This window comes from Sphingobium ummariense RL-3, assembly GCF_000447205.1.
GTDB lineage: Bacteria > Pseudomonadota > Alphaproteobacteria > Sphingomonadales > Sphingomonadaceae > Sphingobium > Sphingobium ummariense.
Map to the genome: position 1 here is coordinate 1 of NZ_AUWY01000101.1, position 89,838 is coordinate 89,838.

General features: G+C 64.7%; 84 protein-coding genes, 1 tRNA gene and 3 pseudogenes. 43 read left to right on the plus strand and 45 right to left on the minus strand.

All coding sequences use genetic code 11. The features are described from left to right. Positions 1 to 62 precede the first annotated feature (62 nt). A protein-coding gene (locus tag M529_RS38865; protein WP_152522519.1) for an IS3 family transposase occupies positions 63 to 1,213 on the plus strand; the annotation gives its coding sequence in 2 pieces (ribosomal slippage) (positions 63 to 315 and positions 315 to 1,213; 1,152 coding nt in all). Between the two features lie 18 nt (positions 1,214 to 1,231). Here M529_RS38865 and M529_RS0124815 read toward each other — a convergent pair. Continuing rightward, positions 1,232 to 1,711 (minus strand): FadR/GntR family transcriptional regulator, encoded by a 480-nt coding sequence (locus tag M529_RS0124815; protein ID WP_236617638.1) that lies wholly within the window; start codon positions 1,709 to 1,711, stop codon positions 1,232 to 1,234. A gap of 73 nt (positions 1,712 to 1,784) precedes the next feature. On the opposite strand from M529_RS0124815, the pseudogene M529_RS48460 reads away from it, so the two are divergent. Beyond that, positions 1,785 to 1,949: pseudogene (locus M529_RS48460) on the plus strand (transposase); the annotation flags it as partial. Beyond that, positions 1,942 to 2,313, plus strand: a pseudogene (locus M529_RS38870) (transposase); the annotation flags it as partial. The pseudogenes M529_RS48460 and M529_RS38870, both read left to right, overlap by 8 nt. Before the next feature lie 481 nt (positions 2,314 to 2,794). Here M529_RS38870 and M529_RS38875 read toward each other — a convergent pair. The 4 genes from M529_RS38875 to M529_RS38890 form a co-directional block, all read right to left on the minus strand. Next, positions 2,795 to 4,291 (minus strand): PepSY-associated TM helix domain-containing protein, encoded by a 1,497-nt coding sequence (locus tag M529_RS38875; RefSeq protein WP_021318675.1) that lies wholly within the window; start codon positions 4,289 to 4,291, stop codon positions 2,795 to 2,797. Next, positions 4,288 to 4,797, minus strand: coding sequence for a hypothetical protein (locus M529_RS38880; RefSeq protein ID WP_021318676.1), 510 nt, complete (start codon positions 4,795 to 4,797; stop codon positions 4,288 to 4,290). Before M529_RS38880 ends, M529_RS38875 begins: the two co-directional genes overlap by 4 nt. Before the next feature lie 65 nt (positions 4,798 to 4,862). Further along, on the minus strand, positions 4,863 to 7,079 hold the full coding sequence (locus tag M529_RS38885) for a TonB-dependent receptor (protein ID WP_236617698.1): 2,217 nt from the start codon (positions 7,077 to 7,079) through the stop codon (positions 4,863 to 4,865). 672 nt (positions 7,080 to 7,751) lie between these two features. Beyond that, positions 7,752 to 8,735: an alpha/beta fold hydrolase gene (locus tag M529_RS38890; RefSeq protein WP_051184063.1), complete on the minus strand. Its 984-nt coding sequence runs from the start codon at positions 8,733 to 8,735 to the stop codon at positions 7,752 to 7,754. Positions 8,736 to 8,984: 249 nt separating this feature from the next. Between M529_RS38890 and M529_RS49315 the strand changes: the two genes are divergently transcribed. From M529_RS49315 to M529_RS38905, 3 genes are all read left to right on the plus strand, one after another. Next, positions 8,985 to 9,233: a hypothetical protein gene (locus M529_RS49315; protein WP_152522619.1), complete on the plus strand. Its 249-nt coding sequence runs from the start codon at positions 8,985 to 8,987 to the stop codon at positions 9,231 to 9,233. 25 nt (positions 9,234 to 9,258) lie between these two features. Further along, positions 9,259 to 10,016 (plus strand): IS5 family transposase gene (locus M529_RS48470; RefSeq protein WP_128830903.1). Its coding sequence is split into 2 segments (ribosomal slippage): positions 9,259 to 9,592 and positions 9,592 to 10,016, totalling 759 coding nucleotides; the frame shifts between segments, so codons are not numbered across the junction. Between the two features lie 41 nt (positions 10,017 to 10,057). After that, complete coding sequence (locus tag M529_RS38905) at positions 10,058 to 10,531, plus strand: asparagine synthase-related protein (RefSeq protein WP_152522620.1); 474 nt, start codon at positions 10,058 to 10,060, stop codon at positions 10,529 to 10,531. Position 10,532: 1 nt separating this feature from the next. On the opposite strand, the gene M529_RS38910 is transcribed toward M529_RS38905, so the two are convergent. Together M529_RS38910 and M529_RS38915 are read right to left on the minus strand one after the other, a co-directional pair. Further along, positions 10,533 to 10,934 carry a type II toxin-antitoxin system VapC family toxin gene (locus tag M529_RS38910; RefSeq protein ID WP_021318680.1) on the minus strand — a complete coding sequence of 134 codons (402 nt, stop codon included), beginning with the start codon at positions 10,932 to 10,934 and terminating at the stop codon, positions 10,533 to 10,535. Between the two features lie 3 nt (positions 10,935 to 10,937). After that, complete coding sequence (locus M529_RS38915) at positions 10,938 to 11,171, minus strand: antitoxin (protein WP_021318681.1); 234 nt, start codon at positions 11,169 to 11,171, stop codon at positions 10,938 to 10,940. Positions 11,172 to 11,644: 473 nt separating this feature from the next. Between M529_RS38915 and M529_RS50600 the strand changes: the two genes are divergently transcribed. Next, positions 11,645 to 11,770 carry a hypothetical protein gene (locus M529_RS50600; RefSeq protein ID WP_021318683.1) on the plus strand — a complete coding sequence of 42 codons (126 nt, stop codon included), beginning with the start codon at positions 11,645 to 11,647 and terminating at the stop codon, positions 11,768 to 11,770. Between the two features lie 43 nt (positions 11,771 to 11,813). Further along, a complete protein-coding gene (locus M529_RS38925; RefSeq protein ID WP_269078878.1) occupies positions 11,814 to 12,200 on the plus strand; it encodes an IS5 family transposase in 387 nt (128 codons plus the stop codon). 30 nt (positions 12,201 to 12,230) lie between these two features. On the opposite strand, the pseudogene M529_RS38930 reads toward M529_RS38925, so the two are convergent. Further along, positions 12,231 to 12,656 (minus strand): annotated as a pseudogene (locus tag M529_RS38930) (IS5 family transposase); the annotation flags it as partial. Between the two features lie 206 nt (positions 12,657 to 12,862). Then, positions 12,863 to 13,603 carry an SDR family NAD(P)-dependent oxidoreductase gene (locus M529_RS38935; protein WP_021318686.1) on the minus strand — a complete coding sequence of 247 codons (741 nt, stop codon included), beginning with the start codon at positions 13,601 to 13,603 and terminating at the stop codon, positions 12,863 to 12,865. An 81-nt stretch (positions 13,604 to 13,684) separates the two neighbouring features. On the opposite strand from M529_RS38935, the gene M529_RS38940 reads away from it, so the two are divergent. Beyond that, positions 13,685 to 14,347, plus strand: a complete 663-nt coding sequence (locus tag M529_RS38940; protein ID WP_031295113.1) for a TetR/AcrR family transcriptional regulator — start codon at positions 13,685 to 13,687, stop codon at positions 14,345 to 14,347. Positions 14,348 to 14,465: 118 nt separating this feature from the next. Next, complete coding sequence (locus M529_RS38945) at positions 14,466 to 16,487, plus strand: M61 family metallopeptidase (protein ID WP_201766349.1); 2,022 nt, start codon at positions 14,466 to 14,468, stop codon at positions 16,485 to 16,487. Positions 16,488 to 16,576: 89 nt separating this feature from the next. On the opposite strand, the gene M529_RS38950 is transcribed toward M529_RS38945, so the two are convergent. The 4 genes from M529_RS38950 to M529_RS0124830 form a co-directional block, all read right to left on the minus strand. Then, entirely contained in the window at positions 16,577 to 19,030 is a 2,454-nt protein-coding gene (locus tag M529_RS38950; RefSeq protein WP_084491194.1) for a S9 family peptidase, read from the minus strand. A gap of 96 nt (positions 19,031 to 19,126) precedes the next feature. Next, complete coding sequence (locus M529_RS38955; RefSeq protein WP_152522621.1) at positions 19,127 to 22,363, minus strand: TonB-dependent receptor; 3,237 nt, start codon at positions 22,361 to 22,363, stop codon at positions 19,127 to 19,129. Positions 22,364 to 22,438: 75 nt separating this feature from the next. Then, positions 22,439 to 23,410: a FecR family protein gene (locus M529_RS38960; RefSeq protein ID WP_021318691.1), complete on the minus strand. Its 972-nt coding sequence runs from the start codon at positions 23,408 to 23,410 to the stop codon at positions 22,439 to 22,441. Next, a complete protein-coding gene (locus M529_RS0124830; protein ID WP_031295117.1) occupies positions 23,407 to 23,976 on the minus strand; it encodes an RNA polymerase sigma factor in 570 nt (189 codons plus the stop codon). Before M529_RS0124830 ends, M529_RS38960 begins: the two co-directional genes overlap by 4 nt. 316 nt (positions 23,977 to 24,292) lie before the next feature. Here M529_RS0124830 and M529_RS38965 point away from each other — a divergent pair, with 316 nt between their 5' ends. Both M529_RS38965 and M529_RS38970 read left to right on the plus strand, forming a co-directional pair. Next, a complete protein-coding gene (locus M529_RS38965; RefSeq protein WP_161626363.1) occupies positions 24,293 to 25,246 on the plus strand; it encodes an AraC family transcriptional regulator in 954 nt (317 codons plus the stop codon). Then, positions 25,243 to 26,268: an SDR family oxidoreductase gene (locus tag M529_RS38970; protein WP_021318695.1), complete on the plus strand. Its 1,026-nt coding sequence runs from the start codon at positions 25,243 to 25,245 to the stop codon at positions 26,266 to 26,268. Before M529_RS38965 ends, M529_RS38970 begins: the two co-directional genes overlap by 4 nt. Positions 26,269 to 26,434: 166 nt before the next feature. Here the strand turns inward: M529_RS38970 and M529_RS38975 are convergent, their stop codons facing one another. Beyond that, the gene (locus M529_RS38975) at positions 26,435 to 26,851 is read right to left on the minus strand and encodes a hypothetical protein (RefSeq protein WP_021318696.1); all 417 of its coding nucleotides are present in this window, start codon (positions 26,849 to 26,851) and stop codon (positions 26,435 to 26,437) included. Between the two features lie 87 nt (positions 26,852 to 26,938). On the opposite strand from M529_RS38975, the gene M529_RS38980 reads away from it, so the two are divergent. Beyond that, positions 26,939 to 27,874 (plus strand): LysR family transcriptional regulator, encoded by a 936-nt coding sequence (locus M529_RS38980; RefSeq protein ID WP_021318697.1) that lies wholly within the window; start codon positions 26,939 to 26,941, stop codon positions 27,872 to 27,874. A 266-nt stretch (positions 27,875 to 28,140) separates the two neighbouring features. Here the strand turns inward: M529_RS38980 and M529_RS50065 are convergent, their stop codons facing one another. Together M529_RS50065 and M529_RS38985 are read right to left on the minus strand one after the other, a co-directional pair. Continuing rightward, positions 28,141 to 28,611: a hypothetical protein gene (locus M529_RS50065; protein ID WP_236617700.1), complete on the minus strand. Its 471-nt coding sequence runs from the start codon at positions 28,609 to 28,611 to the stop codon at positions 28,141 to 28,143. Continuing rightward, complete coding sequence (locus M529_RS38985) at positions 28,608 to 29,027, minus strand: nuclear transport factor 2 family protein (protein WP_021318698.1); 420 nt, start codon at positions 29,025 to 29,027, stop codon at positions 28,608 to 28,610. The genes M529_RS50065 and M529_RS38985 overlap by 4 nt, the downstream gene beginning before the upstream one ends. A gap of 119 nt (positions 29,028 to 29,146) precedes the next feature. Between M529_RS38985 and M529_RS38990 the strand changes: the two genes are divergently transcribed. From M529_RS38990 to M529_RS39020, 9 genes are all read left to right on the plus strand, one after another. Continuing rightward, entirely contained in the window at positions 29,147 to 29,761 is a 615-nt protein-coding gene (locus M529_RS38990; RefSeq protein ID WP_021318699.1) for a TetR/AcrR family transcriptional regulator, read from the plus strand. 956 nt (positions 29,762 to 30,717) lie between these two features. Continuing rightward, complete coding sequence (locus tag M529_RS38995; RefSeq protein ID WP_021316599.1) at positions 30,718 to 31,914, plus strand: IS256 family transposase; 1,197 nt, start codon at positions 30,718 to 30,720, stop codon at positions 31,912 to 31,914. A gap of 317 nt (positions 31,915 to 32,231) precedes the next feature. Then, positions 32,232 to 34,391, plus strand: a complete 2,160-nt coding sequence (locus M529_RS39000) for a TonB-dependent siderophore receptor (RefSeq protein ID WP_021318700.1) — start codon at positions 32,232 to 32,234, stop codon at positions 34,389 to 34,391. A 17-nt stretch (positions 34,392 to 34,408) separates the two neighbouring features. Further along, complete coding sequence (locus M529_RS39005; protein ID WP_021318701.1) at positions 34,409 to 34,714, plus strand: hypothetical protein; 306 nt, start codon at positions 34,409 to 34,411, stop codon at positions 34,712 to 34,714. Beyond that, positions 34,711 to 36,288 (plus strand): PepSY-associated TM helix domain-containing protein, encoded by a 1,578-nt coding sequence (locus tag M529_RS39010; RefSeq protein ID WP_021318702.1) that lies wholly within the window; start codon positions 34,711 to 34,713, stop codon positions 36,286 to 36,288. The genes M529_RS39005 and M529_RS39010 overlap by 4 nt, the downstream gene beginning before the upstream one ends. Beyond that, on the plus strand, positions 36,285 to 36,608 hold the full coding sequence (locus tag M529_RS0124835) for a hypothetical protein (RefSeq protein ID WP_051184064.1): 324 nt from the start codon (positions 36,285 to 36,287) through the stop codon (positions 36,606 to 36,608). Before M529_RS39010 ends, M529_RS0124835 begins: the two co-directional genes overlap by 4 nt. A gap of 349 nt (positions 36,609 to 36,957) precedes the next feature. After that, positions 36,958 to 37,725: a helix-turn-helix transcriptional regulator gene (locus tag M529_RS0124840; RefSeq protein ID WP_051184065.1), complete on the plus strand. Its 768-nt coding sequence runs from the start codon at positions 36,958 to 36,960 to the stop codon at positions 37,723 to 37,725. Next, positions 37,726 to 38,097 (plus strand): DUF1330 domain-containing protein, encoded by a 372-nt coding sequence (locus M529_RS39015; protein WP_021318705.1) that lies wholly within the window; start codon positions 37,726 to 37,728, stop codon positions 38,095 to 38,097. It begins immediately after the preceding gene. A gap of 168 nt (positions 38,098 to 38,265) precedes the next feature. Continuing rightward, a complete protein-coding gene (locus M529_RS39020; protein ID WP_020817822.1) occupies positions 38,266 to 39,636 on the plus strand; it encodes an IS1380 family transposase in 1,371 nt (456 codons plus the stop codon). Between the two features lie 353 nt (positions 39,637 to 39,989). Here M529_RS39020 and M529_RS39025 read toward each other — a convergent pair whose 3' ends face one another. Further along, a complete protein-coding gene (locus tag M529_RS39025; RefSeq protein WP_051184068.1) occupies positions 39,990 to 40,658 on the minus strand; it encodes an arylesterase in 669 nt (222 codons plus the stop codon). A 56-nt stretch (positions 40,659 to 40,714) separates the two neighbouring features. Between M529_RS39025 and M529_RS39030 the strand changes: the two genes are divergently transcribed. Both M529_RS39030 and M529_RS39035 read left to right on the plus strand, forming a co-directional pair. Beyond that, positions 40,715 to 41,413, plus strand: coding sequence for an ABC transporter ATP-binding protein (locus tag M529_RS39030; RefSeq protein ID WP_021318707.1), 699 nt, complete (start codon positions 40,715 to 40,717; stop codon positions 41,411 to 41,413). Further along, entirely contained in the window at positions 41,410 to 43,944 is a 2,535-nt protein-coding gene (locus M529_RS39035) for an ABC transporter permease (RefSeq protein ID WP_021318708.1), read from the plus strand. Before M529_RS39030 ends, M529_RS39035 begins: the two co-directional genes overlap by 4 nt. A 94-nt stretch (positions 43,945 to 44,038) precedes the next feature. Here M529_RS39035 and M529_RS49920 read toward each other — a convergent pair whose 3' ends face one another. Further along, positions 44,039 to 44,251, minus strand: coding sequence for a hypothetical protein (locus tag M529_RS49920; protein ID WP_021318709.1), 213 nt, complete (start codon positions 44,249 to 44,251; stop codon positions 44,039 to 44,041). A 188-nt stretch (positions 44,252 to 44,439) separates the two neighbouring features. Here M529_RS49920 and hemB point away from each other — a divergent pair, with 188 nt between their 5' ends. Genes hemB through M529_RS39055 form a run of 3 tightly spaced genes read left to right on the plus strand, consistent with a single transcriptional unit; the run spans position 44,440 to position 48,240 of the window. After that, a complete protein-coding gene (gene hemB / locus M529_RS39045) occupies positions 44,440 to 45,435 on the plus strand; it encodes a porphobilinogen synthase (protein WP_021318710.1) in 996 nt (331 codons plus the stop codon). Beyond that, positions 45,435 to 47,639: a fused MFS/spermidine synthase gene (locus tag M529_RS39050; RefSeq protein ID WP_021318711.1), complete on the plus strand. Its 2,205-nt coding sequence runs from the start codon at positions 45,435 to 45,437 to the stop codon at positions 47,637 to 47,639. Before hemB ends, M529_RS39050 begins: the two co-directional genes overlap by 1 nt. Positions 47,640 to 47,664: 25 nt before the next feature. Continuing rightward, positions 47,665 to 48,240, plus strand: coding sequence for a gamma carbonic anhydrase family protein (locus M529_RS39055; protein WP_021318712.1), 576 nt, complete (start codon positions 47,665 to 47,667; stop codon positions 48,238 to 48,240). On the opposite strand, the gene M529_RS39060 is transcribed toward M529_RS39055, so the two are convergent. The 5 genes from M529_RS39060 to zwf are packed head-to-tail and all read right to left on the minus strand — an operon-like array spanning position 48,231 to position 53,711. Then, positions 48,231 to 48,743, minus strand: a complete 513-nt coding sequence (locus M529_RS39060; RefSeq protein ID WP_031295124.1) for a hypothetical protein — start codon at positions 48,741 to 48,743, stop codon at positions 48,231 to 48,233. The genes M529_RS39055 and M529_RS39060 overlap by 10 nt on opposite strands. Positions 48,744 to 48,786: 43 nt before the next feature. Further along, positions 48,787 to 49,407 carry a bifunctional 4-hydroxy-2-oxoglutarate aldolase/2-dehydro-3-deoxy-phosphogluconate aldolase gene (gene eda, locus M529_RS39065; protein WP_031295125.1) on the minus strand — a complete coding sequence of 207 codons (621 nt, stop codon included), beginning with the start codon at positions 49,405 to 49,407 and terminating at the stop codon, positions 48,787 to 48,789. Between the two features lie 2 nt (positions 49,408 to 49,409). Further along, positions 49,410 to 50,393 carry a glucokinase gene (glk, locus tag M529_RS39070; protein WP_021318715.1) on the minus strand — a complete coding sequence of 328 codons (984 nt, stop codon included), beginning with the start codon at positions 50,391 to 50,393 and terminating at the stop codon, positions 49,410 to 49,412. A 35-nt stretch (positions 50,394 to 50,428) separates the two neighbouring features. Next, positions 50,429 to 52,255: a phosphogluconate dehydratase gene (gene edd / locus M529_RS39075; protein WP_021318716.1), complete on the minus strand. Its 1,827-nt coding sequence runs from the start codon at positions 52,253 to 52,255 to the stop codon at positions 50,429 to 50,431. After that, positions 52,248 to 53,711, minus strand: coding sequence for a glucose-6-phosphate dehydrogenase (zwf, locus tag M529_RS39080; RefSeq protein ID WP_021318717.1), 1,464 nt, complete (start codon positions 53,709 to 53,711; stop codon positions 52,248 to 52,250). Before zwf ends, edd begins: the two co-directional genes overlap by 8 nt. 208 nt (positions 53,712 to 53,919) lie before the next feature. Here zwf and M529_RS39085 point away from each other — a divergent pair, with 208 nt between their 5' ends. The 3 genes from M529_RS39085 (at position 53,920) to M529_RS39095 (ending at position 55,491) form a co-directional block, all read left to right on the plus strand. Then, positions 53,920 to 54,369 (plus strand): hypothetical protein, encoded by a 450-nt coding sequence (locus M529_RS39085; protein ID WP_021318718.1) that lies wholly within the window; start codon positions 53,920 to 53,922, stop codon positions 54,367 to 54,369. Continuing rightward, positions 54,366 to 55,313: a cation transporter gene (locus M529_RS39090; RefSeq protein WP_021318719.1), complete on the plus strand. Its 948-nt coding sequence runs from the start codon at positions 54,366 to 54,368 to the stop codon at positions 55,311 to 55,313. Before M529_RS39085 ends, M529_RS39090 begins: the two co-directional genes overlap by 4 nt. 94 nt (positions 55,314 to 55,407) lie before the next feature. Further along, positions 55,408 to 55,491: transfer RNA gene (locus M529_RS39095), tRNA-Leu, on the plus strand. Between the two features lie 260 nt (positions 55,492 to 55,751). Here M529_RS39095 and M529_RS39100 read toward each other — a convergent pair. Then, entirely contained in the window at positions 55,752 to 56,888 is a 1,137-nt protein-coding gene (locus tag M529_RS39100; protein ID WP_021318720.1) for an aminotransferase class I/II-fold pyridoxal phosphate-dependent enzyme, read from the minus strand. A 64-nt stretch (positions 56,889 to 56,952) separates the two neighbouring features. On the opposite strand from M529_RS39100, the gene M529_RS39105 reads away from it, so the two are divergent. Continuing rightward, the gene (locus M529_RS39105; RefSeq protein ID WP_021318721.1) at positions 56,953 to 57,216 is read left to right on the plus strand and encodes a hypothetical protein; all 264 of its coding nucleotides are present in this window, start codon (positions 56,953 to 56,955) and stop codon (positions 57,214 to 57,216) included. Positions 57,217 to 57,254: 38 nt separating this feature from the next. On the opposite strand, the gene pgl is transcribed toward M529_RS39105, so the two are convergent. The 5 genes from pgl to M529_RS39130 all read right to left on the minus strand — a co-directional run bounded on the left by pgl (position 57,255) and on the right by M529_RS39130 (position 62,988). Further along, positions 57,255 to 57,944 carry a 6-phosphogluconolactonase gene (gene pgl / locus M529_RS39110; protein WP_021318722.1) on the minus strand — a complete coding sequence of 230 codons (690 nt, stop codon included), beginning with the start codon at positions 57,942 to 57,944 and terminating at the stop codon, positions 57,255 to 57,257. Position 57,945: 1 nt separating this feature from the next. Then, the gene (locus M529_RS39115; protein ID WP_021318723.1) at positions 57,946 to 58,422 is read right to left on the minus strand and encodes a YbaK/EbsC family protein; all 477 of its coding nucleotides are present in this window, start codon (positions 58,420 to 58,422) and stop codon (positions 57,946 to 57,948) included. Next, positions 58,419 to 59,423 carry a UDP-glucose 4-epimerase GalE gene (galE, locus tag M529_RS39120; protein ID WP_031295127.1) on the minus strand — a complete coding sequence of 335 codons (1,005 nt, stop codon included), beginning with the start codon at positions 59,421 to 59,423 and terminating at the stop codon, positions 58,419 to 58,421. The genes M529_RS39115 and galE overlap by 4 nt, the downstream gene beginning before the upstream one ends. A gap of 65 nt (positions 59,424 to 59,488) precedes the next feature. Then, positions 59,489 to 61,678, minus strand: coding sequence for a 3-hydroxyacyl-CoA dehydrogenase NAD-binding domain-containing protein (locus M529_RS39125; protein ID WP_021318725.1), 2,190 nt, complete (start codon positions 61,676 to 61,678; stop codon positions 59,489 to 59,491). A 101-nt stretch (positions 61,679 to 61,779) separates the two neighbouring features. Continuing rightward, positions 61,780 to 62,988: an acetyl-CoA C-acetyltransferase gene (locus M529_RS39130; RefSeq protein ID WP_021318726.1), complete on the minus strand. Its 1,209-nt coding sequence runs from the start codon at positions 62,986 to 62,988 to the stop codon at positions 61,780 to 61,782. Positions 62,989 to 63,219: 231 nt separating this feature from the next. On the opposite strand from M529_RS39130, the gene M529_RS39135 reads away from it, so the two are divergent. Further along, positions 63,220 to 64,881 carry an MFS transporter gene (locus M529_RS39135; protein WP_031295128.1) on the plus strand — a complete coding sequence of 554 codons (1,662 nt, stop codon included), beginning with the start codon at positions 63,220 to 63,222 and terminating at the stop codon, positions 64,879 to 64,881. A gap of 1 nt (position 64,882) precedes the next feature. Here M529_RS39135 and M529_RS39140 read toward each other — a convergent pair whose 3' ends face one another. Beyond that, positions 64,883 to 65,482, minus strand: a complete 600-nt coding sequence (locus M529_RS39140; RefSeq protein ID WP_021318729.1) for a nucleotidyltransferase family protein — start codon at positions 65,480 to 65,482, stop codon at positions 64,883 to 64,885. 174 nt (positions 65,483 to 65,656) lie between these two features. On the opposite strand from M529_RS39140, the gene folE reads away from it, so the two are divergent. The 5 genes from folE to M529_RS39165 all read left to right on the plus strand — a co-directional run bounded on the left by folE (position 65,657) and on the right by M529_RS39165 (position 71,759). Continuing rightward, positions 65,657 to 66,265, plus strand: coding sequence for a GTP cyclohydrolase I FolE (gene folE / locus M529_RS39145; RefSeq protein WP_021318730.1), 609 nt, complete (start codon positions 65,657 to 65,659; stop codon positions 66,263 to 66,265). After that, on the plus strand, positions 66,262 to 67,104 hold the full coding sequence (locus tag M529_RS39150; protein WP_021318731.1) for an SDR family oxidoreductase: 843 nt from the start codon (positions 66,262 to 66,264) through the stop codon (positions 67,102 to 67,104). Before folE ends, M529_RS39150 begins: the two co-directional genes overlap by 4 nt. 84 nt (positions 67,105 to 67,188) lie before the next feature. Further along, positions 67,189 to 67,968, plus strand: coding sequence for an enoyl-CoA hydratase-related protein (locus M529_RS39155; protein WP_021318732.1), 780 nt, complete (start codon positions 67,189 to 67,191; stop codon positions 67,966 to 67,968). A gap of 192 nt (positions 67,969 to 68,160) precedes the next feature. Beyond that, the gene (locus M529_RS39160) at positions 68,161 to 70,548 is read left to right on the plus strand and encodes a TonB-dependent receptor (protein WP_021318733.1); all 2,388 of its coding nucleotides are present in this window, start codon (positions 68,161 to 68,163) and stop codon (positions 70,546 to 70,548) included. Next, positions 70,548 to 71,759 (plus strand): dipeptidase, encoded by a 1,212-nt coding sequence (locus M529_RS39165; RefSeq protein WP_021318734.1) that lies wholly within the window; start codon positions 70,548 to 70,550, stop codon positions 71,757 to 71,759. The genes M529_RS39160 and M529_RS39165 overlap by 1 nt, the downstream gene beginning before the upstream one ends. 3 nt (positions 71,760 to 71,762) lie before the next feature. Here M529_RS39165 and mmsB read toward each other — a convergent pair whose 3' ends face one another. The 3 genes from mmsB to M529_RS39180 form a co-directional block, all read right to left on the minus strand. Continuing rightward, positions 71,763 to 72,647 carry a 3-hydroxyisobutyrate dehydrogenase gene (mmsB, locus tag M529_RS39170; protein WP_021318735.1) on the minus strand — a complete coding sequence of 295 codons (885 nt, stop codon included), beginning with the start codon at positions 72,645 to 72,647 and terminating at the stop codon, positions 71,763 to 71,765. A 96-nt stretch (positions 72,648 to 72,743) separates the two neighbouring features. Then, positions 72,744 to 73,838 (minus strand): enoyl-CoA hydratase/isomerase family protein, encoded by a 1,095-nt coding sequence (locus M529_RS39175; RefSeq protein ID WP_021318736.1) that lies wholly within the window; start codon positions 73,836 to 73,838, stop codon positions 72,744 to 72,746. 25 nt (positions 73,839 to 73,863) lie between these two features. Further along, entirely contained in the window at positions 73,864 to 75,006 is a 1,143-nt protein-coding gene (locus M529_RS39180; RefSeq protein WP_021318737.1) for an acyl-CoA dehydrogenase family protein, read from the minus strand. Between the two features lie 149 nt (positions 75,007 to 75,155). Between M529_RS39180 and M529_RS39185 the strand changes: the two genes are divergently transcribed. From M529_RS39185 to M529_RS39200, 4 genes are all read left to right on the plus strand, one after another. Beyond that, complete coding sequence (locus M529_RS39185) at positions 75,156 to 76,055, plus strand: LysR family transcriptional regulator (RefSeq protein WP_021318738.1); 900 nt, start codon at positions 75,156 to 75,158, stop codon at positions 76,053 to 76,055. Positions 76,056 to 76,124: 69 nt separating this feature from the next. Continuing rightward, positions 76,125 to 76,754, plus strand: coding sequence for a class I SAM-dependent methyltransferase (locus tag M529_RS39190; protein WP_031295129.1), 630 nt, complete (start codon positions 76,125 to 76,127; stop codon positions 76,752 to 76,754). Positions 76,755 to 76,828: 74 nt separating this feature from the next. Then, positions 76,829 to 77,761 carry an ABC transporter ATP-binding protein gene (locus tag M529_RS39195; protein ID WP_021318740.1) on the plus strand — a complete coding sequence of 311 codons (933 nt, stop codon included), beginning with the start codon at positions 76,829 to 76,831 and terminating at the stop codon, positions 77,759 to 77,761. Next, entirely contained in the window at positions 77,758 to 78,528 is a 771-nt protein-coding gene (locus M529_RS39200; RefSeq protein ID WP_021318741.1) for an ABC transporter permease, read from the plus strand. Before M529_RS39195 ends, M529_RS39200 begins: the two co-directional genes overlap by 4 nt. A gap of 63 nt (positions 78,529 to 78,591) precedes the next feature. Here the strand turns inward: M529_RS39200 and M529_RS39205 are convergent, their stop codons facing one another. The 5 genes from M529_RS39205 to M529_RS39225 all read right to left on the minus strand — a co-directional run bounded on the left by M529_RS39205 (position 78,592) and on the right by M529_RS39225 (position 81,978). Then, positions 78,592 to 78,912, minus strand: a complete 321-nt coding sequence (locus M529_RS39205) for a hypothetical protein (RefSeq protein ID WP_021318742.1) — start codon at positions 78,910 to 78,912, stop codon at positions 78,592 to 78,594. A gap of 99 nt (positions 78,913 to 79,011) precedes the next feature. Further along, on the minus strand, positions 79,012 to 80,376 hold the full coding sequence (locus M529_RS39210; RefSeq protein ID WP_021318743.1) for an MATE family efflux transporter: 1,365 nt from the start codon (positions 80,374 to 80,376) through the stop codon (positions 79,012 to 79,014). Positions 80,377 to 80,384: 8 nt separating this feature from the next. After that, on the minus strand, positions 80,385 to 81,317 hold the full coding sequence (locus M529_RS39215) for a DUF808 domain-containing protein (RefSeq protein WP_021318744.1): 933 nt from the start codon (positions 81,315 to 81,317) through the stop codon (positions 80,385 to 80,387). 92 nt (positions 81,318 to 81,409) lie between these two features. Next, complete coding sequence (locus M529_RS39220; RefSeq protein ID WP_021318745.1) at positions 81,410 to 81,652, minus strand: tellurite resistance TerB family protein; 243 nt, start codon at positions 81,650 to 81,652, stop codon at positions 81,410 to 81,412. Next, a complete protein-coding gene (locus M529_RS39225; protein ID WP_021318746.1) occupies positions 81,649 to 81,978 on the minus strand; it encodes a hypothetical protein in 330 nt (109 codons plus the stop codon). The genes M529_RS39220 and M529_RS39225 overlap by 4 nt, the downstream gene beginning before the upstream one ends. Positions 81,979 to 82,095: 117 nt before the next feature. Between M529_RS39225 and M529_RS39230 the strand changes: the two genes are divergently transcribed. Beyond that, positions 82,096 to 82,401, plus strand: coding sequence for a hypothetical protein (locus tag M529_RS39230; RefSeq protein WP_021318747.1), 306 nt, complete (start codon positions 82,096 to 82,098; stop codon positions 82,399 to 82,401). A 123-nt stretch (positions 82,402 to 82,524) separates the two neighbouring features. Here M529_RS39230 and rplI read toward each other — a convergent pair whose 3' ends face one another. From rplI to rpsF, 3 genes are read right to left on the minus strand one after another with little or no spacing between them, the layout of a single operon-like run. Next, on the minus strand, positions 82,525 to 83,121 hold the full coding sequence (gene rplI, locus M529_RS39235; RefSeq protein ID WP_021318748.1) for a 50S ribosomal protein L9: 597 nt from the start codon (positions 83,119 to 83,121) through the stop codon (positions 82,525 to 82,527). A 13-nt stretch (positions 83,122 to 83,134) separates the two neighbouring features. Beyond that, positions 83,135 to 83,359 carry a 30S ribosomal protein S18 gene (gene rpsR / locus M529_RS39240; protein WP_004212076.1) on the minus strand — a complete coding sequence of 75 codons (225 nt, stop codon included), beginning with the start codon at positions 83,357 to 83,359 and terminating at the stop codon, positions 83,135 to 83,137. 13 nt (positions 83,360 to 83,372) lie between these two features. Continuing rightward, positions 83,373 to 83,780, minus strand: coding sequence for a 30S ribosomal protein S6 (rpsF, locus tag M529_RS39245; RefSeq protein WP_021318749.1), 408 nt, complete (start codon positions 83,778 to 83,780; stop codon positions 83,373 to 83,375). Between the two features lie 318 nt (positions 83,781 to 84,098). Here rpsF and M529_RS39250 point away from each other — a divergent pair, with 318 nt between their 5' ends. After that, a complete protein-coding gene (locus M529_RS39250) occupies positions 84,099 to 85,499 on the plus strand; it encodes a GntP family permease (RefSeq protein WP_021318750.1) in 1,401 nt (466 codons plus the stop codon). A gap of 239 nt (positions 85,500 to 85,738) precedes the next feature. Here the strand turns inward: M529_RS39250 and M529_RS39255 are convergent, their stop codons facing one another. From M529_RS39255 to M529_RS39270, 4 genes are all read right to left on the minus strand, one after another. After that, positions 85,739 to 87,109, minus strand: coding sequence for an IS1380 family transposase (locus M529_RS39255; RefSeq protein WP_020817822.1), 1,371 nt, complete (start codon positions 87,107 to 87,109; stop codon positions 85,739 to 85,741). 108 nt (positions 87,110 to 87,217) lie between these two features. Further along, positions 87,218 to 87,610 carry an RcnB family protein gene (locus M529_RS39260; RefSeq protein WP_021318751.1) on the minus strand — a complete coding sequence of 131 codons (393 nt, stop codon included), beginning with the start codon at positions 87,608 to 87,610 and terminating at the stop codon, positions 87,218 to 87,220. Positions 87,611 to 87,807: 197 nt separating this feature from the next. Further along, positions 87,808 to 89,013, minus strand: a complete 1,206-nt coding sequence (locus M529_RS39265; RefSeq protein ID WP_021318752.1) for an ABC transporter permease — start codon at positions 89,011 to 89,013, stop codon at positions 87,808 to 87,810. 70 nt (positions 89,014 to 89,083) lie between these two features. Beyond that, entirely contained in the window at positions 89,084 to 89,785 is a 702-nt protein-coding gene (locus tag M529_RS39270; RefSeq protein ID WP_021318753.1) for an ABC transporter ATP-binding protein, read from the minus strand. Between the last annotated feature and the right edge of the window lie 53 nt (positions 89,786 to 89,838).

Consider the following 89,838-nt stretch of genomic DNA (forward strand, 5'->3'; position numbering starts at 1 on the left):
TGACGTGAGCCCCTGAAATGTGACCGATTTTAGGTAGAGTCCGACGAAAGGAGTCGGACGGAATGAAGCGCAGCAGGTTCAGCGAAGAGCAGATCATCGCGATCTTGAAGGAGCAGGAGGCTGGCATGGCGACGGCAGATGTGTGCCGGCGTCACGGGATCAGCTCTGCGACGTTCTACAAATGGAAGTCGAAATATGGCGGGCTAGAGGTGTCGGAGGCCCGGCGCCTGCGGACGCTGGAGGAGGAGAACTCCCGGCTGAAGAAGCTACTGGCCGAGGCGATGCTCGACAATGTCGTATTGAAGGATCTGGCGTCAAAAAAATGGTGACGCCCGGCGCGAAGCGGGAAGCGGTCGCCCATGCTCGTGAACATCACGGGCTGAGCGAGCGTCGGGCGTGCAGTCTGGTTGGCGTGAGCCGCAGGGTGATCCGGTATCAACCGACAAGGGTTGATGATGCGCCCTTGCGGGCGCGGTTGCGTGAGCTGGCGGCGGAACGCCGCCGGTTCGGCTACCGTCGCCTGGGCTATCTTCTGGCGCGAGAGGGTATGACGCCCAACCACAAGAAGCTGCGGCGCATCTACCGCGAGGAGAACCTGCGCGTGCGCCGTCGTGGTGGCCGTAAGCGGGCCTTGGGCACGCGAGCGCCGATGCTGTTGCCGGACGGGCCGAACCAGCGCTGGTCGCTGGACTTCGTCTCCGACACGCTGACGTGCAGCCGTCGCTTTCGCATCCTGTGCGTGGTCGATGATTACACGCGGGAATGCCTCGCGCTGGTGGCCGACACGTCGCTGTCGGGCGTGCGGGTCGCGCGGGAGCTGACGCGGCTGATCGGACTGCGCGGCAAGCCGCATACGGTGGTCAGCGACAACGGCACCGAACTGACCTCGTCGGCCATCCTGCGCTGGTCGCAAGAGCGTCGGGTCGAGTGGCATTACATCGCGCCGGGCAAGCCGATGCAGAACGGCTTCGTCGAGAGCTTCAACGGCCGGCTGCGCGACGAGTGCCTCAATGAGACGCTGTTCACCTCACTGGCGCATGCCCGCTTTGTGCTCGACGCTTGGCAGCACGACTACAACCACGTCAGGCCGCACTCGAAACTGGGCGGGAAGACCCCTGCTGAGATCGCCGGCCAACCTGTCTGGGGGCATGCCCCCAGACAGGTTGCCATCACCTCAACCAACCATCATGAAGGAGCGAGACTCTACCTCTGAATGGTAACAATCAGGGGCTCACGTCACCTCGACCGCTCTTTCTTCCGTCGCAAACAGCAGGCTGTCGAGGACGGCGGAGAGATGATTCCGCATGGCCGCCCGCGCCGCCGCAGGGTCGCGGGCGCGCAACGCGGTCAGGACCGCCATATGTTCGTCGACCACTGGCTTGATGTTCGCGCTACGAGCCTTCTCGTGCAGTAAGGATGCTTCGGGCGATGTGCTTCGCAGCATCCACAACCGTTCGACGATCTCTATCAGCGCCGCGTTTCGCGTCGCTCTGGCGAGCGCGATGTGGAATTCGCGATCGGCGCGCTCCGTTCCTGATGGAGCGGTATTTTCTCGCGCGATCTCTTCGATCAGCTGCTCAAGTTCGCGGACTTTTCCGTCAGTAATCTGGGTCGCCGCCAACGCGGCGCATTCGCCCTCGACTAATAATCGCGCTTCGGTCAGCTCGAAAGCAGAGATGTTGAAGCCAGAACGCTCTTCATCACCGGGCAATCTCACCACATAGGGTCAGGACCGATTGATGTGAGAGGCGCGATCTGATTCAGGCTCCGCAAGGAGACTGAATGTGAGCGACCTGTACTGGCTGACCGATGAGCAGATGGCGCGGCTCGAGCCGTATTTCCCGAAGAGTCATGGCAGGCCGCGTGTTGACGATCGGCGGGTGTTGAGCGGGATAATCTTCGTGAACTGCAACGGGCTGCGCTGGCGGGACGCGCCGAAAGATTATGGGCGTCGGCGTGCAGACATCCGCCGCGTTCGCAGCCGCAGTGGATGAAGCGGGCCGCTTCCGACAATCGCGTAATGCCGGCGCCTACTTCGGCCTGGTGCCCAGACGCCACCAATCGGGCGAGCTCGACTGGACAGGCCGAATCACCAAGCAAGGCGACGGGACCGTGCGCAAGCTGCTTTACGAGGCGGCCAACTCGATCCTGACCCGGAGCCGGGAAACCTTTGCATTGAAGACTTGGGCGATGAAGATCGCCAAGCGTCGAGGCCTGAAGAAGGCCCGCGTCGCTCTCGCCCGCCGCCTCGCAGTGATCATGCATGCCATGCTGCGCGACGGCACTTTGTTCCAAGCATATGAGATAGAGTAGAACCTGTTTGCCAGCGGTGAAGCGTCAAGGCTGATCCGAGGGGGGTGTCCCGAGAGGGAACGCAGGGACGAACGATCTGCGAAGGTGGTCAGATGGGCGGAAAAGCCCGCGTCGAGTCAATGCAACGTTCGCCTCCGTGAGACCCGATACAGCACGGCCAGCCTTCGGTCTGGCCAGTGCGGACAAATCCATGAAGCCCTCAAGGGATCACACCGCCGAGCTCTGCAATTACAGATCCTGAGCCTAGCCATTTCTGCGAAACTCGCCGAGACGCCTTGCAGTCCGTTGTATAAGGGGCCCGTCTCTCCGGATAAGGCCCTTCATGAACTGGTGAATTGCCGCAGCCGCGTCGGTTAAGCCATTGCAGATATGGCTGAACGTAGGGCGAGTTCCGACGAGCCGGTTTGACGACATGAGTGTCGGCTATGTTGGCGGAATTGGACGCATGATCGACCACAGCGAGGGGGCAACCTCCACCCAATCAGCCCAATAGCGCCTTTCTTTCGGTCAGCGAAATGCTGCCGGCCAAGGTCGCGAGCATAAAGAGGCCGGTCAGGACAAGACCGCCATCAACGGTCAGGGCAATGCCATCGCCAGTGCCAAAGAGCATGAAGTGCGCAGCCGCCAGCGCGACCAACGACATTCCCGTTGCCAAACGCATCGACCGGCAAATGGTGGTGACCGCAAGGATGGCAGCCATGCCGAGCGTCGCCACGCTTATCGCGCCCCATACCCAGATCGGTATCGTGATCGATGGCGTGAACAATGCGGCGAAAGCAGCCCCGCAAAGGGCAAGGGGCTGACCCCAGACCGTCGCAGCCCAAACGCGCTCCCATCCTGGCGCGGCGCGGCCCTTGTCGCGTCGCCGGGCCAGCCAGATATTGACGCCGCCTGCGGCGAGATAGGTCAGGCCCAGGCCGAGCAGCGCATAGGCGATCTTGATAGGCCCGCCGCCGAACCAGCCGAAGTGCAGCAAGCCCAGCGAACCCAGAATCTGTTGGCCGACATTGTTGTCCGCGGCCTTCTGCTCATAATAGAGCATACCCGCGCGATCGAAGGCGTAGGTATCCGCATTGACGAGGCGCGACGATCCGTCCTCCACTTCGAACATGACCGCAGCGCCCTGTTCTTCGGGATGTTCGATGGCAAGATAGCTTATCCGGCCGTCGGGGGCCTGGCTGGCGATCTCGGTGAATGCCGGGCCCAGGTCGATGGGCGCGGCCGGACGGACGTCTTCCACCGGATGCGGTGGAGTGAACAGAGCGTAGACCTTCGCAGTGTCGCCCTGGAACACCGCGAGGCCGAGCGCGCCGATGATGATCGCGCTCAGTCCGAGCAAGGCGCCCGTCAACGAGACCGTGACGTGGAAAGGCAGCGCCCATACCCCGATGCGATTGTGCAGATCGGCTTCCTGCAGGCGGCGCGCGCCGCCCAGACGAAGATGGAAGGTGTCGCGAAAGATACGCGGATGGGCCAGCAGGCCGGAGATGAGGGAGGAGAGCAGTGCCACCCCCGTCAGCCCGACGATGAAAATGCCCCAGCTTTGCGGCAGATGCAGGTTGATATGCAGACGCGCCAGGAATTCGGTCCATCCCTGTCGCACGGGCAGCAGGCGCCCCTCCGCATCGGCGGCCCAGGTCGTCCGCTGCCCGTCTTCGGTGTCGATCCGCAGCATCGGCCAGGGGCGATCCTCTTGCGGCATCCTGACGAACACATGCTCGACCGGCGCCTGCGCCTGCGCCTGCGCCTGCGCCATGGCGGCGCGGTAGGCGGCCTGCGTGGCGTCGCCGGAGAAGCTCTCCATCCGGGGCAGACCCGGGTTTTCCCAACGCTGGAACTCGTTGAGGAACACCGCGACGGTGCCGGTGAGACACACCAGATAGAGAATGGCGGCGAAGGCGATGCCAAGGCCGCTATGCCCCTTGAGGACGGCCCGCACGAGATCGGGCGACGGGAAGCGGGCGGCTTTCCTGCTCATGCGAATCCTCTCAGCATCGCCGCGCCAAATCCCACCAGCGCAGTTCCGATCAGGACGGCCGTCGCGCGCAGGATGCGGCTGTCGGCCAGAGTCCAGGCCATGGCTCCGCCCCAGGCAACCGGAACGATCAGCCCGCCGATCAGCAGGCGCGTCTGTGCTTCGCCGGGCGCCCAGACGGCATAGCTGATGCCCACGGCCATTGCGGCGATCATGCCGACAGGGCCCGCAAGCGACCAGCGCAAGATCGTTCGCCAAAGGCCGGGTGTTCGCTCGGCCGGTTCCGGCGCCAGCCCGTCGCGCGCCTTTCTCGCTGTCCTGGCCGGCCGCAGCGTGTAGCCCGAGGCAATCAGGACAAGAGCCGAAAGGGGAATCAACGTCGCCGCGAAGAAGAGGCCGCGCGCGCCGTCCACCAGCCATGCCGGCCAGATCAGGGTGGCGGCGATAACCGCCCACCCGGAAGCCCGCCAGCGCGCCTTGTCCGTTCGTTCCCGCCAGGCGCGACGCAACAGCCAAGCCCCTGCCAGACCGCCTGCAAAGATAACCGTTGCGGCGAGGAGAGGCTGAGCTAGGGTCAAAAGCCTGCCTCGATCATTACGCCGATGCTGCGCGGCGTGCCGATGATCGCGAAGTTCGTGAAGTTGTTCACATACTGGTCGTACTTCTCGTCGAACAGATTGTTGGCGAACACCGACAGATTCCAGTGGTCCGCCTCATAGCCGATACGCGTATTGACGATCGTGCGGCCACCGACGCGGCTGTCCGACTGGGGGAGCGAAACGTCGGTATAGACGCCGCTGCGATAGCTTGCGTTGACGTTGGCGTTGAAACCGCCGCCGAAGCGGACATTCGCGCCGCCCGCGAGCGTCCAGCGAGGTGCATAGGGAAATTCGAGACCCGACAGGTCGGTGATCGAACCGACATCGGTGACGAACTCGTCGAATTTCGTGCGCGTGTGGCCAAGGCTGGCATACCAGTCGAACGCCGAGGAGACGCGATGCGCGAGCTCCAGCTCGAACCCGTAGATATGGGATTTGCCGGCGTTCACCGTATGCGTGTCATAGAGCCCGTTGCCGAAATTGACGGTGGCCTGCTGGTCGGTCCAGTCGATGTAGAAGGCGTTGGCATTGACTGTCAGGCGGCCATCGAGCCATGCGGAACGCAGCGACAGCTCGTAGTTCCAGGTGAATTCCGGATCATAGGGAAACAGCTGCGAACGCGCCGTGTTGAAGCCGCTGCCACCGGAGCGATAGCCGCGTTGTGCGACGAAGGCGGTGGAGATGTCGGGCGTCCACGCCATTTCAACGCCGCCCTTGGGCAGGAAGGCATTGAAGGTGCGGGTGCCGACCGGGGCGGAGCCGTTGGCATCCGATACAAAGCCGAGCACGGCGGCGTTCACGGCCTGGATCACCGGCACTAGCGTATCGCCGAAGGCGGTCGGATCGGGCAGAGTACCGACAAAGGTCGCGAGCGCTTCGCCCCCGATCTTGTTGCGCTCATGATCGTAACGAAAGCCGCCCAGAAGGGAGAGACGGTCAGTCAGGCGGTAACGGGCGTCCGCGAAGATCGCCATCGTTTCCACCTTGGTCGGAAAATCCGACGTGTAGTCGACCGGGATGAAAGGCAGGGCACCCGTATAAAGCGTGGCGACCTGTTCCGCCGTCTCTGCGCCTAGGACGTCCGTGAGCAGGCCCGCAATGGTGGGGCCCGGTGTAGGCACCAGCGTGACCTGATGCGAGCGCCGATATTGATCGCGGTTGTAGTAAAACAAGCCGGCAAGCCCGCTTAGGCGATCGCTCTCGTAATTGAGGCGCAACTCCTGCGTGAAGATCTCGGCGCCGCCGGCTATGTCGCTATAGGCCGTACTGGCTGCGGATGAATCGCCGTCATATTTCCGCGTGAAATCGGTATCCGTCCACGTGGTAAGCGCATTGAGCGAAAGGCCGCCGCCCAGATCGTAGCGCAGGTCGAGCGTCGCCTGATCATTATCGACATCGCTGCTGTTGGGGTAATCCGACGGGTTGGTGCGGTTGTCGAAATAATCTCCGACCGACCGGTCGACATAAGTGAAGAGATAGCCGCCCTTTGTCTCGAAATGATGGTAGCCGAGGTGCGCTTCGAAGCCCGGCAAGGCGGACGGCGTCCACAACAACTTGCCGCGAATGGACGTCGAATCCACGCCGCTTTCCGGCTCGTCACGGGTGATGTTACGGATATAGCCATCCGAATCCCGCTTCTCGGCCGAGACGCGGAAGGCCAGTTCGCCGGGCACCAGCGGCCCGCCGCCGGCCAGGGCAAATTGCGTTGTGTCGAAGGAAGAAACGAGCGCGCGCCCCTTCAAGCTCCAGTCGAATGTCGGGTCCTGCGTGCGGATATGGACCGCTCCTGCCAGCGCATTGAGTCCCTGGATCGTCGATTGAGGCCCGCGGAATATCTCCACCTGCGCGACATCCCACATATCGGTCGGACCGTTCGACAGAATGTCCTGAGGCAGGGGCGCGCCGTCCACGAAGACAGTCGCCGTCGCCCCGTCGCCACCGCCCGACACGCCGCGCTGGTCGATGCCGCGAATGGAGAACCCGGAAGCGCCATAGGTTTCTGAGACATTCGCGGTTCGATTGTAGATGTCCTGGACCGTCAGAATATTCTCCTCGTCCAGCCGCTCTTTCGTCGTCACGCCCACCGAAGCGGTGGTCTCCTGCAGGCTGCGGGTCGCCTTCTCGCCGGTAACGATAATCTCGTTCTGCTCGCCCTGCGGCACCGTTTCCTCGGCGAATGCAGCTGATGGCATTGCCAGAAGGGCGAGAGGCGGTAGCGGAAGCAGCAGTCGGATTTTCATGATTCCCCCATTTGATTGAGGGCCACCTATGAAATATGATATTGCGAGTCAATCGCATTGAATGATTATACTTGCTCGGGGCGGGGTCGCCGTATCCGCCAGTGGACAGGAGCGCATGGCGCCCGGCGTCAGGTCTTCACTGCTTCGGTACGGCGGTTGATGGGGCAGAGCCAGCATTCTCCTGTACGTCTCGAGAGGAGGTTGTCGCGCTACGCTCACCGTCAGGGAGTTTGGCAATTTGGCGGAAACGAGATGCTGGCACTTCCTGCTGGAGGGCAATCTCGAAAATCCCTGCTTTCGCGATCAATCTATCAGAAACTGCACGCCTGTGGCCCACCCGCTTACCTTTGCTGGCGAGTGCCTGAATGTAAGACAGCTTTCCACAACCTAATCCGAAGGTGGGAATGACGGCTATGTCGGCGATTGCTGGCGCGATCATCGGCTTGGATCGGCGGCTTCGCGCCTCATTCCGGATGTTTGCAGGTGGCCGTCGTGATCCCGGAACTGCCTCTCACCTGATGGTGAGCAGATGGTCACTGTTGAATGACGCCGGGTCGGTGGGAGAACGGCTATTTGAGTTCCCAATATTTTCTCGTTAACGCGTCAACAAGAGGCGATGATTTCCTATCGAAACTCATCCGAGTGCCTGGCCATGAAATCGAGGATCAGACCCGCAATCTCGTCGGTCTTCTCGTCGAGCGCAAAATGGCCCGCGTCGAGCAGGTGAACTTCCGCGTTCGGCACGTCTTTCTTGAACGCCGCGCCTCCCGCCGCGATGAAGGACGGGTCATTGGATCCCCACACAACCAGAGTCGGCGGCTGATGCTCGCGGAGCCAGGCCTGCCATTGCGGGTAGGCCGCGACATTGGTCCGATAGTCGTAGAGCAACGCCGACTGGATCGCGCCTTGGCCGGGTTTTGCAAGGTGCGCAAACTCGTTCAACCAGGCTTCCGGATTGTAGCGCTCGGGATGCTTCGTGCCCGCTGTATGACGCTGCATCGTGGTCTCGAAAGACAAGAAGGTGTCAACAATTTCCGGATGGCCTTTCGGATCAGCCCAGAATTCAGCAATGCCGGGCCACTTCGGGCCCAAGCCTTCTTCATAAGCGTTGCCGTTCTGGGTTATTAACGCCTCCAATCTCTCTGGACGCGCCAGTATCATCCGGAAGCCTACCGGAGCGCCGTAATCGTGAATGTACAGGCTGTAACGCTCGATCTTGAGACGTACCAACAGATCATCCATCACCTTCGCGAGATGATCGAACGTGTAGGGAAAGGCGGGCGGATCAGGTGCGTCGCTTTGTCCGAAGCCCGGGTAATCCGGCGCAATGACGTGGTATCGAGTGGCCAGCAGCGGGATCAGCGCTTCGTACTGGCGAGACGACGTCGGAAAACCATGCAGCAGGACGATTGTCGGCACATCTTTCGGTCCTGCCTCGCGGTAGAAAACCTCGACGCCGTCGATCTGCATCCTGTGATAGGTCGTAGTCGAATTGGAAGACGCCTGTGGAGCGGCCCAAACTGTTGCTGGGAATATGGCGAATAGTGCAGCGGCTGCCGTCACGCTGATCAGCCAGCCCTTTCCCCGCAGGAGCAGATGATAAATCATGAGAAAATCCTCGCTCGCGCCAATGTCGATCTTTCCCCTACTAGCGATTCCGGGGAGCCTTCGGTGGAGCTGGGCACGAAGAAAATGCAGAAACGGGGTCATGGCTGGGTGTTCGTCAGGAGAACCTTGTCGGTTACATCAATGACACTGCGGGGTCCGTATTCGCGCAGAAGTTGCCGGGCAGTCGCGTTCTGAACGCGGGGCGTTTCGGGCCCCGACCGGACCCAGCGGAGGAGAAAACCCTCGAGAATGCGTTCGATCGATCGCGTGCAAGTACCCTTTCAGAACGCGGATACCATGATGCAGCCGGACGACAATGGAACGACGCCGGGTGTATCGGCGGCGCTTGGCGAGTGGCGTGAAGCGGTTCTCATTGGAATCGCGATGCCGGGAGTGTTGGCACTCGGCTCACGGTCTTTGTTGGCGAAAGTCGGCGGCTTCGGCACGTATGGAACAGCTCTAGGCTCAGGACCCAATGATTGGCTGAGAGCGATGTGATTCAGGCTCCGCGAGGAGACTGAGCATGAGCGACCTGTATTGGCTGACGGACGAGCAGATGGCGCGTTTGTCGCCGTATTTTCCCAAGAGTCACGGCAAGCCTCGGGTTGATGACCGGCGGGTGCTGAGCGGGATCATCTTCGTCAATCGCAACGGGCTGCGCTGGCGAGACGCGCCCAGGGAATACGGTCCGCACAAGACGCTCTACAACCGATGGAAACGGTGGGGCGAGATGGGCGTGTTTGGCCGGATGATGGAGGGTCTGTCCGCCCAGAAAGCCGAACCGCAGACCCTCATGATCGATGCGACCTATCTCAAGGCCCACCGCACGGCTTCCAGCCTTGGGGTAAAAAAGGGGATCTCGGCCGCCTGATCGGACGGACCAAGGGCGGCATGAACACCAAGCTTCACGCCGTCACCGATGCCAACGGCCGCCCCTTGAGCTTCTTCATCACGGCCGGCCAGATCAGCGATTACACCGGCGCGGCAGCCCTGCTCGATGATCTGCCCAAGGCGCAGTGGATGCTGGCTGACCGGGGCTATGACGCCGAATGGTTCAGGGACGCGCTCGAGCAAAAGGGCATCACGCCCTGCATCCCGGGCCGGAAATCCCGTTCCTTTCCAGTGAAATACGACAAGCGCCGATACAAACGCCGCAGCCGCATCGAGATCATGTTCGGCCGCCTGAAAGACTGGCGCCGTGTGGCAACCCGCTACGACCGCTGCCCAACCGTCTTCTTCTCCGCCATCGCCCTCGCAGCTACCGTGCTCTTCTGGCTGTGATCAACGAGTCCTGAGCCTAGTTTGATTGCCCAGCAAGCGCCTTGCCTGGCAAGGCGTTTCATATCGGCATGATTGCCCGCATGCAGGAGCATATGGAAACGCCATTCCAGAGCGATGGCCCATCGATGATCACGCCGCTGATGGCGCAGCCCGTGCTGGAGGCCTGCCTCGCTATCCCAAGCTGGAAATGGATATCGGTCGGCAGAAACAGGGCAGTCATCCGCGATGCATTTGGAGAACGGTTGCCACAGAAGATCATCGACCGGAAGGGAAAGCCAGGCCCGGAGAGCTTCTCGTTCCAGCTTCTGAAGGCGCGCGAGCAGGAGCTGAGAGAAATTCTCCTCGACGGCCTGCTGGCTTCTCATGGGATCATAGACTGGGACAAGATTGAAGCCGCGTTCCACGCACTCGCGACACAGGACGGTATGCAAGGACGGAGGTTGCTCCAACTCGCCGACGCCGAAGCCTGGTGCCGACATTGGTCAGGTCGGAAGATGGCCCGGCATGATGTATGATTCAGGCGGTTCGCAGCCAATTGGCGATGACGAGGCCATCGACCCGCTCGAATTCGCGAACATTATCGGTGACGAGCGTCGCCCTGATGGTGAGGGCGTGCGCCGCAATCAACATGTCGTTCGCGCCGATCGGCGTACCGCGCCGCTCAAGATCGGCCCTCAGCCGCCCATAATGCGCATTGGCATCGTCGCCGAGCGGCAATATGGGGAGCAGCTCCAATATGGCCTCCAGCTGTGCGGTCAGCCGGGGGAATCCCCGTCGCTCGGCGCCATAACGCAGCTCGCTCGCGACGATGATGCTGGTCGCGATATTGTTCTCGCCGACCTCGGCGATGTGCGCCGCAATCACGCCTTGAGGATGCCGGATGAGGTCCGACAGGATATTCGTGTCGAGAAGGAACATCGATCAGAAGGCAACGGGATCGGCGGGAAGATCATCGATAGGACCGAAATCATCGTCGATCGGCTGCAATGTCTTCAGCCTTGCCAGCAGCGAGGGCGTCGGCGCTGGCTCGATGATGATTCGCGAGCCCTCCTTGCGCATGATGGCGTCCTCTCCTGGAAGCTCAAACTCACGAGGGATGCGCACGGCCTGGCTGCGACCGTTCTTGAACAGTTTGACGTGGCGCTCGATATTCATGGCCGCTCCTTGGCATAGGCCTTAGCATATGCCGACCAGCCTCGCTACGAAAACCGCAGCCTCGGCGCCGATCCTGTAACGCCGTCATGATGTCCGTCATCGAATTGAAGGCCGGACGATTCCGCTGTTGCCTTAGCCGGCCCCCATCTGCCGGTTCGATCCCTCATTCCTTCCCATCTCTTGCGCCATTCGTCGTCGGTCGGAGCGATTCCCCGGAGCCAGAAATCGAACCAGGCGATGTTCCGATCATAGATCGAGAGCCGGTGAGCCGGCTGCCATTTGATGTGAAACTCGTCGGGATAAAGATAGGCATCTACGGGCTGGCGATAGAAGTGCAGCGCGCGAATCTATTCCAGCGCATAGAGATATGCGTCATCCGCAAGATTGAGGAGTAGGGGGACGTTGATTCTTGCCGCATTTCTCGAAACGGACATGGAACGCCAGAAATCCGTGTCGTCCTGCGACAGGAGGGGATGACCCGGTGGTGCCATGCCGGTGTATGGGAGCGGGTGTTCGACACGCTGACCGCCGACAGCGACAACCAGTATCTGATGATCGACAGCACCACCGTCCGCGCCCATCAACAGGCGGCGACCTGAAAGGGGAGGCAAGGACCAGGCGCTGGGGCGTTCCTGAGGTGGACTGACGACCAAGATCCACATGCTGGCGAACATGTTTGGCCGACCATTACGCTTTCGCATCACACCGGGGCAGGCCAGCGACGTCACTGCCGCTCCCGATCTTCTGGAAGGCCAGAAGGCCGTGGCCATACTCGCTGACAAAACCTATGACAGCAATGACTTACGGGGACGGATCGCCGCCATGAAGGCCGACGCGGTCATCCCGTCAAAGCGCAATCGCAAGGCTTTCATTCCGCACGACACCGCCATCTACAAGCACCGTAACCGGATCGAGCGATGCTTTGGCTGCCTCAAGCATTTCCGTCGCTTCGCTACACGCTACGATCGCCGCACCGCCCACTTCAACGGCTTCGTTCACCTCGCCGCAGCTATGATCTGGCTGCGGTGAATGTCGATCCGGCCTAAGGTCTGTGGGGATTCATCGTGAATTGATGACGGCGGCGGCGAGGTAGATCATGGCCTCGAAGCTCCGATCGGTTTTGCAGGCGCGCATTGCGATGCGTTTGAATTCCTTGAGTTTACAGAAGAAGTTTTCAATCAGGTGGCGCCATTTGTACATCTCGACATCCAGCGGGATGGGTTTGGCGCGGCGTGGATGCTGCGAAATGACGACTTTGGCTCCACGCTCGTTGAGGTCTGCGACGATTTTGTTTCTGTCGAAGGCCTTGTCGGCGAGCAGAGCGCCGAACTTGATGCCGTCGATGAGCGGGGGGACGCCGACAGTATCGAAGCGGTGGCCGGGCATCAGACGGAAGCGCACGAGGTTGCCCAAAGCATCGGTGAGCGCCAGTATCTTGGTCGTCATCCCGCCTTTGGAGCGGCCAATGGCCTGGCTCTGAGTCCCCCTTTATGGATGGCCCGCCCCTTATTGAGGCCCGGTTGTTCCTCCCGCTTCGCCCCGGATCAGTTACCTTGCCCAGACAGTGCGGTTCCATCTTCGCCCACTGGGCCTCGGTCAGTACAAAGCGTTCCATCCAGAGCGTGAATCACATCTCCAGCAAAATGGGAATCCTAAATCCCCACAGGCCTTAGACCAGCCGTTTGAGTTACCTAGGCGTTAAACCCTGCATCTGCGGCGAGAATGGAACCGGTGATGATGCTCGCAGCAGGGCTCGCCAGGAACACGACAGCGTTTGCAACTTCCCGCGGTTCAGCGAAGCGTCCGAGCGACGTCAGGCTCCGCTGGTAGTCAGCACTTTCTCCGTCCGCCGGATTCATCTCGGTGTCGGTGGAGCCAGGCAGCACCAGGTTTACCGTGATGCCCCGAGGGCCGAGTTCACGCGACAGGCCGCGGGTGAAGGATGTCATAGCGGACTTGGACATCGCGTACGCGGTGACACCCGCAAAGGGCACGCGATCCGCGAGGCTCGAGCCGAGCGAAATGATGCGTCCTCCTGACGACAGATGGGGTATCACGGCCTGCGCGAACAGGAGCGGCGCGCGCACGTTAACGGCCATCAGCGCGTCGTAGTCCTCCAGCTTCGTATCTACGATAGCACCCGCAATGCCAATCGCTGCGCTGTTCACGAGAATGTCGAGGCCGCCGAGCCCCGCTACAGCCTCATTAACGGAGCGCTTGATCGCCTCCGGATCCGCGCTATCGGCCTGAATGGCGACAGCTCGACGTCCGAGCTCATCGATCGAACGCGCTACATCATTCGCACGCTCGGCCGAGCGGTTGTAGGTGAAGGCGACGTCGGCGCCATTCTCCGCCAGGACGAGGGCGATCGCCGCCCCAATGCCGCGCGACCCGCCAGTCACGAGCGCCCGTTTCCCACTGAGATCAATCATCGTTCATCCTTTATGTAGTGATCGCTGCACAAATGGCTATGATGGTTGCAGTAGGCCGTCAACCGATTTATACAGTGATCGATGCGGAAATCGGAACAAGCCTCATCGGATTGTGCGCCCGCGCCGACGCGCAGCCGAGGGCGGCCGCGCGCCTTCGACCGCGACGCCGCTCTGAACGTGGCGATGCGCTTATTCTGGACGCGCGGATATGAGGCGACATCCATTGCCGACCTAACCGATGCGCTCGGCATAGGATCGACGAGCCTCTACGCCGCGTTCGGGTCGAAGGATGAGCTTTATGCCGAGGCGCTCGCGTTATACTGCACGAGCTTCGAACATCTCGTCTTCGGCAAGTTTCGTCACTGCACCACCGCGAGAGCTGCTGCGGCTGCATTTCTGAAGGACTCGGCTGCCGCCATGACTGGTTCCGATTGCGACCTTCCGCACGGTTGCATGGCGACGCTCGCCTTTGTTGGAAGTGAAGGTCACGCAGAACTGGACGAGATTTTGCGTTCGACCCGGGCGAGTGGGTTTGACATCCTCAAGCGACGGTTTGACGAAGCCGTTGCGGACGGTGATCTTAGTGCGTCGGTGGACACCGACAAACTGTCGAGTTTTGTTCAGACCGTACAGAGTGGGATGGCGATACGCGCGCGCGACGGTGCGTCCCGAGCGGAACTGGAAGCTGTCGCGGGAATGGCAATGGTGGGCTGGGACGGCTTCGTTGAACAAACCGGTGGATGAACTTGTAGGTCATACGATCAGGGTGGCGCCCATCGTTGAGGGTGACGGAGTTCAGCCGGGAGCCCTGCATCCGAATGACACCTGGCGAGAAGAGTGTGGACGTCCACCGTCCATTGGCTTGCTCGATACCGGCACGGAAGCGAGTGGTACAGGCTTGCCGCGCCGGCACCGCAGCGTTGATCCCGGCGATATTCAGCACCTGGCCAGAGAGTTTGCGTCCTTTACCGGGCCGATCTCGCTCGGGCGATTCTTGGGAGCAGCTCTGATATCTGCTCTTTGCGGTTTGCCGGCTGGAGCCCAGTCGGTGAGCGGACCCAGTTATACGGAAGCTGCACTTGCCGTCCCCCGACCGGTAGATCGAGCCTTTGAAGGCGTAATCGACCTGCACGTCGACGCCACCGATGTGCGGCATCGCATCTTTTCGGTACGGCAGCGGCTTCCAGTCGATGGCGGCAGCGCTGTGACGCTCCTCTATCCCCGATGGGAACCCGCCAGCCATGGGCCAAGCCTCACCGTCACCGATCTCGCGGGTCTCGTCATCGAGGCAGGGGGGCGGCGCATCCCGTGGCGCCGTGATCCTTACGAGCCGCATGCCTTTCATCTGAACGTGCCACCGGGAACGAGCACGATCGACGTACGCTTCCAGATGGTCGCCGGCGGTGATCTGCTGACACCGGACGTTGTGTCTGTGCCATGGCAGCGTCTCACCCTTTATCCTGCCGGCTGGTATGCCCGGAACATCCCGGTGGCGGCCACGCTGACGCTGCCCGAGAGCCTGCACCCGTTTACCGCGCTGACGGTCGAGGGCTTGGAGGGGGCGACCGCGCGATTTCAGACGACGACGCTGGAAACGCTGCTCGACGCGCCCGTGCTCGCCGGTCGCTACGCGGCGCAAGTGCCGCTTACCGCGCCCGGCCCCGGGGCCGTATCCCTCGATCTCGTCGCGCAGCGGCCCGACGACGTTGCGGTCCCGGCGGCGCGGATCGCCGAGCTGCGCAGCCTGATCGAGCAAATGCGGGCCGTCTTCGGGCCCACGCCTTTTGCGCGCTACGATGTTCTCGTGCGGCTGGACGACGATGGCTCGTCCGGCGGAACGGAGCATCGGACATCGAGCGAAAACGCGCTGGCATCCTCGCTCTTTCACGACTGGCAAAACCAGATCCTCTCGCGCGACCTGATCGCCCACGAGATCGTCCATGCCTGGAACGGCTTCCATAGAACGCCCGCCGATCTCTGGGCACCGACGCCTAACGTCCCCGTCGCGGGCAGCCTGCTGTGGATGTACGAAGGGCAGACCGAGTTCTGGGGGCGGGTGCTGGCCACGCGGGCCGGCCAGTTCACGCCGGCCGAGGTGCGTGATCGCCTTGCGATGGACGCAGCCGAGGTCGCCATTCGACCCGGCCGAGCGTGGCGTTCCTTGTCCGACGATGTCAATTATCCGTCCTTCATGCTTCGCCAGGCCGTGCCCTGGCGCGACTGGCAGCGACGGCGGGATTATTATTCGGAAGGCGTTATGCTGTGGCTGGCGGTCGATGCCGAACTGCGTGAACGCAGCAAGGGCCGGCACAGTATCGATGATTTCGCGCGAATCTTCTTTGCTGGTGCCGCTCCCAACGCGCCAACCCGCACTTATAGGTTTGCAGATATCTGTGAGGCGCTCGATCAGGTTGCGCCTGCGGACTGGCAAGGATTTCTGCGGACCTGGATCGAGGGACATGACGAGCTGGACACGACCAGTGGACTGACGCGCCATGGCTGGCGGCTGATCTTCACCGCAGTCCCCACCGCCGCCTTCCGGGCGGGCGAGGAAGAAGCGGGCGTTGCGGATCTTAGCTATTCGATCGGCCTGACGGTGCGCGCCGACGGCACGGTTCGGGCGGTGGCATGGGATGGTCCTGCATATCAGGCCGGGCTGCGGCCGGGCATTCGGATCATCGCGGTCAACGCTGCGCCCTACGGCCGAGATGCCTTGCTGGATGCGGTTCGCGCCTCCGCGAACCGTCCCGTCGTCCTGACCATCGAACGGGATGGTCATCGATCGGATGTCCCGATCCGTTATGTCGGCACGCTTCGCTATCCGCGGCTTGAACGGATCACGGATCGGCCGGACACGCTCGCGGCACTGCTAAGCGCTCGCTGAATCGCGCCATTGGCTGACTTGCCCCCCCGGCGGACGAACCCTCCCGGTCTATCACCACTGGCGATGCGCTTGCTTGATACCGGCCCACCTCACTCGGGACCGCCCAGATGCTCAGCGAAATATCGTATCGTCCGCATCACGCCATATGGCTCGCGGCCCCCGAAGTGGGTGGAGTCAGGCATGATCAACGTGTCGTAGACCTTTCCTGCCCGATTGAACGCTGCAATGAGCTGCATGAGGTTCTGAAACGGCACGTTCTCGTCCGCTCCTGCCCCGATCAGCAGCAGATTGCCTTTGAGACGTTCCGCCAGGCTGCCGCTGAAAAGCCGTTGATAATAATCTTTCGTCCTTTGATCGGTGGGGATGCCGAACTTGCGCTCGGTGTTGAAGTCCATACTCGAGTCGAACAGATTGCCCGTGCTCTCGCCGGATACGACGACCTTGAAGAAATCAGGGTAGAGCAGCGTCGCACGGAGGCTGCCAAATCCGCCAAAAGAATGCCCGGTCGTACCCACCCGGCCGAGGTCCAAATAGGGGCGGGTCGCAGCCATGTTGCGGATCGCGGCAACGTGATCGGCCGCGCCCATCGGATCGTCCGTTTCATCGAACGTCTCGCGAAACGCCTTGGAGCGGAACCCCATGCCCCGCGCATCGAAGCCTACTACGATAGCGCCGGCTTCCGCGAACGCGTGGGCGTTCAGCATGGTAGAGTTGAGAAAGACATCCCGGAATGTCGTCGGCGTGAACTTGGAGCCGGGATTTGGGTAGGTGATATCGATGATCGGGTATTTTTTGGCTGGGTCAAAGTTGATCGGCTTGACCATCAGGCCGTACAGATCGGTCTTCCCGTCCGCCGCCTTGACGACGAACTGTTCAGGCGGGCGCCATCCGGTCGCGGCGAGCGCAGTGATGTCCGCGCTGAGCACGTCAGCGATGGCCGTTCCGTCGATCCGGCGCAGCACCACCTTGTCCGGCTGGGCCGACGTGGAGAAGCTGTCGATGATGTATCGGCCGCTGGGCGAGATGCTCCCGCTCGAGGCGACAATCGGGGCGATCGGATTGATGAAATCGTGGTCGGCATTGTCCGGCGTCAGCAAACGCGGCTCGCCACCGTCGAGACTGACGCTGTAGAGATGGCGATAATAAGGGTTACGCCCCGCCTCACGCCCGGCCGCCGCGAAATAGGCCGTACGCGTCGTCTCATCGACCCCGATGAGATCCGTTACAACCCACGCGCCTCGGGTCAGATGGCGTTTTACCCGCCCCGTTCTACCATCGTACAAGTAGAGATGGCCCCAGCCGTCGCGTTCGGAATACCAGATTGCCTCCCTCCCGGACGACAGAACGTTTATATTCGCGCCGTTGAATGAATTGGCGTTGGTGGGAATAAATGCCTGCGATGTCTCGGTGATCACGTCCGTGACTTTTCCGTCGGCAAGCGTGATCCGGGACAGCCGCGCTTCGCGACCGCCGCGCTTCGTTCCCAGATACCAGACCTCGGTCCCCGACCACCAGACCGTGCCCGTCAGGTAAATTGAAACCACCGCGCCATCGGCCAGCGTTTGAGGATCAATCGCGGCTGGCGTGACAGTGCCCGCTGCCATGTCGATGATGTCCAACGTCGCATCGGGATAGCGCTCGTCGGACGCGAGCGGGAGGCGTCCGGTGTGGATGATGGGCCGACCGCCCTCTGGCGGAAGATATTCGGTGACGAGGTGGCGTTCGGGTATGTTCCGAAGATCATGCCGTGCCGCCAGGACATATCGTCCATCGGGCGACCAGAATGCACCATTGAGTGGTTCGGGCAGACCGGACCGCCGCCGCACGACCCGCGTGAAATCAGTCTGGAGATCCTGCCCGCCATAAGCGAACCCCTCGACCCCTCCCGTGGTCAGTTGCCGCTCGGCACCGCTGTCGACCTCCCTGAGCCAGAGATTGTGGTCGCGAATGAACAGGGCGCGCTTGCGGTCCGGTGAAAAGACGAGATCGGCGCCGGGAATCGGCGTGGCGCCGCATGACGTCACCGGAAGATCGCAGCGATAAGTCTGCGTCGGCACATCACAACCGCCCACCCCCTGCGGCCAGCGACACTCGGCACCCGGCTTGGCGACGTTCACCAGGATCGAGCGACCATCGCCTGGCACGGCAATGCTGACGATCCTCGGCACTCCCTGAGCGCCTGCGGTGTTAAGGGCCGCGTTCATCGCCAGAGGATCGAATAGTTGCTCCTGCCGCCCCGTCGCGGCATCGACGACGATGAAGCCCTGCTCGCCATTATCCAGTACCTTGCGGAACCAGAACCGGTCCGTTTTGCCGATCCAGCGAAAGGTCACACCGCTGTTGCGCACCTTGGCGAACAGCTTCGCGCTGGCGAACTGCTGGGCATGGGCGACCCGCGCATCCAGATCGGCCTGCGACTGATCCCGCTGAGCAGCGGCGCTGGTCGCGGTGAGCATGGCGCTGGCGAGCAAGATAACACGGTACGGGCGCGATGCCGTGCTCCTCGCCTGTTTACGTTTCCGTCCGGTCAGCTCAATCATCATGCCCCCCTGAAGGTGTCGATTGTGCGAGGTGTATGGTCGTCAGACATGCAATCTTGGCCGGCCCGTGTTGGAGAGCCGGTGCGCGCGTTCGTGGCGTTAGAAGCTCGCCTTCATCGTCACGGCGAAGCGCCGTCCGAGCGTGTCATAGCTAGAGGGGAAGGTATTTCCGCTGTTGAAGCCGCCGGCGCCGATGGTACCGCCGACGATGGGCGGCTTCTTGTCGAAGAGATTCTGGACGGTCAGCTGGAGCGAATATCTGCTTCCGACCAACTGCCTGAAGCTGAGGTCGAAGTAGTCGTAGCTCGGAATGCGGTTGAAGTCGAAGCTCTCGCCCAGTTCTGAAATTGTGCCATTGAAGAGGCGATCGGGCGAGCGCAGAGCATCTATGTGTCGCCAGAGCAGAGAGATGTCGGACCGACTGTGGAGCGAGATTGTGTTGCGCACCGACCATTGGAATTCGGGACGGAGGGACGTACAGCCCACGGAGTAGATGCCGACGCAATCGCGGTCGACGCTGGCGGGCGACGCCTGGAAGCTGGATTTGCCTGCCCAGTTGCCCGAAGCGATGAGCATCCACCGAGCGAAACCTAGATCATGCTGGTATGTGGCAGTGACATCGATGCCGTCCGCGGCGAGGCGGCCAAGATTTGAGCGCGCGAGTGTGATGCCGGGAAAGACGGTCTGATCGCCATTCAACCCCCCGGTGAGGGGATCGCGCCGGATCAGCATGCAGGAGGGGTTGGTGAGGCTAGGACTGTTGAAACAGCCATCGACGATATCGACGGTTGTGGGAGCGGAAATCGCGCCCGTTACCTTGATATTGTAATAATCGACAGTCAGGCTGAAGCGCGGCAGGAAAGCGGGCGTAAAAACGGCACCGATCGTCCAGCTCGTAGACTCCTCTGGCCGTAGGCCCAGGTTCCCGCCGGTGGTGACGTTCGCTTGGCCGGCCGTGGGCTGCTGAATGACGCCGATCTGGTTTGCAGGAGCTCCCTGCGCAATACAGACATCGCGTAAAACACCGGACGGCGTTGGCCGTCCGGAAACCGGCGCGCCGCGATCCGTGAGGTTAGCGCACGGATCGTCCTGAAGGCGGCCGATGCCTGTGGCCCGTGGCTCGAACAACTCGAAGATGTTGGGCGCGCGTACGGCACGAGCATAATTACCGCGTAGTTTTGCACCGCGGACAGGCGACCAGCCACCCCCGACCTTCCAGGTCGTGGTTTGAAAGGACGGACTGCCGGGCGCATCAATCGAATAGCGCGAATAGCGGACGCCCGCTTCCAGTGTGAGATCTTGCAGAAGCGGTCTGTCCTGTACGATCGGTGCCACCACTTCACCCACCGCTTCCCAAACATCGTACACGCCCCTGATATTTGGCAGGCCACCACCACCACTGGTGTCGGCCGCGAGGAGCACGGCACTCACTGTCTGGGACGCCTTGTAACGGCGATATTCTCCGCCGACCGCAAAGGAGACGGGGTTTGCCGCCCACGGGAATGACCAGCCCAGATCGCCGGAGATCTTGGCATTGACCTGCGTGAGCGCGGTACGCTGAGTGACTGTGGTGTCGGTCGTGAGGAAACCGTTCATCGCCGGCGTGATCGAACCGTCCGGCCCGAACCAGTTCACCGCCACACAATTGTTCGACGGATCTTGGCACACGATGTTGCCCGCTGCATCCCGTGTCGCGAGCATTGACTGGCGGATACGCGAGGTGCGGAAAAAATTCTCCTGGAGAACAACATTCTCGCTTTCGCCATAGGCGCCGAAAACATCATAGCTGATATTACTCGTGATCGCGCCCCTCAAGCCAAACTGATAGTCTTGAAATGTCGTCTTCGCGGTCAGATAGCGGAGACCGTTCTCCACCGAGCGGCGCGACATCACTGAGGAGACTGTGCGATAGGCGGGGTCCCCCGCCATAGCGGTCGAGGCGGCAAGGCAGTCGGACGCACTGATCGCATTGGCGGCGCAGAATTGATTACGCGCTCCCGCCGGGAGGTAAGGGTTGCTGAGCGGAATCTGGACCGGTGTCGAAAATGCGCCGCCAGGCGCGATGATGATGGCGACCGTGTTGCGCGACCAGATGGCGCGTCCATAGACCTCCGCCGCGTCGGAAATCTCATAGCGAGAGGTGCCATAGAGGTTATAACGCTCGAAGCCAGTCTGATAGAGATTGAAGGGGTTGAAATTGTAAGGAGCATAGATGGTGGCCAGGGCGCCGCCGCTCGTGATCTGCTGCGATCCGCTACCCGGGAGGCTGAACGTGCTGGGGACGGCAACGGTCGATCCGCTTGGGAGGCCCGTGATCGAATCGAATTGACGCACTCCGAAGGATCGTGATCCCTGGTAGACGGGATCAGCCTTTTGATAGCCTGCCGCGAGCACGATATTCCCGCGCCCTCCGCCAAAGCGTTTGCCCGCGATGATATCGCCGCGAAAGACATTGCCGTCGCCTTGTTCCGTGATCTGTTCCGACAGCGTTGCCTCAAGTCCGGTGAAGCGGCTTCTGGTCACGAAGTTGACCACGCCGGACACTGCATCCGCGCCATAGGTCGTCGAGGCGCCACCTGTCAGCACGTCCGTCCGCTCGATCATCGCCAACGGGATATTGTTCAGGTCGAAACGGCCCTGGAGTTCGGCGGGGGCCAGGCGGGCGCCGTCGACAAGGATTAGGTTCCGGTTGTCACCGAGGCCGCGGAGGTTGACAAAAGAGGCGCCGGCGTTTCCGAGGTTCTGGGCGGAGCCGCTCGCGGGCACGAGGCCCGGCAGGTCGCGAAGGAGCTCCTCGGCCGTGTTGGACGATTTGAGCTGGATCTGGTCAGCAGATACCACATTCACTGGCGAAGAGCGCTGGAGGTTGGGGTTCCGGATGAGGGAGCCGGTGACGACGATGTCTCCCGAAGCCGCATTCTGGCTTGCGGCCGCCTCGCCTGGAGGCGGCCCGGAGTCGAGCAACTCGTCGGGCGTGTCGCTTTGCGCGAGGGACATGGGACGGCTGGCATTTACCTTTTTTGCTGCCGGCCTTTGCTGCTCCCGGACGATCGCCACAGCTCCGGCAAAGCCAGGTTGAGCGCGGAAACCGGTGCCTGCAAGGATGCGGGCAAGGGCATCGTCCGCTGACATGCTTCCGCGCACGCCGTCGCTGCGCACGCCGATCATATCGTCACCCCGGAACAACACCTGGCGACCGGACTGCCGAACATAGTCCGAGAGGGCGGACTTCAAACTACCGGCCTCGATCTGGTAGGCGCGTGGTTGTGCACTAGCAGGCGTAACCATCGCAGTCAGACACACGCCGGCGGACAGTGCCGCAAAAGTCCTGGTCATTATCGAGCCCCCTTCGAGCCCCTTCCTGGGGCCTTCGATATTTGAGAGAGTCTCGGCTTCGAAACCCGTATGTCACTATTCCGAAATTTTGATCGTCTCCCCGTCTTCCGTCACGCGCAAGCCATATGCATCACGCAGGAGATGCGTAAAGCCATCGATATTGGCGGCCTGGAAGGCTCCGTCGATCCGCATGTCGGTGGCAACCTTGCCTGTGACGAGGATTTGCCGGCGATGATATCGGTTGAACTCCCGGGCAGCGTCCGCCAGCCGGGCGTCGCTGAAGTTCAACATGCCTTCACGCCAGCCCAGCGCGTTTTCCACGCGTGTTTCCGCATGTTCTGCGACCAACATCGCGTTATCACGAACGACAGCGACGTCCCCGGCGGAGATAGTGGTCGAACGTTTTACCTTGGCATCGGTTGTCGCGTCGACGCGGACACGGCCTTCCAGCACGGATACGGTCACGTTCGTACCATCGCGCCGGATAGCGAATTTGGTGCCGAGTACTGTTACCGAACGCGTGCCGACATGAACCACGAACGGTGTGTGTTCGCGGTGCCTGATATCGAAGAATGCCTCGCCCTGATCGAGCCACACCTCCCGGCGGTGGGCGGTAACCGCGGCTCGTAACCGGGTCGCGGTATTCAATTCCACCTTGCTGTGGTCGGCGAGCACGACCTTTTGTTGTGCGCCGATCGGGGTCGCGAATGCCTGGGTTACGCTTCGCGGAGGTCCGTCCGAGAAGATCAGTGTCGATCCTGCGCCCACGACAAGCGCAAGTGACGCAGCTATCGCCCAAGGTTGCCAACGGCGATAGAAGGGACTTTGCGGCCGGTCGAATTTCTCGCCATCGATTGGGCCCAGGGAGCCAATGCGGTCCGCAGCGCGCCAGCCGGTCTGCTGCCGCAGATAGGCAGCACGGTGCAGAGAAGACTCCGCGAGCCACGCCTCAAGTTCGGCTTCTTCGCGTGGTGACCAGTCCGGCTCCTCCTGGCGAAGTATCCAGCGCGCGGCACGGTCGCTCGCTTCATGTGCCGGACTCGTCATTCCGACCTCCGAACCTGGCGCTTCTGGCGGGAGGGCCATGCGACCTTGCCCGAACCGCCGAGCATGAAGTCCGTCAGTGCGCGCATTCCCTTGGTCAGTTGTTGCTCGATCGCATCTATACCGACGCCGAGACGATCCGCGGTCTCGCGCGTGGTAAGCCCTTCCACCTTTCTCAATCGCACGACCTCGCGGCAACGTGGGGGCAGCGCGCTGAGGCCTGCGAGTGCTCGTCGCAGCTCATCCCGCGCATCGATGTGGCGGTCGGCCATGGTCAGGTCGGGAGGTGCGCCGACGCCCTCGAGGTTCGCCAGGAATTCGATCGACACGATCTGACTACGACGTGCCTGTTGGATGAGGTGATTGCGAGCGATGGCGAACACATAGCCCGACGTATGCGCGGGAAGGCCGTTGCGCGCGCCGTGAAGCGCCAGGGCGTAGATATCGTGAGTCAAGTCAAACACATCCTCCGGCCCGCGCCAGTTACGGCGGATGTAGCGCGTCAGAGCCGGTTCGAGGGTAAGAACCTCTCGGCAAAACCAATCATCCAATGCCGCTTGATCAACCATCTGGTCGCGAGCCACCTTTCAAAGCTGTACAGCCTTCCAGGCTAAGATGATCGTGATACAGAAACCCGTATTGTCAATCGACGCGACTATGAGGATTTCGCAAAAGAGCTCGCGATCAGGCAAGCGGGTCATTGCCTTTATGAGCGAAGCACGCACGCTGAAGCAGTGGGGTGCCCGGCGGTAGATGCGTATGTACTCGGCGTTTAGGTTGATTGGCGCGATCTGATTTGTTGCGGGACTCTCGCAGGCCTATATTTTCTCCATGCAAGGCCCATCCACCTTTTCGCTGCCAATCGGCGCGCTGTCGAAGCTCGGGATGCCGATCGAACGGCTGTGCGCCCGCGCCGGCGTGGCCGTGTCGAACGCGTGGGTGACGAGCGAATTCTTCCGGATCTGGGCCGCGGCCGAGGAAGAATTCAATGACCCCGGCGCAGGCATTCGCTTTGGCGACGAAGGGATCGCGCGCGGCTACGGCGTCGCGGCGATCGTTGCCTTGCACGCGCCGGACTTTCACAGCGCCCTTGCGGCGCTCTCCCGATACAAAAGCCTGACCTGCCCCGAACTTGTGGAGATCGAGGTAAGGGGAAGTGAAGCCGTTGTTCGTTATCGCTGGCTCCAGGCGACCGGACCGGTCCCGCGCCTGCTCGTGGATGTGACCATGGCGTCCCTGCGCCAGCTCGCCTGGCGAGGGACCGGCGGAAAGGTCATGCCCATCCGGCTGGAACTGACGCGGCGTCCAAGGGACAAGGAGCTTTTGCGACGGCACTTTGGCTGTCCGATCGTCTTCGGGGCGGCAAGTGACGCGATGGTGTTCGATCGCGCAGCGCTCGACGTTCCGTTTCTCACTGCGGACGGCGGCGCCTTCGCCCATTTGGTGAGCGGCCTGGAGCAGCGCATCGGCGCAGGAGAAGGCTTCCCCGCTTTTGCAGGCGAGGTAGCCGTCGTCATCGCACGGCAACTGAGCGAGGGACGCCAGCCGAGCGTCGGGGCGGTCGCTGGGCGCCTCAATCTCAGCACCCGCACGCTCCAGCGTCGGCTCCGCGAACTCGGTACGAGCTTTCAGGAGCAACTTGCGGGCGTGAGGTGGACCGTCGCTGCACGTTTGCTCGCCGTCACCGACCTCGATGCGGTGGCCATTTCCATGCTGGTTGGCTTCGTCGAGCCCAATTCATTTGCCCGAGCCTTCCGCCACTGGGAGCGGACAACCCCGGCCCGCTGGCGCGACCAGATGGTCGATGGGCGTCGCTTTCACCAAGGAACCCCGTCATGACTCCACTGCGCGTTCTCGTCACAGGGGCGTCCGGTTTCATCGCCGGCCACTGCATCCTCCAGCTTCTGGAGCAGGGTCATTTCGTCCGCGCCACCATCCGGTCGTTGGCCAAGGAAGCGGTGGTGCGCGGCGTTCTCCAGAATGCGGGGATGATTCATTCTGACAGGCTGAACTTTGTCGTGGCCGATCTCCTGAGCGACGACGGTTGGGCAGAGGCCGTCGCCGGCATGGACATCGTCCTGCATGTCGCCTCGCCGGTCTTGCCGGGAAGGGTGGCGAACGAGGATGACGTGATCGTCCCGGCGCGCGAAGGCACGTTGCGCGTGCTGCGCGCGGCACGCGACGCAAGGGTGAAGCGCGTCGTTCTGACCTCCGCCTTCCACGCCGTCAGCTGGGGACATCCGCATGACGGCCATTTGTTCACCGAAGCCGACTGGACGCTTCTCGATGGTCCCGGTGTCGACGCTTACGGCAAGAGCAAGACGCTCGCCGAACGGGCGGCCTGGGATTTCATAGCCGGAGAGGGAGGAGGCCTGGAACTAACCACGATGTTGCCGGTCGCGGTCATGGGACCGGTGATGGGCAAGGATGTTTCCGGCGCTAACCACATCGTCCAGCGCATGCTCGATGGCGCGATGCCTGTGGTCCCAAACCTCTTCATACCCGTGGTCGATGTCCGCGACGTGGCCAGCGCGCACATCATGGCGATGACCAACCCGGGGGCGGCTGGCGAGCGCTTCCTGCTCTCCAATGGTCCTGCGCTCAGTCTGAAGGAGATCGGCGAAATCATCAGGGCTGCGCTTGGCGATGCGGCCAGGCGGGTCCCGAGGCGCGAACTCCCCAACTTCCTGGTACGCATCGCCGCGCGCTTCAATGCCGAGATGCGTCCTTTCGTACCCGACCTCGGCTACGCCAAGAAAACATCGAACGACAAGGCTCGGCGCGTGCTCGGCTGGTCTCCGCGCGAGCCGCGCGAAGCGATCGTCGCGGCGGCAATGTCGTTGGCGGGAAGAACTGGCTGAGCCGCCGAATTGTCGCCCCGAGCAATTTGAAGGGCTAGCACCGGGAATCTTTTTGGTGTGGATGCGGTGCCGCCCACGGCCGCCCGGCCTAGGACGGCCGTGTGCTACTAGCGGAAGAGCCTATAGCCTCGCAGCGCTGCCTTCGCGTAACCTCGTTGCCATCAGGTCAACGTGTCCTCGTCGCGATGAAGCGCCAGTCGGCGACTACGGCGAACCGATGCGGTTTCGCGCGACAGGCGTACACGTCGCTATCCAATATCGCCCGGAGATCGGCAAAGCTCTCGTAGCGCACGACGACGATGTCGTCCCAATTGTCGTCAGGGCCAGCCAGGAGACTGTGGATTCGCTGCCCGGCATAAACGAGTTGCGGCGTCACGCCGACCTCTTCGCATGCCGCGTAGAACCCACCGACATATCCTTCGTAGTAGCCGCTCCGCGAGTCCGGCTTAACCTCCGCAAAATCGTGGGCGTAATTGGGCGTGTCACGGAATCGGATGAGATTGACCATGACGACGGGCCCTTCGCCGATCGCCTGCGTCGCCTCTTCAAGAGCAGCATCTTCGAGCTCGTTTGCTTGTGTCACTATGCACCTCCAGTTCTGACCCAAGCCATTATCGCGATGGCCACAAGGATCGTGTAGAGAGGACGAAAGCAGGATAGAGTTGCCATCATGTCCACACCGCCCAACTTCCAGCGCCTGTTGAACCTGCTTCACTTCGCGCGGGTGGTAGAGGCCGGATCCTTCGCGGAGGCCGCGCGGCGGGCAGGCACGACAACCTCAGCGCTATCCAAAGCTGTTGCACGCTTCGAGAAGGCGAACGGCGTGCGGCTTCTCCATCGCACCACGCACGCAATCTCGCTGACACCAGAGGGCGAACGCCTCCTTGAGGGAACACGGGACCTTCTCCGGGAGGCCGAGAGGCTGGAGGCGACCCTCGATCATGCAAAGTCGAGTGGGTCGGGCGGGCGCATTCGGTTGAGCGCCCCCGCGCCGCTCATACGCGCCAGACTGGCGCGGCAGGTCCCCGGTATTCTGCGTGCGAATTCGGATATCGAACTTGAGCTCAAGGTCGATGATGGCACACTCGATCTAGCTGCCGAGGGCATCGATATCGCGATCCGGTTCGGCTCGCTCGCCGGCTATGCGAACGTCGTCTCAACCCCGCTGGGGAGCTTCCCTTGGGTGCTGTGCGCCACGCCGCGCTATGTGGAGATCATGGGTACCCCGCAATCGCCAGCGGATCTCGACGCGCACCACCAGATCGGCTTTCGCGATCCCGGCTCGGGGCGCGTCATGCCATGGCAATTTGTCGATCCGGCCACCGGCGCTCTGTTTCGACACCTTCCGCGGCCGCGGATCGTGGTGGAGGATTTGGGCGCGATCTGGTCGATGATGCGCGTTGGCTTGGGGCTGGCGTGGATACCAGCCTGGATCGGTCTGGGCCCTTTGCGGGACGGACTTGTCGTCGAACTGCTGCGCGAGTGGCGGGGAGAGGAGACGTCGATCCACGCTGTTCGACTTGAGCGGCGCCACACGCCATCGCGCGTTCGTTCCCTGCTTGATGGCCTTCAAGCGGCCGCAGGGGAATGGCGCTATCCCGGCTGACATTCGAAAAGACCATCAAGCTCGCAAATCCGGCTCGAGGCGGCAGCCAGCCGTCTTGACTGCGGCTGTGTGCCGGTTTTGCCATTGAACATGGAGAACGGGCGCCGGCATTCCCGCTTCGTGTCCGCCGCTTGGGCGACGACCTTCGCGACGCGGCAAAGGAAGTCGAGTTTCGACGGAGTGAAAATGGATCGCCCTGCTCCGTTCACCGGTGCGCCGGATTTTCCGCTGCCCTGACGTGCGCCGTCATGCCCTAGACCAGCGCGTCAAAGACGGTTCGGATGCGACGGGCTCAGATCCTCATGCATGGCGATCCAGACCGGAAGATCGGCGGTGAACAGATCCGGCAAAACAGGCTCGAGCCCCCGGGTCGCGGATTGCGATCGGGTCCTGTAATACGCCGATGCCGAACCCGGCACGCACCATGGCAATCTGCGCGAGCTGGTTGTCGGTGTCGAGCGCTCAGGATAATCGAAGCAAACGCCGATGACCTCGATGCCTTGGTGGACATCGGCCTCGACGCCTGGCCTGGTCGCTAAAGACGTCCGAGATCGCATCTGGTCGCCATGGATCGCTCCGAAACCATGCGGCTCTTTGTCCGGATCGTCGAGCGTGGAAATTTCGCGAGTGCCGCAAGGGATTTGCAACTTCCTCGCGCCACGATGACCAGAGCTGCCCTTCCAAGAGCCAATAATCCCGGAGGGGCAACAAGGGAGCTGGGCGGCGTAGGGAGTCACAGCTCAACCCTGTCCAGAATCTCATAATATGCGTTCAGGTCGAGCCACTCGATCCCCGAGACGACTTTGCCGTCCTGGAGCGTCATGATGTACATGTAGCCGTTCTTATATGGTTTGCCGTCAATGGCTCGGCTGCTGCTGTCTATCCTCGCAAAAACCTCGGTTCCGTCCGCCCACACGCCGCGAGTTTTGATTGCAAGTGGCTCAGCGAAGCGCGCGAACAGGGCCGCTTCGGCATTGTCGAATAGATCCTTCATGCCTCGGTACGTCCGGGCAACCGGCCCATGTCCCGCGATTGTCCATTCGACGTCAGGGGCAAAGATGGCCTCGAAGAATTTTGTGAAGTCCTGGGAGGCACTTTCGAGGGCCTCGGTGACAAGGCGCAGATTGGCTTCTTCCTGAGGAGTGTAAGACATAATCACCTTTCTCGTTGCGGGTAGCCGGGCTAAGAGCGACCTCGTTGAGGCTAGACCGGTCGTTCCAGAATTCTTGGATATACCGATCGTTCCAAAAATCAATTCTGTTTGAGGCAACTGTGACCAAAGACGACGATGCGAGCCGCGCGCGGGGACGCCCGCGCCAGTTTGATGCCGAGGCCGCGCTGGTGGCGGCAATGCGCGTGTTCTGGCGACATGGCTATGCCGGTGCCAGCATTGGCACACTCATCCAGGCGATGGGGATCAGCCGCGCTACCATGTACGCGTCCTTTGGCGACAAGGAGGATCTGTTTCGCAAGGTCATGGATCTCTATGAGCGCGAGAAGACAGCATACATGATCGACGCACTCGAGCAGTCGACTGCCCGCGGCGTGGCCGAACATCTTTTGGACGGCACGATCGCGTTACAGACGAACACCGCCGACCCCAAGGGGAGCATGGGCATTGTCCACTCTCTAAGTCACGCGCCCGGTGACGAGAGCATCAGGGAATTCGTGACGCAGCGAGGCCTCTATTGGCGCGACAGGCTGGTCGCTCGCTTCGAACAAGCCGCAGTCGACGGGGATTTTCCGACGTCGATCTCAGCGCGCCACCTTGCGCTGACGCTGAAGGCAACGACCGACGGGCTTCTGGTGGCAGCCGCCAGCGGTATGGACGAGACCGGGCTGCGGGGCATCGTGCAAACCTTCTTGGGCATCTGGCCGGGGCGCTGAAGGTCGCGAAAGATCTGCATCGGCAACCGACTTCACAGCCGCTGGATCGGCTAGCCAGCCCTGCACTTCCTAGCCGCGACCGGCCGGGCGGCTGGGAACGCATGACTTGCTGGAGGGTGACATCGCACCTGGGAAACGCGCCAAAGGCCCGGGCATATTCGCGACTGAACCGCGATGAGCTCTCATAACCGGCCTGAGGGGCCGCGTTGCTGATGGTACGAAAGCAACCAGATAACGCGGCGGAAGCACATTCTGCCAAGACGCGATCAGGACGCACTCGAAGATTGAAGAGCCGGTTGCGAAAACCGATCGGTGCAGCCAATGGGCGAAGCTCACCGCATCGCTTGGCGAGAGTAGGGTTGGTAAACATCGCTCGATGGATCAGTTGCGGATACAGCCCGCGTGATGGCGACTGGCACGGCAAATGGCTTTGGCGGCTTGAATTAGCTCGGGGATTGAAGCGCTTCGACATCGAGAGTGACGCCGATATACCAGCGAAGGCTACAATTAGGGAGGAACTCTCATTCGAGCGCGCGGCAATCGTGGCCTCCGTAGCTCGTTGGCGGCCGAATGCGGTTTCCGCCCGTTCAAGATGACCGTCGATAAAGTCACGATCGGCCAGCATACAGCGTGCCTCCGCATGCAGAAACTGCGGCAGATACTGGCCATATTCGCTCTACATGACCTCGCAAGAAAGACGAGATCATGCTCACGTCTTGGGGGATCGCACTTGCCGTCGAGGCACATAGGGGACCGTCAAGCGTTACCAATTAGATTCATTACGACTGAGGTGGGCTGCACTTGCGGCGGCAATCATTCCTCTGAGCCATGCTTCGTGAACGTTGATCATCGGGACGTGTCTCACGGGGTGTTGTAGGAAGGTTGCCCTGAGGGGGTAGCCACCGTCGATCTTCTGGTAGGGTTCGGATGCGAACTCGAACCTGGAGAAGACGAGGATGACCGATGACAGAATGGCCCTGATCGAGCTGATCGAGCAAGGGGCTGATAGCGATCTGGTGCGCGAGATGCTGGCTTTTGCCGCCGAGCGCATGATGGATCTGGAGATCGAAGCGAAGACGGGTGTCCCTTGCGGGTCTCGCAGCCGTGAGCGGCTCAACCACCGCAATGGCTACCGCGAGCGGGGCTGGGATACGCGCGCCGGGCGGATCGATCTGGCGATCCCCAAGCTCAGGAAGGGCAGCTACTTCCCGAGCTTTCTGGAGCCGCGCCGCACGGCGGAGAAGGCACTGGCCGCGGTGATACAGGAGGCTTACGTCCACGGCGTCTCAACCCGCTCGGTCGACGATCTGGTAAAGGCAATGGGCGCCAGCGGTGTTTCAAAGAGCCAGGTGAGCCGTCTGGTTGCCGAGATCGACGAGCGGGTGAACGCCTTCCTCACGCGGCCGATCGAGGGCGAGTGGCCTTATCTGTGGATCGACGCCACCTACCTCAAGGAACGCGAAGGCGGTCGGATCGTCTCGACGGCGGCGATAATCGCGGTGGGCGACAACACCGATGGCCGGCGCGAGGTGCTGGGCGTCGCCACCGGCCCATCGGAAGCCGAGCCCTTCTGGAAAGCTTTCCTGCGTTCGCTGGCGGATCACGGCTTGCGCGGGGTGAAGCTGGTCATCGCCGACGACCACAAAGGGCTGCGCGCCGCTGCCAGCAAGGTGTTTGCCGCAAGCCAGCAGCGCTGCCGTGTTCATTGGATGCGCAATGCGCTGGCCCATGCCGCACCCAAACAGCGACCGGCGGTCATCGCCATGATCAAGACCATCTTCGCGCAGGAGACTGCCGAGGCGGCGCACCAGCAGTGGGAACAGGTCGCCGATGCCCTGCGCGAAAAGTTCCCCAAGCTCGCCGACATGATGGACGCATCACGTGAGGACGTGCTGGCCTACATGACCTTCCCGAAGGACCACTGGGCGCAGATCGCGTCCACAAATCCGCTGGAAAGGGTGAACAAGGAGATCAAGCGAAGGGCCGATGTCATCGGCATATTCCCGAATGACGCCGCCGTCGTCCGCCTCGTCGGAGCGCTCATGCTGGAGCAAAACGATGAGTGGGCCGTATCGCGCCGCTACATGACGCTGGAAACCCTCGGCTCGGTGAGCCATAATCCCATCGTCAGCCTGCCAGCCCAAGCTGCCTGACCCAAACCCGACCCTCCCGTGGATCGACGGTTCCTACACCACCCCGTGGGACACGACCCAGCAGATCAAGGGTCAGACCCGTCCTATCGCCACAAACACGCGGCGTGAGTTAGCGCAACCCTGCAACCCTCGACAGGAGGGGGCTGGCTCCAGCACCCCCAAGATTGATCGGCTGAGTTTGACGAACGGAAAAGGAGGTTCGTAGTCTTCCGGCTCAAGAGAATGCAGCGCATGTAATCTGCTATTGCAAATGACTTGCAGAATCGGACGCGCATGACTAGGCAGCGAAAAAACCGAAAAGGGGAACCCGCTCTCTCATGCCTGCCTTGCTGACCATCCTCGCCGCCACCGCCGCCGCCGTCCCGGCTGCCGAAGCCCCCGCCGCGCCGGGCGATACCGAGATCATCGTCACCGGTGAGCGGACCGAGGGGCAGGATGATTATGCGGTCAGGAAGCAGACCACGACGATGCGCTTCCCGCTCTCGCAGCGCGAAACGCCCCAGTCGGTCAGCGTCGTCACCCGCGCCCAGATCCAGGATTTCCAGCTCAACGACATCAACGACCTGCTGAAAACCGTGCCCGGCGTTCAGGTGCAGGCGCAGGAAACCGACCGCATCTATTATTCGGCGCGCGGCTTCGACATCCAGACCTTCCAGATCGACGGCATCGGCCTGCCCTTCGCGTTCGAGGTGCAGACCGGCTCGATCGACACCGCCATCTACGATCATATCGACGTGGTACGCGGCGCGCCGGGGCTGCTCTCTTCCACCGGCAACCCGTCCGCCGTCGTCAACTTCATCCGCAAGCGCCCTACCAAGACCTTCCAGGCGAGCGGCAGCGCGCAATATGGCTCCTACGACCATCTGCGCCTCGATGCGGACGTCAGCGTGCCGATCACCTCGGACGGCAGCATCCGCGCCCGCGCTGTGGGCGCCTATCTGGATGAGGACAGCTATCTCGACCGCTACGGCCTGCGTCGCTGGACCGGCTATGGCATCGTGGAGGCCGATCTTGGCCCGCAGACCACCGTCACGGTCGGCTATGGCCATCAGGACCATCATAGCCGCGGCGCGACCTGGGGGGCGCTGCCGCTCTATTATACCGACGGCACCCGCATAGACTTGCCGCGATCGGCCAATAGCGGCCCCGACTGGGCGGGCTGGAACGTCATCGACCGCCAGATTTTCGGCGATATCGTCCATCATTTCAACGATGACTGGCACGCCAAGCTGACGGTGGTGCGCCGCGCCGTCAGCGAGGATGACCGGCTCTTCTACGTCTATGGCAATCCGAGCGCAGCCTTCGCAGACGGGATCGATCCGGCGGAAAGCGTGAAGGGCGGCAATATCCGCAGCTATCCCGGCGCGTTCCGGGCGGAAACCCGCAACCTCACCATCGACGCCTATGTCGCGGGCAAGGTCGCGCTGTTCGGGCGCGAGCATGACCTGATGTTCGGCGTCAACCGCAGCGCCCAGCGTTATATTCAGACATCGGGCTATGATTATGGCGCGATCAATCTCGAACTGTCGATCGACGACGTGTTGAGCGGCAACACGCCCGAGCCGAACTTCCCGACCGTCTTCAACACCAACTTCCTTGAAAGCGGCGACCGCACGACCAAGCGCGAGACCGGCTACGGCCTCATCCGCTTGAGCCTCGCCGATCCGTTCAAGCTCATGCTCGGCGGCAATCTTACCCACGCCACCAGCGAAGGTTTCTCCTACGGCGCGAACATGGCCTATGACTGGACCCGCTTCCTGCCCTTCGTCGGCGCGACGCTCGACCTAACCCAGAGCATCAGCGCCTATGCGAGCTTCGCCACCATCTTCAATCCCCAGACCCAAACGACCGCCAATCGCGAACTGATCGACCCGATCAAGGGCGACAATATCGAGGCGGGCTTCAAGGGCGAATGGATGGGCGGCCGCCTCAACGCCAGCCTCGCCATCTTCCAGGCGCGGCAGAAGAACACCGCCGAATCCGCCGGTTTCGACGAGACCATCGGCCAGACCATCTATCGCGGTGTCGACGCGAAGTCGCAGGGGATCGAATTCGAGTTCGCCGGCCTGCTCGCGCCGGGGCTTCAGGCGACCGGCGGCTACACCATCATGCGCGTGCGCGGCGAGGATGATGAGCCGGTCCGCACCTTCGTGCCCCGTCAGCTCGGCCGCCTGACGCTCACTTACTCGCCGCCTGCGCTCCCGGCGTTGAAGGTCGGCGCGGCGGTGCAATATCAAAGCAAAATCTATCTCGAACCCGGCACCGTCTCGATCACCACCGGCGCACCGATCCGCGTCACCCAGCCCAAATATGCGCTGCTCGATCTGCTCGCCAGCTACAAGCTGACCGACAATCTGCAGATCAGCGCGAACCTGAAAAACGTCACCAACGCCAAATATCTGACCGCGCTCAATTACGACCAGGGCTATTATGGCGCGCCGCGCACCATCCTGGGCACGATCAGCCTCAGATATTGAGCGGGGAGGGAGAGAGGATGACCGTCACGTCGCGCCGCTGGATCAGGATCGCCTTCGCCGGGCCGGGCGCGGTGCTGATCGCGCTGGTCGTGATGGCCGGCATGGCGCTGTGGCTGCCGGGCGGGGCGGCGGGGATCGACAATCTGGTGCTGCCGCTCATCCTCGCGCCGCTCCTCTGGGCGGGCCTCTTCTTCCACGCCTGCCTCGACCGCAGCCTGGCGCGCGTGGCGACCGTTGCCTTGGGGCTGCTGCTCGTCCATTCTGCCCTTATCGCCCACAAATTCCTCGATAAAGGCCCGGCGTCCACGGAGGCCCATCGATGATCCACCTCCCCAAGCAAGAGACCAAAGCGATGGTCGCGGTGCATGGCTGGTCGGGCATCCTGCTCGGGCTGCTGCTCTATGCCGTGGTGCTGACCGGCACCGCCGCGGTGTTTGCCGAGGAGATCGGCGCATGGTCGGCCGGCCATGTCGCGACCCAGTCCGCGTTCGAACGCCCCATGGCCGACACGCTACGCCGGCTGGGGGCGGAAACCCCGGCCAAATATCGCGAAGCGGTCGACCTGTTCGAGACCGGCGACCATGATCTCGGCCTCTTCTTCCACCGGCACGAGATGGACGGCGGCGAACTCATCAGTCGCGGCCTCTTCTATGTCGTGGGGCAGGATGGCCGCGTGATCCACCGCCAGGTAGGTACCAATGAAGATGTCTATGGCGCGCGCAACGACAACGCGCTGAGCGCCTTTCTGGTCGACACCCATGTCCGGCTGCACGTCCCCAATCCCTGGGGCCTGCTGCTGACCGGAATCCTGGGCCTCTCGATGCTGGTCGCAGCCATCTCCGGCCTGCTCATCCACCGCCACCTCTTCAAGGACATCTTCACCCTGCGCCGATCGGGCAGCGCCGTGCTGGCGAACCGCGACGCGCACAGCGTCGCCGGCACATGGAGCCTGCCCTTCGCCTTCGTCCTCGCCTTTACCGGCAGCTTCTTCTCCTTCTTCGGCACGATCGGCGTTCCGGTGGTGGCGATGGCGGCGTTCGGCGGCAATGTGCAGGCATTGACGGAGGCTGTCTATGGCAACCCCGGCAAGCCCGATCCGCGTTTAGCCGCGATCGGCAATATGGACCGCATCAATGCCGACGCCATTGCGCGCGCCGGCGCGATTCCGACCTTCGTCACGATCGAGAATTTCGGCCGGGCAGACGCGAAGGTCACGACTTATCATCCGCCACGGTCCGGCGCGATTGCGCCCATGTCGCTGCTTTATGACGGCGCGACCGCCCGATTTCTCCAGGAAAAGCCGCTGATCGGCCCGAAGCCCTCGGCCGGCGGTACGCTCGCCGCAATCATGTCGCCGCTCCATTTCGGCAATTTCGCCGGGCTGCTGTCCAAGGCGATCTGGTTCGGGCTCGGTTTTGCGATGTGCTATGTCACCTATACCGGCATTCGCCTCTGGCTCGTCCGGCGGGAGGGAGGTGTGCGCTCCTTTGCCTGGCTGGAGCGAACCAACATGATCGTGGGCCTCGGCCTGCCCTTTGCGCTCGGCGCCTCCGCCGCCGCCTTCCTTCTCGCAATGCCGCTGGGCAGCGCGACCTGGTGGACGCCGGCGGGCTTCCTCATCGGCGCGGCGCTGGCGATCGGGGCAGGCGCGATCGCGCCCAGCGCCGCCCGGTTCCGCCTATGGTTGCACGGCGCGACAGGCACATTGTTTGTCCTGCTGCCGCCGCTACGCCTCCTGACCGGAGGTCCCGGCTGGCGCACGGCGCTTGCCGCCGGCCAGCCGATCATCGTCACGCTCGACATCGCCTTCCTGCTCGCGGGCGGGTGGCTGCTTTGGCAATTGCGCGGCAAGGCGAGCGCGCCGCGTCAATCCGTCGCGTTGCAACCGGCAGAATGATGACTCTGCTCACCCTCGCGGCAATCCTGTTCTCGGCCAGCTTCGTCCTGTTCCTCGGCCTTGGCGATCCGAAGCGCCGCCGCGCCGCTCGCAGGGGGGCGGGGCATCGCGAGACCGTGCGTCGGCTGCTTTCCTTCTTGGCCTTGCTCCCGGGCATGGCTTTCCTCCTATATGGCGATGCCGCCGCCTTCCTCCTGTGGCTGGGTGGAGCGGCGGTTGCAGGCTGGATTGTCACGCTGGTGCTGGCATCTAGGAGTGATCCAAAGGGCGTGCGCCGCAGAGGCGTCCAAGGCCGGCAAGAAGCACAATCGGCCTACTGAATGCCGCGCCTGAATCTTGGGAGATGAATAAGTTGGGTAGGACCGGTGGATAATGTTTTCGTCTTCCCACGACCCGTCCAAACCGCTCAACTCTTCAATTTCGCTGCCGACGTGCAGACCATCCGGTATCCGGCAGCTGGCGATCCAAGCCGGAGGCTTAGCGCCTGATTTTCCATGCCCAGCAGCAGACGTTCCGCTTTATCGGCATCAACCGACCAGGTCCAATCGCTCAGATTTGCGTTTGGAATGACGGCTGCTACCCAAGCCGATATTGCGTAGCGGCCTCTTCGCACTGGTAGGAGACAATCTGTTTGACATATGAACAAAGGCGAAGATCAGGGCCAGATATATGTCGAGAACAAGTCGCCTAATCGAATTGCTTGGAGTGCTACATACCCGCAGGATGCCGGTCACGGCGCTCGACCTTGCAGACGCGTTGGCTGTTTCACAGCGCAGCATTTACCGGGACATCGAGACTTTACGCTCTATGGGGGCGCCGATTGAGGGTCAGGCTGGCGTTGGTTATGAATTGCGGGGAGGTTTTTTTCTGCCGCAACTCGCCTTCTCACCAGAAGAACTGGATGTCCTGATACTTGGCTTGGGCTGGGTACAAGCCCGGGCCGATCCCGCATTGGCGCAGTCCAGCGAGAGCGCATTGGCAAAAATCCTGTCCGCGAAGCGCAGCGGCGCAGTGATAGACCATGCGCAGCCCTCGCTCATTGCAGCGGCCTCGGTGTCCCGGCGTGCCGACCCCCCACAGGTTGCCCTGCTGCGCGATGCAGTCCGCCGACAGTGCAAGGTCCGGATCAGCTATCAGGACGCGAAAGGCGCAACGTCGGATCGCACCATCTGGCCGATCGCCATCGTCTATTTCGACGAAGTGCGTGTCTTGGCCGCTTGGTGCGAACGCCGATCGGCTTTTCGTCATTTCCGTGTCGATCGCGTTCAGGTGACGACTATCTCGGACGAGCGATACCCCGGACGTCGCCAAGCGCTTGTGACGAAGTGGCGAGAACAGGATCGCGACTGGCGCGCGATGCTGACGGATTCTGGCAGGAGCGGCGGCTATGTGAGGAGCGACGATTTCGGTTCGGCTCCCACATCAGAGGAAAAATAGATGATTACTCTTTCACCTGACGCGTTTGAAACCTTTCTGGCCGACAGTGACGATGGGCCCGTTGTGATGCTGAACCTGCTGCGCTTTGCGCCCGATGGCGGCCGGGAGCGCCATCTGGAATATCTGCGCATGGCTAAGCCGATCCTGGCTCGGTTCGGGGCAAGCATTGTCTTCCGCGGCAACGGGCTGCCAGTGCTGACTGCCGGTGAAGAGAAGGGATGGGATGCCGTCCTACTGGTCCAATATCCGAACCGTTCCACGTTCAAGGCAATGGTGGACGATCCAGAGTATCAGGTTGCATTCCAAGTCGGGAAATCGGCTCTTGCCGATATCATTCTGCAGCCGCTGCGGCCGAACCAAGAAATGATGTGAGCGCGACGCTTTCCGAAATCGACCATCGGCGGTCGCCCAGCTGCCGATTTTGCCTCCTAACCCGGCTTATTCATCGGGCTCAGTCAGCAGGGTTGGCGGGAGTGGTGTAAGCGATTGCTTTGATGTAGGAAAATGGGTGTCTAGACCAGTCCTGCAGCGAGGCAATTTATGCCACGGGCCACACCCGCCGGGAGCGATGATAGCGCGCCGGGATTTTCGTTTCCAGCGATCGGGCGCAAGAAGATCACAGCCGCGTTCGACGGAGGTCGGCTCACCTCGGATGGCGGTGTTCTGCTGCTGGCACAGGCCGAGCGCGCGATGGGGCTTTGCCGGCGGCTTGCGGCTTGCATTGCCGATCCGCGGGACCCTGTGCGGGTGATCCATCGCCTTGATGACATCCTGCGTGCCCGGGTGTTCGCGATCGCCTGCGGCTATGAAGACGCCGATGATCTCGACGCTCTGCGCGACGATCCGGGCTTCCGTCTGGCGCTGGGCAAGCTGCCGGGATCGGGCGCGGGGCTGGCCAGCCAACCGACGATGAGCCGGTGGGAAAATGCGCCGACCACACGCGAACTGGCCAGGATGATGGCCGCGATGATCGACATCTACTGCACCAGCTACCCCGCCGCGCCGGCGGCGGTGACGCTGGATATCGATGACACCTGTGACGTTGTTCATGGCTATCAGCAGCTCTCCTTCTGGAACGGGCATCATGGCGAGCGCTGCTTCCTGCCGATCCATGTCTACGACACTGCCACCGGCCGACCGGTGGCGATGCTGCTGCGCACCGGCAAGACACCGTCGGGCGCCGAAGCTGCCGGCCACATCCGGCGCCTGGTGCGCCATCTGCGCCGGCACTGGCCCGAAACGCACATCACCATCCGCGGCGACGGGCACTATGGCCGGCCCGAGGTCATGGCCTTCTGCGAGGCGGCCGGCGTCGACTACGTGTTCGGCCTGCCGACCAACGCCGCGCTGCGTGCTGATCCCGAAATCGTCGCTGCCGCCGATGCCTGCGCGGTTAAGCGGGCTCAGCGCCAATATCCGGTCCTGCGCAACTATGCCGAGACCCGCTACGGCGCGAAGAGCTGGAAGTGCCAGCGCCGCGTCGTCGCCCGGATCGAGGCCAGCACGCTGGGCATGGACATCCGCTATGTCGTCACCTCGCTGGCCGAAGGTTCGGCTGAGCATATCTACGACACCCTCTACTGCGCGCGCGGCAACGCCGAGAACCTGATCAAGCGCCACAAGACCCAGCTTGCCAGCGATCGTACCTCGTGCCGCTCAGCCAATGCCAACCAGATGCGCCTCATCCTGCACACCGCCGCCTACTGGCTCGTGTGGCGCATCCAGCAGGAAATCCCGAAGGCTGCCGCGCTCGCCACCGCCGAGTTCGCAACGCTGCGCCTGCGGTTGCTCAAGGTCGCCGCCCGCGTCATCGAAACCGCTACGCGCATCCGCGTCGCCTTCGCGTCAGCCTGTCCCGATGCCAGCCTGTTCAGAACCATTGCCACCGGCCTCCGGCCGGCACCCACATAACCAGCGCGGCAGTGCCGCCCAAAGCCCGAGCCCTCGTCCTTCAACCTCGAAAAGCCCATCGATCCTGACGCGGTGAAAAAAACCGCCGGAGGAGCTTGCTCTGATCACCCGACGACCGACAAACCATGCTCGCACGAACCCGGAGCGGAGGCCTCATGAATAGTGCGGGCTAAAGGTGCGGACCGGCCGCTTCTGGTTTCGATGGTCGCCGCCGCCCGCCGTCTGATCCAGCCTCGATGTTTCGAGCCGCGCTTCAGCCATTTGCGGACCTGTCTCCCTTCCACGGCTTGTTTGTTTTCGTCATCGCTGCCTCCCCATCCGATCAAGCATTATCCGGCGCGCTTCGAGAAGGATCACTTCGATTCAAGCTTTGACACGACCAGAGGCGCCACCTTGCCGACGATGATGTCGACGCCCTTGGGGTTCGGGTGGATGCTGTCCGCTTGCATCAGCGCACGGTCGGTGATCACACCCTCCAGGAAAAAGGGGTAAAGCGCGGCCCCGAATTTCCGGGCCAGCTCAGCATATATAGGGTTGAAGCGCTCGGCATAGTTGCGCCCCATATTGGGCGCAGACACCATGCCGGTCAGCACGATCGGGATGCCCCTCTTATGAAGTTCCTCACATATCTCGGTCAGGTTCGCTCGGGTTTCCGCAGGATCGATGCCACGCAACATGTCGTTGCCGCCCAGGTTGATCATGGCGAGATCGGGCTTGCGAGGAAGGCCCTCGAGCGTGAAAGCGAGGCGGTTGAGGCCCGCGGCGCTCGTGTCTCCCGAGACGCCGGCGTTGACGACGCTGGCGGAGATACCGCGCTTCATCAGCGCCGCTTGCAATTTGACCGGAAAGCTTTCGTTCGGGCCGACACCATAGCCGGCATACAGACTGTCTCCGAACGCAAGGATCAGCTTGCCGTCGGCAGCCGGGGTGGTGGCGGGTGCGGCATCGACCTTGGCCTGGGGGCTCGCCGCGGCATTGTCGGCACTATTTTTGTCCGAGCAGCCAGCCAGCGCTTGGAGCATCAGCGCCGCCGCTACATATGGAAAAATCCTGATCGTCACGAACGGAACCTCCAGCAATGCCCATCACAGCGGACGCCGATATCGCAATCCGTGCACGCAATGTCACGCTGACGTTGGGAACCAGTGAAGCGCCGACCCAGATTTTGAAAGGGATCGATCTCGATATAGCCAGTGGATCGAGCGTCGGCATCCTGGGGCCCTCGGGCTCGGGCAAGTCCTCGCTGATGGCGATCCTGTCCGGTCTGGAGCAGGCGAGCACCGGCGATGTCATGGTCGCGGGCATATCCTATCGCGGCTTGGATGAGGATGCATTGGCGCGCGCCCGGCGCGGGCGGATCGGCATAGTGCTGCAAAGCTTCCACCTGTTGCCGACGATGACAGCATTGGAGAATGTGGCCGTACCGATGGAACTGGCCGGCGCACCTGACGCGTTCGCGCGCGCCGAGGCGGAACTTGCGGCAGTGGGCCTTGGTCATCGGATGGATCATTACCCGGTGCAACTTTCCGGAGGAGAACAGCAACGCGTGGCCATCGCCCGGGCCGTTGCGGGACGGCCGGACATCGTGTTCGCCGACGAGCCTACCGGCAATCTGGATGCCGGGACCAGCGGCACGATCATTGAACTGCTGTTCGCGCGGCAGGCAGCGGCAGGGGCGACCTTGCTGATGATCACCCATGATCCAACGCTTGCCGATCGATGCGATCGCATCCTGGAAATGCGCGATGGCCGGATCGTGTCGGATCGCGTGGCATGACGCGTGCCCAGGCGGGTGAACTTGGCTGGGGATCAAGCTGGCGGATCGCCCGGCGCGACCTGCATAGCGGGTTCCGCGGCCTCAGACTCTTGTTCCTGTGCCTATGGCTCGGCGTCACGACGCTGGCGGCAATCGGCAGCCTGACCGCCGCGATCACTGGTGAACTGTCGGCGCGCGGCCGGACGCTACTGGGCGGCGATATCGAGGTGGCTATGACTCAGCGGCAGGCGAGTGCGTCCGAACATGCCGCGCTCGCCGCGCTGGGACAGGTCAGCGACACCATTCGCACCCGCGCGATGGCGCGGGGTCCCGGACGCGGCAATGCGCCAGACGCGGTGCTCACCGAGTTGAAGGGGGTCGATGGCGGCTATCCGCTCTATGGCGCGCTGACCCTGGAGAGCGGGGGCGCCTACCGGTCGCTAGCGCCCGACGCGGTGCTGATCGATAGGGCGCTGGCCGAACGGCTGTTAGTGCGGCCCGGCGACACGCTGCGCTACGGCGAAGCATCCTTCCATGTGGTGGGAATCATTGCCGACGAGCCCGACCGGGTCAGTGAGGGTTTCACCTTGGGGCCAGTCGCGATTGTCTCTCTGGAAGGGCTGAAGCGAGCCGGGTCGATTCAGCCAGGCGCCCTGTACAAAACCAAATATCGCGTTCGCCTGAACGCGGGCGCCGATCCGGACAAGGTCATCGATCGGTTGAAGGCGCGTTTCCCCTCCGCCGGTTGGGAGTATAAGGACCGCAACCGGGCGGCACCGGGCGCCTCCCGCTTCTTCGAGCGAATGGGGCAGTTCCTGTCGCTGATCGGTCTCGCCGCGCTGGTGATCGCGGGGATCGGCGTCAGCAATGGCGTGTCCTCCTACCTGGCCTTGAAGCGCAACAGCATCGCGACGCTCAAGATCCTGGGAGCGACATCGGGCGATATCGCGCGCATCTATTTGTTGCAGATCGGTGCAGTCGCGCTGCTGGCCGTCACAGGCGGACTGCTATTGGGTGCGCTTCTCCCGATCGCGTTGGTCGCGCTGGCCCGCGATCTGTTGCCCGTCGCGCCGGGCTTCGGAATATTTCCGATCCCGCTTTTGACGAGCGCGGCTTATGGTTTGCTGATTGCGGTCGCCTTTGCGCTGCCGCCCTTGGCGCGTGCGCGCACGCAGCCGGCGGCGGCGCAGTTTCGCGGCCTGGTGGAGAGCCGTGCGACGATCGACCGGCAGACTATGATCGTCGTCGCGGTGGCGGCGGCGCTTATAGCGGCGCTCGCGCTGGCGACGGCGCGCGACACCCTGTTTGCAGGCATGGTGCTGGGATCGGTCGCGGCCGTGCTGCTACTGCTGCTAGCTATCGGATCGGCCATTCGGCGGCTGGCGGCGCGCATGCCGCGTCCGCGCAGGCCGCTATGGCGGCTCGCGCTTGCCAACCTGCATCGGCCGGGTGCGCAGACCGTGGCGCTGGTCATCGCTCTTGGCCTCGCGCTGACCCTGTTCGTGACGCTGGCGGCGATCCAGACGAGCCTGAGCGCCGAGATCAGTCGCACGGTCCCGCAGAAGGCGCCCAACCAGATCATACTCGACATCCCGTCCGAAGGGCGCAGCCGGTTCGCCGATATGGTCCGCGCTATCGCTCCCGAGGCGCGGCTGAACGTCGTGCCGTCGCTGCGCGGTACGATTACCGCTTATGGGGGCAAGCGGGTATCGGACCTGAAGGTGATTCCGGACGACGCCTGGTTCCTGCGCGGCGAGCGCGGCGTGACCTATAGCGACGTCTTGCCGCAGGGCAGCGAACTGACGGCCGGGCGGTGGTGGCCGAGCAGCTATAGCGGACCGCCTTTGGTGTCACTCGACCAGCAGGCCGCGAAGGTGCTGGCGCTGCAGGTCGGCGATCCGATCACCGTGAGTGTGCTGGGGCGCGAGATCGAGGCGCGCATCGCGTCGCTGCGGAAGGTCAATTGGGACACGATGGGGTTCAACTATGTGCTGGTTTTCTCGCCCAGCGCGCTGGCTTCCGCCCCGCACAGCCTGACCGCCACGATCGACATGGACGTGCGTCACGAGGGGGCGGTGTCGCGCGCCTTGCTGGCGGCCTTTCCGTCGGCATCGATCATCGCGGTCAGCGACGTGATCGGCCAGGTGCGCAATGTCCTGGACCAAATGGCGACCGCGATCCTGCTTTCCGCATCGGTCGCCATCCTGGCCGGCATTGCCGTGCTCATCGGCGCAATCGCCGCGTCGCGCCAGGCGCGCAGCTATGACAGCGTGATACTCAAAATGCTCGGAGCGACCCGCTGGCAGATATTGGGCGCGCAGGCATTGGAATATGCGCTGCTGTCGGCGCTGCTTGCCATATTGGCCTTTGGTCTCGGCATCGCCGCAGCCTCGTACGTCATTATAGACCTGTTCGATTTCGATTGGGCCCCTGACTGGCTGGTAGTGCTGGGCACGTTGGCGGTTGGCTCGGTGCTGACACTGGGCATCGGCATGCTGGGATCGCTGCCCGTCCTGTCGGCTCGGCCTGCGCAGGCGCTGCGGCGCCTATAACCCGCCGTGACCGACGCTTTAGCGTCTGATCCGAAATTAAGTTGAGTAGTATCACTGCCAGACCTGTCCGCCTTCGGAGACCAGAACATAGGGATCAGGCGTCAGGACCGTACCATCGCGCGGGATCGAAGCTGATGGTGATCGGCGCACCGTCGAGAAGAACAGCGGCGGCGCGCGATCTTGCCGCGTTCAGGCGAAACCCGGCAAGCCATTGCCCAACGACCGCCTCTGCCGCCCCGGCGGCGGCGTCGCAGAGGGCAGCGCGGGTTGTTTCGTCCATGCCCGGCGCGGATGCTTCCTCGATCACCTTCTGGTGACGGCGGCTTCCGGCATGGCATTCCTCCTGCCAGCGGCAGGACGCAACAGATACGCCGGCGCGAGGCCAGCCCCGTGGAAGGGAAGCGGCAAGCGGGAATCGCGATCCGGATCCCGACAGGTCCACTATCCATCAGAGGGCCGCTTGATCCCCCCGCACTCCCGCCCTACACCCCCGGCATGACCCACGCCCCCTATCCGGCGCTGCGCCTGCGCCGTACCCGCGCATCGGCCTGGAGCCGCGCCATGCATGCGGAAAACCGGCTGCATCCGAGCGACCTGATCTGGCCGCTGTTCGTCACCGAAGGACAGGGGGTGGAGGAGCCCATCGCCTCGCTGCCCGGCGTGTCGCGCTGGTCGGTCGACCGGATGGTGGAGCGCGCCCGCGAGGCGCGCGACGCAGGCATCCCCTGCCTCGCGCTGTTCCCCAACACCCAGCCCGAACGCCGCAGCGACGACGGGGCGGAGGCGCTCAATCCCGACAATCTGATGTGCCGGGCGATCCGCGCGATCAAGGACGCGGTGCCCGACATCGGCGTGCTGACCGACGTCGCGTTGGACCCCTATACCGCGCACGGGCAGGACGGGCTGCTCGACGAGAGCGGCTATATCGTCAATGACGCGACCATCGACGTGCTGATCGGCCAGTCGCTGAACCAGGCCGCCGCCGGCGCCGACATCATCGCGCCCAGCGACATGATGGACGGCCGCGTCGGCGCGATCCGCGAGGCGCTGGAGGAGGAAGGCCATGCCAATATCCAGATCATGGCCTATGCCGCCAAATATGCGAGCGCCTTCTACGGCCCGTTCCGTGACGCGGTCGGATCGCGTGGGCTGCTGAAGGGCGACAAGAAGAGCTACCAGATGGACCCCGCCAACAGCGAGGAGGCGCTGCGCGAGGTGGCGCTGGACCTGGCCGAGGGCGCCGACAGCGTCATGGTGAAGCCGGGCCTGCCCTATCTGGACATCATCGCCCGGGTGAAGGACGCCTTCGCAGTGCCGGTCTTCGCCTATCAGGTGTCGGGCGAATATGCGATGATCGAGGCCGCCGCCGCCGCGGGCGCGGGGGACCGCGACGCTCTGGTGATGGAAACGCTGCTGGCCTTCAAGCGGGCCGGGTGCTCGGGCGTCCTGACCTATCATGCCCTCCACGCCGCGCGGCTGATGAACGGCTGATGCGGATCGGAACCCGCACCCGCTTCGTCGTCGCGATCTGCGCGGGTTCCTTCCTGCTCTTCCTGGTCCAGCCGATGATCGCGCGCATGGCGCTGCCGCGGCTGGGCGGCGCGGCGGCGGTCTGGAATTCGGCGATGCTGGTCTATCAGGCGCTGCTGCTCGCCGGCTACGCCTATGCCGACCGGCTGGGTCGGCTGCCGGTGCGGCGGCAGGCGTTGGTGCACCTGGCGCTGTTCCTGGTGGCGGCGGTCTTCCTGCCGATCGGCCTGCGCCCCTGGGAGCCGTCCGCCGCGATCGACCCCGCGGTCTGGGTGCTCTGGCTGCTCGGCGCCTCCATCGCGCCGCTGTTCTTTATCGTCGCGGCGCAGGCGCCGCTGCTCCAGCGCTGGTTCGCCACGACCGGGGCGGGCGATCCCTATCCGCTCTATGCCGCGTCCAACCTTGGCAGCTTTGCGGGGCTGATCGCCTATCCGCTGATCGTCGAGCCACTGCTGTCGCTCAAGGCGCAGAGCCTGCTCTGGTCGCTCGCCTATGGGGCGCTGTTCTTCCTGGTCTATGCCTGCGCCCGGACGCTGCCGGCGCAAGGTGCCGCCGCCGAGCCGGCGGATGCCGCCACCACGCCGCCGCCGGCATGGCGGACGATGCTGCACTGGGCCGCGCTTGCCGCCGTGCCCTCCGGCCTGATGCTGTCCACCAGCCTGCACCTCACCACCGACGTGGTGGCGATGCCGTTGCTCTGGGTGATGCCGCTGGGTCTTTATCTGCTGAGCTTCACCGTCGCCTTCGCCGCCAGCCGGCGCTTGGCCGAGGCGCTGAACCTGATCGCGCCGCTGCTGCTGCTGATCGGCGCCTGCATGGCCTTCACCAGCGCCACCGCCTTCCCGGTGCTGATCGCGGCGGGCGTGCTGCTGGTGCTGTTCGTGGCGTCGGTGGCGCTGCACGCCCATCTCTACGACCTGCGGCCCGAGCCCGCGCACCTCACCCGCTTCTATCTGGTGATGTCGGTCGGCGGGATGCTGGGCGGCCTGTTCTGCGCGCTGGTCGCGCCGCTGCTGTTCAACTGGACGTTCGAATATCCGATCCTGCTCGCCGCATCCGCGCTGCTGCTTCCCGCCCGGCCCCCGCTGTTCGGGCTCGCGGCGCGGCTGTGGGGCACGCACCGGCGGCGTATCTGGGGCGGGGCGATCTTCCTGATCGCCGGGCTGTTCCTGTCGATGATCGGCGACGGGCTGCTGGTCGATGCCTGGAAGTCCGACGAGACGAAGGCGCTCGCCTTCACCGTCATCATCGGCCTGGGCGTGCTGGCGGTGGGCCGGCGCCTGCTGTTCGCGGGCCTGCTGGTCTATCTGATGCTCTGCCTCAGCGGCTGGGAGAAGATGGCGCAGGCGATGAAGCCCGGCATGCTGACCCGCAGCTATTTCGGCGTCTATATGGTCGCCGACAACGGGCCGGAGCAGCGCATCCTGGTCCACGGCACGACCCTGCACGGGGTCCAGAACCGGCGGCCCGACCTCGCGCTCGACGCCACCAGCTATTATGCGCCCGATTCCGGCGTCGGGCTGGCACTGCGCCATGCGTCCGCCTTCTACGGTCCGGACGCGCGGGTCGGCATTGTCGGGCTGGGGGCGGGGACGCTGGCCTGCTACATCCGTCCGGCCGAACGCTGGCGCTTCTACGAGATCGACCCGGCCATGGTGGGGATCGCCCGCAACCCGGCCAATTTTACTTTCCTGTCGCGCTGCCAGCCTCATGCCGACATCGCGCTGGGCGATGCGCGGATGGTGCTGTCGCGCGAGCCGGCACGCAGCGCCGACATCCTCGTCGTCGATGCCTTCTCCTCCGACACGATCCCGATGCACCTGCTGACGCGGGAGGCGATGGAAATCTATGCCCGGCATCTGGCGCCGAACGGCCTGCTGCTGATCCACATTTCCAACCGCTATCTGGATTTGCAGCCGGTGCTGGCCGCCGCGGCGCGGCAGGGCGGGTGGCAGGCGGCGCTGCGCCATTACAAGCCCGACCGCGCCGACGACGAGCATCATTACTCGGCCTCGCTATGGGTCGCGCTGTCGAAGGATCCTGCGATGTTCGCGCGGCTGACCGCGCTGGGCGGCCCCGGCGCCTGGCAGAAGCTGCGCGAGCGCGCCGGCTTTGCCGACTGGACCGACGACCACGCCAGCGTGCTGCCGATCCTCAAATATTAGCGTCACGGCCTACAGGGAGAGAGACATGACCAGCAACGATCATCCGGGTGTCACCATCCTGCCTTTCAACGGCAAGACGCCGGTGATCCACCCCAGCGCCTTCGTCGCCCCCGGATGCCGGATCATCGGCGACGTGGAGATCGGCGAGGATGCCAGCATCTGGTATAATTGCGTGGTCCGCGCGGACGTGAACTTCATCCGCATCGGCGCGCGCACCAACATCCAGGACGGCAGCGTGATTCATTGCGACAGCGTGGACGAGCGGTCCGGCCCGAACGGCTGGCCGACCATCATCGGCGATGACGTGCTGATCGGCCATATGGCGATGATCCATGGCTGCGTGCTGCACGATCGCGCCTTCGTGGGACTCGGCGCCATCGTCATGAGCGGCGCGACGGTGGAGAGCGATGCGATGCTGGCTGCCGGGGCGCTGCTGTCGCCCGGCAAGACGGTGCTGCACCGCCAGCTATGGGCGGGCCGCCCCGCCAAGTTCATGCGCGACCTGCCCGACGAGGCGCTCATCGACATGCGCGAGGGCGTGGACCACTATGTCCACAATGCGAAGGCGCACAAGGGCGCGATCAAGGCTGATCAGGGCTGAGGCAGCCGCGCCTTCAGCGCGTCGAGCCGGTCGTTCTGGCCGTCCACCAGGGCCAGAACGCTTGCCCTCACGGCGTCGATATCGTCGATGCCACCGCTCGCCTTCCCGTCAGCTATGGCGTTGCTTCGTTCCACATAGAGCGTGTCGAGGCTGGCGAGCGCCGACACACTGTCGTTGCGGGCGGATTCCAGCGCGCTGATGCTGGTCTGCGCCGCGACCCATGCGTCGCTGGATACCGCGCTGCCGTCGGCGGCGCGCACGGCCTTGTCCGCAACCTCATAGGCCTTGTCGAAGGTCGCGGCGCCGGCCTGCGCCTGCGCGCTCAGCCGGTCGATCTCCGTCCGGAGCGCCGGGTCGGACGCCACGGGGGAGGGGGGCGGGGGCGCCTCCGCCATCGGCGCGCTCTCGATCGGCCGCTTGGCGAGCGAGGGATAGTCCGTATGCGCGCCGGCGCAGCCGGACAGGAGCAGGGCGAGCGAGGGCAGCAGCCGGCGGGTGATCATGCTGAGCATCTAGGCAGGTCGGTGCGCCGGCGCAATGGGCGGTTCAGCGCGGCAGCGCCGCTGCCTCGCGCGCCAGCGCCTCGATCTTCGCGGGGGCGAGCGGCCCCTTGGGCACGACCCAGCTGCCGCCGACGCATTTGATGAACGGTTCCGCCAGCCAGCGCGGCGCGCTTTCCGCCGTGATCCCGCCGGTGGGGCAGAAGCGTGCGGTATGGAACGGACCGGCCAACGCCCGCAGCGCGGGAAGCCCGCCCGAGGTTTCAGCCGGGAAGAATTTGAAATGGGTAAGGCCCATGTCCATGCCGCGCATGATATCCGCCGCCGTCGCCGTGCCCGGCAGGAAGGCGATGCCCGCCGCGATCGCGGCCTTGCCCAGCCCTTCGGTCAGGCCGGGGCTGACGGCGAAGCGCGCGCCCGCCTCCATCGCCGCGTCGAGCTGGGCAGCGTTCAGCACCGTGCCGGCGCCCACCACGGCGCCCTCGACCTTGCTCATTTCCCGGATCACGTCGAGCGCGGCAGGCGTGCGCAGCGTCACCTCCAGCGCGGGCAGGCCGCCCTTCACCAGCGCCTGTGCGATCGGCAGAGCGTCCTCCACCCGTTCTACCACCAGCACCGGGATCACCGGGGCCAGTTCCATCACCTGCGCTACGGTCAGGTCGCTCATCATTATTTCTCCCTAAAGGCGGCGGCGGCGCCGAACAGCCCGATTTCGTCGTGGATGGCGCAGCGGATCGGAACGGTCGCCATCAGGCTTTCGAACCGGCCCTTCGCCTTGAAGCGGGCGTGGAAGCCGCTTTGCGTCAGGAAATCCTTCATTCGCTGGGTGAGGCCCCCGGCCAGCACGACGCCATGGGGTCCATGCGCCAGTGCGAGGTCGCCCGCAACCGAGCCATAGCACATGCAGAAGCGTTCGAGGGCGCGGCGGGCGAAGGGGTCGCTGCCGTCGAGCGCGGCCTGCCACAATTCGGGGTCTTCCATCAGCACCACGCGCTCATGGCCGATGGTCGCCAGCGCCTTGTAGATATAGTTGAGGCCCGGCCCGGACACGATCCGCTCGGTCGAGACGCGCAGGAACTTGTCGCGCAGATAGGAAAGGATGCGCTCCTCGATATGGTCGAGCGGCGCGAAATCGAGATGCCCGCCTTCGGTCGCGACGACATGCGGATGACCGTTGTCATAGGCGATCATCGCGACGCCCAGGCCCGTGCCCGGCCCCATCACCGTGACACCGCCGTCATAGGGAAAGGGCCGGTCTTCGCCGAAGAGGAGTGGCAGGTTCTCGGGGGGCAGGCGCGACACGGCGAAGGCGACCGCCTCGAAATCATTGACCAGGCGGACGGTGCGCACGCCGATATCCTCCGCCAACGTGTCGGCTCGGATCACCCAATTGCTGTTGGTGAGCTTGATGACGTCCCGCCCGATGGCCGTCGCAAAGGCGATGGACGCACAATCGGGCAGGTCGCCCGCGCCGTCCTTCTTCTCGTCCTCCGCAAACGCGGTCCAGCAGGCCTCGAGGCTGGAATATTCCTCCACCTTGTACTTGCGCACCGTGCCCAGCGTCGGCACGCCCCGTTCGTCCAGCGTCGCCCTGGCAAAGCGGGCGTTGGTCCCACCGATGTCGGCGGCGATGATCTCGGTCATGTCAGGCATCCGTCTCGTGCGGTCCTTGCCGTCCCTGGGACGGGTCAGACTTCTGTTTCCATGGCGGCGAGGATGGGCGAGGCGCCGCTTTCCGCGAGGTCGCTGTTGTGGCGGAACAGCGCGAACAACTCGCGGCCGGTGTCATAGGGCGGCGGCGGCGCATCGGGCATGGTGCGTGCCTCCCATTCCTCTGCCGGAACCAGTGCCTCGATGGCCCCAGTCACGGCGCAGACGCGGACGATGTCGCCGTCGCGTAGGCGGCCGACGGGCCCGCCGCCCAGCGCCTCGGGCGACAGGTGGATCGCGGCCGGCACCTTGCCACTGGCGCCCGACATGCGGCCGTCGGTCACCAGAGCGACCTTGAAGCCGCGATCCTGCAGCACGCCGAGCGCGGGCGTCAGCTTGTGCAGTTCCGGCATGCCGTTGGCGCGCGGCCCCTGGAACCGCACGACCACCACGACGTCGCGCTCCAGCTCGCCCGCCTTGAAGGCGCGCAGCACATCGTCCTGGTCGTGGAAGACGGCGGCGGGCGCCTCGATCGTCCAGCGCTCGGGATCGACCGCGCTCACCTTCATGACGCAGCGACCGAGATTGCCGGACAGCAGCTTCATGCCGCCATCGGCCTGGAAGGGACTGGCCGCGCCCCGCAGGATGCTCTCGTCGCGCGAGGCCGGGACGTCGCGCCATTGCAGCGCCTCGTCCTCCAGCACCGGCTCCTTGCCATAGTCGGTGAGGTCCGCGCGCGCGACCGTCATGACGTCGCGGTGCAGCAGCCCGGCATCCAGCAGTTCCCGGACGACCACGGCCATGCCGCCCGCCGCGTGGAAATGGTTCACGTCGCCCGACCCGTTGGGATAGACCCGCGCCAGCAGCGGCACCGCCTCCGAAATCTCGGCAAAATCGGTCCAGTCGACGATGATCCCCGCCGCGCGCGCGATCGCGGGCACATGGATGGCATGGTTGGTCGATCCGCCCGTCGCCATCAGGCCCACAATGGCGTTCACGATCGCTTTCTCATCGACGCAACGACCGAGCGGGCGATAGTCGTCGCCGTCCCAGCCGATCGCTGCCAGCCGGTGCACTGCCGCCCGCGTCAGCTCTCCGCGCAGCTTCGTGCCCGGATTGACGAAGGCCGCGCCCGGCATGTGCAGGCCCATCACCTCCATCATCATCTGGTTGCTGTTCGCCGTGCCGTAGAAGGTGCAGGTGCCCGCGCCGTGATAGCTGGCGCTTTCCGATTCCAGCAGTTCCTCCCGCCCGACTTTTCCTTCGGCATAGAGCTGGCGGATGCGCACTTTCTCCTTGTTGGCGAGGCCGGACGGCATCGGCCCGGCCGGCACCAGGATCGTGGGCAGATGGCCGAAGCGCAGCGCGCCGATCAGCAGGCCGGGCACGATCTTGTCGCAGATGCCGAGCAGCAGCGCGCCTTCGAACATGGCGTGCGATAGGGCGATGGCGGTGCCGAGCGCGATGGTGTCGCGGGAAAAGAGCGACAGGTCCATGCCCGCCTGACCCTGGGTCACGCCGTCGCACATGGCGGGGACGCCGCCCGCCACCTGCGCCGTCGCGCCGACCTCCCGCGCGGCGATCTTGATCGCCTCGGGATAGCGGCCATAGGGCTGATGCGCCGACAGCATGTCGTTATAGGCGGTCACGATCCCCATGTTCATGGCGGCGCCGGTGCGGATGACAGCCTTGTCTTCGCCGCTCGCGGCAAAGCCGTGGGCGAGGTTGCCGCAGGACAGCTGCGCGCGATTGGTGCCCGCGTCCCGTCCGCGCTCGATCAGATCGAGATATTTGAGGCGCCGCGCGGCACTGCGCTCCACGATCCGGTCGGTGACCTTGGCGATGGTCGGGTGAAGATCAGTCATGCCAGCTGGCTCCGTCTCGTTCGATGAGGGCAATGGCCGAGGAGGGCCCCCAGTTCCCCGACGCATAGGATGCGGGCTTCATATTCGCCTCCTGCCAGCCCTCGATGATCGAATCGATCCAGGTCCATTGCGCCTCCACCTCGTCGCGGCGGACGAACAGCGTCGGGTCGCCCGCCAGCAGGTCCAGGATCAGGCGCTCATAGGCGATGCGCCGCCGCTGCCCGGCGAAGGCGGCGGTCAGCGACACGTCGAGGCTGACTTCCTCCAGGTGGACCTGCCGTTCCAGTCCGGGCCTTTTGCTCATGATGGTGAGGCGGATATATTCCTCGGGCTGGAGGCGGATGATGAGCGTGTTGGGCTCCAGCCCCGATCCGCCGCCGTTGCGGCCGAAGATCGAGTGCCGGACGGGCTTGAACTGGATCTGGATCTCCGACTGGCGCGCAGGCATCCGCTTGCCGGTGCGCAGATAGAAGGGCACGCCCTGCCAGCGCCAGTTGTCGATATGGGCCTTCAGCGCCACGAAGGTCTCGGTCCCGGACGCATGGCCCAGCTCGTCGGCATAGCCGGTGACGATCTGCCCGCCGACCGCGCCCGGCGTATATTGGCCGCGCACGCTGTGGGTCTTGACCGTTTCCCCGTTCATCGGGCGAAGCGAGCGCAGCACCTTCACCTTCTCGTCGCGCACCGCGGTCGGGTCCATCCGCGCGGGGGGCTCCATCGCGATGATGGAGAGGATCTGCAGCATGTGGTTCTGCACCATGTCGCGCAGGGCGCCCACGCCATCATAATAGGAAACGCGGCCTTCCAGCCCGACCGTCTCCCCGACGGTGATCTGCACATGGTCGATCGCCGTGGCGTTCCACAGCGGTTCGAACATGACGTTGCCGAAGCGCAGGGCAAGCAGGTTCTGCACGGTTTCCTTGCCCAGATAATGGTCGACGCGGAAGATCTGCTCCTCCGCGAACAGCGCGCCGATCGCGTCGTTCACCTCTTTGGAGGATGCGAGATCCTTGCCGATCGGCTTTTCCATCGCAATTCGGGTATTGCCGTCGATCAGCCCCGCGGCGGCCAGTCCCTGGGCGGTCGGGGCGAAGAGGGACGGGGGCGTCGAAAGATAGACGGACAGCCCGCGTTCTGCCCGGCCGTCGATCCGCTCCGCCAGCGCCGCGAACTGCGCCGCATTGCCAGCGTCGACCGGCTGGTACGCGATCATGGCCTTCAGCTTCTCGGCCGTCTGCGCGTCATACCGATCGCCCGGCAGGAATTCCCGTAGCGACGTGCAGACCTGCTCGCGGAACGCGTCGTCCTCCATTTCGGTCCGACCGGACGCGACGATCAGGAAATCGTCGGGCAGCAACCCGTCCGACAGCAGATTGTAGAGCGAGGGGAAGATCATGCGGCGCGCCAGATCGCCGGTGGCGCCGAAGAGCAGGAACGTAGCAGACTGTTCGGTCAAAGGATGATCCTTCTCCGTTGGAAGCTTGTCTATGTCTGCACGAGCCGCCTTATAGCGGGAGCGGATCGTTACGCAAGAAGGCTATCGGCCAAGCCGCCGCGCTGCAACATGCTCTCTGACGCCATGGCGCGGTGCGGTCGTTGGACCTCAGGGATCGGTTGACCACAGAAAGGAACCAGCAAGCAAGGCGCAACGTTGTTCCCCCGCAATGAACCGCTGGATCCTGCTCTTTCCGATCCTCCTCGCCGCCTGCACCGACTTTCCGCGCGATCCGGATGGAACGCTGGACCGGATCACGCAGCGGCGGACGATGCGTGTCGGCGTCGCGGCTGACGGCTCCGCGCCGGGACGGGAGGCCACCAGCCGCCTGCTCTCCCGCCTCTCGCAGCGCACCGTCGCGCGGCCGGAGATCGAGGCTGGCGCGGCCGAGCCGCTGCTGCAAGGGCTGGAGGGCGGCCGGCTCGACCTGGTCGTGATCCCTTTCGATCCGAAGACGCCATGGGCGACCCGCGTCTCGCTTTCGCCGCCTATCGCGGTGGCGGGGAAGGATGAGCAGCGGACCGAAGTGCGCGCCGCGATGCGGAACGGGGAGAATCGCTGGATCATGCTGGTCGAATCTACTGCGCGCGCCGTCGCCGATCCGGAGGTGCGCGAATGACCGCGCTGTCTCATCTGCCCGAAGAGGTGAGGGTGGCGCTGCGGCGGGCGGAGCGGCTGGAATATTGGAACATCTTCTGGACCGTCACCATCGTCGCCTTCATGGGCGCGGTGATGGGGCAGAGTCAGACGATGAAGACCGCCTGGGTGGAGGACACGCTGGGGCTGGTCCCGCCCATCGCCTTCCTGGTCGCGGCGCGGATGGAGCGCAAGGGCGGGCGGTCGCGTCGCTATCCCTTCGGCTTCGACCGGGTGAACGGCCTCGGCTTCTTCCTTGCCGCCGTCGCGCTCGCGGCGACGGGCACGCTGCTGCTGTGGGATTCGGTGTCGACCCTCGTCAGCGCGGAGCATGCGACGGTCGGGTCGGTGGTGCTGTTCGGGCATGAGATCTGGCTGGGCTGGCTGATGATCGCCGCGCAGCTTTATTCGCTGATCCCCCCGCTCATCATCGGCCGCAAGGAACTGCCCTTGTCCGAGACGCTGTCGGACAAGCTGCTCCACACCGACGCGATGATGAACAAGGCGAACTGGATGACGGGCGCGGCGGGGCTGGCCGGCGTGATCGGACTCGGCATGGGCTGGTGGTGGGCGGATTCGGCGGCGGCCGCCTTCATCTCCTTCGACATCATCCATGACGGCATCAAGGCGATGCGCTCCTCCACCGCGGAGCTGGTCGACGGCACGCCGCGCGGCCTTTCCAGTCCGGAGATTGCGGATGATGCGAAACGGCTGATCGCGCTGCTCAGCGAGCGCTATCCCGGCGCGGAAATCCGCCTGCGCGAGACCGGCCGCCTGATCCATGCCGAAGTGCTGGGCCACCATCCGCCGGAAGGGTCATTCGACAGGGAAGCGCACTGGAAGGGCGATCCGGAACGGCTCTGGCGCCTGTCGCAGGTCAGCTTCGTCCCGCCCGATTCGGAGGATGAAGAGCAGGCCGGTTCATGATCGGCGCGGCGATGAATCTCTGCTCTGGCATATGGCGGCGCGTCCCCCTATAGAGCGCGCACGGCGTTCCGGGGCCTTGTGCCCCGACAAGGGGGCGGGCGTGGCGAAATGGTAGACGCAGCGGATTCAAAATCCGCCGGAGCAATCCATGTCGGTTCGAGTCCGACCGCCCGTACCAACGCTGTTCCATTCATTTTCCTGCGCGCTGATGGTGGTGGGAATGCGTCCCAAGGCGCCGCAGGGCGGGTTTGGGTGGAGAGCGGACTGTCATTTCATCCTCCCCTGGCAGGGGAGGTGGCAGGCGCTGAGCGCCTGACGGAGGGTGTCCCGCTCTCGATGACTGGACACTCCTTCACCACTTCGTGGTCCCCCTCCCTTTACAGGGGAGGATATTATGTCCGCCTTTGGCCGCCACCTACCCGTCCGGATTGCTCGCCCCTAGCGTCCCGGCTGGGCCTGGAACCAGGGCACCATGCGGGCGATGGCGTCCTCCACCCGGTCGGTCGACACCGCGAAGCTGATGCGCATGTGCCGGTGCCCGTCGACCGGGTCGAAATCCACGCCAGGCGCCGTCGCCACGCCCGTTTCGTGCAGCAGCCGCATGCAGAAGGACAGGCTGTCGTTGGTCAGGTGGCCGATGTCGGCATAGATGTAGAAGGCGCCGTCGGGCGGTGCGATTTCCCCCAGGCCAAGCGCCGGCAGCGCGGCCAGCAGCAGCTCGCGGTTGCGGCGGTAGCTCGCGACATGGCCTTCCAGTTCGGCCACGCAGTCGAAGGCGGTGAGCCCGGCATGCTGCGCCAGCGACGGCGGCGTCAGGAACAGGTTGCCCATCCGCGCCCGCGCCGCATCGACCAGCGAGGGGGGCACCACGATCCAGCCGAGCCGCCAGCCGGCCATGCTGAAATATTTGGAAAAGCTGTTCACCACGATCGCGTCGGGCGCGAACTCCAGCATCGAATGGGCTGGCTCGCCATAGGAAAGGCCGTGATAGATCTCGTCGGAGATGATGCGGATGCCGCGTTCCGCGCAGACCCGGGCGATGGCCGCCATTTCCGCCGGGGGGATGATCGTGCCGGTCGGGTTGGCGGGGCTCGCGACGATCAGGCCCTCGGGCGCGGGATCGAGCGCGGCCAGCGCCGCCGCGCCGATCTGGTAGCGTTCGGCCGGACCGCAGGGCACTTCCTCGACCTCGAGGTACAGCGCCTTCATCGTGTTGCGATAGGCGACATAGCCCGGCCGCGCCGTCGCCACCCGGGCGCCCGGCGCGAACAGGCAGGACAGCGCCAGCACCAGCCCCGGCGAGGCGCCGCAGGTCAGCAGCACCTGTTCCGGGTCGACCTCCACCCCGTGGCGCTCGCGGTAGAGCAGCGCGATCCGCTGCTTGAGCGCCGGGCTTTCCCAATAGCCCATCGGATCGGTGTCGAGCACATGGTGCGCCCGTGCGACGGCGGCGGCAGGCGCGCCGGTGGAAGGCTGGCCGAATTCCATGTGCAGGATGGAGCGGCCCTCCGCCCCCAGGCGATGGGCTTCGCGGCTGAGCGCGATGGCGTGGAAGGGTTCGATGCGCGCAATCATGCCGCCTGCCTAGAAGGGCGCGCGCCGGGCCGCAACCTTGCGCGCGCGGCGGCGTTCTCCCGGCATGAACGATACGCTGCTGACCGCGCTGCAATATTATGGGGCGGGGGCGGCGACTATCGCCGCGCTCGTGGTGTCGCTGAACCTCGGCCGCCGCGTCACGGGCTGGGCCTTCGTGCTGTTCGTCACCAGCTCCATCGCGCTGATCCTGTGGGGATTCCTGGCGGAGGCCAGCGAAGGGATAGGCTGGCAGAATGTCGCGCTGCTGGGGATCAACGCCACCGGGGTGTGGCGCTACCTGATCTCGAAGCACAAGCCGCGGGACTAGCCATTTTCGTCATCCCAGCTTTCGCTGGGATGACGGGTTCAGGTCGAGACCCAAACCTCCACCGGCACCTCGTCCTGAAGCAGCGCCACGCGGATCGGCAATTCCTCAACCGGCCCACCTGCCATCGCCCGGTCATAGACAGCCCTTTTCGCCGCCCCGCCGATCTGGAGGAAGATATGGCGGCTGGACAGGATCGCCTTCGCGCTCATCGACATGCGCTGGTGCGGCGCGGCGGGAGGCGTGACCGCCAGCGTCAGCGCGTCGGTGGACAGTCCTTCGACCAGTTCCGCCGCGCCGGGGAACAGCGATGCGGTATGCCCGTCCTCGCCCATGCCGAGCAGCACGATGTCGAGCGGCCAGGGCAGGGCAGCGAACGCCGCCTCGCATTCCGGCTGCCCGGCATAGGCGTTGGCCGCCCCGTTCTTCATCGGCACGAATCGTGCCGCCGCCGCCGCGCCCTGCAGCAGCGTCTCGCGGAGCAGCCGTTCGTTGCTGTCCGCATGATCCGGCGCGACCCAGCGTTCGTCCACCAGGGTGACGACGACCTTGCCCCAGTCGAGCGGCGCCGCCGACAGCGCCTCCAGCACCGGGCGCGGGGACCGTCCGCCCGACAGCGCGATCGCGGCGACGCCCCGCTGCGCGATCGCCGCCGCCAGCAGTGCCTCGATCCGCCGGGCCAGGTCGGCCGCAGCCGCGGCGCCATCGTCGAAATCATGTTCCGTCACCATGTCAGGCAACCTTTTCGGGCAGGGTACAGATGTCGATCCATTCGGCTCCGGTCAGTTCCGCCAGCCGCGCGGGCGTCAGCTCCACCGAGCTGGTGCGCGATCCCGCCGCCGGGAACACCGTCTCGAACGCCTGAAGGGAGACGTCGCAATAGACGGGCAGGGGAGAAGGCAGGCCGAAGGGGCAGACGCCGCCCACCGGATGGCCGGTGATCGCTTCCACCTCCTCGGCGCCCAGCATGCGGGGCTTGGCGCCCAGCGCCGCCTTTGCCTTGCCGTTGGAAAGGCGCGCGTCGCCCCGCGCGCAGACCAGCACGACAGCGTCGCCGACCCGCAGCGACAGCGTCTTGGCGATCCGCGCGGGTTCGACGCCCAGCGCCTGCGCGGCTTCCAGCACCGTCGCGGTGCTCGCGCCCTGGTCAATGATCGCGACATCCGGCGCATGAGCCGCCAGGAAGGCGCGGACCGATTCCGCGCTCATCCGGCCTGCCGATCGGAAAGCTGCCGTTCCCAGGCCAGCGCATGGGCGACGATGGTGTCGAGGTCGGCATAGCGCGGCTGCCAGGGGAAGCGCGCCATGATCGCCCGGTTGTCGGAGATCAGCGCGGCCGGATCGCCGGCGCGGCGGGGCGCCATGATGCGCTTGACCGGCATGTTGGTCACCCGGTCTACTGCGTCCAGCACCTCCAGCACGGAAAAGCCCCGGCCATAGCCGCAGTTGAGCAGATGGTTGCGCTCCGGATCGGCGGTCAGCGCCTCCAGCGCCAGCACATGCGCGGCGGCAAGGTCGCTGACATGGATATAGTCGCGCACCCCGGTGCCGTCGGGCGTGTCGAAATCGGTGCCGAACACGGCGACGCTCTCGCGCTTGCCCAGCGCCGCCTCCACCGCCACCTTGATGAGGTGGGTGGCGCCTGCGGTCGACTGCCCCGTGCGTCCCTGCGGATCGGCGCCCGCGACGTTGAAATAGCGCAGCGCGCAGAAACTCATCGGATGCGCCGCGCTGACGTCGCGCAGCATATATTCGGTCATAAGCTTGGACATGCCATAGGGGTTGATCGGCCGCTGCGGCGTATCCTCCCGCACCGGGCTTTCCTCCGGCGTGCCATAGGTCGCGGCGGTCGAGGAGAAGATGAAGTGCGGCACGCCGACGCGCACCGAGCTCTCGATCAGGTCGCGGGTCTTGGCGCTGTTGTTATGATAATATTTCAACGGGTTCTCGACCGACTCGGGCACGACGACCGAACCGGCGAAATGCATGATCGCGCGGGCGCCATGGTCCCGCAGCGTCGCCTCCACCAACACCTGGTCGGCGATGTCGCCCTCGACGAAAGGCACGTCGTCCGGCACCGCCCAGCGGAAGCCCGTCACCAGATTGTCGATGACGACGACGCCATAACCGGCGTCCTTCAGCGCCAGCACCGCATGGCTGCCGATATAGCCGGCGCCGCCCGTCACCAGAACCGTGGGCTTCTCACTCATATGGAAAGGTCTCCCCGAACGTGCCGAGGAGACCTAACCGAGCTATAGCGGGATTGACAGCCCCCTCATGCTGCGGCGCGGGATGGAACGGGGCGATAGAAGGTCGCGCCGCTCGCCGCCATTTCACGGAGCTGCTTCGTGGGCGCGAAGCGCTCGCCATGGGCGGCGGCCAGCCGGTCCAGCACCGCGACCACGTGCGCGATACCCACGGTGTCCATATGGCTGAACGGCCCGCCGGTGTAAGGCGCAAAGCCCCAGCCGAAGATCGCGCCGATGTCGCCATCCTCCGGCGTCTCCAGCACGCCCTCTTCGAAGCAGCGGGCGCACTCGATCAGCTGGCGATAGATCAGGCGTTCCTTGACCGCCTCGACATCGGGCTGGACTGCCGTGCGCGGGAACATCTCGCCGATGACGGGCGACAGATGCTTCTTCCCGCCTTCGGGATAGTCGTACCAGCCCTTGCCGTTCTTGCGGCCCAGCCGCCCGGCCTCGACCATCTTCACCATGATGTCGTCGGACCCCTGCGGGACATAGGCGTCGCCCAGTTCCTTCTTCGCTGCCGTCATGATCTTGACGCCCAGCTCGATGGACACCTCGTCGGCGACGGCGAGCGGCCCGGTCGGCATGCCGAGCTGCTTGCCGGCATTCTCGATGAGGGCGGGGTTGATCCCTTCGCCGACCATCTCCGCGCCTTCCTGCACATAAGTGCCGAAGCTGCGCGAGGTGTAGAAGCCGCGGCTGTCATGGACGACGATCGGCGTCTTCTTGATCTGCGCCACGAAATCCAGCGCCTTGGCGATCGCGGCCGGGCCGGTCTGCCTGCCGAGGATGATCTCCACCAGCGGCATTTTCTCGACCGGGGAGAAGAAATGGATGCCGATGAAATTCTCCGGCTTCGACCAGGCTTGCGCCAGTTTCGTGATCGGCAGGGTGGATGTGTTGGAGCCGAAGATCGTGTCGGCCCCCAGCACCGCCTCGACCTGTTTCGTCACCTCCGCCTTGATCGCCACATCCTCGAACACCGCCTCGATCACGAAGTCGGCGCCGGCGAGCGCGGCATAGTCGGTGGTCGGCGTCACGCGGGCGAGCGTTTCGGCCACCTTCTCCGGCGTCATGCCCTTGCCGATCCGCTTCTTCAGCTGCTCCTCGACATGCGCCTTGCCCTTTTCGGCATAGGCAAGGTCGCGGTCGAACAGCACGACCTGCATGCCCGCCTGCGCGGCGACGGTGGCGATGCCCGCGCCCATCATCCCCGCGCCCAGCATGGCGAGCTTCGTCGTCGGCGCCTTGGGCTGGTCCTTGGGCCGGCGCGCGCCGCGCTCGGCTGCCTGCTTGTTGACGAACAGGCTGCGGATCATGTTGCTCGCCTGCGGGTCGGCGGCGACCTTGGCGAAATATTTGCTCTCCACCCGGATCGCCCGGTCGAAGGGCAGGCTGGCGCCTTCATAGACGGCCGACAGCAGCGCGACCGGCGCGTTCATGTTGCGCTGGGTCTGCTTCAGCGTCATCGGCATCGCGCCGACCATTGTCTGGACGAAGGCCGGGTTGAACTGGCCCGCGCCGCCGGGGAACTTGAAGCCCTTGACGTCCCAGGGCTGGGTCGCGGCCGTGGGATTGGCCTTGACCCATGCCTTTGCCGCCTCGACCGCCGTGCCCTGCGGCACCACTTCGTCCACCACCTTCAGCATCGCGGCCTCGGCCGGGCGGAACAGCTTGCCCTGAAGCATGTACATCAGCGACGCCTGCACGCCCATGATGCGTGGCAGGCGCTGCGACCCGCCGCCGCCGGGGAACAGGCCGATCAGGATTTCGGGCAGGCCAAGCTGGGTCTTGGGGCTGTCGCCCACGACGCGCCGGTGGCAGGCGAGGGCGAGCTCGAACCCGCCGCCGACGCAGGTACCCTCGATCGCGCAGGCGATGGGCTTGCCGCAGGTCTCCAGCCGCCGGAACAGCTGGTTCAGCACGAACACCTTGTCGAAGATCGCGGCCGGGGCGGGGCGCTCGTCCCCCGAAGTCCCGCTGCCGCTCGCCAGCATCGACCCGAAATATTTGAGGTCCATGCCGGCCATGAAGCCGCTGTCCTTGCCCGACGCGATGACCGCGCCCTTGATGCCCTCCTCGGAGGCGATGCGCGTGATCGCGGCGTCTAGGTCGGCCAGGAAGTCCGGGCCGATGACGTTCATGGACTGGCCGGGCACGTCGATGCTCAGCGTGGCGATGCCGTCGGCGTCTGTGGCGAATGCGATAGTCTGCATTGGTTTGACCTCTACTCTCCGTTCGCCCTGAGCCTGTCGAAGGGCTTTTCTTTCTTGGAAAAGGGAGGGGCTTCGACAGGCTCAGCCCGAACGGGAACTGGTTAGATACGCTCGATGATCGTGCCCGTGCCCATGCCCGCGCCGACGCACAGGTTGATGAGCGCGGTGCCCTTGCCGCTGCGTTCCAGCTCGTCCAGCGCGGTGCCCAGCACCATCGCGCCGGTCGCGCCCAGCGGGTGGCCCATGGCGATGGCGCCGCCATTGACGTTGATCTCGCTGTGGTCGAGGTCCATCGCCTGCATGTAGCGCAGCACGACGCTGGCGAAGGCCTCGTTCAGCTCGAACAGGTCGATGTCGGCCTTGCTCATGCCGGCGCGCTTCAGCAGCTTGTCGGCGACATATTCCGGGCCGGTCAGCATGATCAGCGGCTCCGACCCGATCGAGGCCATGGCGCGGATGCGCGCGCGGGGCTTGAGGCCGTATTTCTCGCCGATCTCCCGGTTCCCGACCAGCACGGCGGCCGCGCCGTCGACGATGCCGGAGCTGTTGCCGGCATGGTGGACATGGTTCACCCGCTCCAGCTCCGGATAACGGAGCAGGGCGATGGCGTCGAAGCCCGGCATTTCCTCGCCCAGCGCGGCGAAGCTGGGCTTGAGCGCGCCGAGCGACTGCATGGTCGCGTCGGGCCGCATATGCTCGTCATGGTCCAGCACGACCTGGCCGATCACGTCCTTCACCGGAACGATGGATTTGGCGAAGCGCCCTTCGGCCCAGGCGCGCGTGGCGCGCTTCTGGCTTTCCACCGCATAGGCGTCAACATCGTCGCGGCTGATGCCGAACTTCGTCGCGATCACGTCGGCGCCGATGCCCTGCGGCGCGAAATAGGTCTTGTAGGCGACCGCGGGGTCCATCGCGATCGCGCCGCCGTCCGACGCCATCGGCACGCGGCTCATGGATTCGACGCCGCCGCCGATCGCGAACAGCGCTTCGCCGGCGATTACCTTGGCCGCGGCCATGTTCACCGCTTCCAGCCCGGAAGCGCAGAAGCGGTTGATCTGCACGCCCGGCGTGGTCTGGGCGTAGTCGGCGTTCAGCACTGCCGCGCGGGCGATGTCCGCGCCCTGCTCGCCGATCGGCGTGACGCAGCCCAGGATCACGTCGTCCACGTCGGTCGTGTCGATCTGCGTCCGATCACGCAGCGCCTCCAGCATCTGGGTCGCGAGCTGGATGGGGGTGATCTCGTGCAGCGACCCGTCGGGCTTGCCCCGTCCGCGGGGCGTCCGGACGGCATCGTAGATATAGGCTTCCATAATTCTCGACCTCTCCATGGGTGGCCCGCCGGGCGCACCGGATAGCTGTCCTGAATGTATTTACGTTTACGTAAAGTGCAAGCAAAATCCCCTTTCCGGCCTGGCCCGAGGGCGCCGTAGGGTCACTTGCGAACAAGCCATTCAACTGTCCGCCTCGCTCTACGCCTTTGCAATGCCCCCCTTCGGCCGGCAGGGGTTTACCGCCCCACCATATTCAGCTTGAAGGCATTCGTGACCGGAACCGATTCCCCTACCGCGCCGTCGCCCTTCTCCATTCCGATCTTCCGCGCGATCTGGCTTGCCAGCCTCGCGTCCAACTTCGGCGGGCTGATCCAGTCGGTCGGCGCGGCCTGGATGATGACGTCGCTGGGCGCCTCGCCGGTGCTGATCGCGCTGGTCCCGGCCGCGACGACCCTGCCGATCATGCTTCTGGCGCTCTGGGCGGGCGCGGTCGCCGACAATCTGGAGCGGCGCAACGTCATGCTGGCCTGCCAGATCTTCATGCTGCTGGTGTCCGCGCTGCTGGCGCTGTTCGCCTGGGCGGGGTGGGTGACGCCGTGGATGCTGCTGGGCTTCACCTTCCTGATCGGCTGCGCAACGGCGATCAACGGCCCCGCCTGGCAGGCGTCGGTTGGTGACATGGTGCCCCGCGACTCGCTGCCCAGCGCGGTGGCGCTCAATTCCATGGGCTTCAACCTCGCGCGCAGCACCGGCCCGGCGCTGGGCGGCGTGATCGTCGCGGCGGCGGGCGCGGCCAGCGCCTTTCTCGTCAACGCGCTCAGCTATCTCGGCCTCGTCCTCGTGCTGTTCCGCTGGCAGCCCGAACACCCACCCAAGCTGCTTCCGCGGGAGCGCCTCGGCCTCGCGATGCGGGCGGGCGTGCGCTATGTCGCGATGTCGCCCAAGATCCAGCTGGTCCTGCTGCGCTCCGGCGTCTTCGGCCTGGGCGCGGCGGCGGTGTCGGCGCTGATGCCGCTGGTCGCCCGCGACCAGCTGGGCGGCGGCGCGCTGACCTTCGGCCTGCTGAGCGGCGCCTTCGGCCTCGGCGCGGTGGCCGGCGCGCTGTCGAGCGGCCGGCTGCGCGCGCGCTATTCCAGCGAGACGATCGTCCGTGTCGCCGCGCTGATGCTGGCCTGCGGCACGGCGATCACGGGCGTTTCGACCTGGCTGGTCGCCGCGCTGCCCGGTTATCTGCTCGCCGGGGCGGGTTGGGTGATCGCGCTTTCCACCTTCAACGTTTCGGTCCAGATGTCCGCGCCGCGCTGGGTCGTCGCCCGCGCCGTCGCGCTGTACCAGATGATCGCCTTCGGCGGCATGGCGCTGGGCGCCTGGCTGTTCGGCACGCTGGCGGAGAACCATGGCGTCACCCTGTCGTTACACGCGGCGGCTGCGACGCAGTTCCTGGCGGTGGTCGTCGGTTTCGTCCGTCCCCTGCCGCAGACGGGGCAGGACAATCTGGATCTCCAGAACCTGTGGCAGGAGCCGGAGACCGCCGTGCCAGTCGAACCGCGCAGCGGGCCGGTGGTCGTCACCATCGAATATCGCATCCCCGCCGGATCGGTCGTGCCTTTCCTGACGGCGATGAGCGAGCGTCGTCGCATCCGCCGCCGCGACGGCGCGCACGGCTGGTCGCTGATGCGCGACCTGGGCGATCCGGAACTGTGGGTCGAGCGCTACCATGTGTCGACCTGGCTGGACTATGTGCGCCACAACCAGCGCCGCACCGTCGCCGACCGGGCGAACAGCGACACCATCCACGCGCTCCACATCGGCCCCGGGCAGCCGGTGGTTCACCGTATGCTGGAGCGCCAGACGGGATCGCTGCCGATCAGCCGCGCGCCCGACGCGCGGGAAATGGGCGAGCCGATGACCGATCCCACCCGATCCAGCTAGGTCAGTAAGGCGTGGCCGGTTGCCAGCCCGGCAGATCCTCCGGCGTGTCGATGTCGTGCAGCACGGCGCCGGTCGTTTCGATCTGGATACCGTGGCTCAGCAGCGCCCGCGCGCCCTGGTCGCCGCGCAGCGCCAGCAACTCGGGGAAATGCTTGCGCCCGATGAAGGCGGGCGGGGACGAGGAGAAGCCGTCGGTGCTCGCCACGACGGACCTGATGTCCTCCGCCGCCAGGCAGATGCGGTTATAGTGGCTCTGCGGGACGTCGGGCATGTCGGCCAGGCAGATCAATATGCCCCGGCATTTGCGCAGGGGCATCACATGCTCGACGGCGCGGACGATGCTGCCGGAAATACCGTCCTCGGGCCGATCGTTGACGAGAATGGTGTAGCCCCTCCGCTCCAGCTTGCGGTGGAGCACGGGCGCCTGATCGATGGGGCGGGCCACCGCGACCAGCTCGGCAAAGGCCATGGAGGCGACCGTTTCCAGCGTGTGCGCGGCAAGCGGCTTGCCGCGCAGGTCGGCCATCAGCTTGTCCTCCTCGCCGAAGCGGGTGGAGAGGCCGGCCGCCAGCAGGACCGCGGCGATCCGTTCAGTGCGCATGGAAAGGGCAGGGTGCCTGCTCCGGCGCAGGCCGCGGCACTGTCAGTCGGTCTTCGTCCCGGTTTTGCACGGCGTTGCTTTGCCATCGGCGGCATCACCTGTCCAGCGGCGGAAAGGGACTGGCTTTCGGCAGGGGAGGTCGCCATATGCCCGGTGAGCAGAGGGAGACGACGGTTGGACTATGACCCGGACGCCGAAGTGGTCGGCGAATCCTCCAAGGAACCGGTGCCGGCGGAAATCGCCGAAGCGATCCGTACCCTGATCCGCTGGTCGGGCGACGATCCGCTGCGCGAGGGACTGCTGGAAACGCCGGAGCGGGTCGCGCGCGCCTGGCGCGAATATTGCCGCGGCTATGCCGACGATCCCGCTTATCACCTGTCGCGCATCTTTCACGAGGTCGGCGGCTATGACGATGTCGTGCTGCTGAAGGACATCCCGTTCCAGTCGCATTGCGAGCACCATATGGCGCCGATCGTGGGTAAGGCGCACATCGCCTATCTGCCCGGCGACTATGTGGTGGGCATTTCCAAGCTGGCGCGCGTGCTCCATGCCTTCGCCAACCGGCTGCAGGTGCAGGAACGGTTGACCTCCGAAGTCGCCAACTGCATCTGGGATCATCTGAAGCCGCAGGGGGTGGCAGTGGTGATCGAGGCGACACACGGTTGCATGACGGGGCGCGGCGTCCGCACGCCCAATGTCATCATGAAGACCAGCCGCATGCTGGGCGTGTTCCGCGACGACGAGAAGAGTCGCGAGGAAGTGTTGAAGCTCATCAGCGCGTGAACGAGGAGGACATCCCCTACAGGCCGATCGGCGGCGCACGGGCCGAGGCGACGCTCGCCGCAGGTCCGCGGCCGCTGGCGGGCAAGCGGCTGGCGCTGGTCACGGGGGGGCATCGCCGGCTGGGCGGGGTGATCGCCGCCAGCCTGGCGCGCGCGGGATGCTCGCTCGCCATCCACGGCAGCCAGAATACGCGGCTGGACGCCCATCTGGCGCTGGCGCTCGAGGAAAACGGCACCGAATGGGAAGGGTTCGTCGTCGACTTCACCGATCTGGAAGCGGCGGATGAGCTGATTTTCAGCGTCGCCGAACGGTTCGGCCGTCCGCCCGACATCCTGGTCAACAGCGCCGCAATCTTCGGCCAGGATCGGCTGGAGACGGTGGGCGCGGACGCGCTGATGCAGCATTATGCCGTGAACTGCGCTGCGCCCGCCCTGCTGACCAAGGCGTTTGCCACCATGCCCGCCGGCACGATGGACCGGTGCATCGTCAACATATTGGACCAGCGGGTCGACCACCCGCATGGTGACCAGCTGGCCTATACGCTGTCCAAGCTGGCACTGGCGGGGTTGACCCGGCTCAGCGCGTCGACGCTGGCGCCGCGCGTGCGGGTGAATGCAGTGGCGCCGGGCCTCACCATCGCCACGGCGGACTATGACGACGAGCAGATGGAGCGGCTGAAGGACATGATGCCGCTCGCCGCCCTGCCCGAAGCGCAGCAGATCGCCGACGCGGTGCTGTACCTTGTCAACGCGACGGCCGTGACGGGCCAGACGCTGTACGTGGACGCCGGTGCGCATCTGCGCAGCTACGACCGGGATTTCATGCATCTCTGCCGCTAGGCGCTGCATTATCGCCGCGCTTCGGGACTGGCCTGGACCGTCGTCGCGGCATAGAGCCGTGGAACGACATGATAGGAGAAGGCGATGGCTTACGAAACGATCCTGGTGGAACATCGCGATGCGGTCACGCTGATCACCCTCAATCGCCCGCAGGCGCTCAACGCCCTCAACAGCCAGGTGCTGGCCGATCTGGGCAAGGCGTTCGCCGCCTATGACGCCGACCCGTCGCAGCGCTGCGCGGTGCTGACCGGCAGCGGCGAAAAGGCCTTTGCGGCGGGCGCCGACATCAAGGAGATGGCGGACAAGCCCGCCGCCGACTTTTACCTGGAAGATTTTTTCTCCGACTGGCAGTCGAAGGTCGTCGCTACCCGCAAACCCTGGATCGCCGCGGTGGCCGGCTTCGCGCTCGGCGGAGGCTGCGAGCTGGCGATGATGGCGGACTTCATCATCGCGGCCGATACGGCGAAGTTCGGCCAGCCGGAGATCAAGCTGGGCGTCGCGCCCGGCATGGGCGGATCGCAGCGCCTGACCCGCGCGGTTGGCAAGGCCAAGGCGATGGAGATGTGCCTGACCGGCCGGATGATGGACGCGGAGGAAGCCGAGCGTTCTGGCCTGGTCGCGCGGATCGTCCCGGCGGCGGACCTGCTGGAGGCCGCCCTGAAGACTGCCGCCACCATCGCCGCCATGCCGCCCATGGCGGCGATGGTGAACAAGGAGATGGTGAACACCGCCTTCGAAACCGGCCTTGCCCAGGGCATCCTGACCGAACGCCGCCTGTTCCAGATCCTGACCGCAACCGAGGACAAGAAGGAAGGCATGGCGGCGTTTGTCGAGAAGCGTCAGGGGGTCTGGAAGGGCCGCTGACCGGACGCGCCGGCGTCATCGATATGTCATAAGTTTTTCGGGCGGCATGGCGGATCATGCCGCCCTTTTCGTTTCAGTTGGCAACTTACAAGGAGGGAGGGGCGAACGTCCCGCTCCCCGCAGGGAGAGGGCGCGCCCGTGGAGCGGAGCGCGACTGATCGGCGCCCACGAGACACTACAGGGGAGCCCGCCATGCCATCCGAAACCTTCAAGCGTCGTGCACTCATCGCCCTGCTACTGACCAGCGGAATGGCGGCGGTTCCCGCCACGGCCCTTGCGCAGGACATTCCCGCTGAAGAGGCGGAGAGCGATTCCATCACCGTCACCGGCCGCCGCATCTCCCAGTCGTCGGAGGCGATCGGGGAGGACAAGATCAGCAATGTCGTCGCGGTGACGCGCGAGGCGCTGCTGTCCGCGCCTTCGGGCATTTCGGGCCTGAAGATGCTGGAGCAGTTGCCCGGCTTCAACGTCCAGACCGACGGCGCGCTCGGCCTCTACGAGTTCGGCAACAGCGTGCAGGTGCGCGCCTTCAACCTCGACCAGATCGGTTTCGTGGTCGACGGCATCCCCACCGGCCGCAGCGACGCCTTCGGCGGCAGCCCCGTGTTCCGCTACGTCGACAACGAGAATCTGGGCGTGGTCGAGGCGGCGGTCGGCGCGGGCGACGTCGGCCTGCCGAGCTATTCCACCCTTGGTCCCGTGGTGCAGTACAACTCGATCGCGCCGCAGGAGGAAATGGGCCTGTTCGTGTCGCAGAGCTTCGGCGACTTCAACATGAAGCGGACCTTCATCCGCGCCAGCACCGGCAGGGTGGGGCCGTTCAAGGCCTATGTCAGCCGCACCAAGCTGGATACCGACCTGTGGCGCGGCCCTGGATCGGTTGACCGCGAGCATTGGGAAGGGCAGATCCATGCCGACCTGGGCGGCGACAGCTGGGCGCGGTTCAAGTTCGTGTCGAACGACTTCTTCGACTATGACTCGCCGACCATCACCCGCGGCCAATATAATTGCGTGTCCAAGGACCTGGCGGGCCGCTGCGGCCGGGATTACGCCTATATCGAGAATGTGCCGAACACGACGCCCGGCTTCGCGCCGTTGGCGACCGCGCCCAACATCTATTATTCCAATGCGAATTACACGGGCGTCTATAATCTCGCGATCAACGTCCGGAAGGACAAGCTGTATGGCGCGACCTTCCATGTCGGCATCGCCGATGGGATCTGGGCGGAATCCACCCTCTATTGGGAAGACAAGGACGGCTATGGCGTGTCGCCGGACGGCTATGCCAATTCGCTGAGCCGCTATACGCCGCAGTTCGAGGCCGGGCTGCCGGTGGTCGCGCCCAGGGGCATCCAGTTCGGCCGGTCGGGCGTGGGCGGCGACCGCTATGGCATCACCAACAAGCTGCATTGGGAAATGGGCATCAACACGGTGGAAGCTGGTGTCTGGGCCGAGGTGGACAAATATCATCGCACCCAGGCGCGCTACAACACGATGGACGGAGCGCCGGACGGCGAACCGAACCTAGACGAACTGGTCTATCTGCGCCGCGACTATCGGTCGAAGCGTGACACGCTCCAGATCTTCCTCAAGGACCAGCTGAAGCTCGCGGACGAGCGCCTGATCCTCGACCTGGGCTTCAAGGGACTGCTGCTCGACTATGTCCAGCGGGGCTATCGCGACTTCGACGATTATTACCGTGTCGTCGGCGGCCGGGGCGTCCCCGGCTGGGGGCCGAAGGTGAACAGCGCCCATTACAAGGACCTGTTCCTGCCAATGGCCGGCGCTCTCTACAAGATCACCGAGCGTACGCAGGTCTTCGCCTCCTATTCAGAGAATATGGCGCTGCCCAAGGGCATGGATGACATCTATTCGGTGACCCGCCCCGGCACCGCCGCGCTGGTGCCGCAACCCGCGCCGGAACGGTCGAAGGACATGGAGATCGGCATCCGCACCAACCAGGGGCAGCTCTACGCCTCGCTGGCGGCCTATTATACGAAGTTCGCCAACCGCATCCAGTCGATCACCTCCTTCGTGCCGGGCGGCGGCGCGTCGACAGAAACCTTTTACCAGAATGTTGGCCGTGTGCGGGCCTATGGCGTCGAGTTTTCAGGCACCTACAAGCCGTCCTTCCTGAACGGCCTTGCCTATGGCAACCTCAACGTCACCTATAATAATGCCAAGTTCAAGGACGACATCCCCGCCGCGCCGACGCCGTTCCTGACTGCGGGGAAATATATCCCGGATAGCGCCAAGTGGATCGTCAGCGGCGGCGTGACGATCGAGCCGGCAAGCTGGCTGGTCGGCAACATCTCCGGCAAATATACCAGCAGGCGCTGGTCCACCTTCACCAACACGCCGGGGTCCAGCGTGCCGGGCTACACCGTCTTCAGCGCCTATGTGGACATCGGCGACGGGATCACCCTCGGCCCGGTCAAGGGGATCAAGGCACGGCTGAACGTGGACAATATCTTCGACAAGGATACATTGTCCTTCATCTCCTCCTCCGTGACGGGAGACGGCGCTTTCCGGCCGCTGTCGCCGCGGACCTTCCAGTTCACCATTTCAGGCGAGATCTGATGCGAAAATTGCTGGTTCTGACGGCGCTGCTCCCTCTTTCCGTCCAGGCGCAGGAGGTGCCCAAGGCGGTGATGCAGCTTCACCAGAAGCTGATCACGCTGGACAGCCATCTGGATACGCCCGCCTCGCTCGACCTGCCCGGCTGGTCGATCGAGGAGGGGCATGATGTCCACAGCGACTATACCCAGGTCGACCTGCCCCGGATGAAGAAGGGCGGGCTGGATGGCGGGTTCTGGGCGATCTACACGCCGCAGGGGCCGGTGACGATCGAGGGATTCCGCAAGGCCCGCGACTTCGCGATCCTGCGCGGGGTGTCGATCCGCGAGATGGTGGCTGCCGATCCGGCAAATTTCCAGCTCGCGCTGGAGGCAAAGGATGCGGCGCGGATCGCGGCGGCGGGGAAGCGGATCGTCTATATGTCGATCGAGAACGCCTATCCGCTGGGCGAGGACGTGACCCTGCTCAAGACCTTCTACGACATGGGCGTACGCGTGTCGGGCTTTGCCCATTTCGCGCACAACCAGTTCGCCGACAGCTCCACCGACCCGTCGAAGAAGCCGCGTTATGGCGGGTTGAGCCCGCTGGGCAAGGAGCTGCTGAAGGAAATGAACCGGCTGGGCATCGTGCCCGACGCGTCGCACAGTTCCGACCAGGTGCTGGACGACCTGCTGGCGCTGTCCACGACGCCGGTGCTGCTGACCCATTCGGGTTGCAAGGCGGTGTACGATCATCCGCGCAACATCGACGACGAGCATCTGAAGGCGCTGGCGGCCAAGGGCGGGGTGATTCAGATGAACGCCTATGGCGCCTATCTGCGCGCCAGCAAGCCGAACCCGGAGCGGCAGAAGGCGCTGGCCGGCCTCTATGCGCAGATGCGCGAGGACGCCAAGCTGTCGCCCGAAGCGCGGACCGCTCTGCTGGCGAAGCGGCAGGAGATCGACCGGCTCTATCCCGACACCGACCGGCCGACCTTCGACGACTTCATGGCGCATATGCTGCACGCGCTGAAGGTGGTCGGACCCGACCATGTCGGCATCGGCGCGGACTGGGACGGCGGCGGCGGCGTGGTCGGCATGGAAGACGTGGTGGACCTGCCGAAGATCACCGCCGCGCTGCTGAAGGCCGGCTATAGCGAGGCCGACGTCCAGAAGATCTGGTCGGGCAACGTGCTGCGGGTGCTGGCGGCGGCGGAGGCCGGGAAGGGGAAATAAGCCCTATTTCCCCTCCAGCATCTCGATCATGACGGAGAAGTCGCGGCCGCCCTCGCCCCGGTTGGCGAGGAGTTGGTAGAGCGCCTCGGCGGCGTTGCCCATCGGCACGCTGGCGCCGACCGAGGCGGCGGCCTCGGTCGCGAGCTTCAGGTCCTTGAGCATCAGGGCGGTGGCAAAGCCGCCCTGATAGCCATTGTCCGCCGGGGTCTGCGGGCCGACTCCGGGGAGCGGGCAGTAGCTGGTCATCGACCAGCTCTGGCCCGAGGACACGCTGGAGATGTCGTAGAAGGTCTGCGGGTCGAGGCCGAGCCTGCGCGCCATGGCGAAGGCTTCGCAGGTGGCGATCATGGTGGCGCCGAGCAGCATGTTGTTGCAGATCTTGGCGGCCTGCCCGTTCCCCGCGGCGCCCGCGTGGATGACGGCCTTCCCCATGGCGGAGAGGATCGGCCTTGCCCGGGCGAAGGCGGGGTCGGTGCCGCCGACCATGAAGGTGAGCGTGCCGCCATGGGCCGCGGCGATACCGCCCGAAACCGGAGCGTCGACCATCTCGAACCCCTTGGCGGCGGCGGCATCGGCGACGCGGCGGGCGGTGGTGACGTCGATGGTCGAACAGTCGAGGAACAGGGCGCCCGCACGCGCGGCCGCGAACACCTCCCCGGTATAGACGGCCTCCACATGCTTGCCGGCGGGGAGCATGGTGACGACCACGTCGGCGCCCGCCGTGGCGTCGGCCGCGCTGGAGGCGCGGACGGCGCCGGCCTCTTCCGCTTTCGCCAGCGCGTCTTCGGACAGGTCGAAGGCCCGCACGGCATGGCCGTTCTTCAGCAGGTTGGCGGCCATGCCGCCGCCCATATTGCCGAGGCCGATGAAGGCGATGGTCTGGCTCATGTCAGGCTCCTGTTCTTGCGAAGTTCACAGCGTCGTGGGGATTTTGCAGATTTTGCAAGATACTGAAAAATATATGTATTTTTGCAAATAGGAAATTCACGGCATCGGCGCGGAGGTCAGCTGCGGCAATGGCGTCCACGCCTTTTCCGCGGGAAGTGGGACGAAGATCGAGTCGATCAGCGCGTCGGTCGCCTCCTCCGGCGTGGCCGGGTTCCAGCGCGGCGCGTTGTCCTTGTCGACGATCACCGCGCGCACGCCCTCGACGAAGTCGGGCCGGCGGATGACGGCGCAGGCGAGCCCATATTCCATTGCCATGTGCGTGGCGAAGTCCGTGTGCCGGGCGCCCTCGGCAAGCTGGCGCAGGGAGACCTTGATCGTCTGCGGCGACTTGGTGGCGAGCAGCGCGCGTTGCCGGGCCGCCCATTCGCCGCCATCGGCGTCGAGCGCCGCCAATATATCCTCGAGCCGGTCGGACGCGAACAGGCGGTCGATGTCGGCGCGCTGCGTTTCCAGCTTCGAGGGCGGCGGCTGCTCGCCATTCTCGCCGAGAATGGCCTCCAGTCCAAAGGGATCGGCGAGGATACGGGCCTTGACCGCGTCGAGGCGGTTGGACGAGATATAGTGGGTCGCGATGCCGATGGCGGCGCAGTCGGCGCCGTCGATGCGCGAGCCCGTCGCCGCCAGCCACGCGCCGATGCGACCCGGCAGCCGCGGCAGGAACCAGCCGCCGCCGACATCAGGGAACAGGCCGATGCCGGTTTCGGGCATGGCGAAGACGGTACGTTCGGTCGCGACGCGATAGCGGCACGGCAGCGAGATGCCGACACCGCCGCCCATGACGATGCCGTCGATGAAGGCCACCACCGGCTTTTCATAGACGAACAGCAGGTGGTTCATCCGATATTCGACGTGGAAGAAGCGTTCGGCCCCGACGCAGTCCGTTTTCGCACTTTCGGCGATCAGAGCGATGTCGCCGCCCGCGCAGAAGCCGCGGGACAATTTGGGATCGCCATCCGCCGCAACGGCATGGTCCAGCATGACGGCGACCACCGAGTCGTCCTGCCGCCAGGCCAGAAGCGCATCGGTAATCGCCTGGCACATCTCCGTCGTCAGCGCATGGATCGCCCGAGGCCGGTTGAGCCGGATGCGGCCGATGCCGTGTTCGATGAAGGTCAGAACCTGATCGGTCATGGCGATCCTCCTTTTCCGTTCCGGGCTATTGCCGCAGCATGTCCCTCGCCACGATCATGCGCATGACCTGATTGGTGCCTTCCAGGATCGAATGGACGCGCAGGTCGCGCCAGAAGCGCTCGATCGGATAGTCCATCAGATAGCCGTAGCCGCCATGAAGCTGGAGCGCGCGGTCGACCACCGACGATCCGGTGTCGGTCGCGAGCCGCTTGGCCATGGCGGCGAAGCGGGTCTTGTCCGGTGCGTTCTCCGTCACCTTGACCGCGGCGGCGTAGAGAAGGGTGCGGGCGGCCTGCAGCTCCGTCTCCATGTCCGCCAGCATGAACTGGGTGTTCTGGAAGTCGGCTATAGACTGGCCGAACTGCCTGCGATCCTTCGTATAGGTTACCGCCTCGTCGAGGCAGCGCTGCGCGCCGCCCAGCGAGCAGGCGCCGATGTTGAGGCGGCCGCCGTCGAGACCCGTCATCGCGATGCGGAACCCTTCGCCCTCTGCGCCTACGAGATTTTCGGCCGGCACGCGCACCCCGTCGAAATTGACCTGGGCCGTGGGCTGCGAATGCCAGCCGAGCTTGCGTTCGGGTGCGCCGAAGCTGACGCCCGGCATATCCTTTTCGATGACGAGGCAGGAAATGCCACGGGGACCATCCTCACCGGTGCGGACCATGACGACGTAGATTTCGTTTTCGCCGCCGCCGGAGATGAACTGCTTGGAGCCGGTCACGACATAATGATCGCCGTCCTTCACCGCGCGCGTCTTGAGCGCCGCGGCGTCCGAGCCCGAGCCGGCTTCGGTGAGGCAATAGCTGCCGATCCGCGCCATCGGCACCATGTCGGGCAGATATTTGTCCTTCACCGCCTGGCTGCCGAAGCGGTCGATCATCCAGGACGCCATATTGTGGATGGAGATGAAGGCGCTGGTGGACGGGCAGCCATAGGCCATCGCTTCCATGATGAGCGCGGCGTCGAGCCTGCCAAGACCGATGCCGCCCGATTCCTCCGATACGTAGATGCCGCCGAAGCCGAGGTCCGCCGCAGCGCGGATCGCGTCGATCGGGAAGATATGCTTTTCGTCCCATTCGGCGGCGTGGGGTGTGATCGCGTCGGCCGTGAACCGGCGCGCCATGTCCTGGATCGCACGCTGATCGTCGGTCAGATCGAACTGGGTCATACTCTCCCTTGCTCCGTCCGGCGGCCGTCAACCCGCAGGAATCGGTATCTGTTCATTGCAGCCTGTGTAGACCTAGCGGAATTGCATGCAACGGCGAAATTCTGCATGGATGATCGGCGATTTTGCAGGAGCGGGGGCGGGAAGGCGGCATGTTCGATTGGGACGACCTGCGTGTATTCCTGGCGGTGGCGCGGGCGCGCAAGCTGGCGCCGGCCGCGCGGACGCTGGCGATGGACGCGACGACGATCGCGCGCCGGCTTGGGCGGCTGGAGCGCGCGCTGGGCACCGAACTGTTCGAGATCGGTGCGGGCGAGCGGACGCTGACAGCGCGCGGCCAGATGCTGCTGCGCCACGCCGAGGCGGCCGAGAGCGCCGCGCTCTCGGCCGTCGAGGACGTTTCGGGGCAGGAGCGGCTGCTGGCCGGGCAGGTGCGGCTGTCGGTGGCGGAGGGATTCGGCACATGGGCGCTGGCGCCGGGACTGGCGGCGTTCAACCGGCGGCATCCGGGCATCAGGCTGGACCTGATCACGGCATCCGGGTTCCTGAACCCGTCGAAGCGGGAGGCGGACATGGCGGTCATGCTCGCCCGGCCGCAGCGCGGGCGGCTGGCGGTGCGGCGGATGGGAGACTATCGCCTGCACCTCTACGCCGCGCCGAGCTATCTGGCGCAGGCAGGGACGCCCGGGCGAACGTCCGATCTGAAGGAGCATGTGCTGATAGGCTATGTGCCCGAATTCATCTTCTCCCCCGAACTGGACTATCTGGACGAGGTGGAAGCGGGGCTGGAAGCGAGCCTGCGGTCGACCAGCATCAATGTGCAGCACCGGATGATTGCGGAGGGCGCGGGGATCGGGGTGCTGCCCGATTTCATCGCCCGGCACGATCCCCGGCTGGTGCCGGTGATGCCGGAACGGGTGGAGATCACCCGCAGTTTCTGGTTGGTCACCCATGGCGACCTCAAGAAGCTGGCGCGGATCGCCGCCGTCGGACAGTGGCTGCAGGAACGGATCGCCACATTGCATACGCTGTCGGAACGATCCGCGCCCTAAAGCCAATCGACGGGACGCTGCAGGGTCGCTAAGGGAGTCGGATGATAGCAAAGCGATCGCCTTTCGCCCATGCAGCCTAAGCAAAAACACTGCCGATCGGCAGCTTTGCCGCAAGGCGAGTTCAAGGGCCGGGCAACGGAGTATCTGAATTTCCTGGCGGCATGGGTCAGCAAACCGCGCCAGACGGCGTCGGTGGTGCCCAGCAGCCGTTACCTGGCGCGTCTGATGGCCGCCGGAATCGATCCCACCGATGGCCGGGTGCTGGAGCTGGGCGGCGGGACCGGCGTGTTCACCCGCGCGATCCTGAAGACCGGGCTGCCGCCGGAAAAGCTGGAGGTGGTGGAGATCAACCCCGCCTTCGCGCGCGGGTTGCGACGGCATTTCCCGCAGGTGTCGATCCTGGAGACGCCGGCGCAGATCGTGTCGACGGTGGCAGGCGGCGAGCCCGGCGATTATCAGGCGGTGGTAAGCGGCCTGCCGCTGCTGGCGATGGACCGCGCCGCCCATGTCGACATCCTGTCCGAGGCGTTCCGGATGCTGAAGCCGGGCGGCAGCTTCGTTCAGTTCACCTATTCGGTGCGTCCCCCGGTCAGCCGCGACACGCTGGCCGCGCTGGGGCTGGAGGTCGAACGGGTGGGGCAGGTCGTGCGCAATTTTCCCCCGGCCACGGTGTTCCGCTTTTTCCGTCCCCGAGACTGAGGGCCGGTTGCGCGGCCGCGGCGGCGTCCTATCTCTGCGATACAAAGAACACAGACTTGGGGGCGTTTCCGCGCATGGCAGCCATCATTACCGTCGAAGGCCTGACGAAGAGTTATGCGTCGGGCTTTCAGGCGCTCAAAGGCGTCGACCTGACGATCGAGGAAGGGGAGATTTTCGCGCTGCTGGGGCCGAACGGCGCAGGCAAGACGACCATGATCTCCATCATCTGCGGCAATGTGCGGCCGACCGGCGGCACGGTGACGGTCGCGGGGCATGACATAGTGAACGGCTATCGCGGCGCGCGCTCCGCGATCGGGCTGGTGCCGCAGGAGTTGCAGACCGACGCATTCGAGCGGGTGATCGACACCGTGCGCTTTTCGCGCGGGCTGTTCGGCAAGCCGCGCGACGACGCCTATATCGAGAGGGTGCTGCGCGACCTGTCGCTGTGGGACAAGCGCAACAGCAAGATCCTGGAGCTGTCGGGCGGCATGAAGCGGCGCGTGATGATCGCCAAGGCGCTGAGCCACGAGCCGCGCGTGCTGTTCCTGGACGAGCCGACCGCGGGCGTCGACGTGGAACTGCGGCGCGACATGTGGAAGCTGATCGGCGAACTGCGGGAGACGGGCGTCACCATCATCCTCACCACCCATTATATCGAGGAGGCCGAGGAGATGGCCGATCGGGTCGGCGTGATCAACCGGGGCGAGCTGATGCTGGTCGAGGAGAAGACCACGCTGATGCGCAAGCTGGGCAAGAAGACGCTGACCGTGGCGCTGGCCGAGCCCCTGGCAGCGGTGCCGCCGGAACTGGCCGAATGGGATGTCGCGCTGAAGGCCGATGGCAACGAGATCGAATATGTGTTTGATACCCATGCGGAAAGGACCGGCGTGTCGTCGCTGCTGCGGCGTCTGGGCGACCTCGGCATCGGCTACAAGGACCTCAACACCCAGCAGAGCAGCCTGGAGGACATATTCGTGAGCCTGGTGCATCAGGAGAAGGCGGCATGAACGGGCCCAACCTGCGCGCCATCTGGGCGATCTACAAGTTCGAACTGCACCGGTTCCGCCGGACCCTGCTGACGGGGCTGCTGGTGCCGGTGATCACGACGTCGCTCTATTTCGTGGTGTTCGGCGGCGCGATCGGATCGCGGATGACGGAGATCGACGGCATCCCCTATGCGGCCTTCATCGTGCCGGGGCTCATCATGATGTCGATGTTCACCGAGAGCATCTTCAACGCCAGCTTCGGCATCTACATGCCCAAGTTCACCGGGACGATCTACGAGCTGCTGTCGGCACCCGTTTCCGCGATGGAAACGGTGATCGCCTATGTCGGCGCAGCGGCGACCAAGGCGCTGATCGTCGGGTCCATCATCTTCGTGACGGCGCATTTGTTCGTCGACATTCATGTCGCGCACCCGCTGGCCATGGTCGGATTCATGGTGCTGATCGCGGTCAGCTTCTGCCTGTTCGGCTTCATCCTGGGCATTTGGGCGCAGAGCTTCGAACAGTTGCAGGTGATCCCGCTGCTGGTCATCATGCCGATGACCTTCCTGGGCGGGGCTTTCTATTCGATCCACATGCTGGCCGAGCCGTGGCGGACGATCACGTTGTTCAACCCGATCGTCTATCTGATCTCGGGCTTCCGCTGGACTTTCTTCGGCAAGGGCGACGTGGGGATCGAGTTCAGCCTGCTGTTCGTGGCAGGGATGCTGGCGCTGTGCCTGGGCGTCGTCGGATGGATGTTCCGCACCGGATATCGGCTGAAGAAATAAGCGCAAAAGGAAAGGGCGGTCCGAAGGACCGCCCTTTTCCGTTCCGCGCTGTCTGTCTGCTCCTCAGGCGGCGGCGCTCTGTGGCTGGATCGCGAAGAGGGTCACGCCCTTATACTTCTCGTCGCCCTCGTCATAGAGGCCGTACATGCCCTCGAACGTCTCGTCGATCACCGCGACGTCGCTGAGGCCGGCCAGCTTGAAGGTGCCGAGCTTCAGCTCGCGGGGCGGGCGGCCATCGCGCTCGATGGTCACGGCGTCGATGAACATCTCGTCATGGCGGGTGTAGAGGATGTGCGGCGCCAGTTTCACGACCATCCTGTTGTAGGTGGCCGTCAGGCATTTCTGCAGCGCGATCGCTTCAAAAAACTGGGTTGGAGCTTGCATGATGGCTCTTCCATTACTGATTCGTTCCGGTGGATCAATTGCTTTGTGCGGCGCACCATGGCAGCCGGGCGCAACAGGCGGGATTTTCGCGACGAAACGCTAGCGGGAAAGCAGGCCGAGCCGGTCCCGCATGCTCCAGCGGATGAGCAGCAGCACCGCGACCGCGCCGAGGCCGCTCGCAAGGCCGAGCCAGATGCCGACTCCTTCAAGGCCGAGGGGAAAGGCGAGCAGCGTGCCGACACCGATGCCGATGATCCAGTAGCCCACGAGCGCGAAGATCATCGGCACCTTCGTGTCCTGGATGCCGCGCAGGACGCCCGCGCCCACCGCCTGCGCCGCGTCCACAATCTGGAACAGCGCCGCGACGGCGAGGAAGCTGACGGCGAGCGTGGCGGTGCGGGCATTGGCGGGATCGTGAAGGTCCAGGAAGGCGGAGACCAGGGTCCGCGGCATGGCGATCAGGACGGTCGCGGCCATGACAGCGAAGCCGGTGCCGATCATCAGCGCCAGCCATCCCGAACGACCGATCGCAGCCCGGTCGCGCCGTCCATAGGCCAAGCCGACCCGCACCGTCGCTGCCTGGCCGATGCCCATCGGCACCATGAAGACCAGCGCGGCGATCTGGATCGCGACGGCATGGGCGGCGAGCGAATCCCGGTCGATGAGGCCCATGAGGAAGGCGGACGCGTTGAACACCGTCGTTTCGAAGCCCAAGGTCACGGCGATCGGCAGGCCGAGCGTCCAGACCGCGCGCAGCCGCTCGCGGTCCCGGGTCCAGAAATGGCCGAGCAGGCGATAGCGGCGGAACCGGCGGTCGATGAGGATCACCGCCAGCAGGCTGAGGAAGAGGAAGGAGGAGGAGAGAGTGCCCGCCAGCCCCGCGCCGAACAGTCCCAGCGCCGGGAGGCCCAGATGGCCGAAGATCAGCGCCCAGCCGATAAGGATGTTGAACGGGATGCCGCACACCATGATGACCACGGCCCAGACCGGCCGTTCCAGTGCGGAGATGAAGTTGCGCAGGGTGGTGAAGCCGAGGAACGGCAGCAGCGCCCATTGCAGGCCATGCATCAGTTCGCCCGCCTCGCGCGACAAGGTCGCGTCCTGGCCCATGGCGAGGAGGATCCGCTGGGCGTTCCAGAGCAGGAGCCAGGCGGGCAGGACGAAGAAGGCGGCGGCGCGCAGCGTCTGGTGAACGGTGCGGCGGACATCGCGGACGGAATGGCGGCGCCGTCCCCGTTCGCTGGCGATCAGCGGCGCGGCGGCGGTGACGAGACCCATGCCGAAGATCAGGAACGCGTTGAACAGGTTGATCGCCAGCGCGCCCGCCGCGACCGCTTCGGCGCCGAGGCGGCCGAGCAGCAGCAGGTCGGTGGCCGCTATACCGGCCCAGGCGATATTGCCTGCGATCATCGGGAGGGCGAGCGCCACCAGCGCGCCCGCCTCCTGCCGCCAGGGTGAGGACATGGCCGGTCCTAATGCTTCCGATGGAAGAGATGAAGGACAGCGACCACGATGCCGCCCACCACCAGGCCGACGACCGCCCCACCGACGGCGTTCACGAGCCATTCGACAAGGGGGCCGACGGCGGGCAGGGCATGGGCGGCAGCCTCCGCCACATGATGGATCATTCCGGGGATCGCATCCCAGTGGAATTCGTGCAGCCCGTGAACGATGAGGCCGCCGCCCACCCACAGCATCGCCGCCGTGCCTACCACCGACAGGATGCGCATGAGGACGGGCATCGCCATCACCAGTCCGCGCCCGATCGCGCGGGTGGAGGCGGCGCGGCGCTCCGCCAGGTGCAGGCCGATATCGTCCATCTTCACGATGAAGCCCACCACGCCATAGACGCCCGCTGTGATCAGTACGGCCACCACGACGAGGATGATCGCCTGCTCCCAGATCGGTTCGGCCGCCACGGTGCCGAGCGCGATCGCCATGATTTCGCCCGAGAGGATGAAGTCGGTGCGGATCGCGCCGGAGACCTTCCGGTCCTCCAGCTCCTTCGAGCTGTGGGTTTCCAGCGCTTCGTCGGCGACATCATGGCCGCCCTGTATGGCCTCCAGCACCTTTTCCACCGCCTCGAAGCAGAGGAAGGCGCCGCCCAGCATCAGCAGCGGGGGCAGCAGCCAGGGCGCGAAGGCGCTGAGCAGCAGCGCGGCGGGCAGCAGGAACAGGAGCTTGTTGCGGAGCGAGCCCTTGGCGATCTTCCAGATGATCGGCAGCTCGCGTTCCGGGGTGAGGCCCATGACATAGCGGGGCGTGACGGCGGTGTCGTCGATCACCACGCCGGCCGCCTTCGACCCCGCCTTGCCGGCGGCGGCCGTGACGTCGTCCAGCGAGGTCGCGGCGAGCTTTGCGATGCCGGCGACATCGTCCAGCAGCGCGATCAGACCCGAAGGCATGGTTCAATTTCCCCTGTTGCGGGCCGGCAAGCGACCCTGTCCGCCTGTCCCATAGAGGGCGCGCGGATCAGGGGCAATGCGTGGAAATGCCCTCAGGCGACGCCCCGGCCGGGCGGGTCGCTGGCCGGGAAGGATTCGTCGACCTGCTCGTCGACCTCGTCCCAATCCTTTGCTTCGATGCCGCGCTGCTCATCGGGGCCGGCGTCGCGGACGATGCCGGACGAGCCGACCGGGCCGCGATCGTCGCCGCCCTGCTTCGCTTTCCAGTTCTGCCAGCCCCTCCATGCCATCGTGCCGATGCCGGTCAGGAAGGCAAGTTTCAGCAATCCCTTCATGTCGAAGTCTCCCCTTTGGTGTGGACCCAGTTCGCCTGCCCATTCGTAACCGCGTCGCGTGACAGGCGGATTTCGCCTTCCTCGTCGAAGCCGCCGGGCGTCGCATCGTCTCCGCCCGAGGTCGGAGCGACGTCCCAGCGTTCGCGCAGGGCGGCGTCGATCATCGCGCGCCAGGCGTCGGCATCGCCGGCCTCGCACATCGCCGCATCGGGTTCCTTGAGGATCGCGAGCAGGCTGGCGGCGTCCTCCACGCGATCCGGCCAATCGTCGGGGGCTCCGGACGCCAGATGGCGGGCGAGGCGTTCGATGAGCGTGCGCTGTTCCATGGCTCCCGAACGCGCGCGGTGGGGCTGCGTTCCGTGGATCGTGACGCGGGCGCAGCGATATGAACGCCTCGCCCGCTCAGGTGTTGAGCAGGGGCGGGGACAAGCAGGAGATGCACGATGCCCCAGGGCGACAAGAGCAGCTATACCGACAAGCAGAAGCGCAAGGCGGAGCATATCGAGGAAGGCTATGAGGACCGCGGCGTGCCCAAGAAGGAGGCCGAGCGCCGCGCCTGGGCCACGGTGAACAGGGAATCGGGTGGCGGCAACAAGTCCGGTTCCGGACGAGGCAAGAAGGATACCACCGTGTCTTCGCGCAAGGGTGGCCGGAAAGGCGGCGCGGCTTCCGCCCGGCGGCCGGCGGCGGATCGATCGGCGGCGGCAAAGAAGGGATGGGAGACGCGGCGGAAGAAGGCGAGCGGGTAGAAGCGAACTGATGCTAAAGCCCTCTCCCGCTGGCGGGAGAGGGCTAAAAAAGGGCGGGAAACAGTCACCCAACAAAAAAGCCGCCCGTTGCGGGGCGGCTTTCTCGTTTCTTGGTCTGAAAGCTCAGGCTTCCTCGGCCGGGGCCTCTTCGGTGTCCGTGGCGATTTCGCCCGGCTCGGCATTGGGATCGTAATCCTCGGTGAAGCCGGCCTCGTCCTTTTCGAACATCTCGGCCATCACGTCGACGCCCTGGGCCTGGAGATCGGCCTCTTCCGGCGAGCGGGCGACGTTCACCTGGATGGTGACGGCGACTTCGGGGTGCAGCGCGACCTTGACGTCGAACAGGCCGAGCGTCTTGATCGGGCGTTCCAGCACGACCATCGCCTTGGTGACGTTGGTGATGCCTTCGGCCTGCAGCGCCTCCACCACGTCGCGGACCGCGACCGAGCCATAGAGATGGCCGGCGTTGGACGACTGGCGGATGAGGACGATCTGCTTGCCGTCGATGTCCTTCGATGCGGTTTCGGCGTCGGAGCGGCGGGCGGCGTTCTCGGCCTCGATGCGGGCGCGGTTTGCCTCGAACACCTTCTTGTTGGCGGCGTTGGAGCGAAGCGCCTTCTTGTTGGGCAGAAGGAAGTTGCGGGCGTAGCCGTCCTTGACGGTCACGACGTCGCCGATCGCGCCCAGCTTCTCGATGCGCTCGAGCAGAATGATTTCCATGGGAATGCCTCCCTTACTTCACGATGTAGGGCAGCAGGCCCAGGTGACGGGCGCGCTTGATGGCCTGGGCCAGCTCACGCTGCTTCTTGGCCGAAACGGCCGTGATGCGGCTGGGGACGATCTTCCCGCGTTCGGACACGAAGCCCTGCAGCAGACGGACGTCCTTGTAATCGATCTTCGGCGCATCCTTGGCGGCGAAGGGGCAGCTCTTGCGGCGGCGGAAAAACGGGCGTGCCATGGTTCAGATCTCCTTATTCGCCGGCTTCTTCGCGATCGCGGCGGGGGCCGCGGTCACCGCGGTCGCCACGGTCGCCGCGCGGGCCGCGCTCGGAGCGCTCCTGCTTGCGCATCATGACGGACGGACCGGTTTCCAGCTCATCGACCTTCACGGTCATGTAGCGGATCACGTCTTCGTTGATCTGGGTCTGGCGCTCCAGCTCGGCCACGACGCCGGCGGGGGCATCGATGTTGAGCATCACATAGTGCGCCTTGCGGTTCTTGGCGATCTTGTAGGCGAGCGAACGCAGGCCCCAGGTCTCGACCTTGGTCACCTTGCCGTCCATATCCTCGACGATCTTGGTGGCGTTTTCCGCCAGCGCGTCCACCTGCGCCTGTGCCAGATCCTGGCGCGCAAGGAACACATGCTCGTAAAGAGCCATGGGTATTGCCTCATCTGTTGGCCGATCGCTGACGCCCACCCCATGTGGGACGCCCCTCCGGCTGTCGTCTCAAATGCTACGCCAAGGCGGCGAGTCACCCCGACGCCCAAGCGAAGGCGCGCCTATGACGGAAAGGGCGGAGAAAGGCAAGTTGCGTTTATGCAGCATAACCCTGCCAATATCCGTTCGTCCTGAGTAGCCACTGAGCTTGTCGAAGTGGCGTATCGAAGGATAGATTGGCGCGCGACCTTTCGATACGGGTCTTCGACGAGCTCAGCCCCTACTCAGGGCGAACGGGGGAGGGGAGCAGAAAACTATATGCCAGTCGCCATAGCAGCCCTGTCCCTCATCCTCCTGATGATCGCCGCCTATCGCGGCATGAGCGTCATCCTCATGGCCCCGCTGCTGGCGATGCTGGCGGTGTTCCTCACGGATCCCGCCGCCGTGCCGGTCGCCTTTTCGGGCCTGTTCATGGACAAGGCGGCGAGCTTCCTCAAACTCTATTTCCCCGTGTTCCTGCTCGGCGCCCTGTTCGGCAAGCTGGTGGAGATTTCGGGCTTTTCCCGCGCCATCGTCACCGCCGTCATCGGCATGGTGGGCGCTGGCCGCGCCATTCCCACGATCATGATCGTGACGGCGCTGCTTACCTATGGCGGCGTGTCGGTGTTCGTCGCGGTGTTCGCCGTCTATCCCTTTGCCGCCGAGATGTTCCGGCGGGCCGACATCCCCAAGCGGCTGGTGCCTGCGACCATCGGGCTGGGGGCCATCACCTTCACGATGGACGCGCTGCCGGGCACGCCGCAGATCCAGAATATCATTCCCACCAGCTTCTTCGGCACCACCGCCTGGGCGGCGCCGGTGCTGGGCCTGTTCGGATCGGCCTGCATCGCCGCGATGGGGCTCGTCTATCTCGGCTGGCGGCGGCGGACGCTGGCGGCGGCAGGGGAGGGCTATGGCGCGCCGGGGACGCTGGTGAACGAGCCCGAGCCGGTGGAGGAGGCAAGCCGCGTGCATCCGCTGGTCGCGCTGTTGCCGCTGCTGGTGGTGGGGCTGGGCAATCTGGCGCTGACCATGCTGATCCCAAGGCTGATGCCGGAAGAGGAGAGCAGCGTATCGCTGGCGGGTCTTGCCGAGCCGCTGGTGGTGAAGGTGGCGCAGGTCTCCGCGCTGTGGGCGGTGGAGGGCGCACTGCTGCTGGGGATCGCGACGATCCTGCTGTGCGCCTGGCGGACCGTGGCGCAGCGCTTTGCCGAAGGAGCCAAGGCTGCCGTGGGCGGTGCGCTGCTGGCCGGAATGAACACGGCGGTCGAATATGGCTTTGGCGCCGTGATCGCTGCGCTGCCCGGCTTCCTGGTGGTCAAGGAAGCGCTGAAGGCCGTGCCCAATCCGCTGGTGAACGAGGCGATCACGGTGACGTCGCTCGCCGGGATCACGGGATCGGCTTCTGGCGGGCTGTCGATCGCGCTCGCGGCGATGGCCGAACAGTTCGCGGCTGCGGGCGATGCGGCGGGCATCCCGCGCGAAGTGCTGCACCGGGTGGCGTCGATGGCGTCGGGGGGCATGGACAGCCTGCCGCACAATGGTGCGGTCATCACCCTGCTGGCGGTGACGGGGCTGACGCACCGGCAGGCCTACAAGGACATTTTTGCCTTGACGCTTATCAAGACGGTGACGGTTTTCCTGGTGATCGCAGTTTATTATCTGACAGGGATTGTATGACATACGAACGCCCCGGAGAGTGTTTCCCTCCGGAGCGTCCTTGCCCATCGCCCGACAATGAAGGCCTTAGCCCGCACTATTCATGAGGCCTCCGCTCCGGGTTCGTGCGAGCATGGTTTGTCGGTCGTCGGGTGATCAGAGCAAGCTCCTCCGGCGGTTTTTTTCACCGCGTCAGGATCGATGGGCTTTTCGAGGTTGAAGGACGAGGGCTCGGGCTTTGGGCGGCACTGCCGCGCTGGTTATGTGGGTGCCGGCCGGAGGCCGGTGGCAATGGTTCTGAACAGGCTGGCATCGGGACAGGCTGACGCGAAGGCGACGCGGATGCGCGTAGCGGTTTCGATGACGCGGGCGGCGACCTTGAGCAACCGCAGGCGCAGCGTTGCGAACTCGGCGGTGGCGAGCGCGGCAGCCTTCGGGATTTCCTGCTGGATGCGCCACACGAGCCAGTAGGCGGCGGTGTGCAGGATGAGGCGCATCTGGTTGGCATTGGCTGAGCGGCACGAGGTACGATCGCTGGCAAGCTGGGTCTTGTGGCGCTTGATCAGGTTCTCGGCGTTGCCGCGCGCGCAGTAGAGGGTGTCGTAGATATGCTCAGCCGAACCTTCGGCCAGCGAGGTGACGACATAGCGGATGTCCATGCCCAGCGTGCTGGCCTCGATCCGGGCGACGACGCGGCGCTGGCACTTCCAGCTCTTCGCGCCGTAGCGGGTCTCGGCATAGTTGCGCAGGACCGGATATTGGCGCTGAGCCCGCTTAACCGCGCAGGCATCGGCGGCAGCGACGATTTCGGGATCAGCACGCAGCGCGGCGTTGGTCGGCAGGCCGAACACGTAGTCGACGCCGGCCGCCTCGCAGAAGGCCATGACCTCGGGCCGGCCATAGTGCCCGTCGCCGCGGATGGTGATGTGCGTTTCGGGCCAGTGCCGGCGCAGATGGCGCACCAGGCGCCGGATGTGGCCGGCAGCTTCGGCGCCCGACGGTGTCTTGCCGGTGCGCAGCAGCATCGCCACCGGTCGGCCGGTGGCAGTGTCGTAGACATGGATCGGCAGGAAGCAGCGCTCGCCATGATGCCCGTTCCAGAAGGAGAGCTGCTGATAGCCATGAACAACGTCACAGGTGTCATCGATATCCAGCGTCACCGCCGCCGGCGCGGCGGGGTAGCTGGTGCAGTAGATGTCGATCATCGCGGCCATCATCCTGGCCAGTTCGCGTGTGGTCGGCGCATTTTCCCACCGGCTCATCGTCGGTTGGCTGGCCAGCCCCGCGCCCGATCCCGGCAGCTTGCCCAGCGCCAGACGGAAGCCCGGATCGTCGCGCAGAGCGTCGAGATCATCGGCGTCTTCATAGCCGCAGGCGATCGCGAACACCCGGGCACGCAGGATGTCATCAAGGCGATGGATCACCCGCACAGGGTCCCGCGGATCGGCAATGCAAGCCGCAAGCCGCCGGCAAAGCCCCATCGCGCGCTCGGCCTGTGCCAGCAGCAGAACACCGCCATCCGAGGTGAGCCGACCTCCGTCGAACGCGGCTGTGATCTTCTTGCGCCCGATCGCTGGAAACGAAAATCCCGGCGCGCTATCATCGCTCCCGGCGGGTGTGGCCCGTGGCATAAATTGCCTCGCTGCAGGACTGGTCTAGACACCCATTTTCCTACATCAAAGCAATCGCTTACACCACTCCCGCCAACCCTGCTGACTGAGCCCGATGAATAAGCCGGGTTAGTTGATCGCGCTGCCGATGACCGCGCCGATCAGGCCGCTGGCGATCGCGACGAGGACCGCGTCATTGCCCGAGCGGACCCACTGGTAGCCGCGCGGCGGGGCCGAGAGGCGATAGTCGCGATAGTTGTTCACGACACGGTAGTTGGTCGCATAGCGGCGGTCGAAGCGCTGGCCCTTCGCCCAGCGGTGGTTGTTGTAGCTGCCGTTCCGGTAGCCGGTGCGATAGTCGTTACGGACGACGGTGCGCTGCTTCACCACGGTGCGGCCGTGCGGGCCCTGCTTCACGACGCGGGTGACCTCGCGGTGGGGGGCGGCCTGCGCCTCGGCCGCGACCATCGGGCTGGCGACCATGGTGGTGGCGGCGAGGGCCATCAGAAACTTCTTCATCATGTCACTGCTCCTCATTCAATCTCTGGCGCCGTGCTCCGGCGTCGAAGACAGAATTAGGCGTCACTTGTCGCAGGGATGTGCCGATAGGCCCAAAGTGTGTCGGAAATTGTATCAGGAGAGGATTTAGTCTGAACGGTTGTTCAGAAAAAGCGCGCCGGAGAAACCCTTCGTGACCCCTCCGGCGCCGAGGATGGACTTTATTCGTGGCGCAGCGCGTCGATAGGGTTGAGGGCCGCCGCGCGGCGGGCCGGGAAATAGCCGAACACCACGCCGATGGCTGCGGAGAAGACGAAGGCGATGAGGTTGGTCTTCACGTCGAAAAGGAAGGGCACCTGCATCAGCGGCGCGATCGCCAGCGAGGCGACCAGCGCCAGGAACAGCCCGATGAGCCCGCCGAGGCAGGACAGCACCACCGCCTCCACCAGGAACTGCATCAGCACCTCGCGCGCGACGGCGCCGATGGCGAGGCGGATGCCGATCTCCCGCGTGCGCTCCGTCACCGACACCAGCATGATGTTCATGATGCCGATGCCGCCCACCAGCAGCGAGATGGCCGCCACTGCGCCGACGATCTGGGTCAGGATCGTGGTGGTGCCGGTCAGCGTGTCGGAAATCTGCTTGGTGTCGAAGACGTTGAAATTGTCCTGGTCGCCCGGCTTTACCTTGCGCCGCTCGCGCATCAGCTGCTCCAGGCTGCTCTGCACCGCTGCGCTTTCATAGGCGTCGTCGACGGCGACCATGATCTGGCTGATGTCGCGGTCGCCGGTGAAGCGGCGCTGCACAAACTTGATCGGCATGACGACGACGTCGTCCTGGTCGCCGAAGCCGCCCTGGCCGCGCGTCGTCAGCACGCCGATCACCTGGCAGGACACGCCCTTGATCCGCATCCGCTTGCCGACCGGATCGGTGTTCTGGAAGAGGTTGGTGCGTACCGTGTTGCCGATGACGCAGACCGCCTTGCCCGCTTCCTCCTCGTCCGGCATGAACAGGCGGCCTTCGGAGACATTCCATTGCTGGACTTCCGAATAGGCCGACGTCGTGCCGTAGACGGTGGTCGACCAGTTGTTGCCCTCGTAGATCGCGGTGCCGCTGGACTGAACGACGGGCGCGACGGCGCGCACGCCGGTCAGCTGGTTCTCGATCGCGGTGAGGTCCGCTTCCTTGAAGTCGGGCGGGCGCGGGCCGCCGCCGCCACGGCCGAAGCCCTGGCCGGGGCGGAGCTGCAGCACATTGGCGCCGAGCGCGCTGATCTGCTGGCGCACTGCGGCGGTGGCGCCGTTGCCCAGTGTCACCATGGTGACGACCGCGGCCACGCCGATGATGATGCCCAGCGTCGTCAGGAAGCTGCGGAGCTTGTGGCGGTTGATCGCCCGGAAGGCCAGGATGACGGTCGTGCCTAGCATTCTTGCCTCATATCGTCCTTCAGCGTCATCCCCGCCTTCGCGGGAATGGCGAAGAAAAAGTTGGGACGGTTCACGCCTTCACCCCTCCCTCGACGCGTTCCACAAGACCGTCCTTGAAGTGAACGATGGTGCGCGCGAATTCGGCCATGTCGGGCTCGTGCGTGACCATGAGGACGGTGATGCCGCTGTTGCGGTTGAGGTCGGTCAGCAGCTCCATGATCTCCACCGACCGTTCCGAGTCCAGATTGCCGGTCGGTTCGTCGGCGAGCAGCACGTCGGGCTGGGTGACGATGGCGCGGGCGATGGCGACGCGCTGCTGCTGCCCGCCCGATAGTTCGGCCGGTGTATGGTCCCACCATTGCCGCAGGCCGACCTTGTCGAGCGCGGCCATGCCGGCCTCGTAGCGCCTCTGCTTGTCCTCGCCGCGGTAGAGCAGGGGCAGTTCCACATTCTCGAGCGCCGTGGTACGCGAGAGCAGGTTGAAGCCCTGGAACACGAAGCCGAGATAGCGGCGGCGCAGCAGGGCGCGCTGGTCGCGGTCCAGCGTCTCGACATGGCGGCCCTTGAACAGGAATGTCCCGCCCGAAGGCACGTCGAGACAGCCCAATATGTTCATTGTCGTCGATTTGCCCGAGCCCGAGGGGCCCATGACGGCGACGAAGTCACCCTGCGCGATGTCGAGGTCGATGCCCTTCAGCGCCTGGAAGGCGGTGGGGCCCTCGCCATAGACCTTGGTGACGCCGCGCAGCGAGATGATCGGTTCGGCGGCCATGGCGTCAGGTCCCATCCTGGCGGCCGGTTCCGCGCGTGGCGCCAGCGGCGGGC

Bases quoted from the DNA above. Each gene is read 5' to 3' on its own strand.
- M529_RS38875 (WP_021318675.1), bottom strand. From the start codon at position 4,291: ATGAGCAGGAAAGCCGCCCGCTTCCCGTCGCCCGATCTCGTGCGGGCC.
- M529_RS38885 (WP_236617698.1), bottom strand. From the start codon at position 7,079: ATGCCATCAGCTGCATTCGCCGAGGAAACGGTGCCGCAGGGCGAGCAG.
- M529_RS38890 (WP_051184063.1), bottom strand. From the start codon at position 8,735: ATGATTTATCATCTGCTCCTGCGGGGAAAGGGCTGGCTGATCAGCGTG.
- M529_RS49315 (WP_152522619.1), top strand. From the start codon at position 8,985: ATGCGTTCGATCGATCGCGTGCAAGTACCCTTTCAGAACGCGGATACC.
- M529_RS38910 (WP_021318680.1), bottom strand. From the start codon at position 10,934: ATGTTCCTTCTCGACACGAATATCCTGTCGGACCTCATCCGGCATCCT.
- M529_RS38915 (WP_021318681.1), bottom strand. From the start codon at position 11,171: ATGAATATCGAGCGCCACGTCAAACTGTTCAAGAACGGTCGCAGCCAG.
- M529_RS50600 (WP_021318683.1), top strand. From the start codon at position 11,645: ATGACCCGGTGGTGCCATGCCGGTGTATGGGAGCGGGTGTTCGACACG.
- M529_RS38935 (WP_021318686.1), bottom strand. From the start codon at position 13,603: ATGATTGATCTCAGTGGGAAACGGGCGCTCGTGACTGGCGGGTCGCGC.
- M529_RS38940 (WP_031295113.1), top strand. From the start codon at position 13,685: ATGCGGAAATCGGAACAAGCCTCATCGGATTGTGCGCCCGCGCCGACG.
- M529_RS38950 (WP_084491194.1), bottom strand. From the start codon at position 19,030: ATGATGATTGAGCTGACCGGACGGAAACGTAAACAGGCGAGGAGCACG.
- M529_RS38955 (WP_152522621.1), bottom strand. From the start codon at position 22,363: ATGACCAGGACTTTTGCGGCACTGTCCGCCGGCGTGTGTCTGACTGCG.
- M529_RS38960 (WP_021318691.1), bottom strand. From the start codon at position 23,410: ATGACGAGTCCGGCACATGAAGCGAGCGACCGTGCCGCGCGCTGGATA.
- M529_RS0124830 (WP_031295117.1), bottom strand. From the start codon at position 23,976: ATGGTTGATCAAGCGGCATTGGATGATTGGTTTTGCCGAGAGGTTCTT.
- M529_RS38965 (WP_161626363.1), top strand. From the start codon at position 24,293: ATGCCGATCGAACGGCTGTGCGCCCGCGCCGGCGTGGCCGTGTCGAAC.
- M529_RS38970 (WP_021318695.1), top strand. From the start codon at position 25,243: ATGACTCCACTGCGCGTTCTCGTCACAGGGGCGTCCGGTTTCATCGCC.
- M529_RS38980 (WP_021318697.1), top strand. From the start codon at position 26,939: ATGTCCACACCGCCCAACTTCCAGCGCCTGTTGAACCTGCTTCACTTC.
- M529_RS38985 (WP_021318698.1), bottom strand. From the start codon at position 29,027: ATGTCTTACACTCCTCAGGAAGAAGCCAATCTGCGCCTTGTCACCGAG.
- M529_RS38995 (WP_021316599.1), top strand. From the start codon at position 30,718: ATGACCGATGACAGAATGGCCCTGATCGAGCTGATCGAGCAAGGGGCT.
- M529_RS39000 (WP_021318700.1), top strand. From the start codon at position 32,232: ATGCCTGCCTTGCTGACCATCCTCGCCGCCACCGCCGCCGCCGTCCCG.
- M529_RS39005 (WP_021318701.1), top strand. From the start codon at position 34,409: ATGACCGTCACGTCGCGCCGCTGGATCAGGATCGCCTTCGCCGGGCCG.
- M529_RS39010 (WP_021318702.1), top strand. From the start codon at position 34,711: ATGATCCACCTCCCCAAGCAAGAGACCAAAGCGATGGTCGCGGTGCAT.
- M529_RS0124835 (WP_051184064.1), top strand. From the start codon at position 36,285: ATGATGACTCTGCTCACCCTCGCGGCAATCCTGTTCTCGGCCAGCTTC.
- M529_RS0124840 (WP_051184065.1), top strand. From the start codon at position 36,958: ATGTCGAGAACAAGTCGCCTAATCGAATTGCTTGGAGTGCTACATACC.
- M529_RS39015 (WP_021318705.1), top strand. From the start codon at position 37,726: ATGATTACTCTTTCACCTGACGCGTTTGAAACCTTTCTGGCCGACAGT.
- M529_RS39020 (WP_020817822.1), top strand. From the start codon at position 38,266: ATGCCACGGGCCACACCCGCCGGGAGCGATGATAGCGCGCCGGGATTT.
- M529_RS39025 (WP_051184068.1), bottom strand. From the start codon at position 40,658: ATGCTCCAAGCGCTGGCTGGCTGCTCGGACAAAAATAGTGCCGACAAT.
- M529_RS39030 (WP_021318707.1), top strand. From the start codon at position 40,715: ATGCCCATCACAGCGGACGCCGATATCGCAATCCGTGCACGCAATGTC.
- M529_RS39035 (WP_021318708.1), top strand. From the start codon at position 41,410: ATGACGCGTGCCCAGGCGGGTGAACTTGGCTGGGGATCAAGCTGGCGG.
- hemB (WP_021318710.1), top strand. From the start codon at position 44,440: ATGACCCACGCCCCCTATCCGGCGCTGCGCCTGCGCCGTACCCGCGCA.
- M529_RS39050 (WP_021318711.1), top strand. From the start codon at position 45,435: ATGCGGATCGGAACCCGCACCCGCTTCGTCGTCGCGATCTGCGCGGGT.
- M529_RS39055 (WP_021318712.1), top strand. From the start codon at position 47,665: ATGACCAGCAACGATCATCCGGGTGTCACCATCCTGCCTTTCAACGGC.
- M529_RS39060 (WP_031295124.1), bottom strand. From the start codon at position 48,743: ATGATCACCCGCCGGCTGCTGCCCTCGCTCGCCCTGCTCCTGTCCGGC.
- eda (WP_031295125.1), bottom strand. From the start codon at position 49,407: ATGAGCGACCTGACCGTAGCGCAGGTGATGGAACTGGCCCCGGTGATC.
- glk (WP_021318715.1), bottom strand. From the start codon at position 50,393: ATGCCTGACATGACCGAGATCATCGCCGCCGACATCGGTGGGACCAAC.
- edd (WP_021318716.1), bottom strand. From the start codon at position 52,255: ATGACTGATCTTCACCCGACCATCGCCAAGGTCACCGACCGGATCGTG.
- M529_RS39085 (WP_021318718.1), top strand. From the start codon at position 53,920: ATGAACCGCTGGATCCTGCTCTTTCCGATCCTCCTCGCCGCCTGCACC.
- M529_RS39090 (WP_021318719.1), top strand. From the start codon at position 54,366: ATGACCGCGCTGTCTCATCTGCCCGAAGAGGTGAGGGTGGCGCTGCGG.
- M529_RS39100 (WP_021318720.1), bottom strand. From the start codon at position 56,888: ATGATTGCGCGCATCGAACCCTTCCACGCCATCGCGCTCAGCCGCGAA.
- M529_RS39105 (WP_021318721.1), top strand. From the start codon at position 56,953: ATGAACGATACGCTGCTGACCGCGCTGCAATATTATGGGGCGGGGGCG.
- pgl (WP_021318722.1), bottom strand. From the start codon at position 57,944: ATGGTGACGGAACATGATTTCGACGATGGCGCCGCGGCTGCGGCCGAC.
- M529_RS39115 (WP_021318723.1), bottom strand. From the start codon at position 58,422: ATGAGCGCGGAATCGGTCCGCGCCTTCCTGGCGGCTCATGCGCCGGAT.
- galE (WP_031295127.1), bottom strand. From the start codon at position 59,423: ATGAGTGAGAAGCCCACGGTTCTGGTGACGGGCGGCGCCGGCTATATC.
- M529_RS39125 (WP_021318725.1), bottom strand. From the start codon at position 61,678: ATGCAGACTATCGCATTCGCCACAGACGCCGACGGCATCGCCACGCTG.
- M529_RS39130 (WP_021318726.1), bottom strand. From the start codon at position 62,988: ATGGAAGCCTATATCTACGATGCCGTCCGGACGCCCCGCGGACGGGGC.
- M529_RS39140 (WP_021318729.1), bottom strand. From the start codon at position 65,482: ATGCGCACTGAACGGATCGCCGCGGTCCTGCTGGCGGCCGGCCTCTCC.
- M529_RS39155 (WP_021318732.1), top strand. From the start codon at position 67,189: ATGGCTTACGAAACGATCCTGGTGGAACATCGCGATGCGGTCACGCTG.
- M529_RS39160 (WP_021318733.1), top strand. From the start codon at position 68,161: ATGCCATCCGAAACCTTCAAGCGTCGTGCACTCATCGCCCTGCTACTG.
- M529_RS39165 (WP_021318734.1), top strand. From the start codon at position 70,548: ATGCGAAAATTGCTGGTTCTGACGGCGCTGCTCCCTCTTTCCGTCCAG.
- mmsB (WP_021318735.1), bottom strand. From the start codon at position 72,647: ATGAGCCAGACCATCGCCTTCATCGGCCTCGGCAATATGGGCGGCGGC.
- M529_RS39175 (WP_021318736.1), bottom strand. From the start codon at position 73,838: ATGACCGATCAGGTTCTGACCTTCATCGAACACGGCATCGGCCGCATC.
- M529_RS39180 (WP_021318737.1), bottom strand. From the start codon at position 75,006: ATGACCCAGTTCGATCTGACCGACGATCAGCGTGCGATCCAGGACATG.
- M529_RS39185 (WP_021318738.1), top strand. From the start codon at position 75,156: ATGTTCGATTGGGACGACCTGCGTGTATTCCTGGCGGTGGCGCGGGCG.
- M529_RS39190 (WP_031295129.1), top strand. From the start codon at position 76,125: ATGCAGCCTAAGCAAAAACACTGCCGATCGGCAGCTTTGCCGCAAGGC.
- M529_RS39195 (WP_021318740.1), top strand. From the start codon at position 76,829: ATGGCAGCCATCATTACCGTCGAAGGCCTGACGAAGAGTTATGCGTCG.
- M529_RS39200 (WP_021318741.1), top strand. From the start codon at position 77,758: ATGAACGGGCCCAACCTGCGCGCCATCTGGGCGATCTACAAGTTCGAA.
- M529_RS39205 (WP_021318742.1), bottom strand. From the start codon at position 78,912: ATGCAAGCTCCAACCCAGTTTTTTGAAGCGATCGCGCTGCAGAAATGC.
- M529_RS39210 (WP_021318743.1), bottom strand. From the start codon at position 80,376: ATGTCCTCACCCTGGCGGCAGGAGGCGGGCGCGCTGGTGGCGCTCGCC.
- M529_RS39215 (WP_021318744.1), bottom strand. From the start codon at position 81,317: ATGCCTTCGGGTCTGATCGCGCTGCTGGACGATGTCGCCGGCATCGCA.
- M529_RS39220 (WP_021318745.1), bottom strand. From the start codon at position 81,652: ATGAAGGGATTGCTGAAACTTGCCTTCCTGACCGGCATCGGCACGATG.
- M529_RS39225 (WP_021318746.1), bottom strand. From the start codon at position 81,978: ATGGAACAGCGCACGCTCATCGAACGCCTCGCCCGCCATCTGGCGTCC.
- M529_RS39230 (WP_021318747.1), top strand. From the start codon at position 82,096: ATGCCCCAGGGCGACAAGAGCAGCTATACCGACAAGCAGAAGCGCAAG.
- rplI (WP_021318748.1), bottom strand. From the start codon at position 83,121: ATGGAAATCATTCTGCTCGAGCGCATCGAGAAGCTGGGCGCGATCGGC.
- rpsR (WP_004212076.1), bottom strand. From the start codon at position 83,359: ATGGCACGCCCGTTTTTCCGCCGCCGCAAGAGCTGCCCCTTCGCCGCC.
- rpsF (WP_021318749.1), bottom strand. From the start codon at position 83,780: ATGGCTCTTTACGAGCATGTGTTCCTTGCGCGCCAGGATCTGGCACAG.
- M529_RS39250 (WP_021318750.1), top strand. From the start codon at position 84,099: ATGCCAGTCGCCATAGCAGCCCTGTCCCTCATCCTCCTGATGATCGCC.
- M529_RS39255 (WP_020817822.1), bottom strand. From the start codon at position 87,109: ATGCCACGGGCCACACCCGCCGGGAGCGATGATAGCGCGCCGGGATTT.
- M529_RS39260 (WP_021318751.1), bottom strand. From the start codon at position 87,610: ATGATGAAGAAGTTTCTGATGGCCCTCGCCGCCACCACCATGGTCGCC.
- M529_RS39265 (WP_021318752.1), bottom strand. From the start codon at position 89,013: ATGCTAGGCACGACCGTCATCCTGGCCTTCCGGGCGATCAACCGCCAC.
- M529_RS39270 (WP_021318753.1), bottom strand. From the start codon at position 89,785: ATGGCCGCCGAACCGATCATCTCGCTGCGCGGCGTCACCAAGGTCTAT.